This is a genomic window from Streptomyces sp. 130 (assembly GCF_007096885.1).
Taxonomy (GTDB): Bacteria; Actinomycetota; Actinomycetes; order Streptomycetales; family Streptomycetaceae; genus Streptomyces.
This window is the reverse complement of sequence record NZ_VJNO01000007.1, coordinates 1-113,259: the sequence shown is the minus strand read 5'-3', so window position 1 is coordinate 113,259 and position 113,259 is coordinate 1. Positions and strand designations below refer to the sequence as shown.

General features: G+C 73.3%; 102 protein-coding genes and 2 pseudogenes (1 of these 104 only partly in view). 50 read left to right on the top strand and 54 right to left on the bottom strand.

The genetic code is table 11. The features are described from left to right. Positions 1-430 carry the 5' portion of a dihydrofolate reductase family protein gene (locus FKN01_RS08830; protein ID WP_143618214.1) on the bottom strand. 137 nt of this gene lie to the left of the window's left edge, so only the first 430 of its 567 coding nucleotides appear in the window; the start codon lies at positions 428-430; its stop codon lies beyond the left edge, outside the window. A gap of 107 nt (positions 431-537) precedes the next feature. Here FKN01_RS08830 and FKN01_RS08825 point away from each other — a divergent pair, with 107 nt between their 5' ends. Further along, positions 538-1,578 (top strand): hypothetical protein, encoded by a 1,041-nt coding sequence (locus FKN01_RS08825; protein WP_143618212.1) that lies wholly within the window; start codon positions 538-540, stop codon positions 1,576-1,578. A 99-nt stretch (positions 1,579-1,677) separates the two neighbouring features. On the opposite strand, the gene FKN01_RS08820 is transcribed toward FKN01_RS08825, so the two are convergent. The 7 genes from FKN01_RS08820 to FKN01_RS08790 form a co-directional block, all read right to left on the bottom strand. Next, positions 1,678-2,421: an SDR family NAD(P)-dependent oxidoreductase gene (locus FKN01_RS08820; protein ID WP_143618210.1), complete on the bottom strand. Its 744-nt coding sequence runs from the start codon at positions 2,419-2,421 to the stop codon at positions 1,678-1,680. Between the two features lie 181 nt (positions 2,422-2,602). Further along, positions 2,603-6,268: a S8 family serine peptidase gene (locus tag FKN01_RS08815; protein ID WP_398931636.1), complete on the bottom strand. Its 3,666-nt coding sequence runs from the start codon at positions 6,266-6,268 to the stop codon at positions 2,603-2,605. Between the two features lie 197 nt (positions 6,269-6,465). Next, complete coding sequence (locus tag FKN01_RS08810; RefSeq protein ID WP_143618206.1) at positions 6,466-7,617, bottom strand: XdhC/CoxI family protein; 1,152 nt, start codon at positions 7,615-7,617, stop codon at positions 6,466-6,468. Positions 7,618-7,648: 31 nt separating this feature from the next. Then, positions 7,649-9,106: an NCS2 family permease gene (locus FKN01_RS08805; RefSeq protein ID WP_143618204.1), complete on the bottom strand. Its 1,458-nt coding sequence runs from the start codon at positions 9,104-9,106 to the stop codon at positions 7,649-7,651. A gap of 277 nt (positions 9,107-9,383) precedes the next feature. Further along, positions 9,384-11,768, bottom strand: a complete 2,385-nt coding sequence (locus FKN01_RS08800; protein WP_143618203.1) for a xanthine dehydrogenase family protein molybdopterin-binding subunit — start codon at positions 11,766-11,768, stop codon at positions 9,384-9,386. 3 nt (positions 11,769-11,771) lie between these two features. Then, the gene (locus FKN01_RS08795) at positions 11,772-12,368 is read right to left on the bottom strand and encodes a (2Fe-2S)-binding protein (RefSeq protein WP_143618201.1); all 597 of its coding nucleotides are present in this window, start codon (positions 12,366-12,368) and stop codon (positions 11,772-11,774) included. 2 nt (positions 12,369-12,370) lie between these two features. Beyond that, on the bottom strand, positions 12,371-13,261 hold the full coding sequence (locus tag FKN01_RS08790; protein ID WP_143618199.1) for a xanthine dehydrogenase family protein subunit M: 891 nt from the start codon (positions 13,259-13,261) through the stop codon (positions 12,371-12,373). A 257-nt stretch (positions 13,262-13,518) separates the two neighbouring features. Here FKN01_RS08790 and FKN01_RS08785 point away from each other — a divergent pair, with 257 nt between their 5' ends. Continuing rightward, positions 13,519-15,231 carry a PucR family transcriptional regulator ligand-binding domain-containing protein gene (locus FKN01_RS08785; RefSeq protein WP_143618197.1) on the top strand — a complete coding sequence of 571 codons (1,713 nt, stop codon included), beginning with the start codon at positions 13,519-13,521 and terminating at the stop codon, positions 15,229-15,231. Between the two features lie 164 nt (positions 15,232-15,395). Further along, entirely contained in the window at positions 15,396-16,181 is a 786-nt protein-coding gene (locus FKN01_RS08780) for a hypothetical protein (RefSeq protein WP_143618195.1), read from the top strand. Between the two features lie 57 nt (positions 16,182-16,238). On the opposite strand, the gene FKN01_RS08775 is transcribed toward FKN01_RS08780, so the two are convergent. Continuing rightward, a complete protein-coding gene (locus FKN01_RS08775; protein ID WP_143618193.1) occupies positions 16,239-17,003 on the bottom strand; it encodes a GntR family transcriptional regulator in 765 nt (254 codons plus the stop codon). A 145-nt stretch (positions 17,004-17,148) separates the two neighbouring features. Here FKN01_RS08775 and FKN01_RS08770 point away from each other — a divergent pair, with 145 nt between their 5' ends. Next, the gene (locus tag FKN01_RS08770; protein WP_143618191.1) at positions 17,149-17,997 is read left to right on the top strand and encodes a (2Fe-2S)-binding protein; all 849 of its coding nucleotides are present in this window, start codon (positions 17,149-17,151) and stop codon (positions 17,995-17,997) included. 206 nt (positions 17,998-18,203) lie between these two features. Then, positions 18,204-19,283, top strand: coding sequence for a DUF2637 domain-containing protein (locus tag FKN01_RS08765; RefSeq protein WP_143618189.1), 1,080 nt, complete (start codon positions 18,204-18,206; stop codon positions 19,281-19,283). Between the two features lie 70 nt (positions 19,284-19,353). Here the strand turns inward: FKN01_RS08765 and FKN01_RS08760 are convergent, their stop codons facing one another. Further along, on the bottom strand, positions 19,354-19,719 hold the full coding sequence (locus FKN01_RS08760) for an ATP-binding protein (RefSeq protein ID WP_143618434.1): 366 nt from the start codon (positions 19,717-19,719) through the stop codon (positions 19,354-19,356). Between the two features lie 156 nt (positions 19,720-19,875). Beyond that, the gene (locus FKN01_RS08755) at positions 19,876-21,747 is read right to left on the bottom strand and encodes a serine/threonine-protein kinase (protein WP_143618187.1); all 1,872 of its coding nucleotides are present in this window, start codon (positions 21,745-21,747) and stop codon (positions 19,876-19,878) included. Positions 21,748-21,966: 219 nt separating this feature from the next. On the opposite strand from FKN01_RS08755, the gene FKN01_RS08750 reads away from it, so the two are divergent. Continuing rightward, on the top strand, positions 21,967-22,557 hold the full coding sequence (locus FKN01_RS08750) for a TetR/AcrR family transcriptional regulator (RefSeq protein WP_143618185.1): 591 nt from the start codon (positions 21,967-21,969) through the stop codon (positions 22,555-22,557). 2 nt (positions 22,558-22,559) lie between these two features. On the opposite strand, the gene FKN01_RS08745 is transcribed toward FKN01_RS08750, so the two are convergent. Together FKN01_RS08745 and FKN01_RS08740 are read right to left on the bottom strand one after the other, a co-directional pair. Further along, a complete protein-coding gene (locus tag FKN01_RS08745) occupies positions 22,560-24,302 on the bottom strand; it encodes a pyruvate dehydrogenase (RefSeq protein ID WP_143618183.1) in 1,743 nt (580 codons plus the stop codon). A gap of 114 nt (positions 24,303-24,416) precedes the next feature. Continuing rightward, positions 24,417-25,937, bottom strand: coding sequence for a protein phosphatase 2C domain-containing protein (locus FKN01_RS08740; protein WP_143618181.1), 1,521 nt, complete (start codon positions 25,935-25,937; stop codon positions 24,417-24,419). Between the two features lie 266 nt (positions 25,938-26,203). On the opposite strand from FKN01_RS08740, the gene FKN01_RS08735 reads away from it, so the two are divergent. Both FKN01_RS08735 and FKN01_RS08730 read left to right on the top strand, forming a co-directional pair. Further along, on the top strand, positions 26,204-27,181 hold the full coding sequence (locus FKN01_RS08735) for a LuxR family transcriptional regulator (RefSeq protein ID WP_143618179.1): 978 nt from the start codon (positions 26,204-26,206) through the stop codon (positions 27,179-27,181). A gap of 54 nt (positions 27,182-27,235) precedes the next feature. Next, positions 27,236-27,718: a DUF456 domain-containing protein gene (locus FKN01_RS08730; protein WP_185992793.1), complete on the top strand. Its 483-nt coding sequence runs from the start codon at positions 27,236-27,238 to the stop codon at positions 27,716-27,718. Here the strand turns inward: FKN01_RS08730 and FKN01_RS08725 are convergent. Together FKN01_RS08725 and rsgA are read right to left on the bottom strand one after the other, a co-directional pair. After that, entirely contained in the window at positions 27,643-29,070 is a 1,428-nt protein-coding gene (locus FKN01_RS08725) for a DNA-3-methyladenine glycosylase 2 family protein (RefSeq protein WP_143618432.1), read from the bottom strand. The two genes, FKN01_RS08730 and FKN01_RS08725, sit on opposite strands and share 76 nt — an antisense overlap. A 70-nt stretch (positions 29,071-29,140) precedes the next feature. Further along, positions 29,141-30,307, bottom strand: coding sequence for a ribosome small subunit-dependent GTPase A (gene rsgA / locus FKN01_RS08720; RefSeq protein WP_143618177.1), 1,167 nt, complete (start codon positions 30,305-30,307; stop codon positions 29,141-29,143). 317 nt (positions 30,308-30,624) lie between these two features. Between rsgA and FKN01_RS08715 the strand changes: the two genes are divergently transcribed. Further along, positions 30,625-31,125, top strand: coding sequence for a DUF5949 family protein (locus FKN01_RS08715; protein ID WP_143618175.1), 501 nt, complete (start codon positions 30,625-30,627; stop codon positions 31,123-31,125). A 104-nt stretch (positions 31,126-31,229) separates the two neighbouring features. On the opposite strand, the gene FKN01_RS08710 is transcribed toward FKN01_RS08715, so the two are convergent. From FKN01_RS08710 to FKN01_RS08690, 6 genes are all read right to left on the bottom strand, one after another. Then, positions 31,230-31,640, bottom strand: a complete 411-nt coding sequence (locus FKN01_RS08710; protein ID WP_143618173.1) for a rodlin — start codon at positions 31,638-31,640, stop codon at positions 31,230-31,232. Positions 31,641-31,759: 119 nt separating this feature from the next. Continuing rightward, complete coding sequence (locus tag FKN01_RS32490; RefSeq protein WP_185992792.1) at positions 31,760-31,930, bottom strand: hypothetical protein; 171 nt, start codon at positions 31,928-31,930, stop codon at positions 31,760-31,762. Between the two features lie 114 nt (positions 31,931-32,044). Then, on the bottom strand, positions 32,045-32,455 hold the full coding sequence (locus FKN01_RS08705) for a rodlin (protein WP_143618171.1): 411 nt from the start codon (positions 32,453-32,455) through the stop codon (positions 32,045-32,047). A 103-nt stretch (positions 32,456-32,558) separates the two neighbouring features. Further along, positions 32,559-32,849 (bottom strand): hypothetical protein, encoded by a 291-nt coding sequence (locus FKN01_RS08700; protein ID WP_143618169.1) that lies wholly within the window; start codon positions 32,847-32,849, stop codon positions 32,559-32,561. A gap of 251 nt (positions 32,850-33,100) precedes the next feature. Beyond that, positions 33,101-33,334, bottom strand: coding sequence for a chaplin (locus FKN01_RS08695; RefSeq protein WP_143618167.1), 234 nt, complete (start codon positions 33,332-33,334; stop codon positions 33,101-33,103). Between the two features lie 268 nt (positions 33,335-33,602). Next, complete coding sequence (locus FKN01_RS08690) at positions 33,603-34,004, bottom strand: rodlin (protein ID WP_143618165.1); 402 nt, start codon at positions 34,002-34,004, stop codon at positions 33,603-33,605. A gap of 380 nt (positions 34,005-34,384) precedes the next feature. On the opposite strand from FKN01_RS08690, the gene FKN01_RS33525 reads away from it, so the two are divergent. Beyond that, positions 34,385-35,203, top strand: coding sequence for a chaplin (locus tag FKN01_RS33525; protein WP_143618428.1), 819 nt, complete (start codon positions 34,385-34,387; stop codon positions 35,201-35,203). A gap of 87 nt (positions 35,204-35,290) precedes the next feature. Here FKN01_RS33525 and FKN01_RS08680 read toward each other — a convergent pair whose 3' ends face one another. The 5 genes from FKN01_RS08680 to FKN01_RS08660 all read right to left on the bottom strand — a co-directional run bounded on the left by FKN01_RS08680 (position 35,291) and on the right by FKN01_RS08660 (position 41,821). Beyond that, positions 35,291-36,226 carry a dihydrodipicolinate synthase family protein gene (locus FKN01_RS08680; RefSeq protein WP_143618162.1) on the bottom strand — a complete coding sequence of 312 codons (936 nt, stop codon included), beginning with the start codon at positions 36,224-36,226 and terminating at the stop codon, positions 35,291-35,293. Then, complete coding sequence (locus tag FKN01_RS08675; RefSeq protein WP_143618159.1) at positions 36,223-37,212, bottom strand: ABC transporter ATP-binding protein; 990 nt, start codon at positions 37,210-37,212, stop codon at positions 36,223-36,225. The genes FKN01_RS08680 and FKN01_RS08675 overlap by 4 nt, the downstream gene beginning before the upstream one ends. Then, positions 37,209-39,176: a dipeptide/oligopeptide/nickel ABC transporter permease/ATP-binding protein gene (locus FKN01_RS08670; RefSeq protein WP_143618157.1), complete on the bottom strand. Its 1,968-nt coding sequence runs from the start codon at positions 39,174-39,176 to the stop codon at positions 37,209-37,211. The genes FKN01_RS08675 and FKN01_RS08670 overlap by 4 nt, the downstream gene beginning before the upstream one ends. Before the next feature lies 1 nt (position 39,177). Further along, a complete protein-coding gene (locus tag FKN01_RS08665; protein WP_143618155.1) occupies positions 39,178-40,128 on the bottom strand; it encodes an ABC transporter permease in 951 nt (316 codons plus the stop codon). Positions 40,129-40,225: 97 nt separating this feature from the next. After that, positions 40,226-41,821 carry an ABC transporter substrate-binding protein gene (locus FKN01_RS08660; protein ID WP_143618153.1) on the bottom strand — a complete coding sequence of 532 codons (1,596 nt, stop codon included), beginning with the start codon at positions 41,819-41,821 and terminating at the stop codon, positions 40,226-40,228. Positions 41,822-41,992: 171 nt separating this feature from the next. Between FKN01_RS08660 and FKN01_RS08655 the strand changes: the two genes are divergently transcribed. From FKN01_RS08655 to FKN01_RS08645, 3 genes are all read left to right on the top strand, one after another. After that, entirely contained in the window at positions 41,993-42,712 is a 720-nt protein-coding gene (locus FKN01_RS08655) for a FadR/GntR family transcriptional regulator (protein WP_143618151.1), read from the top strand. A gap of 263 nt (positions 42,713-42,975) precedes the next feature. Continuing rightward, positions 42,976-43,977 (top strand): acetylxylan esterase, encoded by a 1,002-nt coding sequence (locus FKN01_RS08650; RefSeq protein ID WP_143618149.1) that lies wholly within the window; start codon positions 42,976-42,978, stop codon positions 43,975-43,977. A gap of 17 nt (positions 43,978-43,994) precedes the next feature. Beyond that, positions 43,995-45,431, top strand: a complete 1,437-nt coding sequence (locus FKN01_RS08645) for an exo-alpha-sialidase (protein WP_143618147.1) — start codon at positions 43,995-43,997, stop codon at positions 45,429-45,431. A 12-nt stretch (positions 45,432-45,443) separates the two neighbouring features. Here FKN01_RS08645 and FKN01_RS08640 read toward each other — a convergent pair whose 3' ends face one another. Both FKN01_RS08640 and FKN01_RS08635 read right to left on the bottom strand, forming a co-directional pair. Then, positions 45,444-46,124 (bottom strand): ABC transporter ATP-binding protein, encoded by a 681-nt coding sequence (locus FKN01_RS08640; RefSeq protein WP_143618145.1) that lies wholly within the window; start codon positions 46,122-46,124, stop codon positions 45,444-45,446. After that, positions 46,121-47,236 (bottom strand): FtsX-like permease family protein, encoded by a 1,116-nt coding sequence (locus tag FKN01_RS08635; protein ID WP_143618143.1) that lies wholly within the window; start codon positions 47,234-47,236, stop codon positions 46,121-46,123. The genes FKN01_RS08640 and FKN01_RS08635 overlap by 4 nt, the downstream gene beginning before the upstream one ends. A gap of 119 nt (positions 47,237-47,355) precedes the next feature. Between FKN01_RS08635 and FKN01_RS08630 the strand changes: the two genes are divergently transcribed. Further along, complete coding sequence (locus tag FKN01_RS08630) at positions 47,356-47,937, top strand: TetR/AcrR family transcriptional regulator (protein ID WP_143618140.1); 582 nt, start codon at positions 47,356-47,358, stop codon at positions 47,935-47,937. Between the two features lie 7 nt (positions 47,938-47,944). On the opposite strand, the gene FKN01_RS08625 is transcribed toward FKN01_RS08630, so the two are convergent. Beyond that, positions 47,945-48,634, bottom strand: coding sequence for a FadR/GntR family transcriptional regulator (locus tag FKN01_RS08625; protein ID WP_143618137.1), 690 nt, complete (start codon positions 48,632-48,634; stop codon positions 47,945-47,947). A gap of 103 nt (positions 48,635-48,737) precedes the next feature. Here FKN01_RS08625 and FKN01_RS08620 point away from each other — a divergent pair, with 103 nt between their 5' ends. From FKN01_RS08620 to FKN01_RS08600, 5 genes are all read left to right on the top strand, one after another. Beyond that, positions 48,738-49,697 (top strand): dihydrodipicolinate synthase family protein, encoded by a 960-nt coding sequence (locus FKN01_RS08620; protein ID WP_143618135.1) that lies wholly within the window; start codon positions 48,738-48,740, stop codon positions 49,695-49,697. A gap of 212 nt (positions 49,698-49,909) precedes the next feature. Further along, entirely contained in the window at positions 49,910-50,872 is a 963-nt protein-coding gene (locus FKN01_RS08615) for an ROK family protein (protein ID WP_143618426.1), read from the top strand. Then, a complete protein-coding gene (locus FKN01_RS08610) occupies positions 50,869-51,549 on the top strand; it encodes an N-acetylmannosamine-6-phosphate 2-epimerase (RefSeq protein WP_143618133.1) in 681 nt (226 codons plus the stop codon). Before FKN01_RS08615 ends, FKN01_RS08610 begins: the two co-directional genes overlap by 4 nt. Positions 51,550-51,611: 62 nt before the next feature. Further along, the gene (locus tag FKN01_RS08605; RefSeq protein ID WP_143618130.1) at positions 51,612-53,069 is read left to right on the top strand and encodes a sialate:H+ symport family MFS transporter; all 1,458 of its coding nucleotides are present in this window, start codon (positions 51,612-51,614) and stop codon (positions 53,067-53,069) included. Between the two features lie 126 nt (positions 53,070-53,195). Further along, positions 53,196-53,717 carry a cupin domain-containing protein gene (locus FKN01_RS08600; RefSeq protein ID WP_143618128.1) on the top strand — a complete coding sequence of 174 codons (522 nt, stop codon included), beginning with the start codon at positions 53,196-53,198 and terminating at the stop codon, positions 53,715-53,717. A gap of 8 nt (positions 53,718-53,725) precedes the next feature. Here FKN01_RS08600 and FKN01_RS08595 read toward each other — a convergent pair whose 3' ends face one another. From FKN01_RS08595 to FKN01_RS08570, 6 genes are all read right to left on the bottom strand, one after another. Further along, positions 53,726-54,952 (bottom strand): acetyl-CoA C-acetyltransferase, encoded by a 1,227-nt coding sequence (locus FKN01_RS08595; protein WP_143618126.1) that lies wholly within the window; start codon positions 54,950-54,952, stop codon positions 53,726-53,728. A 212-nt stretch (positions 54,953-55,164) separates the two neighbouring features. Then, positions 55,165-57,369 (bottom strand): radical SAM protein, encoded by a 2,205-nt coding sequence (locus tag FKN01_RS08590; RefSeq protein ID WP_143618124.1) that lies wholly within the window; start codon positions 57,367-57,369, stop codon positions 55,165-55,167. After that, entirely contained in the window at positions 57,366-58,706 is a 1,341-nt protein-coding gene (locus FKN01_RS08585) for an MFS transporter (RefSeq protein WP_260696821.1), read from the bottom strand. The genes FKN01_RS08590 and FKN01_RS08585 overlap by 4 nt, the downstream gene beginning before the upstream one ends. Before the next feature lie 26 nt (positions 58,707-58,732). Further along, positions 58,733-59,326, bottom strand: a complete 594-nt coding sequence (locus FKN01_RS08580; protein ID WP_143618122.1) for a flavoprotein — start codon at positions 59,324-59,326, stop codon at positions 58,733-58,735. Then, entirely contained in the window at positions 59,326-60,690 is a 1,365-nt protein-coding gene (locus tag FKN01_RS08575) for a radical SAM/SPASM domain-containing protein (RefSeq protein WP_260696820.1), read from the bottom strand. Before FKN01_RS08575 ends, FKN01_RS08580 begins: the two co-directional genes overlap by 1 nt. 94 nt (positions 60,691-60,784) lie before the next feature. Next, the gene (locus FKN01_RS08570; protein WP_143618120.1) at positions 60,785-60,982 is read right to left on the bottom strand and encodes an aroma-sacti cluster domain-containing protein; all 198 of its coding nucleotides are present in this window, start codon (positions 60,980-60,982) and stop codon (positions 60,785-60,787) included. 220 nt (positions 60,983-61,202) lie between these two features. Between FKN01_RS08570 and FKN01_RS33030 the strand changes: the two are divergent. The 6 genes and pseudogenes from FKN01_RS33030 to FKN01_RS08545 form a co-directional block, all read left to right on the top strand. Further along, positions 61,203-61,346: pseudogene (locus FKN01_RS33030) on the top strand (helix-turn-helix transcriptional regulator); the annotation flags it as partial. 6 nt (positions 61,347-61,352) lie between these two features. Further along, positions 61,353-61,727, top strand: coding sequence for an aroma-sacti cluster domain-containing protein (locus tag FKN01_RS08565; RefSeq protein WP_260696826.1), 375 nt, complete (start codon positions 61,353-61,355; stop codon positions 61,725-61,727). Further along, positions 61,724-64,837, top strand: a complete 3,114-nt coding sequence (locus tag FKN01_RS08560) for an adenylate/guanylate cyclase domain-containing protein (RefSeq protein ID WP_143618116.1) — start codon at positions 61,724-61,726, stop codon at positions 64,835-64,837. Before FKN01_RS08565 ends, FKN01_RS08560 begins: the two co-directional genes overlap by 4 nt. Further along, entirely contained in the window at positions 64,834-65,709 is an 876-nt protein-coding gene (locus tag FKN01_RS08555) for a S8 family serine peptidase (RefSeq protein ID WP_143618114.1), read from the top strand. Before FKN01_RS08560 ends, FKN01_RS08555 begins: the two co-directional genes overlap by 4 nt. A gap of 13 nt (positions 65,710-65,722) precedes the next feature. Next, complete coding sequence (locus tag FKN01_RS08550) at positions 65,723-66,247, top strand: GAF domain-containing protein (RefSeq protein ID WP_143618420.1); 525 nt, start codon at positions 65,723-65,725, stop codon at positions 66,245-66,247. After that, the gene (locus FKN01_RS08545; RefSeq protein WP_143618112.1) at positions 66,240-67,223 is read left to right on the top strand and encodes a RimK family alpha-L-glutamate ligase; all 984 of its coding nucleotides are present in this window, start codon (positions 66,240-66,242) and stop codon (positions 67,221-67,223) included. Before FKN01_RS08550 ends, FKN01_RS08545 begins: the two co-directional genes overlap by 8 nt. A gap of 1 nt (position 67,224) precedes the next feature. Here the strand turns inward: FKN01_RS08545 and FKN01_RS08540 are convergent, their stop codons facing one another. After that, on the bottom strand, positions 67,225-68,121 hold the full coding sequence (locus FKN01_RS08540) for a LysR family transcriptional regulator (RefSeq protein WP_143618110.1): 897 nt from the start codon (positions 68,119-68,121) through the stop codon (positions 67,225-67,227). Positions 68,122-68,269: 148 nt separating this feature from the next. On the opposite strand from FKN01_RS08540, the gene FKN01_RS08535 reads away from it, so the two are divergent. Beyond that, positions 68,270-69,823 carry a 3-hydroxyacyl-CoA dehydrogenase gene (locus FKN01_RS08535; RefSeq protein ID WP_143618108.1) on the top strand — a complete coding sequence of 518 codons (1,554 nt, stop codon included), beginning with the start codon at positions 68,270-68,272 and terminating at the stop codon, positions 69,821-69,823. A 47-nt stretch (positions 69,824-69,870) separates the two neighbouring features. Next, complete coding sequence (locus tag FKN01_RS08530) at positions 69,871-70,266, top strand: VOC family protein (protein WP_260696818.1); 396 nt, start codon at positions 69,871-69,873, stop codon at positions 70,264-70,266. A 200-nt stretch (positions 70,267-70,466) separates the two neighbouring features. Here the strand turns inward: FKN01_RS08530 and FKN01_RS08525 are convergent, their stop codons facing one another. Then, positions 70,467-71,159 carry a helix-turn-helix domain-containing protein gene (locus FKN01_RS08525; RefSeq protein WP_143618104.1) on the bottom strand — a complete coding sequence of 231 codons (693 nt, stop codon included), beginning with the start codon at positions 71,157-71,159 and terminating at the stop codon, positions 70,467-70,469. 57 nt (positions 71,160-71,216) lie between these two features. Here FKN01_RS08525 and FKN01_RS08520 point away from each other — a divergent pair, with 57 nt between their 5' ends. Next, entirely contained in the window at positions 71,217-71,561 is a 345-nt protein-coding gene (locus tag FKN01_RS08520) for a CU044_2847 family protein (RefSeq protein ID WP_143618102.1), read from the top strand. A gap of 4 nt (positions 71,562-71,565) precedes the next feature. Here the strand turns inward: FKN01_RS08520 and FKN01_RS08515 are convergent, their stop codons facing one another. After that, positions 71,566-72,690: a YihY/virulence factor BrkB family protein gene (locus FKN01_RS08515; protein ID WP_143618418.1), complete on the bottom strand. Its 1,125-nt coding sequence runs from the start codon at positions 72,688-72,690 to the stop codon at positions 71,566-71,568. A 74-nt stretch (positions 72,691-72,764) separates the two neighbouring features. On the opposite strand from FKN01_RS08515, the gene FKN01_RS08510 reads away from it, so the two are divergent. From FKN01_RS08510 to FKN01_RS08445, 14 genes are all read left to right on the top strand, one after another. Further along, a complete protein-coding gene (locus FKN01_RS08510) occupies positions 72,765-74,402 on the top strand; it encodes an acyl-CoA dehydrogenase family protein (protein WP_143618100.1) in 1,638 nt (545 codons plus the stop codon). Between the two features lie 274 nt (positions 74,403-74,676). Continuing rightward, on the top strand, positions 74,677-75,957 hold the full coding sequence (locus FKN01_RS08505) for a helix-turn-helix domain-containing protein (RefSeq protein WP_143618416.1): 1,281 nt from the start codon (positions 74,677-74,679) through the stop codon (positions 75,955-75,957). 49 nt (positions 75,958-76,006) lie between these two features. Continuing rightward, positions 76,007-76,603, top strand: a complete 597-nt coding sequence (locus FKN01_RS08500; RefSeq protein WP_143618098.1) for a GNAT family N-acetyltransferase — start codon at positions 76,007-76,009, stop codon at positions 76,601-76,603. A gap of 199 nt (positions 76,604-76,802) precedes the next feature. Then, positions 76,803-76,886, top strand: coding sequence for a putative leader peptide (locus tag FKN01_RS33520; protein WP_309486338.1), 84 nt, complete (start codon positions 76,803-76,805; stop codon positions 76,884-76,886). Between the two features lie 114 nt (positions 76,887-77,000). Continuing rightward, positions 77,001-78,698, top strand: coding sequence for a nitrite/sulfite reductase (locus FKN01_RS08495; RefSeq protein WP_143618096.1), 1,698 nt, complete (start codon positions 77,001-77,003; stop codon positions 78,696-78,698). Further along, positions 78,695-78,874 carry a hypothetical protein gene (locus FKN01_RS08490; RefSeq protein WP_143618094.1) on the top strand — a complete coding sequence of 60 codons (180 nt, stop codon included), beginning with the start codon at positions 78,695-78,697 and terminating at the stop codon, positions 78,872-78,874. Before FKN01_RS08495 ends, FKN01_RS08490 begins: the two co-directional genes overlap by 4 nt. After that, a complete protein-coding gene (locus FKN01_RS08485; RefSeq protein WP_143618092.1) occupies positions 78,871-79,587 on the top strand; it encodes a phosphoadenylyl-sulfate reductase in 717 nt (238 codons plus the stop codon). Before FKN01_RS08490 ends, FKN01_RS08485 begins: the two co-directional genes overlap by 4 nt. 23 nt (positions 79,588-79,610) lie before the next feature. Further along, a complete protein-coding gene (gene cysC / locus FKN01_RS08480) occupies positions 79,611-80,156 on the top strand; it encodes an adenylyl-sulfate kinase (protein ID WP_018100635.1) in 546 nt (181 codons plus the stop codon). Next, positions 80,153-81,088 (top strand): sulfate adenylyltransferase subunit CysD, encoded by a 936-nt coding sequence (gene cysD, locus FKN01_RS08475; RefSeq protein WP_143618090.1) that lies wholly within the window; start codon positions 80,153-80,155, stop codon positions 81,086-81,088. Before cysC ends, cysD begins: the two co-directional genes overlap by 4 nt. After that, positions 81,089-82,420 (top strand): sulfate adenylyltransferase subunit 1, encoded by a 1,332-nt coding sequence (locus FKN01_RS08470; RefSeq protein WP_143618088.1) that lies wholly within the window; start codon positions 81,089-81,091, stop codon positions 82,418-82,420. A 225-nt stretch (positions 82,421-82,645) separates the two neighbouring features. Further along, entirely contained in the window at positions 82,646-83,752 is a 1,107-nt protein-coding gene (locus FKN01_RS08460) for an aliphatic sulfonate ABC transporter substrate-binding protein (RefSeq protein WP_143618084.1), read from the top strand. Between the two features lie 34 nt (positions 83,753-83,786). Beyond that, positions 83,787-84,575, top strand: a complete 789-nt coding sequence (locus FKN01_RS08455; protein ID WP_143618082.1) for an ABC transporter ATP-binding protein — start codon at positions 83,787-83,789, stop codon at positions 84,573-84,575. Next, positions 84,562-85,473 carry an ABC transporter permease gene (locus FKN01_RS08450; RefSeq protein ID WP_143618080.1) on the top strand — a complete coding sequence of 304 codons (912 nt, stop codon included), beginning with the start codon at positions 84,562-84,564 and terminating at the stop codon, positions 85,471-85,473. The genes FKN01_RS08455 and FKN01_RS08450 overlap by 14 nt, the downstream gene beginning before the upstream one ends. 6 nt (positions 85,474-85,479) lie before the next feature. Further along, positions 85,480-86,238 (top strand): sirohydrochlorin chelatase, encoded by a 759-nt coding sequence (locus FKN01_RS08445; protein ID WP_143618078.1) that lies wholly within the window; start codon positions 85,480-85,482, stop codon positions 86,236-86,238. Between the two features lie 27 nt (positions 86,239-86,265). On the opposite strand, the gene FKN01_RS08440 is transcribed toward FKN01_RS08445, so the two are convergent. Further along, a complete protein-coding gene (locus FKN01_RS08440) occupies positions 86,266-86,910 on the bottom strand; it encodes a DsbA family protein (protein ID WP_143618076.1) in 645 nt (214 codons plus the stop codon). 68 nt (positions 86,911-86,978) lie between these two features. Beyond that, positions 86,979-87,560, bottom strand: coding sequence for a TIGR03086 family metal-binding protein (locus FKN01_RS08435; RefSeq protein WP_143618074.1), 582 nt, complete (start codon positions 87,558-87,560; stop codon positions 86,979-86,981). Positions 87,561-87,698: 138 nt separating this feature from the next. Here FKN01_RS08435 and FKN01_RS08430 point away from each other — a divergent pair, with 138 nt between their 5' ends. Continuing rightward, a complete protein-coding gene (locus tag FKN01_RS08430) occupies positions 87,699-88,535 on the top strand; it encodes an ABC transporter ATP-binding protein (RefSeq protein ID WP_143618072.1) in 837 nt (278 codons plus the stop codon). Between the two features lie 10 nt (positions 88,536-88,545). On the opposite strand, the gene FKN01_RS08425 is transcribed toward FKN01_RS08430, so the two are convergent. The 5 genes from FKN01_RS08425 to FKN01_RS08405 form a co-directional block, all read right to left on the bottom strand. Next, entirely contained in the window at positions 88,546-88,938 is a 393-nt protein-coding gene (locus tag FKN01_RS08425; protein WP_143618070.1) for a DUF4440 domain-containing protein, read from the bottom strand. Between the two features lie 116 nt (positions 88,939-89,054). Continuing rightward, positions 89,055-90,257 carry a S8 family peptidase gene (locus tag FKN01_RS08420; protein WP_143618068.1) on the bottom strand — a complete coding sequence of 401 codons (1,203 nt, stop codon included), beginning with the start codon at positions 90,255-90,257 and terminating at the stop codon, positions 89,055-89,057. A 283-nt stretch (positions 90,258-90,540) separates the two neighbouring features. Continuing rightward, positions 90,541-91,833 (bottom strand): ABC transporter substrate-binding protein, encoded by a 1,293-nt coding sequence (locus FKN01_RS08415; protein ID WP_143618066.1) that lies wholly within the window; start codon positions 91,831-91,833, stop codon positions 90,541-90,543. Further along, complete coding sequence (locus FKN01_RS08410) at positions 91,833-92,672, bottom strand: carbohydrate ABC transporter permease (protein WP_143618064.1); 840 nt, start codon at positions 92,670-92,672, stop codon at positions 91,833-91,835. The genes FKN01_RS08415 and FKN01_RS08410 overlap by 1 nt, the downstream gene beginning before the upstream one ends. Next, positions 92,669-93,622 (bottom strand): carbohydrate ABC transporter permease, encoded by a 954-nt coding sequence (locus FKN01_RS08405; RefSeq protein ID WP_185992791.1) that lies wholly within the window; start codon positions 93,620-93,622, stop codon positions 92,669-92,671. The genes FKN01_RS08410 and FKN01_RS08405 overlap by 4 nt, the downstream gene beginning before the upstream one ends. 326 nt (positions 93,623-93,948) lie before the next feature. Here FKN01_RS08405 and FKN01_RS08395 point away from each other — a divergent pair, with 326 nt between their 5' ends. Continuing rightward, a complete protein-coding gene (locus FKN01_RS08395; protein ID WP_143618061.1) occupies positions 93,949-94,815 on the top strand; it encodes a phosphotransferase enzyme family protein in 867 nt (288 codons plus the stop codon). A 103-nt stretch (positions 94,816-94,918) separates the two neighbouring features. Here the strand turns inward: FKN01_RS08395 and FKN01_RS08390 are convergent, their stop codons facing one another. Both FKN01_RS08390 and FKN01_RS08385 read right to left on the bottom strand, forming a co-directional pair. Next, on the bottom strand, positions 94,919-95,647 hold the full coding sequence (locus FKN01_RS08390) for a 3'-5' exonuclease (protein WP_143618059.1): 729 nt from the start codon (positions 95,645-95,647) through the stop codon (positions 94,919-94,921). Positions 95,648-95,714: 67 nt separating this feature from the next. Continuing rightward, positions 95,715-96,947: an SAV2148 family HEPN domain-containing protein gene (locus FKN01_RS08385; protein WP_018100654.1), complete on the bottom strand. Its 1,233-nt coding sequence runs from the start codon at positions 96,945-96,947 to the stop codon at positions 95,715-95,717. 373 nt (positions 96,948-97,320) lie between these two features. On the opposite strand from FKN01_RS08385, the gene glgX reads away from it, so the two are divergent. Then, positions 97,321-99,489: a glycogen debranching protein GlgX gene (glgX, locus tag FKN01_RS08380; protein WP_143618057.1), complete on the top strand. Its 2,169-nt coding sequence runs from the start codon at positions 97,321-97,323 to the stop codon at positions 99,487-99,489. Between the two features lie 126 nt (positions 99,490-99,615). After that, positions 99,616-101,982 (top strand): malto-oligosyltrehalose synthase, encoded by a 2,367-nt coding sequence (gene treY, locus FKN01_RS08375; RefSeq protein ID WP_143618055.1) that lies wholly within the window; start codon positions 99,616-99,618, stop codon positions 101,980-101,982. 60 nt (positions 101,983-102,042) lie between these two features. Here treY and FKN01_RS08370 read toward each other — a convergent pair whose 3' ends face one another. Beyond that, the gene (locus FKN01_RS08370; RefSeq protein WP_143618052.1) at positions 102,043-103,035 is read right to left on the bottom strand and encodes a cytochrome P450; all 993 of its coding nucleotides are present in this window, start codon (positions 103,033-103,035) and stop codon (positions 102,043-102,045) included. Between the two features lie 201 nt (positions 103,036-103,236). Here FKN01_RS08370 and FKN01_RS08360 point away from each other — a divergent pair. After that, positions 103,237-103,539 (top strand): annotated as a pseudogene (locus FKN01_RS08360) (dihydrolipoyl dehydrogenase); the annotation flags it as partial. A 9-nt stretch (positions 103,540-103,548) separates the two neighbouring features. On the opposite strand, the gene FKN01_RS08355 reads toward FKN01_RS08360, so the two are convergent. After that, positions 103,549-104,115 carry a DUF1707 and FHA domain-containing protein gene (locus tag FKN01_RS08355; protein ID WP_143618050.1) on the bottom strand — a complete coding sequence of 189 codons (567 nt, stop codon included), beginning with the start codon at positions 104,113-104,115 and terminating at the stop codon, positions 103,549-103,551. Positions 104,116-104,280: 165 nt separating this feature from the next. Here FKN01_RS08355 and FKN01_RS08350 point away from each other — a divergent pair, with 165 nt between their 5' ends. Next, positions 104,281-105,237, top strand: coding sequence for a GNAT family N-acetyltransferase (locus FKN01_RS08350; RefSeq protein WP_143618048.1), 957 nt, complete (start codon positions 104,281-104,283; stop codon positions 105,235-105,237). 69 nt (positions 105,238-105,306) lie between these two features. Continuing rightward, the gene (gene treZ, locus FKN01_RS08345) at positions 105,307-107,067 is read left to right on the top strand and encodes a malto-oligosyltrehalose trehalohydrolase (protein ID WP_143618046.1); all 1,761 of its coding nucleotides are present in this window, start codon (positions 105,307-105,309) and stop codon (positions 107,065-107,067) included. A gap of 13 nt (positions 107,068-107,080) precedes the next feature. Here the strand turns inward: treZ and FKN01_RS08340 are convergent, their stop codons facing one another. From FKN01_RS08340 to FKN01_RS08320, 5 genes are all read right to left on the bottom strand, one after another. Beyond that, positions 107,081-108,208 carry an aminopeptidase P family protein gene (locus FKN01_RS08340; protein WP_143618044.1) on the bottom strand — a complete coding sequence of 376 codons (1,128 nt, stop codon included), beginning with the start codon at positions 108,206-108,208 and terminating at the stop codon, positions 107,081-107,083. 135 nt (positions 108,209-108,343) lie between these two features. Then, positions 108,344-109,243, bottom strand: coding sequence for a LysR family transcriptional regulator (locus tag FKN01_RS08335; protein ID WP_143618042.1), 900 nt, complete (start codon positions 109,241-109,243; stop codon positions 108,344-108,346). Between the two features lie 65 nt (positions 109,244-109,308). Continuing rightward, on the bottom strand, positions 109,309-110,502 hold the full coding sequence (locus tag FKN01_RS08330) for a glycine C-acetyltransferase (RefSeq protein WP_143618040.1): 1,194 nt from the start codon (positions 110,500-110,502) through the stop codon (positions 109,309-109,311). 27 nt (positions 110,503-110,529) lie between these two features. Next, positions 110,530-111,558: an L-threonine 3-dehydrogenase gene (gene tdh, locus FKN01_RS08325; protein ID WP_143618037.1), complete on the bottom strand. Its 1,029-nt coding sequence runs from the start codon at positions 111,556-111,558 to the stop codon at positions 110,530-110,532. A gap of 237 nt (positions 111,559-111,795) precedes the next feature. Beyond that, positions 111,796-112,242 (bottom strand): MarR family winged helix-turn-helix transcriptional regulator, encoded by a 447-nt coding sequence (locus tag FKN01_RS08320; RefSeq protein ID WP_143618035.1) that lies wholly within the window; start codon positions 112,240-112,242, stop codon positions 111,796-111,798. A gap of 232 nt (positions 112,243-112,474) precedes the next feature. Here FKN01_RS08320 and FKN01_RS08315 point away from each other — a divergent pair, with 232 nt between their 5' ends. Then, complete coding sequence (locus FKN01_RS08315; protein ID WP_143618033.1) at positions 112,475-113,095, top strand: L-threonylcarbamoyladenylate synthase; 621 nt, start codon at positions 112,475-112,477, stop codon at positions 113,093-113,095. The last annotated feature ends 164 nt before the right edge of the window (positions 113,096-113,259 follow it).

Sequence of the window (113,259 nt, the reverse complement as noted above, 5' to 3'; positions counted from 1 at the left end):
AGACGCGGTACTCGTCGATCAGGCCGAGGGCGGCGAAGGACGCGGCGAGGCCGGCGCCGCCGAGGGCGAGGTCGCCGTCGGCCCGCTCCTTGAGGGCCGCGACCTCCTCGGGGACGACCTCGCGGACGATCGTGGTGTTCCAGTCGGCATGGTCCAGCGTCCGCGAGTACACGTACTTCGGGGTGTCGCGCCAGATGGGGGCGAACTCGGCCGTGGGCCCGGCGTTGGCCGGGTCCTGGTCGGCGGTGGGCCAGAAGTCCGCCATCAGCTGATGGGTGACGCGGCCGTCCAGCATGGCGCCCATGCCGGCCAACCGGTCGTTGAAGTAGCGGTGCAGCTCGTCGTCGACCACATGCCAGTCGATGTTCCGGTGCGGGCCCTCGATGAAGCCGTCGAGGGACATCGACATCCAGTAGACGATCTTGTTCATGGCGGCCTCACCGGCGTTTCGCGGGACGGGGGAAGTCCCGCCGACGCTACCTCCGGCGGCCCGCCCGTGCTTGACGCCGAGCCGGACCGGCGCGTAGGCACTCGGGCATGGGACTCGGAGAGGCGCGTGCCGCCGCCGCGCACTGGGTGGCCGCGCACGCCCGCCCCGCGCCGGACTACCTGGGGGCCTGCTTCAGCGGGTCCGCGGTCGGGCGGCCGGACGACATGGAGTGGCCGGGCTCCTCGGACGTGGACGTGGTCGTGGTGACGGCGGGGTCCGAGGCGCCCGCGAAGCCCGGCAAGCTCCTGTACCGGGGCGCGCTGCTGGAGATCACCTACGAGCCGTGGCCGCTGCTGGCCGACCCGGAAGCGGTGCTGGGCGCGTACCACCTGGCGGGCGTCTTCCGCCGGGACACGGTCATCGATGACCCCACGGGGCGGCTGCGCGCGCTCCACGCGTACGTCGCGCCGCGCTTCGCCCGGCGGGAGCACGTGCTGCGGCGGTGCCGGGACGCCCGGCACCGCGTCGAGAGCCGGCTCGCCGCCCTGGACACCGCGCAGCCGTTCGCCGCCCGGGTGCTGGCGTGGCTCTTCCCCACCGGGGTCACCACGCACGTCCCGCTGGTGGCCGCCCTGCGCAACCCGACCATCCGGCTGCGCTACCCCGCCGCGCGCGACGTCCTCACCGCCTACGGGCAGCAGGCGCTGTATCCCGAACTGCTGGCCCTCCTGGGCTGCGCGGAGGTCTCCGCGCCGCTGGTGCGGCACCATCTGGACGAGCTGGCGCGGACGTTCGACGCCACGGTCCCCGTCGTGCGCACGCCGTTCTTCTTCGCCGGCGACCTCACGGAGCGGGCGCGGCCCGTCGCCCTGGACGGCAGCCGCGAGCTGGCCGACCGGGGCGACCACCGGGAGGCGGTGTTCTGGATCCTCGCGACCTTCGCCCGCTGCCACACCGTGCTGGCCGTGGACGCGCCCGCGCTGCACACCGCCCGGCTGCCGGCGTTCCGGGAGGCGGTCGCCGATCTCACCGGGATCGCGCACACCGGGGACCTGCTCGCCCGGCGCGACGCGGTGCTGCGCTTCGTGCCCCGGCTGTGGACGGTCGCGGAGGAGATCGTGGCGGCCAACCCGCGGGTCCTCGAGTAGCGGAGGTCTCCGCTGCCTGGCCCGCGCGTGCTTCCTCCCCGTGCGCAGGGCCCCGTCCCGCTGGCGGCGGAACGGGGGCGCCGGAGGCGGCGGAGCGGGTCAGCGGAGCTTGATCGCGCCGCCGTCGGCCATCAGGGTCTGCCCGGTCATGTAACGCGCGTCGTCGCTCGCGAGGAAGGCGATGACGGGCGCGACGTCCGTGCGCGGGTCGCCGAAGCGGCCGAGGGGGACCTTGGCCGCGGAGAGGGCGTACTGCTCGGGGTGGGCCTCGGCCCAGGCGGCGACGCCCGCGGTCCTCGCCATCGGGGAGACCACGTTGACCCGGATGCCGTCCGCCGCCCATTCGTTGGCGACGACCCGGCTCAGTCCGCGGATGGCCTCCTTGCCGGCGGCGTACGACGCCTGGTTGGGCTGGCCGTCGATCCCGGCGCCCGAGGCGAAGTTGACGACGGCGCCCTGGGCCTTTCTGAGCTCCGGGTACGCGGCGAGCATGAAGTTCCGGGTGGCGAAGAGCCCCGTGTCCAGGGCGAGCTTCCAGTCGTCGTCGGTCTGCTCGGTGAACGGGCGGACGCGGGAGGCGCTGGCGTTGTTCACCAGGACGTCCAGGCCGCCGAAGCGTTCGACGGCCGTGGCGACCGCCCGGTCGGCGACCGCGCGGTCCGAGACGTCGCCCCGCAGGAACGCCACCGCCTCCCCGAGACCGGCCACCAGGGTGTCCCCGGCCTCCTGCTGGAGGTCGACGACCACGACGCGGGCGCCGCGCTCGACGAAGAGCCGGGTGACGGCCTCGCCGATGCCCGAGGCTCCTCCGGTGACGAGGGCGACCTTGTTCTCCAGTGTCATTGCGCTGTTCCTTCGACTTGCTGTGTCCGGCCCCCCGCACCGAGCCTTTCCTTATGCATCATACACTTCTTATGTATGATGCATATAAATGAGCCGTGCGGACCCGCGCGAAGACGGCCGCCCACCCGCTCCCGGGTGGACGGCCGCCTCGGAGGAAGGACTCGGAGGAAGGATCAGCGGGTCACTTCAGGCCGAAGGCCCGGATGATCTCCTGGTCCACGGCGAGGCCGCCGCCGGCCTCGGCGTGGGCCTTGAGCGAGACCGCGGTGGCGCCCTTCTTCGGAGTCTTGAACCGGGCGGTCCAGGAACCCGTCCGGTCCTTCTTGAGCTGCACCGCGCTCCAGGTCTTCCCGTCGTCGTAACTCACCGACAGGGAGGCCTTCGTGGCCTTCACCGCGCCGTCCAGCCACTCCTGCGTGGTGGAGGAGAGGCCGATCTCGGTCCACTTGCCGGCCCGTACGTCACCCGCGAGGTCCGTGGCGACGTCGTAGTCGAGCTGGAGCATGGGGATGTCGACCTGGTAGGGGCCGTCCGGGTCGTTGGCGCCCGAGACGAACGACCACTCGGTGTGGGTGCGGACGGACGTCTTCCAGGTGTCCGCGTCGCGCGAGGCGTCGAGGACCAGGCGGTAGGGCAGCTCCTCGGCGGGCAGGTTCCCGACGTAGCCGGCCCGGCCCGGTGCCTCGTCGAGCAGCTTGTCGCCCTGGTAGACCGCGGCCTTGCCGGTGTCGTACTCCTTGTCCGGCATGGCGCCCGAGTGACCGGCGCCGCCGTCCGTCCACGGGGTGACGTTGTACTGGATGTCGCCCCACTGGGAGCGGAACGGCCCCCAGTAGCCCGTGCCGAGGCGCGGCCGGGTGACGGGTGCGAACCAATCGGCCTTGCTGGTGGAGCCGGCCCGGTAGTCCATCTCGCCGCCGCGCTGCTCCAGCGCGGTGTCGGTGCCCTCGGCGTTGTACTGCGCGTGGTTCTCGTACCAGAACGAGGCGCCCGGCAGCGGGGTGACCCACTCGGTGCGGGTGCCGGGGAACTTCTCGTACTCGGCGAAGCCGAGCCCGGGGCCGTACTCGGGGATGTCGTAGCGGAAACCGCCGCCGACGACGTCGCGGTGGCCGTAGAAGGTGTTCTCGATCTTCGCCAGGTCACGGGTGGCCGGGGCGAAGGCGAGCGAGCGGTCCGGGACGGTGCCGTCGTGGCGGTCGACCAGGTCGTAGACGTAGCTCGCGTACTTGTGCTGCTCGACGGTGAGCTTCTCGCCGCGCCGGGCGGCCTTGATCAGGTTCTCGCCGGCCAGCCGCTGGACGGTGGCGACCGGGAGGGCGAGCGTGGTGCCGTACTCGCCGTAGGACTCCATCAGCCGGCCGTCGCCCTGGTTGACGACGAACAGCGCCTTCGCGCCGGCGGCGACGGCGGCGGCGACCCGGTCGGCCGGGGCCACCGTGTCGCTGCTGCGGATCACGACGGCCTTGCCCCGGGCGTCGAGGTGCCGGTAGTCGGCGGCGGAGCCGTTGCCCGCGTAGACGCCGCGGAGCTTGGCGCGGCTGTCCTCGGCGACCGGGGAGCCGTTCTGCACGGTGGCCGGGACGTCCCGGCCGCCGGCGGTCAGGTCGAGCAGCTTCTCGCCCTGGCGCCAGCGGGTCAGGAAGGAGAAGTCGCCCTGGGTGACCTTCTGGGTGGGGCTCGCCCAGAGCTGGTCGTACGTCAGCGGGATCTGGTACGCGTCGCGCTGGACGGTGCCGTCGGGTGCGGTGCGCGCCATGTCGTAGCGCAGCTGGCGGGTCTCGGTCTCCTTCGGCGTGCGCACGCTGATCTTGTGGGCCTTGGAGGCGTCGAGCGTGGCCGTGACCGGCTTGTCGAGGATGATCTCGGGGGCCGCCAGGAAGGCGAGGGCCTTGGAGTCGGCGGTGTCGCCCTGGACGTCGGCGGCGGCCCAGGCGGTGTAGTTGCCCGGGGGCAGCCTCAGCGTGGTGTCACCGGACACGGCGACGGGCGTCAGGGACGGGTCGCCGAGGGCGCCGAGGACGACGGTGCCGTCCATGGGCTTGCCGGCGCGGTCGCGGAGCCGGAGCGTGAGGTCGTAGAGCTCCTGCTCCTTGTTGAGCGCGAAGCCGGTGTGCGCGACGACGGCGCCCGAGGCGTCCTTGGCGACGACCTGGCCGGAGAACGTGGTGCCCGCGTCCACCTTCGACGGGTCGAGCGTGAGGACGGCCTCGGCGGTGGAGCCGGCCGGGACGGTCAGCTGCTTCGCGGAGAGCGTGTAGGCGTCCGACGCGCTGTCGGTCGCCAGGTTCAGGGTGACGTCGGCGGTGCCCGTGTTGCGGTAGGTGATGGTGCGTTCGGTGACCGGGTCGGAGGCGCTGTGCGGCCAGTTGTACGCGGCGACCGGGACGGAGCCCGTGGCCTCGACGGTCGTGTCGATGGCGGCCTTCACATCGAGGCGGCCGGTGCCCTGCTCGTACGGGGTGTAGTCGGGCAGCACCTTGGACGAGGTCATCAGCGCGTCCTTGATGCGCTGGCCGGACCAGTCGGGGTGGCGCTGCTTGACGATGGCGGCGGCGCCCGCGACGTGCGGGGTGGCCATCGACGTACCGGACATCGACTGGTACATGCCCTCGATGCCGGGGACGGACTGCGAGGCGGCGGCGTTGATGTCGACGCCGGGCGCGGACAGGTCCGGCTTCAGGCCGTAGCTGCGCACCAGCGGGCCCATGGACGAGAAGTCGGCGCGGCCGTCCCGCTTGTCGACGGCGGCGACGGTGAGCGCCTTGTCGGCGGAGCCGGGCGAGCCGATGGTGCCCGCGCCGTACGCGTTGCCGGCGGCGATCACGAAGAGCGGGCCGCCGTCCGCGGAGAGGGAGTTGACGGCCTGGGACATGGGGTCGGTGCCGTCGTCGGCGACGGGTGAGCCGAGGCTCATGGAGACGATGTCGGCGCCCTGCGCCTTGGCCCACTCCATGGCCTCGATGATGCCGGAGTCGGCGCCCGAGCCCCCGTCGCTCAGGACCTTGCCGACGAGCAGCCCGGCCTCGGGGGCGACACCCTTGTTGGCGCCGCCGGACGCGGCGCCCGAGCCGGCGATGGTGGAGGCGACGTGCGTGCCGTGGCCGTTCTTGTCGTCGACCTCCTCGCCCGGGACGAAGCTCTTCGTCTCCAGGATGCGGTCCTTGACGTCCGGGTGGTCCTCGTCGATGCCGGTGTCCAGGACGGCGACCTTGATGCCCTTGCCGTCGTAGCCCTCGGCCCACGCCTGCGGCGCGTTGATCTGCGGCACCGAGTCCTTGAGGGCGGCCTCGGCGCGCCCGTCGAGCCAGAGCTTGGCGATGCCGTTGTCCAGCGAACGGGCCGTGGCGGTGCGGGCGATGTCGTCCCAGAAGGCGCGGGCGGTGTCCTTGCCGGCCTTGAGGGCGGCGCCGTGGATGGACTCCAGCTTCCGGACGGCCTTGCTGCCGCGCGGGGCGGCGGGCAGCGAACGGGCCTTGGCGGCGGGGTAGGTGGCGATCAGCGGGATGCCGCCGGTCGTCCTGTCGTCGTAGCCCATCTCCGCGAGCGCCGAGACGTTGAAGAGGCGGCGGTCCAGCTTGCCGGCCGCGAGCAGGCTCTGCGCCTCGTCGGGGAGGACGTAGATGTCGTCCCCGGCCTGCTGGACGTGGACGCCGCCGGTGGCGCCGTCGGGGCGGTCCACGGTGACGGTGTCCTGGTTGCCCGCGCCGTCGGTGTAGTGGACGACGTCACCGGTGACGAGGGTGATGTCATAGCGGTGGACGGGCCCGGCCGCGGGCGTGGTTCCGGCGGCGGGGGCCGGGGCGGCCGATGCGGTGGCCGTGATGGGGAGCAGCGCGCCGCTCATCAGTGCGGCGGCGGTGGCTATCACGAGGGTGCGGCGCCCGGCGCGTGCGGGTCTCGCCCGGCCCGTGGCGGTGGAGGGGGTGAATGTCATGGTGATGATCTACCGGTAAACCGCCCGCCGCGGGACGGTCCACGCCTGGCGCGAATGTGCCGTGGCGGCTAACCGCCCGTCGTGGACGGCCTTCCCGGGGCGCTGTTTCAGGCCACCGAGCCGATGCGCCCCGCCGGCGGCAGCCCGCCGGGGTGGTGGATCGGGGTGTGCGCGCCGGTCAGCGGGGCGCCGCTGCCGCCGCGCCGGACGGCGACGATCTCCGCGGCGATGGACAGGGCCGTCTCCTCGGGCGTACGGGCTCCGAGGTCGAGCCCGATCGGCGAGTGCAGGCGGGCCAGCTCCAGCTCGGTCACCCCGGCCTCGCGCAGCCGCTCGTTGCGCTGGAGGTGCGTGCGGCGGGAGCCCATCGCGCCGATGTACGCCACGGGCAGCCTGAGCGCCGCCTCCAGCAGGGGCACGTCGAACTTGGCGTCGTGCGTGAGGACGCACAGCACCGTGCGGGCGTCCACCGCGGTTCCGGCCAGATAGCGGTGCGGCCAGTCCACCACCAGTTCGTCGGCGTCCGGGAAGCGGGCCTTCGTCGCGAAGACGGGGCGCGCGTCGCACACCGTGACGTGGTAGCCGAGGAACTTGCCGGCCCGGACCAGGGCCGCGGCGAAGTCGATGGCCCCGAACACGATCATCCGGGGCGGCGGCACGCTGGACTCCACGAGCAGCGTGAGGGGCTGCCCGCAGCGCGAGCCGTCGGCGCCGATGGTGAGGGCGGCGGTGCGGCCCTGGTCCAGCAGGGCGCGGGCCTCGGCCGCCGCGGTGCGGTCCAGCTCGGGGTGCCCGCCGAGCCCGCCCCGGTGATCCCCCTCGGGGCGCACGAGGAGGGGGCGGCCGAGGAGTTCGGCGGGCCCTTCGGTGATCCGGGCGACGGCCGCCGCCTCGCCGCGGGCCGCGGCGGTGAGCGCGGCGGCGTACACCGGCCGGGCGGGGTCGTCCGCCCGGACCGGGGTCACCAGGATGTCGATGACGCCGCCGCAGGTCAGGCCGACCGCGAAGGCGTCCTCGTCGCTGTAGCCGAAGCGTTCGAGGCGGGTCAGGCCGTCGTCGAGCGCCTGTTGGCACAGCTCGTACACGGCGCCCTCCACGCACCCGCCGGAGACCGAGCCGATCGCCGTGCCGTCGCGGTCGACGGCCAGCGCGGCCCCCGGCTGGCGGGGGGCGCTGCCGCCGACGGCGACGACGGTGGCGACGGCGAAGTCGCGTCCCTGCCCGGCCCAGCGGTCGAGCTCCTCGGCGATGTCCAGCATCTCGGTCTCCTACGGTGAGTGGGGCGTCGGGTCAGCTGACGCCGAGCCAGCTCTCGATCGGGTGCAGGGCGAAGTAGACGACGAAGATCACCGTCAGGCCCCACATGAACGCGCCGACCTCACGGGCCCGGCCCTGGGCGGCCTTGATGGCGACGTACGAGATGACGCCCGCCGCCACACCGGTGGTGATGGTGTACGTGAACGGCATCAGGACCACCGTCAGGAACACCGGGATGGCCACGGAGCGGTCGCTCCAGTCCACATGCCGGGCGTTCTGCATCATCATCGCGCCGATGACGACGAGAGCGGCGGAGGCCACCTCGGCGGGCACGATCGCGGTGAGCGGGGTGAAGAAGAGACAGGCGGCGAAGAACAGGCCGGTGACGACGGAGGCCAGGCCGGTCCTGGCCCCCTCGCCGACGCCGGTCGCGGACTCCACGAAGACCGTCTGCCCGGAACCGCCGGCGACACCGCCGATGGCCCCGCCGGCGCCGTCGATGAACAGCGCCTTCGACAGGCCGGGCATGCGGCCCTTGTCGTCGGCGAGCCCGGCCTCCGTACCGACGCCGATGATGGTGGCCATCGCGTCGAAGAAGCCGGCGAGCACGAGGGTGAAGACGATGAAGCCGACGGTCATCGCGCCGACGTCGCCCCAGCCGCCGAAGTCGACGTCGCCGAAGAGCGAGAAGTCCGGCGAGGAGACCGCGGAGCCCTTGAGCTCCGGCGGGCCGCTGCTCCAGATCTTGGGGTCGACGTCCGCGACCTTGTTGATCACGACGGCGACCACGGTGCCGACGACGATGCCGATGAGGATCGCGCCGGGGATGTTGCGGGCCTGGAGCATGAAGATCAGCAGCAGGGTGACCGCGAAGACGAGGACGGGCCAGCCGGCGAGTTCACCGGCCGGGCCGAGGGTCACCGGGGTCGCGGTGCCCTTCCCGACGAATCCGGCCTTGTAGAGCCCGATCAGGGCGATGAACAGGCCGATGCCCATCGTGATGCCGTGCTTCAGCGGGAGCGGGATCGCGTTCATGATCAGCTCGCGCAGACCGGTGACCACCAGGAGGCAGATCACCGCGCCGTACATCACGCACATGCCCATGGCCTGCGGCCAGGTCATTTCGGGGGCGACCTGCGAGGACAGGACGCCGGAGACGCTGAGGCCCGCGGCGAGCGCGAGCGGGACCTTGCCGACGAAGCCCATGAGCAGGGTGGTCGCCGCCGCCGCGAGTGCGGTGGCGGTGATCAGGGCGGGCTGGCTGAGGAGATTGCCGTCGACGTCCTTGCCGCCGAGGATCAGCGGGTTGAGCAGAAGGATGTACGCCATGGCCATGAAGGTCGTGACACCGCCGCGCACTTCCCGGGCCACGGTCGAACCGCGGTCGGATATGTGGAAGTACCGGTCGAGCCACGATCTGCCGGCGGGGACGCGCGAGCCGGGGCCCGCGTCCTCCGCACCGGTCTTCGGCCGCACTGACTGCTGGGTCATGATGCCTGACTCCCAAGGTTCACAGGGGCACCCGCGATGAAGAATCGAAATGCGGGATTTGGGATGACTGCGCTGGCGGCACGACCCGGGGGACGGCCCGAGACGAACTGTTCATGCAGGAAGGGGTGGAACGGTGGGTGCCGTTCCGGTGCGGGGGGTGCGAGGGGTGCGGGGCCGCGAGCGGGGCGGGTCCCTGGGCCTCCGGGCGGCGCGGGCCGGGAAGTGTGACGTTCACCGGTGGCGCGCGCCGCCCGGAGAGTTGGTGGCGGAGCCCTCGTCAGACGCCGGTGAGGTGTTCCGGCCGGACCGGCGTCCGGTCGAGCTCCAGACCCGTCGCGTTCCGGATCGCCGCGAGGACGGCCGGGGTGGACGACAGGGTGGGGGCCTCGCCGATGCCGCGCAGCCCGTACGGGGCGTGGTCGTCGGCGAGTTCGAGCACGTCGACCGGGATGGTCGGCGTGTCGAGGATGGTGGGGAGGAGGTAGTCCGTGAAGGAGGGGTTGCGCACCTTCGCGGTCACCGGGTCGACGATGATCTCCTCCATGACGGCGATGCCCATCCCCTGGATGGTGCCGCCCTGGATCTGGCCGACGACCGACAGCGGGTTGAGCGCCTTGCCGACGTCCTGGGCGCAGGCGAGTTCGACGACCTTGACCAGGCCGAGTTCGGTGTCGACCTCGACCACCGCGCGGTGCGCGGCGAAGGAGTACTGGACGTGGCCGTTGCCCTGTCCGGTGCGCAGGTCGAAGGGCTCGGTGGGCCGGTGGCGCCACTCCAGCTCGATGTCGACGGCCTCGTCCTCCAGGACGTCCGCGATGTCGGCCAGCACCTCGCCGCCGTCGGTGACGACCTTGCCGCCCTCCAGGAGGAGTTCGGCGGTGGCCCAGGCGGGGTGGTAGGTGCCGAACTTGCGGCGGCCGAGCTCCAGGACCTGTTCGCGGACGGCCTCGCAGGAGTTCTTGACCGCGCCTCCGGTGACGTACGTCTGGCGGGAGGCGGAGGTCGATCCGGCGGAGCCGACCTTGGTGTCGGCCGGGTGGATGGTGACCTGGGAGACGCCGAGTTCGGTACGGGCGATCTGGGCGTGCACCGTGACGCCGCCCTGCCCGACCTCGGCCATGGCGGTGTGGACGGTCGCGACGGGTTCGCCGCCGATGACCTCCATCCGGACCCGGGCGGTGGAGTAGTCGTCGAAGCCCTCGGAGAAGCCGACGTTCTTGATGCCGACCGCGTAGCCGACGCCGCGTACGACGCCCTCGCCGTGGGTGGTGTTGGACAGGCCGCCGGGCAGGGCCCGTACGTCCGCGTGTTCGCCGGCGCTCTCCCACTGGCGCTCGGGCGGCAGCGGCATGGCCTTGACGCGGCGCAGCAGTTCGGCGACCGGTGCGGGTGAGTCGACCTGCTGTCCGGTGGGCAGGAGGGTGCCCTGCTCCATGGCGTTGAGCTGCCGGAACTCGACCGGGTCCATGTCCAGTGCGGCGGCCAGCTTGTCCATCTGGGCCTCGTAGGCGAAGCACGCCTGGACGGCGCCGAAGCCGCGCATGGCGCCGCACGGGGGGTTGTTGGTGTAGAGGGCGATCGCCTCGATGTCCACGTTGTCGATGACGTACGGGCCGGCCGACAGCGAGGAGGCGTTGCCGACGACGGCCGGGGAGGCGGAGGCGTAGGCGCCGCCGTCGAGCACGATGCGGCACCTCATGTGGGTGAGCTTGCCGTCGCGGGTGGCGCCGTGCTCGTAGTGGAGGCGGGCCGGGTGGCGGTGGACGTGCCCGAAGAACGACTCGAAGCGGTTGTAGACGATCTTCACGGGCTTGCCGGTGCGCAGGGCGAGGAGGCAGGCGTGGATCTGCATCGACAGGTCCTCGCGCCCGCCGAAGGCGCCGCCGACGCCGGAGAGCGTCATGCGGACCTTGTCCTCGGGCAGGCCGAGGACGGGCGCGATCTGGCGCAGGTCGGAGTGGAGCCACTGGGTCGCCACGTACAGGTCGACGCCGCCGTCCTCGGCGGGTACGGCGAGGCCGGACTCGGGGCCCAGGAACGCCTGGTCCTGCATGCCGAAGTAGTAGTCGCCCTTGACGATCACGTCGGCCCGGGCCTCGGCCTGGGCCACGTCGCCGCGGACGATCGGCTGGCGGTGGACGATGTTGGGGTGCGGCACATGGCCGATGTGGTGGTCGTCGCGGCCCTCGTGGATGAGGGGGGCCCCGGGTGCGGTCGCGGACGCCTCGTCGGTGACGACGGGCAGCTCGCGGTAGTCGATCCGGATCTTCGCGGCGGCGCGGCGGGCGGTCTCCGGGTGGTCGGCGGCGACCAGCGCGACGGGTTCGCCGTGGTGGCGGACCCGGCCGTGGGCGAGGACGGGGGTGTCCTGGATCTCCAGGCCGTAGTTCTTCATCTCGGCCGGCAGGTCGTCGTAGGTGAGGACCGCGTAGACGCCGGAGGTGGCCAGCGCCTCGGAGACGTCGATGGAGACGATCTCGGCGTGCGCGACGGTGGAGCGCAGGGTGTGGCCCCAGAGCATGTCCTCGTGCCACATGTCCGAGGAGTACGCGAACTCGCCGGTGACCTTCAGGATGCCGTCGGGGCGCAGCGTGGACTCGCCGATGCCGCCCTTGGTGCGGCTGCCCTGGTTGATGTTGGTGGGGGAACCGGTGACGCCCATGGCTCAGACCGCCCCTTCCGCGCGGGCGGCCGCGAGGCGGACCGCGTCGAGGATCTTCTCGTAGCCGGTGCAGCGGCAGAGGTTGCCGGAGAGCGCCTCGCGGATGTCCGCGTCGGACGGCTGCGGGGTGCGCTCCAGGAGTTCGTCGGCCGCGACCAGGAGGCCGGGGGTGCAGAAGCCGCACTGGACGGCTCCGGCGTCGATGAACGCCTGCTGGATCGGGGACAGCTCCCCGGTGTCGCGGGTCTCGTCGCCGGCGGCGGGCTCGGCCTTCCAGCGCTTGGCCCGGTCCAGTGAGGTGCCGCAGGCGCCGGAGGCGCAGCCGGTGCCGGGGTGGGCCTCGGCGCGGTGGGCGGCGAAGTCGGCGAGCCCCTCTACGGTGACGACGTCGCGGCCCTCGACCTGGCCGGCGGCGACCAGGCAGGAGCACACCGGGACGCCGTCGAGGCGGACCGTGCAGGAGCCGCACTCGCCCTGCTCGCAGGCGTTCTTGGAGCCGGGCAGCCCCATGCGCTCGCGCAGGACGTAGAGGAGGGATTCGCCCTCCCAGACGTCGTCGGCCTCGTGGCGGCGGCCGTTGACCGTGAAATTGACGCGCATGATCAGGCGGCTCCTTCGGTGCTGCGGCCGTTGCCGCGGTAGGACTCCCAGGCCCAGCCGAGGGTGCGGCGGGCCATGATTCCGACGGCGTGGCGGCGGTAGCTCGCGGTGCCGCGCACGTCGTCGATCGGGTTGCAGGCGCCGGCGGCGAGCGTGGCGAACTGCTGGGCGACGGAGGGCGTGATGATCGTGCGGCTGTCCCAGAAGCCGCCCTCCTCCAGCGCGGCGTTCAGGAATTCCTCGGCCTCCTTCGCCCGGACGGGTGTCGGGGCGGCCGATCCGATGCCGGTGCGGACCGTGCGGGTCTCGGGGTGCAGGGCGAGGCCGAAGGCGCAGACGGCGATGACCATCGCGTTGCGGGTGCCGACCTTGGAGTACTGCTGCGGCCCGTCGGCCTTCTTGATGTGCACGGCCCGGATCAGCTCGTCCGGTTCGAGGGCGTTGCGCTTGACGCCGGTGTAGAAGGCGTCGATGGGGATCATCCGGGTGCCGCGTACGGACTCGGCCTCCACCTCGGCGCCGGCCGCGAGCAGGGCGGGGTGGGCGTCACCGGCCGGGGAGGCGGTGCCGAGGTTGCCGCCGACGCCGCCCCGGTTGCGGATCTGCGGCGACGCGACGGTGTGCGAGGCGAGCGCGAGGCCGGGCAGCTCGGCCCGCAGGTGCTCCATGATCCGGCTGTACGGGACCGAGGCGCCGAGCCGTACGTTCTCCTGGCCCACCTCCCACTCGGTGAGCTCACCGATGCGGTTGAGGTCGAGGAGGTGTTCGGGGCGCCGGTGGTCGAAGTTGATCTCGACCATCACATCGGTGCCCCCGGCGATGGGCACAGCCGTCGGGTGCTCGGCCTTGGCGGCGAGCGCCTCCTCCCAGCTTGCGGGGCGAAGGAAGTCCATGGTGGCTCTCTTCTTCTCAATCGGGTTTTCACGCTGGGCTGGGTGACGGCCGGCCCTCGAACTTGTTCATGTCTTGTTCACGCGGTGTGTGGCCCAGTACACAAGCCCTGCTCCACCTGGTGCAGTCACCGAACCCATGAAGGAGTTGGCTGGTGTCCGCTCATGTCTTGTAGATTCGAACGAATGGCGGGGCTCAACAGCCTCACCGCAACACCCAGACTTCACCCGTACCAACGAAAGAGATCGGCGGCGACCAGATGCGGCTGCGCGCACTGCTGGAGAACGACGCGCTGGGCCTGCGGCTGCTCGGCGGCGACGAGGAGCTGGACCGGTCGGTCCGCGGCGTGATGACGACCGACCTGCGCGACCCGAGCCGCTACCTCGCCGGTGGCGAGCTGGTGCTGACCGGTCTGGCCTGGCGCCGGGACGCCGGGGACTCGGAGCCGTTCGTGCGCATCCTGTCGGGCGCCGGGGTGGCCGGCCTCGCGGCGGGTGAGGCGGAGCTCGGCGACGTCCCGGACGATCTCGTGGAGGCGTGCCGCCGGCACCGGCTGCCGCTGTTCGCGGTCCACGAGACGGTCGCGTTCGCAACGATCACCGAGTACGTGGTGCGCCAGGTGTCCGGCGAGCGGGCGGGCGACCTGGCGGCCGTGGTGGACCGGCACCGCAGGCTGATGACCTCGGGCCCGACGGGCGGCGGCCCCGAGGTGGTCCTCGATCTCCTCGGCTCCGACCTGGACCTCCACGCCTGGGTGCTCTCCCCCACCGGCCGGCAGATCGCGGGCGCGGGCGCGCCCCTGTCCGCCGCCGCCGGGGCCGAGCTGGCCGGGCTGCATCTGGCCGCCGTCCGCTCCGGCCGCCCCGCCCCGCACCGGGCCGCCCTCGGCGGTACGACGTATTCGCTCTTCCCGATCCGGAACAACGGCCGGGGCGGCGCGGTGCCGCCCGTCCGTGACGTGCGGGAGTCCGTGCTCTCCGACTGGCTGCTCGCCGTGGAGGCCGACGCGAGCGACTGGCCGGCCGCGCGGCTCGACCTCCTCCAGGGCGTCACCCAGCTGATCGCCGTCGAGCGCGACCGGCGCGACGCGGCCCGCACGGTGCGCCGCCGGCTCGCCCAGGAGGTCCTGGAGCTGGTCCAGGCGGGCGCCGCGCCCGCCGAGATCGCCGCCCGGCTGCGCGTCGCCACCCCGGTCCTGCTCCCCGGCCTCGGCACCGCGCCGCACTGGCAGGTGGTGGTGGCCCGGGTCGAGTGGGCCGAGAGCGGCGCGTCCGTGGTCCAGGGCGGTCCGGTCGCCCAGGCTCTGCTGGAGGAGATCCTGGTCGACCCGGCGGTGACCGGCCCCGACTCGGCGGACCGGATCGCCGTCGCCCACACGGGTGACGAGGCCATCGCCCTGGTGCCGCTGCCCGCCGGCCCGGACGCGCCCCGGGACGGCGCCGGGGACGCGGACGGCGACGCCCCGGACGGCGGGCCCGCCCTGCACGCCGACGCGCTGCTCGCCGCCGTGCGCGCCCCGCTCTCCGCGGGCCTCGGCGACGACGGCCGCCTGACACTGGGTGTCAGCGCCTCGGTGCACTCCGCGGAGGGGCTGCGCGGCGCCCTGGAGGAGGCCCGGCATGCCCGCCGGGTGGCGGCGGCCCGGCCCGGCCGGGTCTGCGCGGCCGGCCACCACGAGCTGGCCTCGCACGTGCTGCTGCTGCCGTTCGTCCCGGACGACGTGCGGCGGGCGTTCACCGCGCGGCTGCTGGACCCGCTGCGCGAGTACGACCGGCGTCACCGCGCGGAGCTCATCCCGACCCTGGAGGCCTTCCTGGACTGCGACGGTTCGTGGACCCGCTGTGCGGCCCGGCTGCACCTGCACGTCAACACGCTGCGCTACCGGGTCGGGCGAATCGAGCAGTTGACGGGGCGCGATCTGGCGCGTCTGGAGGACAAGCTCGACTTCTTCCTGGCCCTGCGGATGAGCTGAAATCCCGGGCCGGACAAGGGTCGTACCCCGCCCGGTCGATTGTGAAAACTTTCACCTGACATTGCCTCGACCTCTTGGCCCGGCGTGCCATTCCGTGCTGTGATGCGGGCCATACTCAACAGCTCGAAGGCGCGCTCGGGGAGGGCAATGTGGCGCATACCGCCATGTCTGGTTCCGGAACGACAGCAGATGACGATCCTCCCCTCCAGACCGCGGTATGGCGGCTGCGCTCACGCGGCTGCTGGACGGACGCCGCGGCGCTGCTGGCACACGACGCGGCCACCGATCCGGCCGCGGCCCTCCAGCGGACGGCCCTGCTGACCGAGCGGTGCCTGTACACCGGGCAGGGCTGGACGGACGCCGAGGACGCCCTGCGTACGGCCGAGGCCATGGCCCATGACGACGAGGAGCGCGGGGCGGCGGCCTGCGAGCGCGGCCACCTCGCGTACGCCTCGACCCTGCTCGGGGTGCGGGACCGCGCCGACGAGGCCCGGGTGGCGCTCGGCCGGGCCGCCGCCCTGCTCTCCCCCACCGCCCAGGGCCGGCCGCTGCTCGACTTCCGGCGCGGCCTGATCGCGCAGAACATCGCGGACTCCCCGCAGGCCGCCCGGGCCGCCTACCGCAGGGCCCACGCCGGCGCCACCGCGCAGGGCGACGCGCTGCTGCTCTCCTCGACCTGGCGCCATCTCGCCCTGATCGCCCTGCGCGAGGGCGAGCTGGCGGAGGCCCGGCACGGCTTCGCGGAGTCCCTGCGGATAAGGGAGGAGCTGGGCTATCTGGTCGGTACGGCCCCGGCGCTCATCGCGCTCGCCGACGCCGAGCCCGAGCCCGAGGCGGCGACCCGGCTGCGCGCCGAGGCGGCCCGGCTCTTCCGGCTGCTGGGCGGCGTCCCGACCTGGCTGGGCCCGCATCTGGACCAGCCACCGCCGCAGACGGTCGAGGCGAACTGAGACCGGCCGCCGGCACGCCCCGCGCGACTCGGCCGGGCGCCGGCACGCCCTCGGGACTCAGCCGTCGGCGCCCGCGAAGTGCTCGCGGACCAGCGACTGGACGACCATCACGTCCTGGGCGATCAGCGCGTCGAGCAGCGCGGTGTGCTCGGAGGCGTCGGCCAGCAGGTCGGCGCGCCGGGTGACCGGGTTGTCCATCAGGGGCCACTGGGCGCGCCGGTGCAGATCGTCGGCGACGGCCACCAGGCTGCGGTTCCCGGTGAGGGCGAGCACCGCGCCGTGGAAGGCCCGGTCCGCCTCGGCGTAGCCGGCCCGGTCGCCGACGGCCGCCGCGGCCACGGTGGCGTCGGCCAGCGGACGCAGCGCGCACCAGCGGGCGGGCGGGACGGTGCGGGCGAGCCGCAGCATGACGGGGACCTCGATCAGGGCGCGGACCTCGGCCAGCTCCGCGAGCTCGCGCGGTCCGCGCTCGGCGACCCGGAAGCCCCGGTTCGGCACGACCTCCACGGCCCCCTCGGTGGCCAGCCGCTGCATCGCCTCGCGCACCGGGGTGGCGGAGACCCCGAAGCGGGCGCCGAGGGCGGGCGCCGAGTAGACCTGGCCGGGGATCAGGTCGCCGTCGACCAGCGCGGCGCGCAGCGCCTCCAGGACCTGGCCGCGCACGGAGTGCCGGCGCACCTGGGCGCGGGGGGCGGGCGGCTCGTGCGGGTGCTCCCCGTGGGTGTGCTCGCCGCGGGCCTGCTCGGGCACCCGGACGGCCGGGGCGGGCGCGGCACCGCCGTACGGGGGACGCACCTCCTCGCGCGCTCCGCGCTGCTCCACGGGCACCTCCTCGGCCGGTCACGGGCGCGCTCGCGCGTCGGGCGCCCTGTGTGCACGATAGGCGCAAGGGCCCTCAGTTCAAACATCGATCCGGCAGGGTAAGGTAAGGCTTACCTGCTGACGATCGTGAATCGGTGGTCCCCGCATGACCCTGCCCGCCCTGCTCCCCGCGGTGACGGCCTCACCCGTGGCCGACGCGTACGCGCGCCTGACCGAGGTCTTCCCCGGGCTGCGCGCCGAGATCCTGGCCGACGGCGAGCGCGCCCCCGGCGGCCCCGGCTGGGTGGGTGCGCACGAGCTGGCGGCCGGCGGCGAGGCCCTGGACACGTTTCTCGCCTTCGACGCCGAACAGGTGCGGCGGGACTACGGCCAGGAGGGCCGGCCCGACGTCATCGCCAGCTTCGGGCTGCACCGGTACGCCTGGCCGGCCTGCCTGCTGGTGACGGTGCCGTGGTTCCTGCACCGCCGGGTGCCCCGGGTCCCGGTGGAGGACGTCTCGTTCCAGCGGGCGCTGGGCCATCTGACGCTGCGGGTGCGGGAGTTCGCCTGCCTGCCCGACGACCCGGCGGCCGGCCTGCCGGGGGCCCGGGTGGTGGCCGACGAGGCGGCGCTGCGGTCCGAGGTGCTGGCCGCGGTGGCCGAACACCTGGGCCCGGTCCTCGACGGCTTCCGGCCCCGGATGCGGCGGGGGAAGCGGGCGCTGTGGGGGATGGCGACCGACGAGATCGTCGAGGGCCTCTGGTACGTCGCCCATCTGCTGGGCGAGGAGCGGCGGGCCATGACGGAGCTGGAGGCGCTGCTGCCGGGCGCCACCGCGCCGTACGTCGGCACCGCGGGCTTCCGCGAACTGACCGGGCCGAACGGGGAGTCGCTGCCGACCCGGGACCGGGCGAGCTGCTGCCTCTTCTACACGCTGCGCCCCGAGGACACCTGCGTCACGTGCCCGCGTACGTGCGACGAGGAGCGCGTCCGCAAGCTGACGCCCGCGCCCTGATCCACTCCGTCGGTTCCACACCGCCCGGACGGGTGGCACCTATTCGAACACCATGCGCACGGCACTGAAGGGCGTTCGACCAGAACGTCCATATCGAAGGTCTCCTGCACCCCATTGGCGTTCTCTTGCCCCGAAACCGCCTGGGCGGGGGAGGATTTCCGCCACGATGGCGCCCGAAACGCCCTACGTGACGCAAGGGACCGCGCATGAGACTGACCGACATATCGCTTGACTGGCTGCTTCCGGGCGCCGTGCTGCTCGTGGGGGTCATGGCGGCGGTGGCGGTGGTCGCGCGCGGAAGGCGCGCCTCTGACACGGCCTCGGCCGACGACAGCTGGGAACGCAGCGAGGAGCGGCGCAGACGCAAGGAAGCGCTGTACGCCACCGCCTCGTACGTGCTGCTGTTCTGCTGTGCGGCGGTCGCCGCCGCACTCTCCTTCCACGGGCTCGTCGGCTTCGGCGAGCAGAACCTCGGCCTTTCCGACGGCTGGGAGTACCTGGTGCCCTTCGGCCTGGACGGGGCGGCGATGTTCTGCTCGGTCCTGGCCGTGCGGGAGGCCAGCCACGGGGACGCGGCGCTCGGCTCGCGCCTCCTGGTGTGGACCTTCGCCGGCGCCGCCGCCTGGTTCAACTGGGTGCACGCGCCGCGCGGCGTCGACCACGCGGGTGCCCCGCACTTCTTCGCGGGCATGTCGCTCTCGGCCGCCGTGCTGTTCGACCGCGCGCTGAAGCAGACCCGCCGGGCCGCGCTGCGCGAGCAGGGCCTCGTGCCCCGCCCGCTGCCGCAGATCCGGATCGTGCGCTGGCTGCGCGCGCCCCGGGAGACCTTCGGCGCCTGGTCGCTGATGCTCCTCGAAGGCGTACGCACGCTGGACGAGGCGGTGGACGAGGTACGCGAGGACCGCAGGGAAAAGGAGCAGAACCGTCTCCGCAGAAGGGACCAGGAGAAGCTGGACCGGGCGCACATCAAGGCCCTGAACCGGCAGAACCGGGCCTGGGGCCGGCTCGGGCGGGGTGGCCCCCCGGTCGAGGTGGCCGCACTGGCCCCGGCGACGGGCTCCGCGCAGTCCGTCGCGGAGCCCGCCATATCCGAGCCGGGTCAGCTGCCCCTGCGACCCCGGCCATCCCTGCAAGCCGTGAACCACTCGAACTCGGCGAGCGTCACTGAACTGGGCGCGAGCGAATCGGCCGCGGTCGATCTGACCGCCGAGGACGACACCCAGGCCCTGCCCCGGCTCGATTCGCTGGAGCAGAAACTCAAGGACCTGGAGCAGCAGTTCGGCTGACACGGGAGGCGGACGCACGCGAACGGCCCTGGTGGTCCGCCCGAACGGCCCTGGTGGTCCGCGAGGACCGTCAGGGCCGTTCGCCGTCCAGCTCGAACCACACCACCTTGCCCAGCGCGCGGGGGCTGATCCCCCAGGAGTCGGCGAGGCTCTCCACCAGGACGAGGCCCCGGCCGTGCGTACCGTCGTCGGCGGACGGTACGTGCGGCTCGGGGTCCATTCCGGGGACGAAGTCCCGCACCTCCACGCGCAGGCGGCGGGGCGCTACGCTCACGGCGACGACCGCGCCCTCGTCCGTGTGCACCAGGGCGTTGGTCACCAGCTCGCTGAGCAGCAGCTCGGCGACGCGCGCCGGCTCCTCCTTCCACCGGTAGCGCAGTAACTCCCTTACCGCGCCCCGCACTTCTCCCACGGCGGCCAGGTCGGCCCGGTCCACCCTGCGATGCATCCGGGCCTCTTCTTGACGCTCCATCGTTTCCCCCGCCCACACGGTCATTCGCCCCCTGTCTCGAAGGTGCTCACGCAATGCATGCCCCGCCTACCGGCTGTCACGCTTGCGGAGTCCCACGGACCGGGGGGAATCGTGCGGGGCTCAGGCCCGCTTGTAGGAGTAGCCGTCGCCCGCACCCGCGTGGTACTGGATTCCGGTGGCGTCGACGGTGAAGAACGACGCCTCCAGCGTCGCGAAGCACCGGAAGTCCCGTTCGCCGACCGGTTTGGCGGCACTGACGTTGATGCGGCTGCCGCCGTTCGCCTTGGACGTCACCGTGGCCTGGTAGGTGCACGGCAGATACGGAACGTCGGACATGCGCACGACGCCCGCCCGGGAGATGCTGACCGTCTCGGGCTGACCGAAGTTCACCGACTCCGCGAGCTTCCAGGTACCCACGAACCCGGACGGGACCGTGCTGCCGCTGTCCGAGCCGCCGCTGGAGCCGCCCGTCGTGCTGGTGGAGCCCCCGCCGCCGGACGTGCTCGTGGAGCCGCCCGATCCGCTGCCGCCCGAACCGCCGCCGCTGGTCGTGGTGGAGGAGCCGCCACCGGTGGAGGACGAGCCGCCCCCCGTGGCGGACGAGCCACCGCCGCCCGTGTCCCCGCCGTCCCGGCCGTCCTTGCCGGGCTCCCCGTCCTTGCCGTCCTCGCCGTCCTCGCCGGCGTCCGCCGTCTTCTCGTTCTTGCCGGGCGACTTGCTGGGCGACGCCTTCGGGCTCTTGCTGCCGGCCGGGGACGCGCTGCCCCCCGCCGAGGGCTCCGGTGCGGCGGCCGGGCCCGTCGAGGTGGCGGCCGGGGGCGCCGCGCGCGCGTCGCCGTCGTGGCTGAACGGCTGGAGCATGACCAGCGTGCCGCCCCCGCCGCCGAGGACGACCACCAGCGGTACGGTGACCAGCCAGGGGCGGCGGCGCTTCGGCTTCTCCTTCTCGTCCGTCTCCTGGCCCGCCTCCGCCGCCTCGGGCGCCGCCCGGAGGTCCACCGTGGCCCGGTCGCCCTCCTGCCGCAGCGGCTCCGCCTCCGCGTCGAGCAACTGCGCGGACTGGCGGGCCAGATGGCTCACGACGGCGGCGGGCAGCCAGGAGGCGGCGACCGGGCCGGCCTCGCGCCCGGGCTCGGCCAGCAGCTCGTCCACGGAGGGCCGGTCCTCGATCGGCTTGACCAGGAGCCGCGCGATCAGCGCCTTGAGATCCGCGTCCCGGACGCGCTTGAGCTCGGGCTCGGCCTCGGCGATCCGGTACATGATCGCGTGCTGGTTGCTCGCCCCGTGCCCGAAGGGGAGCGTCCCGGTCGCCGCGTACGTCAGGACGCAGCCGAGGGTGAAGACGTCGCTCTTCGGCACCGCGCTCTCGCCCCGGACCTGCTCCGGGGCCATGAAGCCGGGCGAGCCGATCATCATCCCGGTGCTGGTGAGCAGGGACTCGACGGTGGTCCCGACGGCGCGGGCGATCCCGAAGTCGATGACCTTGGGCCCCTCCATCGTGAGCATCACGTTGGACGGCTTGAGGTCGCGGTGGACGATGCCCGCCGCGTGGATGTCCTTCAGCGCGTGCAGCAGCCCCGTGGCGAGGGCCCGCACCGAGGCGGCGGGCAGGGCGCCGTGGCCCCGCACCACCTGTTCCAGGGAGAGCCCGGGGACGTAACCGGTGGCGACCCAGGGGTATTCGGCGTCCGGGGCCGCGTCCAGGACGGGCGCGGTCCAGCGCTCTCCGACGCGCCGTGCCGCCTCGACCTCGCGCCGGAAGCGGGCCCGGAACTGCGGGTCCGCGACGTGCTCGGCGTGCACCACCTTCACCGCGACCGTCCGGCCGCCGTCGGAGCGGGCGAGGTAGACCCGGCCCATGCCGCCGGCGCCGAGCCGGCCGAGCAGCAGGTAGGGCCCGACGCGCACCGGGTCCGTCGGTGTCAGCGGCTTGATGCCTCCGTCGAGGTAGTCCTCGTTGTCCGCGCGGTCGTCGTTGTTCACGCCGGTCATGTCCGAGCGCTCCCCGTATGTCCCGGACAGCGGCCTCCAAGACCGCCTCCGTCTTCCGAAATCCCCACGTACGTCGGCGACTTGGCGCGACGAACGTTCAGTGTGAAGCAAAGCGGGCGCCAATTGGAACATCTTCCGGAAACAATTCCGGAACCTTCTTCTACGCTGTTCCCGGCACCACCATGAGGAGCCAGGGATTCCGGAAGCGGGGGCGGCGCGATGAGTCGAAAGCAGCGGCGCGGGGAGGCCACGGCCGCCCAGGTGCTCGACACCGCCCTGAAGCTGTACGCGGCCGAGGGCGAGGCGGGTCTCACGCTGAGTGCCATCACCTCGGCCAGCGGTGTGAGCGCCGGCAGCGTCTACCACCACTTCGGCAGCCTTCAGGGGGTGGTCCTCACCCTCGCGCAGACCTGGCTGGGCCGCCTCCTCGACGAGGTGGCCGGGGCGCTCGAAGACGTCACGGACGCGCGCGGCGGGGTGCGCGCGCTGACGGAGACCTACCTCCGCTTCGTCCAGGAACATCCGGACGCGGCCCGGCTGATGCACTCGGCCACCGCCGACCGCGAGGCCATCACCGACGCGCGGCGGCTCCGGGGCGCCCAGGAGGCCCGGATCGCCCCGCTCGCCGCCTGGCTCCACGCCCACCGCGAGTCGGGCGAGCTGGCCGCACTGCCGCTGCCGGTCCTGGAATCACTGATCCTGGGACCGGTGACGGGCATCGCGCGGCGCTGGCTCGCGGTGGGCGACATCGACATCGAGGAGGCCGTCCGCACGGTCCCGGCTCACATCTGGCGCTCCGTCAGCCCGTGAATTCAGGGGCGGGGCACGTTGCGGAGGTTGGAGCGGGCCATCTGGAGCATCCGGCCCACCCCGCCGTCGAGGACGATCTTGCTGGCCGACAGGGCGAAGCCGGTCACCATGTCCGCGCTGATCTTCGGCGGGATGGAGAGCGCGTTGGGGTCGGTGACGACATCGACCAGCGCCGGGCCCTTGTGCTTGAAGGCGTCCTTGAGCGCGCTGTGCAGCTCCTTGGGCTTCTCGACGCGGACGCCGTACGCCCCCGCCGCGCGCGCCACGGCGGCGAAGTCCGGGTTCTTGTTGGTCGTCCCGAACGAGGGCAGGCCGCCGACCAGCATCTCCAACTCCACCATGCCCAGCGAGGAGTTGTTGAACAGGACCACCTTGACCGGCAGGTTGTACTGGACGAGGGTCAGGAAGTCGCCCATGAGCATGGTGAATCCGCCGTCGCCCGACATCGAGACCACCTGCCGGCCACGGTCGGTGAACTGGGCCCCGATGGCCTGCGGCAGCGCGTTGGCCATCGAGCCGTGGCTGAACGAACCGATGACCCGCCGCTTGCCGTTGGGCGTCAGATAGCGGGCCGCCCAGACGTTGCACATGCCGGTGTCGACGGTGAACACCGCGTCGTCGTCGGCCAGTTCGTCCAGCACCGAGGCCACGTACTCGGGATGGATCGGGACGTGCTTCTCGACCTTGCGGGTGTAGGCCTTGACCACGCCCTCCAGGGCGTCGGCGTGCTTCTTCAGCATCCGGTCGAGGAACTTGCGGTCGTTCTTCACCTTCACCCGGGGCGTGAGGCAACGCAGCGTCTCACGGACGTCGCCCCAGACGGCCAGGTCCAGCTTGGTGCGCCGGCCGAGGTGTTCCGGCCGCACATCGACCTGCACGATCTTCACGTCGTCGGGCAGGAAGGCGTTGTACGGGAAGTCGGTGCCGAGCAGGATCAGCAGGTCGCACTCGTGGGTGGCCTCGTAGGCGGCGCCGTAGCCGAGCAACCCGCTCATGCCGACGTCGTACGGATTGTCGTACTGGATCCACTCCTTGCCGCGCAGGGCGTGCCCGACCGGGGACTTGATCCGTTCGGCGAACTCCATGACCTCGGCGTGCGCGCCCGCCGTGCCGCTGCCGCAGAACAGCGTCACCCGCTTGGCCTCGTCCACCATCCGGCACAGCTTCTCGATCTCGCCGTCACCCGGCCGCACGGTGGGGCGCGAGGTGACCAGGGCGTGCTCGGCGGACCGCTCCGGGGCGGGCTGCCCGGCCACGTCGCCCGGCATGGTCACGACGCTGACGCCGCCCTGGCCGACCGCGTGCTGGATGGCGGTCTGGAGCAGCCGGGGCATCTGCTGCGGGTTGGAGATCATCTCGTTGTAGTGGCTGCACTCCTGGAAGAGCAGCTCGGGGTGGGTCGCCTGGAAGTAGTTGAGCCCGATCTCGCTCGACGGGATGTGCGAGGCCAGTGCGAGCACGGGGGCCATGGAGCGGTGGGCGTCGTACAGGCCGTTGATGAGGTGCAGGTTGCCGGGCCCGCACGACCCGGCGCAGGCCGCCAGGTCCCCGGTGATCTGCGCCTCCGCGCCGGCCGCGAACGCCGCCGTCTCCTCGTGCCTGACCTGGATCCAGTCGATGTCCGGGTGCCGCCGGACGGCGTCGACCACCGGGTTGAGGCTGTCCCCGACGACCCCGTAGAGGCGCTTGACGCCCGCCCGGGCGAGGATGTCGACGAACTGCTCCGACACGTTCTGCTTGGCCATGGGTGACGCACTCCCTCTGCCTGTGCTCCGTGCACGTCCGGCTGTCCGGGACTCGGGGCGCCAAACCCCGGCCCGGACGGGTATCCGGAATCCATCAACCCATGGTGTGCGCCGTTACGCCTCCCAGACGCCGACCGCCGTCCGGTCGTCCGCGTACCCCTTCACCCGGACCTGGGTGTCCGCGAGGAACGCCCCGAGACCCGGTGCCGCCACGGGCGACCAGCGCGTGGCGAGCTCGGCGGCCAGCTCCGGTTCGCCGCGCAGCGGGTCGGCGAGGCCCGCCCCGCACAGCAGCAGGGTGTCCCCCGGCCGGGCGACGGAAGCGCGGAAGCGGAACGGTTCGGCAGGAGGCGGGAGCGGGTCCTCGACAAATGGGGCGGGACCGGTGGCGATGCCCAGGTCCATGGTCAGCCGGTCGCCGTCCGGGCCGCTCTCGGGCGGGCTCTGCGGCACGGACGAGCCGAATCCGACCACCGGCTCGCCGCTCAGCGCGGCGGGCGGCGGCAGAGCCGGTTCCAGGTCGTGCCAGCTGCCGTCCCGGAGTCGGAAGAGGCCCCCGGCGCCGATGCCGAAGAAGACCCGGGTGCGGCATCCGGGGTCGGCGGGCAGCAGCAGGCAGCGCAGGCTCGCGGAGTACGCGGCCGGCTCGACGCCCAGTTCGGCGGCGCGGGCGCGCAGCTTGCCGAAGGCGCGGTCGGTGAGCCGGTGGAGCCCGGACTTCAGGTCGGCGCGGCGGCCCGCCCTTATGTCGTCGGAGAGCCGGGAGTGGCTGCGCCCGACCGCCTCGCCGATCCAGTGGCAGGCGTCCGCCGCCGCGGTGTGCGCCCCCTGCGCGCCCCGGGAGGCGCCCGCGACGGCCACCAGCACCAGCGCGTTCTCCCCGCTCCCGAAACGCGCCGTCAGCAGCGCGTCCCGGCGCGGTTCGCCACGGAACCGGGCCGAGTCGCCGCGTACGGACGCCGCACGCAGCGTGTACGTCCCGTATGTGGCGCCGTCCAGCACCGTGTCCGGGACGACGCGGTCCAGCTCGTACGGGTCGGTCGCGGGCAGCGCGGTGGGCTCGGCGTCGTAGGTGGGCGGCCGGGCCCCGACATGGGCGACCAGGGGCCGGGGCCCCTCGGCGGGCTCCGCCGGCGCCTCCTCGGCGGCCGGTCCGTCCGCCGCGGCCCGCTCGGCGACGGGCCGGCCGGGCAGCGGGGGCTCGGCGCGCCCGCCCGGAAGGCGCGGGTCCGCCACGGCGGGCGGCTCGGGTCCGGGGTCCGGCGGCGGGGGCTCGGGGGCCGGCCCGGGAAACGTGCGGGGCAGCGCGGGGCCGGTCAGCGGCTCCCAGGGGGCGCGGGCCGGTGCCCGCACGGCCGACGGCGCGCGGGCGCCCGGGTCCGGCCGCTTCTCTCCGGGCCGGCGGGCGACGGCGTCCGGCCCGGCCGGCTGCGGCTCCTCCCGGGGCTCGGGTATCTCCAACGGCGTGCCGTTCGCGGCGTCCTTCCCGGTCGCCACCGTGCCGGACGCGGAATCGAAGCGGTCGTCGAGGCTGTCGGCGGCCTGGGCCGCCCCGGCGTCCGGGGCGGAATCGTCGTACAGCCTGCGCCACCAGTCGTCCTCGCGGGCCGCGGGCCTCTCCCCCTGCTGACTCATGTCCTTATTGTCGACCGCGGGGGCCGCACGAAAACGGGCATCCGGAAAATGGGTCCGCCGGGCGTCCCCCCCCCCCACGGGAAGGACGCCCGGCGGACCGGTCCGGGAAGCGGTGCCGGACAGGGCCGGCGGTCCCGCTGTGCCGCCACATTGGCAGAGTGGCGCACCGTACGGCGATGATGTGCCGTGGCGAGATCACGCCGTGGCGACTTTTCGCCACGGCGTGCGCCGAGACGCGTACGCACTGGTCCGGGGAGGGGTCGGGGATGCTGGCAGCCATAGGTCTCGACGAACGGCAGGAGTCGGCCTACCGCGCACTGGTGGCGCTGGGAGCGGCCGAGGTGTCCGACCTCTCGCACCGGCTGGCGCTCCCCGAGCAGGACACGGAACGCGCGCTGCGCCGGCTGGAGCAGCACGGCCTGGCCGCCCAGTCCTCCGCCCGCACGGGCCGCTGGGTCGCGGCGCCGCCCGGGGTCGCCCTGGGGGCCCTGCTCACCCAGCACCGCCATCAGCTGGAACAGGCCGAGCTGGCGGCGGTCCTGCTCGCCGAGGAGTACCGCGCCGACGCCGTCGAACCGGCCGTCCACGACCTGGTCGAGGTGGTCACCGGGGCGAGCGCGGTGGCCCACCGCTTCCACCAGCTCCAGCTGGGCGCGACGAGCGAGGTGTGCGCGCTGGTCACCGGGAAGCCGATCGCGGTCAGCGGCCTGGACAACGAGTCGGAGGAGGAGGCGGCCACCCGGGGCGTCTCGTTCCGGGTGGTCGTGGAGCGCGAGGTGCTGAACCTGGAGTCCGGACTCGTCGAGCTGTCGGCGGCGCTCAGCCGCGACGAGCAGTGCCGGGTGGTCCCCCGGGTTCCGACGAAGCTGGTGATCGCCGACGGGGCGCTGGCCATGGTGCCGCTGACCGGCCGGGGCGCGGAGCCCGCCGCGCTGGTCGTCCACGCGTCGGGGCTGCTGGAGTCGCTGACCGGGCTCTTCGAGGCGGTGTGGCGGGAGGCGATGCCGTTGCGGCTCGGCGAGAGCGGCGCGGTCCTGGTGGAGCCGGGCGGGCCGGACCCGACCGATCTGGAGATCCTGTCGCTGCTGCTGGCGGGCCTGACCGACGCGAGCGTCGCCAAGCAGCTGGACCTGGGCCTGCGGACCGTGCAGCGCCGGGTCAAGGGCCTGATGGAGCTGACGGGCGTCTCCACCCGCCTCCAGCTCGGCTGGCACGCGTACGAACGGGGCTGGGTGGCCCGTTAGGGCCCGCCCGGGTCAGAACGGGCGGGACCGGGTGGACTCCGGCACGCTGGTCAGATGAGTGTGTGGCAGCTCGTCGCCGTCGGACTGGTGATGCTGCTCGGTCTGGTCGGTGTGCTGGTGCCGGGCGTGCCGGGGCAGGCGATCGTCTGGGCCGCCGTCCTGTGGTGGGCGCTCACCGACATGACCCCGGCCGCGTGGGCCGTGCTGATCGGCTCCACGGCGCTGCTCCTGCTCGTCCAGGCCCTCAAACCGCTTCTGCCGCCGCGCCGGCCCCGTGAGTCGGGGGCACCACGCAGGACCCTGCTGCTGGGCGGGGTCGGTGCGATCGCCGGCTTCTTCGTGCTGCCCGTCGTCGGGGCGGTCGTCGGATACGTCGGGGTGATCTTCGGGGCGGAGCGGCTGCGCCTCGGCAGCCGGGGCGCGGGCTGGGCGTCGGTCCGCTCGGTGATGCGGGCGACCGGTTACTCCGTACTCGTGGAGCTCTTCGCGTGCCTGCTGGTGACGGGCGCCTGGCTGTCCGCGCTGATCTGGGGCTGAGCCGCGCGCCGCGCCCGCCGCACCCCGTACGAGCGCCAGGGGCGCCAGCCGGTCGCGCCGGGGGTGCCGTACGGGTCCACGTCCGGGTCGCCCAGGCCGCGCATCCGGATCAGCGCGGCGGTGGCGGGTCCGAGGCCGGGCAGCCGGGCAAGCCCCCGCTCGGCCTCGTCGCGGTCGGCGCCCGCGTCCAGGCGTACGGTGCCGTCGGCGAGCGCGGTCGCCAGGGCCCGCAGGGCCGGGTCGCCGGCCGCGTCGGCGAGCACGGCCGGCTCGGGGAAGACGTGGGTCAGCGCACCGCACGGCGCGTCCAGCGCCTTGCCGTACTCCTCGACCAGCTCCCCCGCCGCCGCGTCGCCCACCAGGGCCCGCACGGCGAACTCCGCGGCGTCGGCCGCGCCCGGCGCGCGCACGCCCGGCCGGGCCGCGACATCCGGGGCGAGCGAGGGATCGGCGGACAGGCGCTCGTCCACCGCGTACGGGTCGGCGTCGAGGTCGAAGAGCCGGCGCAGCCGCTGGACGGCCGTGGTGAGGTCGCGGAGATCGGTGAGGTGGATGCGGGCGTCCAGCCAGTTCCCGGCGGACCGCTCGTCCACCGAGGTGACGGCGGTGCCGTGGGGGAGGCGCAGCGTGCGCCGGTAGGTGCGCCGGCCGGGCTCCCCCACGACCTCCTCGACGCGGGCGACCGGTGCGGCGGCGATCAGGTCGAAGACGTCCCCGGCGGCGTACGGCCCCCGGTGGGCGAGCCGGAGCGGGATGCCGGTGGCGCCGGCCCGGCGGGCCGCGATGCCCGGCCCGGTACCGGCTTCGGCGCGCAGGGCGCTCGGGGTGCGGGCGTAGATCCGCCGGACGGTGTCGTTGAACTGGCGCAGGCTGCCGAACCCGGCCGCGAAGGCGATCTCGGTGACGGGCAGGGTGGTGGTCTGGAGCAGGACCCGGGCGGTATGGGCGCGCTGGGCGCGCGCCAGGGCGACGGGTCCGGCGCCGAGTTCGGCGTTGAGCTGGCGCTGCACCTGGCGTGAGCTGTAACCGAGCCGGTGGGCGAGCCCGGGGACGCCTTCCCGGTCCACCACACCGTCGCCGATCATCCGCATGGCGCGCCCGACCACATCGGCCCGGACGTTCCACTCGGCGGAGCCGGGTACGGCGTCCGGGCGGCAGCGGCGGCACGCCCGGAAGCCGTGGGTCTGGGCCGCCGCCGCCGTCGGGTAGAAGCGGACGTTCTTCCGCTTGGGGGTGACGGCGGGGCAGCTCGGCCGGCAGTAGATGTCGGTCGTCTCGACGGCGAAGAAGAACTCGCCGTCGAAACGCGCGTCACGGCTGCTGACCGCCTCGTACCTGGTCTCCTCGTCCATCACACCGTCCAGTGTGCGCCCCGCCGGACACCGTCACTCGCGGTTTTCGGACGCGGACCAGGGGGGTGTACTACCGGATGCGGCCGCGCTTGGCGTCCATCGCGGCCCGGCCCTCGGCCCCCTTCCGCTTCCAGTCGCGCCGGATCTCGGCCCGGACACGGGCGTCGGTCTTGGCGACGATGCGCTGGTTCTCGCGCTGGAGCTTGCGGTAGCTGTCGAAGCGGCGCTCGGGCAGCGTGCCGTCCTCGATCGCCTCCCGCACGGCGCAGCCGGGCTCCGCCTCGTGGGCGCAGTCGTGGAACCGGCAGCCCTCGGCCAGCTCCTCGATCTCGGAGAAGACCTGGCCGACGCCGACCCCGGCGTCCCAGAGGCCGACCCCGCGCAGCCCGGGGGTGTCGATGAGCACTCCGCCGGACGGCAGCACGAGCAGGTTGCGGGTGGTGGTGGTGTGCCGGCCCTTGCCGTCCACGTCGCGGGCGGCCCGGACCTCCATCACGTCCCGGCCGAGCAGCGTGTTGGCGAGGGTGGACTTGCCGGCGCCGGACGCCCCGAGCAGCACGCTCGTACCGCCGGAGACGATCGCGGAGAACACGTCGATGCCCTCGCCGCTGGTGGAGCTGACCGGGAGCACCTGCACGCCGGGGGCGACGCGCTCGATGTCCTGGACGAGGTGGGAGAGGGTGACCGCGTCCGGGACCAGGTCGGCCTTGGTGAGGACGACGAGCGGTTCGGCGGTCCGCTCGGCCGCCCCGGTGGCGTCGCCGAGCAGCGCGTCGCCGGCGGAGCTGGACATGGCGAGGGCCAGGAACCGCTCGACGCGGCCCAGGTCCAGCTCGACGGCCAGCGAGACGCAGATGACGACGTGGTCCACGTTGGTGGCGAGCACCTGGCCCTCGGAGCGCTTGGACGAGGTGGAGCGTACGAAGGCGGTGCGCCGCGGCAGCAGCGTACGGACGAACCGCGGGTCGCCGTCGGCGTCGACGGCGGCCCAGTCGCCGGTGCAGACGATCCGCATCGGGTCGCGCGGCACGACGAAGGCGGTGTCCGCCCAGACGGTGCCCTCGGGCGTGACGATGTCGCAGCGCCCGCGGTCCACCCGCACCACGCGGCCGGGCACCAGTCCCCGGGCGGCGTACGGGGCGAACTCGGCGGCCCAGTCGTCGTCCCAGCCGTACGCGGCGAGCGGGTGCGAAGAGGTGGGGAGGGAGGAGGGAGCGGAGAAGGACGGGAGAGACAAGGGAGACCCTTCACAGGGTGGCCCGGCCGTGCGCGTGGAGGCGCGAAGAGGTCAGCCGGTGGCCACGGAGGTGACAAAGAGGAACTTCGACTCGTGGGCAGCGCCCACCGCAACGACCGTCGTCAATGTCCTCACCTCCGCATTCGTCCCGAACCGGTACCGGCGGCCGGTCGGCCGTCCGTCTCGTCGCACACCCTAGCCCCCGTCGCTCCGGCGGCTCAACGGATTATTCCGCGCGGACCCGGTCGCGGCACTCGTCCCCCGATCGGGTGATACGCATGGAGTTCGACCGGTCGCGGACGGTTAGGGTGCCGCACATGACCTCCCCCCAGACAGCCAACGGCACGTTCACCCAGGCCCAGTTGGGCTCCCTCATCCTGATCGGCTGGAGCGGCGAGTACCGGCAGACCGGGCGCGACGCCGCCTTCCTGCTCGCCTACTCGCTGGGCGACGGATCGGACGGCCCGGCGGCCGGCGAGCACGCCATGCGGCTCGCGTTGCAGCGCAGCGGGCTCACCGTCGGCACAGACGCGGTGCGGGCCGACGAGACGCCGGGGCTCCCCGTGAAGCTCCTCGTCCAGGCCGGCCAGGCGGTGCTGACGCTGCCCCACTTCACCGCGCAGTACCCGGTGCCGCCCGAGTGGCTGGCGGCGGCGTCCGAACAGGGCGAGGTGCACGTCATGTTCGCGACCCGCCCCTGGCCGCAGGGCGCGCCCGGGCTCCCGGTGGGCGAGGCGGAGCTGCGGGCCTTCGCGGGCGACCCGGAGGTCATCGCGACCTCGGCGCACTGCGTGCTCCCGGTACGCAGCCTCGGCTGACCCGGTCCATGGCGGAGGCCCACCACCCGGCGGGGGTGGTGGGCCTCCGTGCTGCCCTACGCGCACACACCGCACAGGACGGACGGCGCGGGCGCGGCGAGCGATCAGTTGTTGCCGACGCCGTTCCCGGAGATGATCGGGAGGTCGTCCACCAGGTGCGACAGAGGCTCGTCGCCCTTGGCCTGGGTGGAGTTGTCGGCGCACTGCTGGTTCTGCGGGTTGGACAGGACGTTGATGTCCTGGGCCGTGATCGGCACGAGCAGGCCGACCAGCGAGCCCGCGTTCACCTTGACCGGGGCGCCCACGCACAGGTCGTTCAGCGAGCCCTGGATGAGCTGCGCCTGCGGGCTGCCGTCGCCCCGGGTCACGCTGTTCCCGTAGGAGCTGGTGGCGCCGTTGCCGTTGACGGAGGTGGTGCCCTGGTCGTTGCCGATCGCCATGGCCGAGGGGGCCGCGGCGGCCGTCAGGCCGACCAGGGACACGGCCACTGCCGCGCCGGCCATCATCTTCTTCATCACGCTTCACCTTTCGGAGCGTTCCGCTCTGGAACGTACTGATCAACCCCGTGCGGACGCTTGGGTTCCGCTGATCCACCCAAATGGGTTCGATCCCGCATGAGTTCGACGGCCCGGCCTCAGCCCCGGCCGCCCGCCTCGGCCGAGGTGCGCGCCGGGGGCACGAGTCCGGCCGTACGGGCGGGGCCGGGGTCCGGTGCCGGTTCGGCGCGGGCGGCCCGCCACTCGGCGAGGAGCCGGTCGTAGATCGGGGTGGCGCTGTCGGGGTGCCGGCTGTGGTGCTGGTCCATGCGGAGGCCCTACCCGGTGCGGCGGGAAACGGCCGCCCGCACTACGGCGAACGGCCCAGCGAGCCGCCCTTTCGGGCGGCTGCCGGGCCGCGTGTGACGCGCCGTCAGTTCCGGTCAGTTGTTGCCGGCACCGTTGCCCGAGAGGATCGGGAGGTCGTCCAGGATGTGCGACAGAGCCTCGTCGCCCTTGGCCTGGGTGGAGTTCTCGGTGCACTGCTGGTTCTGCGGCGAGGACAGGACGTTGATGTCCTGGAGCGTGATCGGCACGACGCCGATCAGCGAGCCGAGGTTGGCCTTGGCCGGCAGGGCGATGCAGGGCTTGTTGAGCGAGCCCTGGATGAGCGCGAACTGCGGGCTCCAGTCACCGTGGGTGGCGGAGTTGCCGTACGCCTGCATGGCACCGTTGCCGTTGACGGTGGTGGTGCCCTGGTCGTTGCCGATGGCCATGGCCGACGGGGCGACCGCGGCGGAGACGCCGACGATCGATGCGGCGACGGCCGCCGAGGCCATCATCTTCTTGATCATGAAACTGCCCTTCTGGTTTTCTCTGGTTGCCCGCCGGAGCCGAGCGCACTGATCAACTCGGCGCGGCGGGAATGGTTGTGGCACATCACCCGAAAGGTGCGGGTCACTTCGCGAGCGGGAGGCCTCCGAGGAGGGGGGCCGCGCCCTTGGCCGCGTCGGTGGCCTGGCCGGCCACCTTGGCGACGGTGCCGTCCTCGTGCAGGCGCTCGGCGGCGCCGCTGACGGTGTCGACCACCGGATTGACCGCCTGGGGGGCCGCCGCGACCACCTGGTTGACGCCTCCGTCGAGGCTGAAGCTGGGGGCCGTGGTGGTGGTGACGGCGAAGGCGGGGGCAGCCGTGCCGAGTGCGACCACGGAACCGGCGACGAGTGCGGCGGACTTCGCGTACTTCACTTTCGGGTTCCCTTCTCGGCGGCGGCCGTTCCGGTCGCATGTCCGCGCCGCACGGGCCTTCTCTGGCCGTGTCCTCCGCCGCCCTTTCCCTGGCTAACGAACCGGATACGGCGGGGAAACTGGACGGCGCGGAATTTCTCGGAGCCGCGGCGGCTTCTCCACCGCCGAAGGGCGGGCACGGGAAAAGCCCCGGACCGCCGTGAGTGCGGGGGCCGGGGCTTTTCGAGCCGAGCGAATTCGGCGGGCCTGAATCAGTCGTTGATGCAGACGTTGCCGAAGGCCGGGTTCAGCAGGCCGACGACGTTGATGGTGTTGCCGCAGACGTTGACCGGGACGTGCACCGGCACCTGGATGGTGTTGCCGGAGATGACACCCGGGGAGTTCACGGCGGCGCCCCCGGCGCCCGCGTCGGCGAAGGCCGGGGCGGCGGCACCCATGGCCATGAGCGTACCGGCGGCGACGGCGGCAATCTTGGTGTACTTCACTGGAAACCCTTTCTTGTGCGGAGTCCGGAGCGGCCACGGCTTTCGGGCCGCACGAGCGCGGACCTGATCGCTCGTAACTCCGCCGCTTTCATTCGTAACGATTTCGGGCGGTACGCGACACTGCTCGGCGAGGAGATTGTGGGAATACCGCCCGAATGATGCAGTTCCGGTCAGCCGACCGTGCGCCCGCCCGCGAGGGGCGGGCGGCAGCGGGCCCGGGCCGCTCGGAGGAGGAACACCGACGGCCCGGGCCCGGGGAGGGGCCGGATCAGCGGTTGCCGACGCCGTTGCCCGAGAGGACCGGGATGCCGTCCAGGATGTGCGACAGCGGCTCGTCGCCCTTGGCCTGGGTGGAGTTCTCGGTGCACTGCTGGTTCTGCGGGTTGGACAGGACGTTGACGTCCTGGACCGTAATCGGGACGAGGCCGATCAGCGAGCCGAGGTTCGCCTTGACCGGCAGGCCGACGCAGGGCTTGTTCAGCGAGCCCTGGACCAGGTCGAACTGCGGGCTGCCGTCGCCGCGCGTCTCAGCGTTGCCGAACACCTGCGAGGCACCGTTGCCGTTGACCGAGGTCGTACCACCGTCGTTGCCGATGGCCATCGCCTGCGCGGCGCCGAGCCCGAGGATGGAGGCGGCGACGGCACCCGTAGCCAGGACCTTCTTGATCACGATGAACCCTTCTTGTACTGGACGCCCCGTGGCCGGAGCTCCCTGATCAACTCACCGTCCGGCGTTTGGTTATCGGCATTCACCCGAATGCCCGGAAGACACGGACGCCCGTACGAAAGTGATCGAGACATACTGACGGAAATCGAGAGGCGAAACGTTCACTCGTGACCCGGCCGCGCGAGCACAAGAATTTCACCGGATTCACGTTTCTCACGCACGCGGGCGTCGTTATGGGTGACGTCGAGCTCGCCCGCCGGGAGGCCCCGTTCACCGGACGGGACCGACGGCTGTGGCACCGCCTGATGAACGAACTGCGGGCCGTGCGCCCGCGAGAAATGTCCCAAGGAAGGGCACCAATGCGAAAAGCCTTGAGTAAGAGCATGCTCGTCATGGCGGCGGCGTCAGGCATCCTGACCGCCTCGGGCGGTTATGCCTTCGCCGACGCCTCGGCCGACGGTGCCGCTGTCGGCTCGCCGGGCGTCGGCTCGGGCAACGCCGTGCAGGTCCCGGTGCACGTCCCCGTCAACCTCTGCGGCAACACGATCAACGTGATCGGCGCGCTGAACCCCGCCTTCGGCAACGAGTGCGAGAACGAGGGCGGCGACGCGGAGGCCGGTGACGCCCAGGGCGCGAGCGCCGAGGGCGTGGCCGCCGGCTCCCCCGGCGTGCTCTCGGGCAACCTGATCCAGGTGCCGGTCGACGTCCCGGTGAACGTCTGCGGCAACACGGTCAACGTGGTCGGCCTGCTCAACCCGGCCGCCGGCAACGAGTGCGAGAACGGCGACGACGAGGGCAACCCGCCCACCGAGGAACCGCCGACGGAGAACCCGCCGCACAAGCCGCCGCACCACCACACGCCCCCGCACCACAAGCCGCCGACCGGGCACCACGACCACGACTGCGACTGCGGCCACGAGCACAACCCGCCGAAGCCGCCGAAGCCGCCGGTGCACCAGCACGACGACGACTGCCCGCCCAGCCACCACCACAACCCGCCGAAGCCGCCCACGGAGAACCCGCCCACGCACAACCCGCCGACCCACACCGGTTGGCACCACACGCCTCCGAAGCACCACAAGCCGCCGCAGATGGCGCACACCGGTGCCAACGAGAACCTGGGCATCGCCGGTGGCGCCAGCGCCGCGCTGGTGCTCGGCGGCGGCCTGCTGATGCGCCGCGCCCGCGCCGCGCAGAAGTGAGCTGACGCTCCCCCGAGCACGAAGAGGTCCGGTCGGACAGCCCTGAGCTGTCCGGCCGGACCTCTTGTTTTCCGTGCTGCCTGTCCGTCAGACCGCGCCGAGTCCGGCGCGCTCCAGGCAGGCGGCGACCGCCGCCGTCTCCTCGGCGTCCAGCGGACGCATCGGCGGGCTCATGACGTTGGTGGCGATGATCCCGCGCAGCATCAGCGCGGTCTTGAACGCCCCGAGCCCCGCCGCCGTGGCGGAGGCCGTGCCCGGGCGGGCGGCGCGCACGATGTCGAACAGCGCGACCAGACGGTCCTGTTCGGCGCGGGCGGCGGTCCAGTCACCGCGCACCGCGGCCTCGTGCAGACGTACGTACCCGTGCGGGTCGACGTTGCCGAGCCCCGGCACCGAGCCGTCGGCGCCGCCGAGCATCATCGCGTCGACCACCAGCTCGTGGCCGGTGAGCACGGAGAACCCCGGCAGCCCGCGGGCGCCGATGACCAGCCGGCGGAACGAGCCGTCGTCGCCGCTGGAGTCCTTCACCCCGGCCAGCACCCCGTCGGCGGCCAGCGGCAGCAGCAGTTCCGGGTCGAGCTTGCTGTGTACGCAGACCGGCACGTCGTACGCCAGGACCGGCAGGTCGAGGGCGGCGGCGACGTCCCGGAAGTGGCGGTCGATCTCCGTGGCGTGGGTGCGGGTGTAGAACGGCGCGGTCACGACGACGGCGTCGGCGCCCAGCTCGGCGGCGCGCCGGGCGCGTTCGACCGCCCGGTTGGTGGTGGTCTCGATGGCGCCGACGAGGACCGGCACCTGGCCGCCCGCCGCCGCGGTGACGGCCTCGATGACGCGGTCCTGCTGCCCCGGGGTGAGGTAGGCGGTCTCGCCGGAGCTGCCGAGGGCGAAGAGGCCGGCGACCCCGCCGTCGAGGAGGTGCGCCACGACCCGCTCCAGCGAGGGGAGGTCGAGCTCGCCGTCCGCGGTGAGCGGAGTGACGACGGGCGGGATGACTCCCGTGTAGCGGGCGGTGCGGGCGGTCATGCGGTGCTCCTCGCGGACGGTACGGGGGTCGGGTCGGTCTGGGGGTGGACGCAGTGGTGGCGGTGTCCGCCGGGGCCCTCGGTGCGCTCGGGGAAGGCCGTGGCGCAGGCGTCGTCCGCCTTCCAGCAGCGGGTGCGGAACGGACAGCCGGTCGGCGGGTTGGTGGCCGAGGGGACCGGGCCGGTGAGCACGATGCGCTCGGTGTTCTCCAGCAGGCTGGGTGTGGCCGAGAGCAGTGCCTCGGTGTACGGGTGCGAGGGCGCGCCGGCGACGTCGGCCGCGCGGCCCTCCTCCACGATGCGGCCGAGGTAGAGGACGGCGATGCGGTCGGCGAGGTAGCGGACGGTCTGGATGTCGTGCGAGATGAACACCATGCCGAGGCCGAGGCGCTCGCGCAGGTCGACCAGGAGGTTGAGGACCTGGGCGCGGACCGAGACGTCGAGTGCGGAGGTGGGCTCGTCGGCGACGATCAGCTCGGGTTCCAGGGCCAGCGCGCGGGCGATGGCGACGCGCTGGCGCTGGCCGCCGGAGAGCTGTCCGGGCAGCGCGGCGCGGGTGTGGCCGGGGAGGCCGACCAGGTCGAGGAGTTCGGCGACCCGGGCGGTGCGTGCCTCGCGGGTGCCCCGGCGGTGCACGTCGAGCGGGTCGCGCAGGATCTGCTCGACGGTGAGGCGCGGGTTGAGCGCGGTGGACGGGTCCTGGAAGACGACGCCGACGGCGGAGCCGAAGTCCTGGCGGCGCTGGGTGCCGGTCATCTCCCACAGGTCGCGGCCGTGGAAGGTGACCGTGCCCTCGGTGGGCTTCTGGAGGCCGGTCAGGACCCGGGCGAGGGTGGACTTGCCGCAGCCGGACTCGCCGACGAGGCCGACGATCTCGCCGCGCCTCACCTCCAGGTCCGCGCCGGTGAGGGCGTGGACGGCGTCGCGGCGGAAGACGCCTCCGCTGCGTGCCTTGTGGCGTACGTGGACGCCGTCGAGCCTGATCACAGGGCGCTCCCTTCCAGCTGTGCGGTCTTCGCCGGGTGGTGGCAGGCGAAGCCGTGGTCCCGCGCGGTGGCACGGGCGGTGAGTGCCGGGGTGGTGGTGCGGCACAGTTCGGTGGCGGCGCCGCAGCGTGAGGCGAAGCGGCAGCCGGCGCCGAAGCCCTGGGGGGCGGGGACGACGCCGCGGATCTGGTGCAGCCGGTCGGCGCCGGCCTCCAGCGAGACGACGGAGCCGAGCAGGCCGCGGCTGTAGTGGTGGGTGGGGGCGGTGAGCACGGAGCGGGTGGAGCCGATCTCGGCGAGCCGTCCGGCGTACATCACCGCGACGCGGTGCGAGAGGTCGCCGACGAGTGCGAGGTCGTGCGAGACGAGGACCATGGCGAAGCCGAGCTCCTCGCGGAGCCGTACGAGGAGTTCGACGACCTGGGCCTGGACGGTGACGTCGAGTGCGGTGGTCGGTTCGTCCGCGATGAGCAGGCGGGGGCTGCGGGAGAGGGCCATGGCGATCAGGACGCGCTGGCGCTGGCCGCCGGAGAGTTCGTGCGGGTAGCTGCGCAGGGTGCGTTCGGGTGAGAGGCCGACGAGTTCGAGGAGTTCGGCCGGTGTCTTCGTACCGCCGCGCGAGGTGAGCTGCCTGAGCTGGGTGCCGACGAGTACGGAGGGGTTGAGGGAGGAGAGCGCGTCCTGGTAGACCATCGCGATCTCGGGGCCCATCAGGGCGCGGCGTTCCTTCGGCGGGAGTGCCAGGAGATTGCGGCCCCGGTACAGGATCTCGCCGCTGACCTCGGCGTTGCGGGCGAGGAGGCCCATGACGGCCAGGCTGGTGATGGACTTGCCGCAGCCGGATTCGCCGACGAGGCCGAGGGTCTCGCCCTCGTGGACGGTGAAGGAGAGGGCGTCCACGACCGGCGTGGTGCCGTAGCGGTCGGGGAAGCGGATGGCGAGGTCGCGTACGACGAGGAGCTCGGCGGCGTCCTCGGGGAGCGGGGTGACGGCGGGTTCCTGGGCGTGGACGCGCCCGGCGAGCTTGGCCAGGGCGGCGTCGATGTCCGCGGTGGAGCGGGCTTCGACGGGGTCGGGGGCGGTGGTGGCGCCGGCGGGTGCGGCGGGGCGGGCGGCCCCGGGCGCGGCGGAGGCGTCGGTCAGGCCCTCGGAGAGGATGTTGAGGGCGAGGACGGTGACGAGCAGGGCGAGGCCGGGGAAGAAGGTGGCCCACCAGCCGCCGGCCAGGAGGATCTGCCGGCCGTAGGCGAGGACGCTGCCCCAGCTGGGGTCGGGGTCCTGCACTCCGGCGCCGATGAAGGAGAGGCTGGCCTCGAAGATGATCGCCTCGGCGACCATGACGGTGGCGAACACCATGACCGGGGCCATGCAGTTGACGGCGACGTGCCGGAGCACGATGTAGCCGCGCCGGGCGCCGATGACCTTCTCGGCGGCGACGTAGTCCTCACCGTACTGGGACAGCACGTTGGCGCGGACGACGCGGGCGAGCGAGGGGGTGTAGACGAAGGCGATGGTGAAGATGATGACGGGGACGCTGGTGCCGAAGACGGCGACGAGGACGGCGGCCAGCGCGATCGGCGGGAACGACATCACCACGTCGAGGGTGCGCATCACGGACTCGTCGCCGAGTCTGCGCGAGGTGGCGGCGAGCGCGCCGAGCACGGAGCCGGCGACCAGGGCGACGGCGGTGGCGCCGAGGCCGATGACCAGGGAGTAGCGGGAGCCGTGGACGACGCGGGCGAAGACGTCCCGGCCGGCCCGGTCGGTGCCGAACCAGTGGTCGCCGCTCGGTGCCTGGACGGGGGTTCCGGTGGTGAGCGGGTTCTGGGTGAGCAGCGGGGCGAGGACCGCGCCGAGTACGACGAGGATCAGCACGCCGAGCGCGATGCGGGAGGTGACCGGGAGCGCGCGGAAGGCGATGCCGGGGCGGGAGAGCTTGGTGGTCAGCCGGCTGGTGGCAAACATGTCAGACCGTCCTGATGCGCGGGTTGACCAGCAGGTAGAGCAGGTCGACGATGACGTTGACCACCAGGAACGCGATGGCGATGGTCAGTACGGTGCCCTGGACCAGGGCGACGTCGCCGCCCGTGACACCTTCGAGGATGAGCTTGCCCATGCCGGGCAGGTCGAAGATCGCTTCGATGACGACGGCGCCGCTGAGCAGGTAGCCGACCTTGACGCCGAGCACGGTGAGCGGGGTGACGAGCGCGTTGCGCAGCACCGAGCGGATCACCAGGAGGACGGGCAGGCCGTTGCCGCGGGCGGTGCGGACGTAGTCGCGGTCGAGTTCGGCGACCATCGAGGTCCGTACGAGGCGGGCGAGCGAGGCGGCGACGGGGACGGCGAGCGAGATGGCCGGGAGGGCCATGGAGCGCAGCCAGCCGCTGAAGGAGTCGGCGGGGTTGGTGTAGCCGCCGGTCGGGAAGACGGGGGTGTTCAGGGCGAACTGCTGGATGAGCAGGACGCCGAGCCAGAACGAGGGGATGGCGACCCCGGCCATGGACAGCACCCGGAAGAGCTGGTCGGGCCAGCGGTCGCGGTACATCGCGCCGAGCACACCGGCGACGACGGCGAGGACGATCGCGAGGATCAGGCCGAGGACCGTCAGCTGGAGGGTGAGCGGGAAGGCGGCGGTGATGCGGTCGGCGACGGGCTGGCTGGGCGGGACGGTCATGCCGAGGTCGAGGTGGAGCAGCTGCCCGAGGAAGTGGAAGTAGCGCACGGGCAGCGGGTCGTTGAGGCCGTTGGCCTCGGCGAAGGCCGCACGGGCCTCGGGTGTGGCGCTCTCCCCGAGCGCGTTGAAGGCCGGGTCGACCGGCGAGAACTGCAGCACCACGAAGACGAGCAGCGCGATGCCGAGGATCATCACCGGCATCATCGCGACGCGGCGCAGCGCGAGCCGGAGAAAAGCAACCATCGTCGGGTTCCTTGCGGTTGGGCGGTCCGGTCCGGGACGCCGGGTGGGGTGGCCGTACGTCCCGGACCGGGGTTTCGGGCGGGGGCTGACGAAGCCCTCAGCCGCGGCTGACGTCCAGGAAGGACAGGCCCGTGGTGGGCAGCGGCTTGAAGCCGGGGAGCGCCTTCTCGTTCCAGGCGGTGGGCAGCTTGCGGTGCAGGATCGGATAGAGCGCTGCCTCGTCGGCGACGAGGTCGGTGACCTGGCCCCACAGCTCCCTGCGCTTCGCCTCGTCGGCGGCCTGCGCGGCCTTGTCGAGGGTCTGGCGCACCTTCTTGTACGCGGCGGACTTGCCCCAGCCGTAGCGGCTCTCGGGCCAGAAGCCGTAGTAGAACCAGCGGAGCAGCAGGTCGGCGTCGTTTCCGAAGACGGACGGGTCGCCGGGGGCGACGAGGACGTCGAAGTCGCCCTTGTCGATCTTCGCGTACTGGGCCGGGGACTGGGCGATGCTGAGCGTGACCTTGACGCCGGCGGCCTCCCAGCTCTCCTTGAGCAGGGGGGCGATGTCCTTGACCCAGCCGGTGTCGGTGGTCAGGACGGTGAAGGAGAGGCCCTTGGCGCCCGCCTCGGCCAGGAGCTTCTTCGCCTTGTCCACGTCGTGCGTGTAGACGGTGGCGGCCTTGTGGTAGTCGGGGTGGGTGGCGGGGACGTAGCCGGTGGCGGCGGTGGCGTTGCCGACCATGGCGGTGGAGATGATCTTCTCGGTGTCCAGGGCGTAGTGCAGGGCCTGGCGCACCCGCTTGTCGGCGAACCGCTCGTCGGCCGTGTTGAACATGAGGAAGAGCAGGCCGAAGGACTGCACCGACTCGGTTTTCGCGGACCCGGACAGGCGCTTGACGTCGATGTAGGGCACGTCCTCGATGGCCTGGACGCGGCCCGACTCCATGGCGCTGACGCGGGCCGACTGGTCGGACATCAGGCGCCAGACCATCTTCTTGGCCTTGGCGGGGTGTGCGCCGTTGTACTTGTCGTACGCCTCGAAGACGATCTTGTCCTCGCGGGTGGCGGAGACGAACTTGTACGGGCCGGAGCCGACGGGTTTGGCGTCGAAGGCCTTGGGGTCGGGCTCGACGATCTTCTTCGGCACGATCCGGGCCACGGCGATGCGGGACGGGAAGAGCGCGAAGGGGTACTTGAGTGTGAACTCGACCGTGGCCTGGTCGACGGCCTTCACGGTGTCGATGAAGGGCACGAACTGGGCCATCAGGGAGGCGTTCTCCGGGTCCAGGATGCGTTCGAAGCTGAACACCACGTCGTCGGCGGTGACGGGCGAGCCGTCGTGGAAGGTCGCGCCCTCGCGGAGCGTGGCGCGGTAGGTGGTGGCGTTGATCTTCTTCGGCATCTCGGTGGCGAGTGCGGGCCGGGCCACGAGCGTTGCCGGGTCGAGGTCCACCAGGCCCTCGAAGATGTGCATGTTGGCGGCGTACGGGGTCGCGCCCGAGGTGATCATGGGGTCGAAGCCGGTCGACAGCGGGTAGGACAGGCCGGCCTCGATGAGGTCGCTGCCGCCGCCCTTGCCGGTCGAGCCGTTGGCGGTCGAGGACGGGCCGCCGCACGCGGACAGGCCGGCCGTGATGGCGGCCGCGGCGCCGATGACGCCGGTGTGACGCAGGAAGGTGCGGCGCTCGACACCGGCTGATCTCAGCTCGGGCACGGGTCCTCCAGGGACTTGAGGTGGGGCGTCTGGGACGGGTGACGGGGGGCTGGCGCGGGTTCGCGCGAGGGCCGCGGAACCCTTCGCATCAGACGTCAGATGTCTGATGCCTTGATAGCGTGGGAACGTAGCTTGACAATCGAGAGGGGTCAAGAGGTGGGGAGTTCACATATGTCCGGAACGAAAGCCGGCCGGCAGCTGCTCCGGCAGGAAGTCGTGGACGGCATCAAGCGGTACATCCTCGACGAACGGCTCCGCCCCGGGGACCCGCTGCCCACCGAGCCCGCGCTGTGCGAGGCGCTCGGCGCCAGCCGCTCCAGCGTCCGCGAGGCCGTCAAGATCCTCGACGCGCTGGACATCGTGGACGTCCGGCACGGCCACGGCACCTACGTCGGCCGGCTGAGCCTGTCCGCGCTCGTGGAGAGCCTGACCTTCCGGGGCCTCCTCTCCCCCGACGACGACTTCCAGGTCATGGCCGACCTGGTCGACGTGCGCGAGCTGTTCGAGCGCGGGATGGCCGACCGGATCGTCTCGCGGCTCAGCGCGGACCAGCTGGACGCGCTGGACGCCCTGGTGGCCACCATGCGCGAGACGGGCGCCCAGGAGGGGCACGGCTTCGTGGACGCCGACCGCACCTTCCACGCCCTCCTCGTGGCCCCGCTGGGCAACGAGCTGATCGGCCAGCTCTCGATGGCCTTCTGGGACGTGTACACGATCGTCGCGCCGCACCTGGACGGGTTCACGCAGGCCGACGAGACCGAGACGATCACCGCCCACCAGAACATCGTGGACGCCGCGCGGGCCGGTGACATCACCGGGTTCATGAAGGCGCTCGGCGAGCACTACGCGCCCGTGCGCCGGCGGATCGCCGAGGCCCGCGCCCGGAGCTGAGCCGCCGCGCTGAGCCGTCGCGCCGTACTGCCGCGCCGGGCCGCCGCTTCGAGCCGCCGCGCCGGGCCGGCCGGCCGCCCCGGACGGTCCCGGGCGGGTCCGGGCGGGTCCGGGCGGGTCCGGGCGGTCCCGGAACACCCCTTGACGGCCGCCTCGGGCGGTGCCTAGGGTCCGTGTGCCGACAGGACATCAGACGTCATGCATCTGATGTCGAGGCTCCACGCCCCGGCACCTTCCGCGCCACGCCCCAGGAGGGCACCTCCATGCCGTTGACGGACCTCTCGCTCGACGCCTGCCGCGACTACCGGCCGCCGCTGCCCGTCCCCGCGGACTTCGACGCCTTCTGGTCCCGGACCCTGGCGGAGGCCCGCGCCCATGCCTCCGGCAAGCCCCTGTTCGCCGAGGTACGCACCGGGCTCACCCAGATCCGCACGTACGACGTGACGATCCCGGGCTTCGCCGGGCAGCCGGTGCGCGGCTGGCTGCGGATGCCCGCCGGGGCGGCCGAACCCCTGGGCTGCGTGGTGGATTTCCTGGGCTACGGGCGCGGCCGGGGCCTGGCCCACGAGAACCTGCTGTGGGCCTCGGCCGGTCACGCCCACCTGCTGATGGACACCCGGGGGCAGGGCTGGGCGGCGGCCGGCGGAGCCACCGCCGATCCGGACGGGGGCGCTCCGGGCGTGGTGCCCGGCTTCCTGACCCGGGGCGTCGAGAGCCCCGGAACGTACTACTACCGGCGGCTGTTCACCGACGCGGTGCGGTGCGTCGACGCGGTGCGGGAGCACCCGGAGATCGACCCGGACCGGATCGTGGTGACCGGGGTCAGCCAGGGCGGCGGCATCGCGCTGGCCGTCGCCGGGCTGGTGCCGGGGCTCGCCGGGGTCATGCCGGACGTGCCGTTCCTGTGCAACGTCCGCCGGGGCGCCGAGATCGCGGGGCGCCCCCCGTACACCGAGATCGCCGAATACCTCAAGCTGCACCGCGACCGCACCGAGCAGGTCTTCGCCACGCTCGCGTACTTCGATGCCGCACTGCACGCCACCCGGGCCACGGCCCCCGCGCTGTTCTCCATCGCGATGATGGACGACATCTGCCCGCCCTCCACCTGCTTCACCGCCTACAACGGCTACGCCGGGCCCAAGGACGTACGGGTCTATCCGTTCAACGGCCACGAGGGCGGCGCGGAGTACCAGCAGCGGGAGCAACTGGCCTGGGTGGCCTCCCTGTTCACCGGCCTGTCATCGGGGCAGGCCGGTCGCTCCTGACGAGAGAGAGATCGTCCATGCAGCGAACCGTCCCTGTCGCCCTGCTCGGCGCCGCCCTGCTGGTCGTCACCACGACCAGCACCGCGCAGGCCGCGTCACCCGCCCCCGGCACGCTCACGTCCCAGGACCTGACCGTCGACGGCGTCGGCTCCCCCCACTACCGCATCCCGGCCCTCACCACGTCGAACAGGGGCACCCTGCTCGCCGCGTACGACGCCCGGCCGACGCTGGGCGACCTGCCGTCCAACATCGGGATCGTGCTCCGGCGCAGCACCGACGGCGGGACGACCTGGCAGGCTCAGCAGGTGGTCCGCAAGGACGCCGCGCCCAAGGGCTACGGGGACCCGAGCCTGCTGGTCGACCGGGTCACCGGGCGGATCTTCCTGTTCTACGCGGCCGGTGAGAACCAGGGCTTCTTCGGCTCGGCCACCGGCAACGACGAGACCGATCCGGACGTACTCCAGGCCGACTACAGCTACTCCGACGACGACGGGCTCACCTGGACCCACCGCCGGATCACCCAGCAGATCAAGAACCCCGCCTGGGGCGGGATGTTCGCCTCGTCCGGCGAGGGCATCCAGCTGCGCAACGGCCCGCACCGGGGCCGGCTGATCCAGCAGTACGCCATCCGGAACAACGGCGCCAACTACGCGGTCAGCGCGTACAGCGACGACCACGGCGACACGTGGCACATGGGCACCCCGGTCGGTCCGGGCGGCGACGAGAACAAGACCGTCGAGCTGAACGACGGCACGGTCATGCTCAACAACCGCTCCGCGCCCTACCGTACGGTCGCGTACTCCTCGGACGGCGGGGTCACGTACACGCCGTTCGTCCAGGACACCGAGCTGCCCGACCCGGCGAACAACGGCTCGGTCATGCGGTACGCCCCCGACGCGCCGGCCTCCGACCCGCAGTCCTCCTGGCTGCTGTTCAGCAACACCGAGGCCACCTCGCGCAAGAACCTCACGGTCAAGATGTCCTGCGACAACGGGAAGACCTGGCCGATCAAGAAGGTCGTGGACCCGGGCGCCGCCGCCTACTCCACGCTGACCCGGCTCCCGGACGGGCGGCTCGGGCTGCTCTACGAACGCGGGAACTACGAACACATCACCTACTCCTCGTTCGACCTGAAGTGGCTCGGCGGCACCTGCGCGGACATCACCCTCACCCCGCCGGCCACCCTGAAGGCGGGCACGACCGCCGAGATCACCGTCCGGGTCGTCAACCGGATGGACGTCCGCCGCGACGCGGGCACGGTCGAGCTGACCGTGCCCGCGGGCTGGACGACGAAGCCGGTGGCGTTCCCGGCGACCGGGCCGGGCGAGGGCGCCAATGTGAAGGTCCCCGTGACCATCCCGGCCGGCGCCTCCGGTGACGTGAGGCTGACGGCGACGTACCGGGCGAGCGGGAAGACCGCGTCGGGGAGCGCGACGGTGACGGTCACGCCGTAACCGCCGCGCCCGTCACGCGGTCAGCGTGGCCATGTCCACGACCCGGCCGGCCGCCTCGGCGACCGCCGGGTCGTGGGTGGCGACGACGGTGACGCAGTGGTCCTCGCGGGTGCGCTCGGCCAGCAGCGCGGCCAGCTCGCCCGCCTGGGACCGGTCGACGGCCGCGGTGGGCTCGTCCACCAGGAGCAGCCGGGGCGCCAGGAAGAGCGCGCGGGCCAGGGCGACGCGCTGGCGTTCGCCGCCGGACAGCTGCTCGGGGCGGTGGCGCAGCCGATGCCCCAGGCCGACCGCGCGCAGCGCCTCCTCGGCCCGGGCCCGGTGCGTGCGGGGACTGCGGCCGCCGATGTACGCGGCGGCCAGGAGCTGTTCGACCGCGGGGAGGGCGGAGAGCAGGTTGCCGCTCTGGAACATGTAGCCGATGTGGTCGCGGCGGACCCGGGCGCGCCCGGCGTCGGTGAGGGCCGCCAGGTCGTCGCCGCCGAGCAGGACCCGGCCGGCCGAGGGCCGCAGCAGGGCGCCCGCCACGGCCAGCAGCGAGGACTTGCCGGAGCCGGAGGGGCCGACGAGGGCGGTCAGCACGCCCGGTTCGAAGGTGAGGGCCAGGCCCTCGAAGACGGTGGTACGGGTGTCGCCCCGCCCGAAGGAGACGGTGACGCCGTCCAGTTCGAGCGTGCGGGGCGTCGGGGCGTTCATCGGTTGGCTCCCAGCATGGTCAACGGGTCGGCGGCGGTGACCCGCCGCAGGGTGAGCGCGGTGCCGGCGAGCCCCACGGCCGCGACGGTGCACATGGTGGTGACGAGGGTGGTGGCCGGCAGGCTGAAGGGCACCTGCTCCCCGACGAGCAGGCCGACCGCCGCCGCGAGGACGGCGCCGAGGGCGGTGCCGGCCACGACGACCAGGGCCGCCTGGACGACGGTGTGGGCGAGCAGCCGCCGGCGGGAGGCGCCGAGGGCGCGGAGCAGGGCGAGTTCGGGTCCGCGCTGCACGGTCCAGACGGCGAAGAAGGCGCCGACGACGAGCGGGGCGATCAGGTAGAGGAAGACCTGGATCGAGGTCATCGTGACGCGCTCCCCGGTGTAGCCGGGGGCCGCCTCGTACGCCTCCTGCCTGGTGAGCGTGGTGGTGGAGTGGCGCTCGTCCAGGTCCGCCGCCGGGGTGGCGGGCGGGGTGCGCAGCGCCAGGGCGCTGATCTCGTCGGGGACGGCTGCGGCGGCGGGGGCGCCGGGCGTGCTGAACCGGATGCGCTGCCAGGTCTTCAGCGGCACGTAGGCGGCGGGCACATGGCCGTAGCTCAGGCGTCCGGTGGTCCCGACGACGCGGAGCCGGACGCCGAGGCGGTCGATGACGAGGGTGTCGCCGACGGCCACCCCCTCGTCGGTGAGCGCGTCGGAGATCACGACGGTGCCGGCGTCGGCCGTGGTGAGCCGGCTGCCGCCGGTGACGGCGGGGCTGAGGAAGCCGTCCGGCTCGACCCCGAAGGCGGCGAGGTCGACCTCGGCGCCCCGGTCGGTCGTGCCGCGGGTGATGGAGACGCCGAGCGGCGTGGCGTCGGTGCCCGCGTCCGTACGCCAGGCGGCGGCGGTCCTGGCGTCGAGGAGGCTCCGGGCGAACTGGTCGGAGCGGGCGTCGGACGAGAAGACCAGGTGGGAGGCGGGCAGCGCGCGCAGGGCCGAGACGGTGTCGTCGCCGAGTCCGGTGGTGAAACCGGAGACGATGCCGACGAGGGCGGCGACGAGCACCACGACGGAGCCCATGAGCGCGAAGCGCCCTCGGGCGGCGCGCAGCTCCAGCAGTGCGAGGAACACGGCGGTTCCCTTCGGGGTATCGGTTTAGGGACGGTGCGTCGCCAACATAGATGATGGGGACACACCGTCCCTAAGTGGGGGCCGGTCCAACGGGGGCGCGGGGCTTCTAGACTGGGCGGATGCCCCGGATCAGCGCCGCCACGGTCGCCGAGCACCACGCCCAGCAGCGGCTGGCCCTGGTGCGGGCGGCGCGCGAGCTGCTGGAGGGCGGCGACGCGGAGGCGGTCACCTTCGCGGCGGTGGCCCGGGCCACGGGCCTGGCGCGCAACAGCGTCTACAAGTACTTCCCGGGCCGGCCGGAGCTCTTCGCGGCCGTGGTCGAGGACGCGCTGCCCCGCTGGACGGACGCCATCGAGGCCGGGATGGCGGCGGCGCGCACGCCCCGGGAGCGGATCGCCGCGTATGTGTCGGCGCAGCTCGAGCTGGTGCGGACCGGTGAGCACCGGATCGCGCGGGCGCTGGCGGGGGTGCGGGACGCGAAGCTGGTACGGGAGAGCGCGGGCCGGGTGCACGGGGCGCTGCTCACGCCGCTGACCGAGGCGCTCACCGAGCTGGGCGAGGAGGACCCGCGCCGCACGGCGGTCCTGCTCCAGGGCATCGTGAACGCCGCCACGACGGCGATCGAGGCGGGCGACGACTGCGCGGCGGTCTCCGAGCGCGCGGTGCGCATGGCGGTCAGGGCGGTCACGGGCGAGCCCTGAGCCCCCGTCACCCCGCGGTCAGCCGGTCCCGGATGCCGTCGAAGTGGGTGCGCATGGCCCGGACCGCGCGCTCCCCGTCGGCCGCCGCCACCGCCTCCACGATCTCGCGGTGCTGGCGGCAGGTGACCCACGGGTCCTGGTGGCCGTCGTCGAAGTCCTCGCGCACCCGGTCCATCGCGGCCCAGAAGGCGTCCAGCACCTCGCTGAGCAGGTGGTTGTCGAGCCCGGCGTAGAGCGCGAGGTGGAAGGCCCGGTCCGTGGCGCGGGCGACCCGGCCGCCGTCCGCCGCCTCGGCCTCCATCTTCGCGACGAGCGCGCGCAGCACGCCGAGGTCTTCCTCCGGAACGCCGGCCGCGACGGACCCGACGAGCCCGGCCTCCAGCGCCTCGCGCACCTTCATCAGCTCGGCCAGGCCCGGTTCGCCCTGGCGGTGGCGGACGGCCGCCCGGAAGGCCAGGCCCTCGGCGAACGGCGACAGGGAGAGCGAGCCCACGAAGGTCCCGTAACCCCGGCGGATCTCCACGACCTTGACCGCCTGGAGCGACTTCAGGGCCTCGCGCACGGAGACCCGGCCGGCCTCGAAGAGGTCCATCAGCTCGGTCTCGGTGGGCAGGACGTCGCCGGGGGCGAGGCCGCGCTCCAGGATGAGCTCCTTGACCCTGCGCTCGATGTCCTGAGCCATGGTGGGCCGCGCCACAACGTCCTCCCGAGGTGCTGGTGCCCCTTGACCGTTCGCAGGAGCGTCTGATTAAGGTACCGCAGACATAAGACATCTTACGTCTCACGTCTGGAGCCTTCCTATGTCCCTGCCCGCACCGCTGCGCGGCGTCGTCCCGCCGGTCTGCACCCCGCTCGATTCGCACGGGGAGATCGACACCGCCTCGCTCGCCCGGCTCGTGGAACACCTCATCGGCGGCGGCGTGCACGGGCTGTTCGCCCTCGGGTCGACCAGCGAGGTCGCCTACCTCACCGACGAGCAGCGCGCCACGGTCCTGGAGACCGTCGTCAACGCCACCGACGGCCGGGTCCCGGTCCTCGCCGGGGTCATCGACACCACCACGTCCCGGGTCGCCGAGCACGCCAGGGCCGCCGCCGGCCTCGGCGCGGACGCCCTGGTCGCGACCGCGCCCTTCTACACCCGCACCCACCCGCGCGAGATCGCCGCGCACTTCCGCCGGCTGCGCGCCGAGGTGGACCTGCCGCTGTTCGCGTACGACATCCCGGTCGCCGTGCACAGCAAGCTCTCCGCCGCCCTGGTCCGCGAACTGGCCGAGGACGGCACGCTGGCCGGCCTCAAGGACAGCAGCGGCGACGAGGGCGGGCTGCGCCGGCTCGTCGTGGAGCTCGGCGGCCGCGAGGGCCGGGCGCACGGACCGGTGCCGGGCTTCAGCATCCTCACCGGTTCCGAACTGACCGTGGACGCGGCCCTGCTGGCCGGCGCCGACGGGGTCGTCCCGGGCATCGGCAATGTCGACCCGGCCGGTTACGTACGGCTCTACGAAGCCGCGCGCGCCGGTGACTGGTCGCTGGCGGCCAAGGAGCAGGAGCGGTTGGTCGAGCTGTTCGCGATGGTCGACGCGGGCCCGGAGGCGGACATGGGCCGCAGCTCGTCGGCGCTCGGCTCGTTCAAGGCGGCGCTGCAGCTGCTCGGGGTCATCGAGTGCGGCGACACGGTGTTCCCGCAGATCCAGCTGTCGGCGGAGTCCGTCGCGTACGTCTCCGGGCGGCTGCGCGACGCGGGCCTGCCGCCGGTCCGATGACGGCTCCGGTGACGGCCGCGGGGGCGGGTTCGATGACGGCCGCGGGGGCGGCTGCGGGGGCGGGTCCCACGACGGCCCCCGTGACGGCTCCGATGACGGCCGCGGGGGCGGCTGCGGGGGCGGGTCCCATGACGGGCCCCGTGACGGCTCCGGTGACGGCCGCAGGGGCGGCTGCGGGGGCGGGTCCCACGACGGGCCCCGCGACGGCCGCGATGGCGGCCCCCGTGGCGCTTCCGGAGCGGCGGCCGGTCGTCGGTCTGGATCTGGGCGGTACGAAGATCGCCGCCGCGCTGTTCGGCGCGGACGGCACGGTGACGGCCCGGTGCTCCCGGCCCACTCCGGCCCGCAGCGGCGCGGCGGCGGTGCTCGACGCGCTCGCGGCGGCCGTCGCCGAGGTCGACCCCGGCCGCACCGCGTCCGTGCTCGGCGTCGCGGCGGCCGGGGTGATCGATCCCCGTACCGGCACGGTCACCAGCGCCACCGACGCGATCCGGGGCTGGGCCGGGACCCCGCTGGGCACCGGCCTGGCGGACCGCACCGGATACGCGGTGGCCTGCGACAACGACGTCCGCGCCACGGCGGGCCCGGAGCTGGACGCGCTGCGCGCCGAGCACGGCGGCCACGCCTCGCTGCTGTTCGCGGCGATCGGGACGGGCGTCGGCGGCGCGCTCGCGGCGGACGGCCGGATGGTGCACGGCGCGGCCGGCATCGCCGGGCACCTGGGCCACCTGCCGAGCCCGGAGGCGGCCGGGCTGCCCTGCACCTGCGGGGCCGCCGGCCATCTGGAGGTCATCGCCTCCGGGCCCGGGATCGCCGCCCACTACGAGCGGCTGACCGGCGCGCCCGTGGACCGCCTGGAGACGGTCGCCGCGCGCGCCGCCGAGGGCGACGCGGAGGCCGTCACCGCGATCACCACGGGCGCCTCGGCCGCCGGGCGGGTGCTCGGCGGGCTCGCCAACGCCCTCGGGCCCGACCGCGTCGTCGTCGGCGGCGGGGTCCCGCGCATCGGGCCGCTGTACACCGAGGCGCTGCGCGACGCTTTCGCGGCCGAGCTGATGGCGCCGCTGCGCGGGCTCGTCCCGCACGCCCCGCTCTTCGGCCACGACGCGGCCGTGCTCGGCGCGGCGGCCCTCACCCTCACCAGTCCCCTCCACCACCCGGGAGCTCTTCGATGAACGCACAGGAACTGGCCGCCGCCCTCCGGGGCAAGCTGATCGTGTCCTGCCAGGCGCCTCCGGGCGACCCGATGCGGGACACCGCCACGCTGGTGCGGCTGGCCCGGTCGGCGGCGGCCGGCGGCGGCGCGGCGATCCGGGCCAACGAGCCGGAGGTCGTCGCCGCGATCACCGCCGCCGTGGACCTGCCGGTCGTCGGGCTGTGGAAGGACGGCGACCTCGGCGTCTACATCACGCCGACCGTCCGGCACGCCCTCGCGGTCGCGGAGGCCGGGGCGGCCGTCGTCGCGGCGGACGCCACCGACCGGCCGCGCCCCGACGGCTCGACGTTCGCGGAGCTGGTCGAGGCGGTCCACGCGGCGGGCGCGCTGGTCATGGCCGACGTCTCCACCCTCGCCGAGGGCGTCACCGCCGCCCGGCTCGGCGCGGACTTCGTCTCCACCACCCTGTCCGGCTATGTGCCCGGGCAGCCGAAGCGGACCGGGCCCGACCTGGACCTGGTCGCCGCTCTCGCCGCCGCGATCGACGCACCGGTCGTCGCCGAAGGCCGTATCAACACCCCCGAGGACGCGGCCGAGGCCCTGGCGCGCGGCGCGCACAGTGTCGTCGTCGGTACCGCCATCACCGCGCCGACAGCCCTCACCGCCCGCTTCGTGACGGGCCTCACCCGGCGCTGAACTGCCCCTTTTCGCGGGACGGCTGTTCAAAGGTGAACACCGTCGCGCATTCTGGAGTCACCGTGCACACCACCACACCCCCCGCGCTCCCCTGGTACCGCCAGGTGAGCGGCACCCAGTGGAAGTCCTTCTTCGCCGCCTGGATCGGCTATGTCCTCGACGGCTTCGACTTCGTGCTGATCACCCTCGTGCTGACCGAGATCAGCGACGACTTCGGCCTGAGCACGGTGCAGGCGGCCAGCCTGATCTCCGGTGCCTTCATCACCCGCTGGCTCGGCGGCGCCGTGCTCGGCGCCCTCGGCGACCGCTACGGGCGGAAGCTGTCGATGGTGGCGAGCATCCTGCTGTATTCGCTGGGCACCTTCGCCTGCGGGTTCGCGTGGAACTACCACAGCCTGTTCGCCGCCCGGCTGGCCATCGGCATGGGCATGGCCGGCGAGTACAGCGCCAGCTCCACGTACGTGATGGAGAGCTGGCCGCCCGCCCTGCGCAACCGGGCCAGCGGCTTCCTGATCTCCGGCTTCTCGGTGGGCTCGGTGCTGGCCGCCCAGGTGTACGACTGGGTGGTGCCCTCGCTCGGCTGGCGCTGGATGTTCTACCTGGGGCTGATCCCGATCGCCGTCGCGCTGTGGATGCGGCGGGCGCTGCCGGAGGCGGAGGAGTGGACGGAGTCCGTCGCGGACGAGGGCGCGAAGCCCAACCCGTTCCGGCCGCTGTTCCTGACCCCGCGCCGGGCGGCCGTCAACACGGTCCTGGTGGCCGTCGCCACGCTCTCCCTCTTCCTGGTCTTCACACCGGGCGGCGCGGGCATGGTGCCGGTGCTCTCGGTGGTCGCCGGGATATCCCTGGCGGCGCTCGCGGTGCAGCTGGGCGGGAAGCGCGGCTGGGTGCTCTATCTGTCGATGATCGTGACGCTGTTCTTCGCGTTCCTGTACTCCTGGCCGATCCAGGCCCTGCTGCCGACCTATCTGAAGACGGAGCTGGGCTACTCGACGGACCAGGTCACCGACGTCCTGTACTTCGCGGGCTTCGGAACCATGGCCGGCTGCTGGCTGGCCGGCTTCCTCGGCGACTGGATCGGCACGAAGAAGGCGTACGCGCTGACGCTGCTGGCCTCGCTCGCCTTCGTCTACCCGGTGTTCGCGGTGGAGGACAACCTGCTGCTGCTCGGCGCCCTGCTCTTCCTGCTCCAGGCGACCAGCTTCGGCATCTCCGGCCTCCTCCCCCGCTACATCGGCGGCCACTTCCCGACCCGCAGCCGGGGCGCCGCGCTCGGCTTCACCTACAACGTGGGCGCGCTGGGCGGGGCGGTCGCGCCGGTGCTCGGCGCACATCTGGCGTCGGGGATGAGCCTCGGGCAGGCCCTGGCGGTGCTGACCTTCGCGGGCACGGTGATCGTGGTGCTGCTGGTCGGCCTCGACGTGCCGGCCCGGCTGAACCGGCTGGCGGACCCGGACGCGGCGGAGGACCACCTGGCGGCGGCTCCGGTGGCGGACGAGCGGGCGGCCGCGAAGCAGTAGGACGATGGTCGGCCGGGACGGGCCCCCGGTCCTGGTCCCCGGCCGGCCGAAGATCGTCCGCGCGCCCGATGGAGTCCGGCCGGGGCGGGCGCGAGGGTGGGTGCACACCGATCGAAGGAGCGCACCATGTCGTACCCGGAGCACCTGGAGTACCCGGAGCCCCGCTACCTCGGCGCCACGGGCGAGGTGAACGCCGTCTTCCGGCCCGCGGACACCCCGCCGGACATCACCTCGCCGGACGGCGGCGCCACCCACTACCTCGCCACCAACGGCTCGACGGGCGGTGAGTACGGGCTGTACAAGGTGGATCTGGCCGCCCGGTCCGCCGGGGCGAAGACCCACTTCCACAAGGCGATGTCGGAGTCGTTCTACGTCCTCTCCGGCGAGATCGAGCTCTGCAACGGCGAGCGGTGGGTGACCGGCCGGACCGGCGACTTCCTGTACGTGCCGGTCGGCGGGCTGCACGCCTTCAGGAACGTCACCGACGAGCCGATGTCGATGCTCATGCTGTTCTCGCCGGGCGCCCCGCGCGAGGAGTACTTCGAGCGGGTCGCGGAGATGTCGCAGCGGGGCGGTGAGGAGCTGAAGCGGTTCCGCGTCCGCCACGACAGCTACTTCGCGGAGGACTTCGGCCCGGAGGCCCGGTAGCCGCCCCGTCAGGGCGCGACGCGCTCGAAGACCGCGGCGAGGCCCTGGCCGCCGCCGATGCACATGGTCTCCAGGCCGTAGCGGGCCTCGCGGCGGTGCAGTTCGCGGGTGAGCGTGGCGAGGATGCGGGCGCCGGTCGCGCCGACCGGGTGGCCGAGCGAGACGCCGGAGCCGTTCACGTTGATCCGCTCCTCGTGGTCCTTCTCGCCGAGGCCCATCTCCCGGGTGCAGGCCAGGACCTGAGCGGCGAACGCCTCGTTCACCTCGATCAGGTCGAGGTCGGCGAGGGTGAGCCCGGCGCGGCCGAGCGCGGCCTCGGTCGCGGGGACGGGCCCGAGGCCCATGGTCGCGGCGGGCACCCCGGCGCGGGCGAAGGAGACCAGCCGGACCAGCGGGGTGAGGCCGAGGCGTTCGGCGGTGGCGGCGCTCGTCACCAGACAGGCGGCCGCCGCGTCGTTCTGGCCGCTGGCGTTGCCCGCGGTGACCGTGGCCTCCGGGTCGGACTTCAGCATGACCGGGCGGAGGGCGGCGAGCTGTTCGGCGGTGGTGTCGGGGCGGGGGTGCTCGTCGGCGGAGACCACCGTTTCGCCCTTCCTGGTCCTGACGGTGACCGGGACCGTCTCCTTCTCGTACCGGCCCTCGGCGGCGGCCAGCCCCGCCCGCCGCTGCGAGCGCAGGGCCAGCGCGTCCTGGTCCGCGCGGCTGATCCCGTACGCCCGGCGCAGGTTCTCGGCGGTCTCGATCATGCCGCCGGGCACCGGGTGGCGGACGCCGCCCGCGGTGACCCGGCCCCGGGCGAGGGCGTCGTGGAGCTGGAGGCCGGGGCCCTTGATGCCCCAGCGCCCGTCGTGCGTGTAGTACGGGGCGCCGCTCATCACGTCGACGCCGCCCGCGATGACGACCTCGCTGAACCCGGCCCGGATCTGCATCGCCGCGTCCAGGACCGCCTGCAGCCCGGAGCCGCAGCGGCGGTCGGTCTGGAGGCCGGTCACCGACTGCGGGAGCCCGGCGTCCAGGGCGGCGACCCGGCCGATCGCGGGCGCCTCCGCAGTCGGGTAGGAGTGGCCGAGGATCACCTCGTCCACCCGGTCGGGGTCGATGCCGGTCCGGGCGACGACCTCGGCGATCACGCGGGCCGCGAGGGCGGCCGGCTTCTCCGCGGCGAACACCCCGCCGAAGCGGCCGATGGGGGTGCGCAGGGGTTCGCAGATCACGACATCGAGGGCGTCGGGCACGGCGGGGCCTTTCCGGGAGACGGGGTGCGCGGGTCTGGGCCCTGTCGTCGCGTTCCCGTCGTCCGCCCGGCGGGCGGGCCGGCAGACGGGAACGCGACGACAGGGCCAGGCACGACCCTCGCACCCGGCGGCGTGACCGGTCCAATACCCAGTTCCCCCGGAACCGAGACGCCGGGCGTCTCAATCGGCCGCCCCGGACGGCTTCGACGGCCTCAGGCGCGGGCCTGTGTCGCGAGCATCAGGCGCAGGGCCCGGGTCACCGCGTTGTCGGCGCCGAAGTCCACGCCGGCGGGCACCTCGACGAGGTCGCCGTGGGCGAGGACCAGGACCCCGCAGGAACCGGGCCGGGCCGTACCGGTGCCGTCGAGCCATTCCGCGTAACCGCCGGACGTGGTGTCCAGGTGCGCCCGGCTGCGCCGGCTGACCTGCGCCAGCAGGTCGCCCACGCCGGTAAGCCCCTCGACGGAGGCGAAGGGGATGGTCACGACCGGTTCCTCGACCAGGCGGACGCGGGGCTGGTCGTCGCGGCCCGGGCCGTCGGGGGTCTCGGGCAGCAGCCCCCGGCCGAAGCGGGCGTGGTACAGCAGGGTGTGCGCGGCGTCGATGCCGCCGACGAAGGGCCGGTCGAAGCTGGTCCTGCGGAAGCCGGCGCTGTGTTCGCGCGGGACGCGGGGGTCCTCGGCCTCCGGCCAGTGCACCTCGCCGGACGCGCGGTCGCGCCAGGGCACATAGCGCCGGATGTCGTCGGAGGCGGAGGTCGGCAGGAGTTCGATGCCGAACCGGGCGGGGTCCTTGGCGACGATGGAGCCGGGGGTCAGCGCGAACAGGCCGATGCCCGCGGTCGTCCACAGCTTCTCGTGGTGCTGGAGGAACTCGTACGTCTCCAGCGCCTCGTCGCGGGTCTCGGTGGGGAAGCCGGTGAAGCCCATCATCTGCGCGGCGATGCCGTGGCGCGCCAGCTCGGCCAGGACGTCCGGCACGGCGTCGATCCGCACCCCCTTGTCGATGAGGTCGAGGACCCGCTGGCTGCCCGACTCGTAGCCGAAGGAGACCGCGACGCAGCCGGAGGCCGCGAGGAGTTCACCGACGGCGCGCTTGGGAAACGTCCGCTCCAGCCGCAGTTCGGCGGACCACCGCAGGTCCAGGGAGGATTCGGCGAGGGCGGCGGCGAGGGTGCGCAGATAGCGGGGGGACATGGCGTCCACCGCGAAGTAGAGCGTCCTGCCGTAGCGGCTCACCTCCCGCAGGTCCTGGAGGACGGCCTCCACGGGGCGTTCCCGCGAGGGCGAGGTCGGCCGGTCGGTGTTGAGGCCGTAGTCGCAGAAGGTGCACTTGTTCCAGTAGCACCCCCGGGTCGGGCTGTAGAGGATCACCGGCTCGGGCGACCAGTACCGGTCCCAGTCCCACACGTCGTACGCCGGGGTTTCGGGCGTCGCCACGCTGCTGTACGCGATGACGGGGTCCGGGCGGCTCCGGGTCATCACGCCGCCGATGCCCTCGAAGGCGTCACCGCCCCGGACCGCGCCGTTCCCGACGGCGTCCAGGATGCCGATGAGGGCGCCCTCGCCCTCGCCCGGAACGATCAGGTCCGCGTCCTGGAAGACCCGCCACGCCGCCGCCGGGTCGGTGGCGTACTTGACCACGTCGCCGACCTCGGTGCCGCCGAAGACGATCACCGTGTCGGGCAGCACGGTCCGGATCAGGCGGGCCATCCGCAGGGCGACGGGCAGCTGGCTGGTGTAGTTGACCGAGAGCCCGACCACTGCCCAGGGGCGTTCGCGCAGCTTCGGGACGAACTCGTCGGCGAAGTACCCCTCGAAGGGGCGGGCCACGGCGGCCGGGACCGCGGGGTCGGACAGGTCCGCGGTGCTGCACAGGTTGACGGCGGACTTCACCCGCATCGAGAAGCCGTCCGCCGCGCCGGGCGGCATCTCCAGGGCGATCAGCTCCCACCACCGGCTCGTCACCGCGACCGCCTGCGCGTAGGTCGGCGGGTGGTAGAAGTCCTCGGGGTCCTGGAACACCCGGATCGCGTCGCGCGCCGAGGTGGCGGTCAGCCCCTCGGCGGCCAGCGCCTGCCGGTAGCGGATCTCGTCGTACCGGCGGGGGGCGCCGGACCTCGCCTCGATCTCGGCGCGCAGGGCGCGGGCGGCCGTGAGCGCGGCGCCGAAGCGCGCGGGGTCGGCGAGATAGGTGAAGGCGTCGAGGTTGGCGTCCACGCAGGCGTACTCGGTGTGGCCGGCCGCCCTGGCGGCGCCCACGAGGTACGGGATCGAGTGGTAGGCGGTCGTCGGGTCGGTCACCGGCGGGTTGACCAGCAGGTACGCGGTGTCGCCGGTGCCCCGCCCGGGCCGCGGGCCGCCGTGGCCGGGGGCGTTCTTCAACCGCTCCATGCCCAACGGGACGAAGACGCTCATCGCTGTGACTCCTGACTGTTGTCCCGCGCCGGATGCGTGGAGCGGGCGGCCGGGGCCCCGGCCGGTACGGCGACCGGTGGGGCGTACTCGGTGTCGGCGCGGTGCTCGCGGAACACCCGCTGGGTGAGCGCGGCCAGCACGGTGAGGGCGATGGCCCCGCCCGCCACCGGGAAGAAGGGGGCCGCGCCGAGGTGGCGCACCCCGAAGCCGGCCACCGCGACGGAGACCGGGAAGGTGCCCATGACGGCCAGCATGACCAGGCTCATGACCCGGCCGATGAGCGCGGACGGTGCCCAGACCTGGAGCATCGTGACCACGACGATGTTCTGCCAGCCGCTGGCCAGGGCGTACACGCAGACACACACCGCGGCGCCGGCCAGCCCCCCGGCGTACGGGACGGCGGCCAGGGCGATGCCCATGACGACCGCGAGCGTGGCGAACAGGTAGGCGGGCGACCGCACCGGACGGCTGCGGGCGGCGACCAGGGAGCCGGCCAGCCCGCCCAGGCTCAGGCAGGTCAGCAGGATTCCGTAGCCGGTGGCGCCCATGCCCTGGTGGGCCAGTTCCGGCAGCGCCACCTCGATCGTGCCGTTGAAGGCCAGGTTGCAGACGAGGGCCACCACGAGGACGACGTGCAGCAGCCTTCCGTGGCGCAGCAGTTCCGGGAAGGTCACCTTGCGGGCCGGGGCCTCGTCGGCGGCGTCGGGGCCGTCGTGTTCGGGCGCGTCCGCGCCGGTGCGTATCCGGGCGAGGACCAGCGCCGAGACGAGGAAGGACGCGGCGTCGACCGTGAGCGCCGGGCCGGCGTCGAAGGCGGCCACCAGGGCGCCGCCCGCGGTGGGGCCGAGGAGTCCGCCGACCTGGTTGACCATGGTCGACAGGGCGTTGCCCCGGCCGAGGTCCTCCTTGCGCAGCAGGGCGGGCAGGAGGGTGTAGGAGGCGGGGATGAACATCCCGGAGCAGGCGCCCAGGACGACGGCGATGGGGGCGAGCTGGCCCAGCGTCGGCGTCCCGGCCGAGGCGAGCACCGCGAGGAGGCCGACGGCCGCGGCGCGCACCAGGTCGGTCATGAGCATGACTCGTCGGCCGCCGATCCGGTCGGCCACCACCCCGCCCAGCGGGATGGTGACGACGCGGGGGATGCCGTAGCAGGCCAGGACCGTGCCGAGCAGGACCGGGCCGCCGTCGCCGGAGAGGATCAGCCAGGGCAGCGCGACGGCGTAGCAGTAGTCGCCGACCGTGGAGGAGAGCTGTCCGGCGAGCAGCAGCCGGAAGCCGCGCACGGACATGGGTCCGCCCGTCAGTGCCGTACGGAGCCGCTGTCCGGCCGCTGCCACGTCTTCTCCTTCTGCTGGGTGGGTGCTCAGCCGCCGAGCGGGCCGACCGGCATGTCCAGGAACTCGCCGATCACCGCCGTCACGGTGGCGGGCGGCGGCAGCCCGAGGTTCTTGCGTACGTCTCCCGCGGCGATCTGCCAGCCGGCCGCGGGCACCGGGTCCACGACGGCGTGGCCGTCCGCGCGCAGCCGGTCCACGTTGCGGCGGACGGCCGGGCGCTGCCACATCAGGCTGTTCATGCTCGGGAAGAACACCACCGGGCGTTCATGGGCGAGCAGTGCGGAGCTGAGGAGTCCGGAGGCGAGGCCGTTGGCCGCCTGGCCGAGCATGTTGGCGGTGGCGGGCAGGACGACGAACCGGTCCGCCCAGACGGCCGGGGCGACATGACCGGTCGTCAGCTCGTCCTCGCCGTCGCAGTACACGTCCCGGCACAGCAGCCGCATGGTCGCGGCCGGGATCAGCGCGGCGGCGGAGCGGGTCATGGCCATACGGATCTCGACGCCGGGTCCGAGGCCGGTGCGCAGGGCCATGAGGTACTGCGGCACGGCGAGTACGTTGCCCGAGCCGCAGACGCCGATGAGCAGCCGGCGCGGGGCGTCCGGGCCGGTCTCCGCCGTCATCACCGGGCTCCGGCGGGCTCACCGGCCACCCGCAGACCGCATTCGGCGGCGATGAGGTCGAACCGGTCCTGGACGTTGTACTTGTAGGAGGGGCAGGGCGGGTGCCCCTCCTGCCACGCCTTGGGGCAGGAGCCGCCGCAGGTGGGCATGAAGACGCAGCCCTTGCACCAGGTGGTGCCCTCGGCGATCTCGTCGTTCCAGCCGTCGAAGGGGCCCAGCGGCCGGACCGGTTCGGTGCCCGCCCGGTCGATGTGCGTCAGCGCGAGGGTGCGCTCGGCCTCGGGAACGAGGGGGTACTCGCTGCACGAGAAGATGTTGCCGGTGCTGCTGATGATCTCGGACGAGCGGGTCGTGGCGGGGCACAGGACCTTGTGCACGTCGGTCGGCAGCAGCTGTGTGTGCAGCCCGTGACCGGTGAGCAGCCTGAGCCAGCCCGTCTCGCGTTCGGCGAAGTTCTGTTTGGACACCTCGATCGCCGATACGTCGTTTCCCCACGAGTGCACGGGACGGATCGAGAAGGAGACGCGCGGATGACTGAATCCCAGCTCCGCCATCAGCTCGACATAGCGGGGCACGGCGTCCTGGTTGTGCACATCGACATTCGTCCGGAAGGAGAAATGGGCCGGGCCGAGATCGGGCTCGTCGAGCACGGCACGCACCGCGCGCACGATGTTCCAGAAAGATCCGCGCCCGCTTTTCAGTGGCCGGTGTTCATTGTGTATGTCCGGCGGCCCGTCGATCGTGATCTCGAAATGGGTGACACCGCAGGAGCGGATGAGCGTGTTGATTTTCGCGGCGGTGAGCAGGGAGCCGTTGGTGACGATCACCGAGGAGTAGGCGACGCCGTGCTCGGCGGCGGCGGCGACGAACCGCGGGGCGAGGTCGCGGATGACCGCGTAGCCCATCATCGGTTCGGCCCCGAACCAGTCGATGCGGGCGCTGCGGGTCCGCGGTGCGGTCACGGCGCGCAGCACGCGGTCGCGCACCCGGTCGCGGTGGTCGCGGGAGAGGCCGCCCCGGGTGTGCTCCTGGCCGCAGTAGGCGCAGCCCATGTTGCAGTAGGAGGTCGGCAGCAGGGCGATGTGCACCGCCGAACGGTCCGCCGAGGCGCGCCGGTTGCGGTCGAGCACGGCGGACAGCTCGTCCTCGCCGGCCGGGACCAGCAGCTGGGCCGCGCGCAGGGCGCCGGTCCAGGCCGGGGCCAGCGCGGCGGCGTCGCCGGCCTCCAGTGCCCGCGCGGTGGGGAGGTCGACCGCGACGGTGCTCGCGGTGCGGGTGCTGTACGCGAGCCGCACCGGGACGCCGGTGGCGTCGGCGTACGCGCGGTCGCTCAGCACCAGGTATCTGCTGACTCGGTCCATCATCACGCTCCCACTGGGTGTCCGGACGCACGGCGGTCGGGCGCCTCGTCTCCGCCGGGTCCGGCGGCCGGTGCCGCCGGACCCGTCAGAGCCGGGATCAGCAGAGAACGTTGACCTGGTTGTCGTTCACCTGGCCCTCGACCGCGGCCGACACGGCGTTGAGCCGGGCCTGGATCGAGCCGAGGACCGCGACCTCGTCCGGGCTGAGGGCGTTGAAGACCTCGCGCTCGGAGTCCGACAGCAGGTCGACCGGGGTGCCGGCGCTGCGCAGCGCGTCGAGGGGTGCTTGCGACATGGGTCACTCCTTCGTGGAGACGGTCACGGGCTGGTGCAACGGCAAGGCTGCTCCGGCGCCCCCCGGGTTCACATCCCTCGATCGACTATGAATCGGTGCGTGAGAGATCCCGCTCAAGGCGTTCTTGTCCGGAACATGACCCGCAGCTACTCTGACCCCGGGAGTGAGGAAATCCCCCTGCCGGCCCATGCTTTGCTCACCGAAATGAGGGGTAAAGGGTTTGACCAGGCGTGAGATTCTGATCGCTTCGCTCGTGGCCGCCGGCTACTCGAACCGGGATATCGCCGAAGCTCTCTGCATCAGCCCGCACACGGTAGCGGCTCACTTATGCAACATGCTCCGAAGAACGGGCGCGTCCAACCGTACGGAAATGATTGCGCGGCTGTACGCCCAGGGCGTTCTGGTCCAGGGGATCTGGCCGCCGCTGCCCGCCGACGAGCGGAAGCGGCAGGAGGCCCCCGAGGCCGTCGACGCCCTCGCGGCGGCGGTCGCGGAGTGCTCGATCAAACCGGCCGGCGTCACCCTCGACTGGCCGCACTACGGGAACGAGGTACCGGTAGCCATGACCTTCGACGCCCTGCACGCACTGCGTGAGGCCGGACACCCGGTGGACCTGCTGGCGGTGGAGCAGCGCTCGGTCCTCTCGGCGCTCAGCGAGCAAGAGGTCCAGGTCCTCAACTCCGTCAAGGAGCGGCTGGAAGCGGTCTCCGGTGAGGTGGAGGGACAGGACATCAAGCTCCTGTGAACGGTGCCGCGCGGTGCGGCGGCTGCCGGGCCGCGGTGCCGGACGGGGCCCGGTTCTGCCCGGAGTGCGGCACACCGGTGGTCGCGGGGGTGGCGTCGTCGGACAGCCGCAGAATCGTCACGGCGGTCTTCATCGACCTCGTCGGCTCGACCGTGCTGGCCGAGACCCTGGACCCGGAGGCGCTGCGGCGCACCATGGACCGCTACTACCGGGCCTGCACCACGGCCGTCACCGAACACGGCGGGGTGGTCGAGAAGTTCATCGGTGACGCGGTGATGGCCGTCTTCGGGGCGTTCGTCACCCGTGAGGACGACGCGCTGCACGCGGTCCGGGCGGCCTGCGCCGTCCGCGAGTCCGTGGCGGCCATCGCGACCGGTCCCGGGGTGCGGCTGGACATCCACTGCGGGATCGCCTCGGGAGAGGCCGTGGTGGCGGGGGTGCTCGGCGGGGCGGCGAGGGTCGTCGGCGACGTCGTGCACACCGCCGCCCGCCTCCAGTCGCACGCCGGGCCGCACGAGATCCTGATCGGCGCGGAGACGGCCGGGCTCGTCGGCGGCCGGGTCCGCCTGGAGGCCGTCGCCCCGCTGCGGGTGAAGGGGAAGCGCGAACCGGTCGCCGCCTGGCGGGCCCTCTCGGTCGCCGAGTCCACGGGCCAGGAGGATCTGGTGCCCCTCGTCGGCCGGGACGCCGATCTGGCCGCGCTGCTGCGCGAGTTCCAGGCGGTCCGCCGCGAGCGCCGCAGCCGTCCCGTCACGGTCACCGGCCCCTCGGGCATCGGGAAGTCCCGCCTGGTACGGGAGTTCCTGGCGAGGCACGGCGCGGAGGGGACCGTCGTGCTGCGGGCCGGCTGCCAGGCGTACGGTGCCGGGCTCGCCCACCGTCCGCTGGCCGACGCGGTCTGGTCGCTGCCCGGCGGCTGGGAACAGGCCCGCAGCGCGCTGGAGACGCTGCGCCCGAGCGCCGACCGCGCCGTCACCGCCCTCGCCACGGCCCTGGGCGTCCGCTCCGGGGACGGGCTCCCGGTGAGCGTCGAGGAGATCGGCTGGGCGTTCCGGCGCCTGCTGGAGGCCCTCGGCCGGAGCGCCCCCGTGATCCTGGTCCTGGAGGACTTCCAGTGGGCCCAGCCGACGCTGGCCGACATGGTCGCCGATCTGTGCGAGGGGATACGGGACGCACGGGTGCTGGTCGTGCGGGTGGCCAGGAACGAGGCGGCGGCGCCGTCCGGCGGCGACCTCGTGCTGCACCTCGACCCGCTGCCCCGCGCCGCCACCGAGCGGCTGGTGGGGCTGCTCGCGGACCGGGCGGAGGTCGCGGCGCAGGAGGCGGTCGCCACCGACGACGAGCTGGCCCGGGTCGTCCGGGAGTGCGACGGCAATCCGCTCTTCGCCGAACTGCTGCTGGAGAACCTGTCCGGTCCCCGGGCGGTGGACCAGGGCGTCCCCACATCGGTCCGGGTCCTGCTGACCGCCTGGCTGGACCGGCTGCCGGCCACCGACCGGGCCGTGCTGGAACGGGCGGCGGGGGTGGGCGGGTCGTTCACGGCCGGGGACGTGCGCGCGCTCGCCGACGACGAACCGGCCCTGTCCGGCGGGGCCCTGGACGAGGCGCTGACCCGGCTGCTGCGCTCCCGGGTGATCCACCTGGACGGACCGCCCGGCAGCTACCGGTTCACCCGCGCGCTGGCCCGGGACACCCTGTACGAGATGACGTCGAAGGCCCGGCGGGCGGCCTGGCACACCGTGCTCGCCGACCGGCTCGACGGGCGGACGCCGCGCCCGGCCGCGGAGGGCGACCTCGCCCACCACCTGGAGTCCGCGTGCCGGCTGCTGTCCGAGGCGGACCCGGGGGACCCCGGGCTGCCCGCGCTGACCGGCCGCGCGGCCCGGGCCCTGGTGGCCACCGGATACCGGGCGCTGCAGTGGCGCGACCTGCCCGCCGCCCTCTCCCTGATGGAGCGCGGGCGCGGCCTCACCCCGGACGGCGACCCCCAGCACCGGGTGCTGGCCGCCCGCATCACCGACGCGTATGCCGCGCTGGGCCGCTGGGACGGCGCCCGGCGGGCCGTGGCCGAGGCGGAACGCAGAAGCGCCGACGACGTGCCGACCCGGGACACCTGCGCCATCCTGCGGCAGCTGATCGCCCTGCGGTCGGGCGGACCGGGGCCCGCCGGCGCCCCGTACGGACCGGGTGCCGAAGACGCCCAGCCGGGTGCGGCGGACGACCTGAGCTGGTGCAGGCTGCATCAGCTGTCCTCGCTGCGGAGCTTCGCCGAGGGCCGGCTCGGTGCGGCGGAGGGCGCCATGCGCGACGCGCTGTCCCGGGCGCGCCGGCTCGGCGACACCTATGAGGCGAACCGCATCCTGGCGTCGATCTGCGAGCTGACGCAGTGGTCACCGACCCCGCTCGGGCAGGCCATCGCGCTCTGCGAGGACCTGGTCCGGCGGTTCGACGCGGACCGGAGTCTCCTCGTGCCCGTCCTGCTGACCCGGGCACGGCACCTGGCCCTGTCGGACCGGGTGGACGCGGCCCGCGAGGACGTCGCGCGGGTCCGCGTCCACTGCGACGACCTGGCGCTGGCCCTCGGCGCACTGGCGGCCGACCAGACGGCGGGGTTCGTGGAGTCCCTGGCCGGCGCCCACCCGGCGGCGGCCGGCCACTACACGGCGGCGGCGGACGGGCTGGCCGCTCTGGGGCAGGCCCGGACCGCGGCCACCCTGCGGCTGTACGCGGCCCGCGAGCGGTTCCGCGCCGGGTCCGACGCCCTCCTCGACGCGCCCGAACTCACCGAGCCGCCCGCCCACCCGGTGGCGGAGGCGCGTACCCGGGCCGTCCGGCTGGCCCTGCGGGCCCGGGTGCGGGCGCGGGCCGGGGCGTACGGGGAGGCGGTCGGGGACGCCGAACGCGCCGTCGCCGCCCTGGACGGCACCGACGACCCGTGCCTCATCGGTGACGTCTGGTCCGAGGCGGCCCTGGTGCTGGACGCGGCGGGCGAGAAGGCGCGGGCGCGGCACGCGGCCGGGCGCGCGCTGGCCGCGCTGACGGCGAAGGAGGCCGTGCTCCCCGCCCGGACGGTGCGGGCGTGGCTGGCCGAGCTGGAGGAGGACCGATGAGCGATCCGCCCTGGAGACGGCCGCCGAGGCCCTACACCCCGGGTGTCCCGGCCTGGGGTGCGACCAGGGAGCAGACGGCGGCGGGGTTCTCGTCCGTCCCCATGGAGTCGGTCTCGCCCGAGTGGGCGTGGGGCGGCGCCGACGGTACCGGGGTCCGGGTGTGCGTCGTGGACAGCGGGGTCGAGGGCGGCCATCCGCTGGTCGGCCCGGTCGACCTCGCCGTGACGGCCGTGCCGGACGAGAGCGGCGAGGTGGAGATGGTGCCGTGCGCGGCCACCGACCGCGCCGGACACGGCACCGCCTGCGCCGGGGTGATCCGGTCCGTCGCACCGGGGGTCTCGCTCTCGTCCGTCCAGGTGCTGACCGACGGCAAGACCGGCAGCGGTCCGGCCCTGATCGCCGGTCTCGCGTGGGCCATCGAGCAGGACTTCGACGTCATCAACCTGAGTCTGGCGACGACCCGGCCCGCCCTGACCGCGCGGCTCCACGAGCTCGCGGACCGGGCCTACTTCCGCCGGTGCGTGCTCGTCGTCTCCGCGCACAACCGGCCGGTGCCCAGCTATCCCTGGTCGTTCTCCTCGGTGATCTCCGTGGCGAGCCACGACGAGGACGACCCGATGACGTACTACTACAACCCCTCGCCGCCCGTGGAGTTCCACGCGCGCGGGGTACGCGTGCCCGTGGCCTGGCCCGGTGGCGGCACCATCCGCTCGACCGGCAACAGCTTCGCCGCGCCGCACATCTCGGGCCTGTGCGCGCTGATCCTCGGCAAGCACCCCTGGCTCACGCCGTTCCAGCTGAAGACGGTGCTGTTCCTCTGCGCCGGGAACACCGCCGGTCGACTTGGAGGTGCGCATGACGAAACCCGTTGACGCCGCGACGCCCGTGGAGCGCCGCCTGCTGCAGTCCGTCGTGGAAGTCGCGCGCCACGCCTTCGGCGCGGCGGCCTCCTCGATCTTCCTCATCGATCCCGGGACCGGCGACCTGGTCTTCGAGGCCGTGGCCGGGGAGGGCGACGGCCGGCTCGTCGGCACCCGCTTCCCGGCGGGGACCGGCATCGCCGGCTGGGTCGCCGCCTCGGGGCAGTCGATGCTCGTCGACGACCTGCGCGAGTCGCGGCACTTCTCGGGGGAGGCCGCCGCCTCCACCGGGTACGTGCCCGACAGCATCATGGCCGCCCCGCTGTTCGGCGACGACGAGTGCGTCGGGGTCCTGGAGGTGCTGGACCGGGGGGCGGGCGGCGTACGGGAGATGGCCGACGTCGAACTGCTCGGGCTGCTGGCCGACCAGGCCGCGATCGGCCTGGAACTCCTCACCCGGCTGCGCGCCGCCGAGCCCAGCAACCGTTCCGACAAGGCGCTGCGGCTCCTGGCGATGGCGGAATCACTGCTGGCCCCGACCCATGGCTGAGCGGTGCGTCCTGCTCCTCAGCAGACGCGGCGACCGGGAGGCCGCCGAGGCGGCCGGCCTGCTGCGGCGGATCGGTGTGCCGGTGCACCGGCTCGACGCGGACGGCCTGGCGGACGTCCGGGCGGTCCTGGGGCCGGACGGCATCCTGGGCCTGGACGGACACCGGTTCGCCCCGTCGGTGACCTGGCTGCGCCACTTCTCGCCGCGGGCCGCGCCGCTGTCCGGGCCGGCCGGCGGGCGGATGGTGTACCGGGACGCGTGGGACGCGCTGGCCCGGCAGCTGGCCCTGGCCTCCCCGGCCGCCATCGGCGCGGCCGACCCGGGGCTGCCGGCGCAGCTGGACCGGGCGCGGGCGCTCGGCGTGCGCGTCCCGCGCGGACTGGTCACCACCGACCCCGCGGACGCGGCCGGGCTGCTGCCCGCCGGGCGGTACGTGCTCAAGGTCCTCGACCGGCACTACGTGGAGCCGGCGCCCGGCCGGCTCGCCTGGTACCTGCCGCGGGTCCTGGACCGCGACCGGCTCGCCGGTGTGCCGGGGCTCCCCCGCTCCACACCGGTGGTGGTCCAGGAGTACGTCGAGCACGACGCCGAGTACCGGGTCTACGTCGCCGGGGACGAAGCGCACGCCTTCGAGGTGGCCAAGGAGCGTCCCGAGGACATCTGGACCCGCCCCGACGAGGTGCGCGTACGGCGGGTCCGGCCTCCGGAGGCCGTGGTCTCGGCGGCGCGCGCCCTGGCCCGGGAGACCGGCGCCGTCTACGGGGCGTTCGACTTCCTCTGGGCCCGGGGGGAGCCGGTGTTCCTGGAGATGAACGCCCACGGCGACTGGCACTGGTACGAGCGCAAGGCCGGTGAGGACGTGGTGACCCGGGCCGTCGTACGGACCGTGCGGGACCTCCACCGGGCCGCCGTGGGCGACGCCCGTCCGGCGGCCGTCAGCCTGCTCGCCTTCCTGGGGGCGGGCCGGGGCCGGTGAGTCAGCGGGCCGGTGTCGGCAGCGCCCGTTCCGCGACGGCGAGCACCGCGCGCAGGGCGGCCGACGGATTGTCCGTCCGCCAGGCGAGCGCCGGCTGCCGGCGGATCGGCGGCCCGGCGAGCGGGCGGTAGACCAGGCCGCTGAGCTGGATGTGCTGGACGGAGGTGACGGTCAGCGTCACCCCGACGCCCGCCGCGACCAGCGCCAGGATGGTGTAGGAGTCCGGCGCCTCCTGCACCACGCGCGGGGTGAACCCGGCCGCCTCGCACGCCTCGGTCATCGCGTCCCGCACGGTGGAGCCGGTGTTGGCGGGGAAGGCGACGAACGGCTCCCCGGCCAGCGCGTCCAGCGGGATCTTGGCGCGTCCGGCGAGCGGGTGGTCCAGGGGCAGCGCGCACACCAGCTCCTCCTCGTCGATCACCCGGCAGCTCACGCCCGGCCGCGTCACCGGGAGCCGGACGAACCCCAGGTCGAGCGAGCCGTCCGCGACCCGGGCGAGCGCCACGTCGGCGTAGGTCTGGCCGGTCATCACGAGCTCGATGCCCGGGTGGGCGGCCCGCACCGCGCGGGTGAGCAGCGGCAGCGTCTCGTGGCTGGACGCGCCCGCGAAGCCGATGCGCACCCTCCCGTAGGCGCCCTTTCCGGCCGCCCTCGCGGCCCGTACCGCCGTGTCCAGGTCGTCCAGCACGGTCCGCACCGGCTGGAGGAAGGCCTCGCCCGCGCTGGTGAGCCGCACCGAGCGGGTGTTGCGTTCGAAGAGCTGGACGCCGAGCTCCTTCTCCAGGCGGCGGATCTGCTGGCTCAGCGGCGGCTGCGCCATCCGGAGCCGTTTGGCGGCGCGGCCGAAGTGCAGTTCCTCCGCCACGGCGAGGAAGGCGGCGAGGTGGCGCAGTTCCATGCCGTCCCCACCCCTAGGTTCGCGCTCATCATTGATTCGTCGGGCGTCTCGGTCCGAGCCTAATTCGGTATTGGACGGCGATCAAAGCCGCTGAAAGCGTCGGCAGCGCGGGCACCCGGCCCGCCCCAGTGAGAGGACCGTGACCCGCATGCGTATCAGGATCGTCGGCGCCGGAGCCATGGGCCGTGGCATCGCCCAGTGGGCGGCCTCGGCCGGACACACCGTCGAGCTGTGCGACGTACGCGCCGAGGCGGTGGCGGACGCCGTCGCCTTCGTACGCTCCATGCTGGACCGGGCCGTGGCCAAGGGGCGGATGGCGGCGGCGGACGCGGAGTCGGCCGTGGCGCGGCTGGTCCCGCTGGACGACCCGTGGGCGGCGGGCCCCGATGTGGAGCTGGTGATCGAGGCCGTACGCGAGGACCTGGCGACGAAGACCGAGGTGTTCGGCCGGCTGGAGCGGGCGCTGCCCGCCTCCGCCGTGTTCGCCACCAACACCTCCTCGCTGTCGGTGACCCGGATCGCCGCCGCGCTGGAGGACCCGGCGCGCCTGGCCGGGCTGCACTTCTTCAACCCGGTGCCGCTGATGCGGATCGTGGAGGTGGTGCCCGGCGCGGCGACCCGGCCGGAGATCCCGCCGCTGCTCACCTCGCTGGTGGAGGGCTGCGGCCACCGCGCGGTGACGGTCGCGGACACCCCCGGCTTCCTGGTCAACCACGCCGGGCGCGGCCTGGTGACGGAGGCGCTGGCGCTCGTGGAGGAGAGCGTCGGGGAGCCCGCGGACATCGACCGGATCGCGCGCGATGTGCTGGGGCTGCGGATGGGCCCGTTCGAGCTGATGGACCTGACCGGGCTCGATGTGACGGCCGCCGTCATCGACTCGATCTGGGAGGGCTTCCGTCACGAGGACCGGCTCCGCCCCTCCTTCCTCACCCCGAACCGGGTGGCGGCCGGGCTGCACGGCCGCAAGACCGGACGCGGCTGGTACGCGTACGGCCCCGGGGCCACCGGGCCCGCGCCGGAGCCGCCGGTCACCGGGGACGCCGGCCGCCCGGTGCACGTCTTCGCCCCGGACCCCGGGCGGGAGGCCGAAGCGGTCGCGCTCCGCGAGGCGCTGGCCGGGGCGGGCGCCGCCGTGGAGAGCGGGGCGCGGCCGTCGGACGCGGCGGTCGTCCTGGTCCCGGTCTGGGGCACCCCGGTCGCCCCGGCGATCGCCGCGCACGGGCTGCCCGCCGGGCGCACCTTCGGCGTCGACCCGCTGCCGGCGGCGGGGCGGCGGCGCGTGCTCGCGGTGACCCCGGCGGCGGACGCGGCGGCGGGGCGGGACGCCCGCGCGGTGCTGGCCCGGGCGGCGGACGGCGGGGAGCCGTTCGCGGTGTCGGTGGTCCGGGACACGGCGGGCTCGGTGGCGCAGCGGCTGCTGGCCTCCGTCGTGTCGGTCGCGGCGTCCATCGCGGAGCGCGCGCTCGCCGCCCCGGCCGACATCGACGTGGCCGTCACGGCGGGGCTCGGCTACCCGGTGGGCCCGCTGGCCTGGGGCGACCGGGTCGGCGCGGGCCGGATGCTGGAGCTGCACCGGGCGCTGTACGCGTCGACGGGCGACCCGCGCCACCGCCCGACGCGCTGGGTCACCGAGCGGGCGGCGCTGGGGCTGGCGCTGACGGACCCGGGGACGTCGCCCGGGGATGTGCTCGGGGCGCCGTGACCGATTCGTACAAGACGGCCGGCCGCGGGCCCGCCTACGGTCGGGGCATGACTCCACGACTCGACGCGATCTCCCTCACCACCGCCGACCTGCCCGCCTCCCTCGCCTTCTACCGCCGGCTGGGGCTCGACATCCCGGCGGGCGCGGAGTCGGCACCCCATGTGGAGGTGACCCTGCCGGGCGGCGGGCGCCTGCTGTGGGACACCGAGGACGTCGTCCGCTCCTACGATCCCGACTGGGCGCCGCCGTCCGGCGGGGACCGGCTCGGGCTCGCGTTCCTCTGCGACGGCCCGGCGGAGGTCGACGCGGTCTACGAGGACCTGACCGGCGCCGGCTACCGGGGCCACCTGAAGCCGTGGGACGCGGTGTGGGGGCAGCGGTACGCCGTGGTCCTCGACCCGGACGGTTGCGCGGTCTCGCTGTTCGCGCCGGCCGGCGCTTAGGGGCTGTCCGGCGGAGCTTCGTGGATCAGCCGGCGGCGTCTGGCGCATCCGCGAGTTCTCGGCTCCGCTCGGGCAGGGGAGATCCCGCTTCTCGGCGTGCGCCCGGGTCGCCCCCGTACTGGACGTACTCGGGGGCGCGGGCGCGCGGCGAGCGTGCGTGCCCGGCGTCGCGGGCCCGCGAAGACCGCCGGACAGAACGCCTAGCGGCCGAAGTACGCGGTGAGGGTGGTGCCGGCCAGGTCGCGCATGTCCCGCGCCAGATGGGCCTGGTCGGCGCAGCCCGCCGCGAGTGCCGCGTCCGCGTACGGCAGCCCGGAGCGTACGAGCGCCAGGGCGCGCTGGAGGCGCAGCACCCGGGCGAGGGTCTTGGGCCCGTAGCCGAAGGCGGTCAGCGAGCGGCGGTGCAGCTGGCGGGGGCCGAGTCCGGCGATGCGGGCGGCCTCCGCGACGCTGCCGCCCGCCTCCAGCCGCGCGGCGACCGCCCGCATCGCCGGGTCCGGGGGCGCGGTGCGGGCCGCCCGGTGCAGGGCGATGTCCTCCAGGGCGGCGGCCGGGTCGGCCGCTTCGGCGACCCTCTCGGTGAGGCGGCGGACCTGGGCGCCGGGCCACAGCGCCGCGAGCGGCACGCGCAGGTCGCGCAGTGCGTCGGCGGGGACGCCGAGCAGGGCGGGGGCGGTGCCGGGGGCGAAGCGGATTCCGGCCCAGCTGCCGCCGGTTCCGGTGGGCGGCGCGGTGTGGGTGTCGGGCCCGGCGACGAGCAGCCGGTCCCCGTTCCACAGCAGGTCCATGCAGCCGTCGGGCAGCACCGGATGGTCCGTGCCCGGCTCGACGCTCACGGTCCACACCCGCGCGCCGTCCAGTCGCGACGCGCGCTCTGTATAGCTGTCGCCCATGCCACTAGTGTCGTCGAGACGGACACGGCGGCGTACGTGCGGGCGACGGGGGCGGTCATGGCGGCACTGATGGAGTTCACCACGGAGAACGGGGCGACGGTGACCGTGGAGGTCGACCGTCACGCCCCGGGGGCGCGGCTGGTGTCGCGGGACGGGCAGCACGCCCTGGCGCGCGCGGGGCGCACCTTCGACAGCGCCCTGGAGGGCATCCGGTCGGCGGCGGAGTCGGCGCTCGCCGTGTTCCGGGACGGGCGGCTGAAGCCGGACGGGGTGGAGCTGGAGTTCGGCGTGAAGATCACCTCGGAGGCGGGCGCGGTGATCGCGAAGAGCGCGCTGGAGGGCCACCTCACGGTGAAGCTGTCCTGGTCGCCGGGGTCTCAGGGCACCACGGCGGACGGCTGAGCGCTCACTCGTCGTACGGGTTGGACCGGTCCGGGTCCTTCTCCCGGCCGGGCTTCTGCAGCCGGGACTTCACGTCGTCCGGGGGCAGGAACCGCGACCAGCGCTCGGGGAACTCGGAGGGCATGTACGGGCTGTCGCCCTCGTCCCCGTCGTCCTCGTCGTCCTCGTCGGCCGGCGGGCCGCCGTGCCAGCTCTCCGCCTGGGTGCGGGCCACGAACTCGGCGGCCTGGGCGGCGCGCGCCCGGTCGTTGGCGGCGCGGGCGGCGGCCGTCGCCACCGAGGGCCAGACCCGGTCGATGGCCGCGTTGACGGCGGCGCCCACCAGCACCGCGAAGGCGGAGACGCCGATCCACAGCAGCACCGCGATGGGGGCGGCCAGCGAGCCGTAGATCGTGGGGCCCTCGACCGTGCTGGTCAGGTAGATCCGGAGCAGGAAGCTGCCGAGCACCCACATCGCCAGGGCGACCAGGGCGCCCGGCATGTCCTCGATCCACGGCGAACGGACCGGCACGGACACGTGGTAGAGGGTGGTGAGGAAGGCGACCGAGAGCACGATCACCAGCGGCCAGTACAGGACGCTTATGACTTCGGTGCCCCACGGTATGAGCTCCACGACCCGGTCCGGGCCGACCACGAGCAGCGGCAGCACGACCGCGCCGAGCAGGAGCGCCACCACGTACAGCAGGAAGGCGAGCATCCGGGTCCTGACGATGCCGCGCTGGCCGTCGAGCCCGTACATGACGGTGATCGTGTCGATGAAGACGTTGACCGCGCGGGAGCCCGACCACAGGGCGATCGCGAAGCCGATGGAGATGACGTCGGGCCGGGCGCCGGTCGTGACGTCGGCCAGGAGCGGCTTGGCGAAGTCGTTGACGCCGCGCTCGGAGAGCATGGTGTGGGCGGCGCTGAGGATGTTGCGCTCGATGGACGCGACCGTGGTGGTGCTGGTCCACTCGTCCACGTAACCGAGCAGGCCGATCAGGCCGAGGAGCAGCGGGGGCAGGGACAGCAGGGTGAAGAACGCGGCCTCGGCCGCGAGTCCCAGGATGCGGTACTCCATGCACGAGTTGACCGTGTCCTTGAGCAGCTGCCAGGCGAGCTGCCGCTTGGAGACATTGCGGTAGAGCACTCGGGCCCGGTGGAGCCGGCCCGGTGGCCGCTCGGGTGTTTCGTCTGCTGCCTGCACGTCCTTACCGTATCGGCATGGCGACCACCACCCACACCGTGTCCAACCAGCCCCCTCCCCTGCTCGGCTACGACGTCTTCGGTGCGGACCGGGTACTCGGCGAGGCCGTGGAACGTCATCTTCCGCCGGAGGTCCTGGACGAGGCCCGCGACGGGCTCACCGCGCTCGGCCGGTCGGCCGGCTCCGCGCAGGCCGCGTCCTGGGGCACCGAGGCGAACGCGTACCCGCCGAGGCTGCGCACCCACGACCGCTACGGCCACCGCATCGACGAGGTCGACTTCCACCCGTCCTGGCACCGGCTGCTCGGGCACGCCGTGGGGGCGGGGCTGACCGACGCATGGGACCGGCCGGGCGGGCACGTCCGCCGGGCGGCGGGCTTCCTGGTGTGGACGCAGGCCGAGGCGGGCCACGGCTGCCCGCTCTCCACGACGCACGCGGCGGTGCCGGCCCTGCGCGCCGAGCCGGAGGTGGCCGCCGGGTGGGAGCCGCTGCTGACCTCGCGGGTGTACGAGGAGGGGCTGCGGCCCCCGGGGCTGAAGGCGGGGGCGCTGCTCGGGACCGGCCTGACGGAGAAGCAGGGCGGCTCGGACCCGGGGGCGGCCGGCACGCGCGCCGAGCCGCTGGCCGAGGACGGCGCCTACGCGCTGACCGGGCACAAGTGGTTCTGCTCGGCGCCGATGTCCGACGGTTTCCTGGTCCTCGCGCAGGCCCCCGACGGTCTCACCTGCTTCCTGCTGCCCCGGGTGCTGCCGGACGGCACCCGCAACCCGTTCGCGATCCAGCGGCTCAAGGACAAGCTGGGCAACCGGTCCAACGCCACGGCGGAGGTCGAGTTCGCCGGGACGTGGGCGCGCCGGGTCGGCGAGGAGGGGCAGGGCGCCCGCACGGTCGCGGGGATGGTGGCGGCGGCCCGGCTGGACCGCGTGACCGGTTCGGCGGCACTGATGCGGCAGGCGGTGGCGCAGGCGGTCCACCACACGACGCACCGGTCCGCGTCCGGCGGCCCGCTCGTGGACAAGCCGCTGATGCGCAACGTGCTGGCCGATCTGGCGGTGGAGTCGGAGGCGGCGACCGTGCTGGCGATGCGGCTCGCGGCGGCGTACGACGACGGCGGCGAGACCGAGGCGGCGTTCCTGCGGATCGCGGTGCCGGCGGCGAAGTACTGGGTGGCCAAGCGGTGCGCGCCGCTGGTGGGCGAGGCGCTGGAGTGCCTGGGCGGCAACGGCTATGTGGAGGAGTCGGGGATGCCCCGGCTGCTGCGGGAGGCGCCGCTCAACTCCCTCGGGGAGGGGGCGGGGAACGTACAGGCGCTGGAGGTGGTGCGGGTGCTGCGGGACGAACCGCTCGCGCTGAACGCGTACCTCCGGGAGGTCGGGCGGGCCCGGGGCGCCGATCACCGGCTGGACGCGGCCATCAGGGACATGCTGACGGAGCTGGCCGACCTGGCGGGGATCGAGGCGCGGGCGCGCCGGGTGGTGGAGCGCGTCGCGCTGGTGCTCCAGGGCTCGCTGCTGGTCCGCTGGGCGCCGCCCGAGGTGGCGGACGCCTTCTGCGCTTCGCGCCTGGGCGGGGACGGGGGCGCGGTGTTCGGGACCCTTCCGGACACCCTGGATCTGGCATCGGTCGTGGCCCGGGCCCGGCCGGTGGAGGCCTGACCGGCCGGATGCAGCGACGGGGGGTGGTGCTGCGCCGACACGGCACCACCCCCCATGCTGTACACACCACACGTGGGGGCCGGGGCCCCGCGGTGCGGTGTTCCGCCACTCTTGTACGGTCCGGGGACCCCCGCCAGAGTTGCAGAGGGTTGCAACCATTGTGTGGAGTTGCGGTACCGCGGCCCGGGCGGCGGCAGGATGGGGGCGCGGCCCGTTCACCGGGCCGGCACTGGGGTGAGGGGGAACCGGCGTGGAGACGACTTCGGCCGAGGCGATGCGGCCGGCCGCTCGGGAGAGCGCGCAGGACAGGCGCCTGGTGCACCGGTCCCGTGAGGCGCGGATGGCGGGCGGCCGCCTGCCCGCCGTGCCCCGGGCCGAGATCGGCGCCTCCTGGGACCGGGTGCTGCGCAGCGGCCTCGATCCGGAGCGGCCGACGCACAGCAGGCTGCTGGATGCGGACGAGATCGAGCACCGGCGCCGCAGCTCGGCGCTGGGCGAGGTGATGCCGCTGCTCAGCGACGGTCTGACGAGCATCGCGGACGCCTCGCAGCAGATCATGGTCGTCACCGATGTGGAGGGCCGGGTGCTGTGGCGCGAGGGCAACACGGCCGTGCTGCGCCGGGCCGACGACATCTGTCTCGCGGAGGGCGCGGCGTGGTCCGAGGAGATCACCGGCACCAACGCGATCGGTACGGCGCTCGCGGCCCGCGCCCCGGTGCAGGTGCACTCGGCGGAGCACTTCGTGCGCAGTCTGCACGGCTGGACGTGCGCGGCGGCCCCGGTGCGCGACCCACGGGACGGCCGGCTGATGGGGATCGTGGACATCAGCGGGCCCGCGTCCACGTTCCACCCGACGACGCTGGCCCTGGTGCGGTCGGTCGCCCGGCTGGCGGAGAGCGAGATCCGGGTGCGCCATCTGGAGGCGGTGGACCGGCTGCGGGCGGTGGCCGCCCCGGTCCTGAGCCGGCTCGGCGGCCGGGCGCTGGCGGTGGACGGCCACGGCTGGACGGCGGCGGTGACGGGGATGCCGCCGGTGGACCGGCTGCCGCTGCCGAAGTCGCTGGGGCCGGGCCGGGTGTGGCTGCCTTCGCTGGGGATGTGCCGGGTGGAGCCGCTGCCGGGCGGCTGGCTGGTCCAGGTCGCGGACGGGGCGATGGACAGCCCGCCGCGCCGGGTGGTCCTCGATCTGAGCCGGCCGCGCGCGCTCGCGGTGAACGTGGTGGGCCCGGTGGGGACCTGGACCCAGCGACTCTCGCCGCGCCACGCCGAGCTGCTGTACGCGCTGGCGCTGCACCGTGAGGGGCGTACGGCCTCCGAGCTGGCGCAGGACCTGTTCGGCGACGCCACCAGGACGGTGACGGTCCGGGCGGAGATATCGAGGCTGCGGCGCCATCTGGCCGAGGTGCTGGCGCACCGCCCGTACCGGTTCGGCGAGGGCGTGGAGGTGGAGGTGGTCCACCCCGAGCACCCGGCCGATCTGCTGCCGCGCTCGCAGGCCCCGGTGGTGGCGGCGGCCCGGGAGGCGCGTGCGGGCAAGGAGCCGGGAGCGCGGTGACCGGGGGCCGGGTGGGGCGAGAGGCGCGGGGCATGGTTGTCTGGCTGCCATGAGCGACCCCGTACGTCCCGCGCCACCGGCCTCCGAAGAGGTGACCATCTGGTCCCTGGAGCAGACCTCCCCCGACGATCTGCGGCCGTCCGCCGTGCCGGACGCGGAGGTCCGGATCGTGCGGTCCGAGGTGCCGCTGCCCGAGTTCAGCCGCTTCCTCTACACGGCGGTGGGCGGGGACGTCCGGTGGACGGACCGCCTCGGCATGACGTACGAGCAGTGGCGAACGTTCCTGGAGCGGCCGGGCGCGGAGACCTGGGTGGCGTACGCGAACGGCACGCCGGCGGGCTACATCGAGCTGGACCCGCAGGACGACGGCGTGGTCGAGATCATGTACTTCGGGCTGATCCCGGCCTTCCGGGGGCGCCGGATCGGCGGTCACCTGCTGTCGTACGGCACCGCACGCGCCTGGGACCTCGCCGAGCGGTGGCCGACGCGGCCGGCGACGAAGCGGGTCTGGCTGCACACCTGCTCCAAGGACGGTCCGCACGCGATGGACAACTACCTGAAGCGGGGCTTCCGGCTGTTCGACACGCGGACGGAGCTGGAGGAGCCGGTGCCGGCGCCCGGCCCGTGGCCGGGCTCCGGCCGCTGAGCCGCCTCCCGCGCACACCCGCTCCCGACTCCGCGTTCCGCGTTCTGCGGCAAATCCCCTTGCTTGTCCGGTTTTACGCTTCGCCCCGGCGCCCGCCACACACGTGACGGGCGCCACATTGTCTCATCAGACGGGACTGCGCCGTCCACATCATGGATAGTGGTGGACTGCCGCGAGATCCCCGTGACACGCTTCCGTCATGTCCGGAACTGGAATTGCCTTGGTGAGTCGACGCCACGTCGACCTCGGCCGCATGTCCAGCGCCATCTGTCCGGCGAGCTGAGAGTCCCAGCACCGCCGAGATCTTCTTTCTTCAGTCCAGCCCTGCGCACCGCCGCGCTTCACGCGAGTGTGCAGTTCAGAGCCGCCCTCCCGCAGTCCCGAAGGACGTACTGTCATGGCCGCAACCCCGGAAAAGCCTGCGCCCGCCGCGCCCCGCCGCAAGGTGGGCCGCCACCGCGGCGAAGGCCAGTGGGCCCTGGGGCACTACACCCCGCTCAACGGCAATGAGCAGTTCAAGAAGGACGACGACAGTCTCAACGTGCGGACACGCATTGAGACGATCTACTCCAAGCGCGGATTCGACTCGATCGACCCCAACGACCTGCGGGGGCGCATGCGTTGGTGGGGGCTCTACACCCAGCGCAAGGCCGGCATCGACGGCGGCAAGACCGCGGTGCTGGAGCCGGAGGAGCTGGAGGACAAGTACTTCATGATGCGGGTCCGCATCGACGGCGGGAAGCTGACCACCCAGCAGCTGCGCGTCATCGGTGAGATCTCGCAGGAGTACGCGCGGGGCAGCGCGGACATCACCGACCGGCAGAACGTCCAGATGCACTGGATCCGCATCGAGGACGTCCCGGCGATCTGGCAGAAGCTGGAGGCCGTGGGGCTCTCCACCACCGAGGCGTGCGGCGACTGCCCCCGTACGATGATCGGCTCCCCGGTGGCGGGCATCGCCGCCGACGAGATCATCGACGGCACACCGGCCCTGGAGGAGATCCACGCCCGGTACATCGGCAGCCCCGAATTCTCCAACCTGCCCCGCAAGTTCAAGACCGCGATCTCCGGCTCGCCGGTCCAGGACGTCGTCCACGAGATCAACGACATCGCCTTCGTGGGCGTCGAGCACCCCGAGCACGGACCGGGCTTCGACCTCTGGGTCGGCGGCGGGCTGTCCACCAACCCCCGGCTCGCCGAACGCCTCGGCGCCTGGGTGCCGCTGGACGAGGTCGCGGACGTCTGGGCCGGCGTGGTGGGCATCTTCCGGGACTACGGCTACCGTCGGCTGCGCAACCGGGCCCGGCTGAAGTTCCTGGTCGCCGACTGGGGTGTCGCCAAGTTCCGCCAGATCCTGGAGGACGAGTACCTGAAGCGCCCGCTGCTCGACGGCCCCGCCCCGGCGGAACCGAGCAGCCGGTGGCGCGACCACATCGGCGTCCACCCGCAGCAGGACGGCCGTTTCTACGTCGGCTTCGCCCCCCGGGTCGGCCGGGTCGACGGCTCGACCCTCGCCAAGATCGCCGAGCTGGCCGAGGAGCACGGCTCCGGCCGGGTCCGGACCACCGTCGAGCAGAAGATGATCATCCTCGACGTCGAGCGGGACCGGGTCGACTCGCTGTCCGCCGGTCTGGAATCGCTCGGCTTCCAGGTGAAGCCGTCCACCTTCCGGCGCGGCACGATGGCCTGCACCGGCATCGAGTACTGCAAGCTCGCGATCGTGGAGACGAAGGCGCGCGGCGCCTCCCTCATCGAGGAACTGGAGCGCAGGCTCCCCGACTTCGACGAGCCCCTGACCATCAACATCAACGGCTGCCCCAACGCCTGCGCCCGCATCCAGACCGCGGACATCGGCCTCAAGGGCCAGCTCGTCCTGGACGGGAACGGCGACCAGGTGGAGGGCTACCAGGTCCACTTGGGCGGCGCGCTCGGCCTGGACGCCGGCTTCGGCCGCAAGGTGCGCGGGCTGAAGGTCACCTCGCAGGAGCTGCCGGACTACGTCGAGCGGGTCATCGGCCGTTACCTTCAGGAGCGCGAGGCCGACGAGCGCTTCGCCACCTGGGCGGCCCGCGCCAGTGCGGAGTCGCTGTCATGAGCGAGCGTGCCGCGCCGTTCCACTGCCCGTACTGCGGCGACGAGGACCTGCGCCCGCACGAGGCCGGGCACGGGGCGTGGGAATGCGCCGCCTGCAATCGCGCGTTCCAGCTGAAGTTCCTGGGCCTGCTGAGCCGGGGACTGGCGCCCAACGATGTTGGAGGGGACGGGATATGACGGTCACTCAGAAGATTGACTCGCTCACCGACGAGGAGCTGCGGGAGCTCGCCGAGCGGGCCGGACGCGAGCTGGAGGACGCCGACGCGCTCGACATCCTCAGGTGGGCCGCGGACACCTTCGGCCCCCGGTTCTGCGTCACCTCCTCGATGGAGGACGCGGTCGTCGCCCACCTCGCCTCCCGGGTGATGCCGGGCGTCGACGTGGTGTTCCTCGACACCGGCTACCACTTCGAGGAGACCATCGGGACGCGGGACGCGGTGGACGCCGTGATGGACGTGAACGTGATCACGCTGACACCGCGTCAGACGGTGGCCGAGCAGGACGCCGAGTACGGGCCGAAGCTGCACGACCGCGACCCCGACCTCTGCTGCGGGCTGCGCAAGGTCAAGCCCCTGGAAGAGGGACTGACCGCGTACGCCGCCTGGGCGACGGGGCTGCGCCGCGACGAGTCCCCGACCCGGGCGAACACCCCGGTGGTCGGCTGGGACGAGAAGCGCCGGAAGGTGAAGGTCTCGCCGATCGCCCGCTGGACCCAGGACGACGTGGACGCCTACGTCGCCGAGCACGGGGTGCTCACCAACCCGCTGCTGATGGACGGTTACGCCTCCGTGGGCTGCGCGCCCTGCACCCGCCGGGTGCTGGAGGGCGAGGACGCCCGGGCCGGCCGCTGGGCCGGGCGCGGCAAGACCGAGTGCGGGCTGCACGGCTGATGACGACTGATCAGGAGACTTCGATGAGCGTGACGGAGACGGGGGCCACCGTCTGGCTGACCGGTCTGCCGAGCGCCGGCAAGACCACCATCGCCTATGAGCTCGCCGGGCGGCTGCGCGCCGAGGGCCACCGCGTGGAGGTGCTCGACGGCGACGAGATCCGCGAGTTCCTCTCGGCGGGCCTCGGCTTCTCGCGCGAGGACCGGCACACCAACGTGCAGCGGATCGGCTTCGTCGCCGAGCTGCTGGCGGCCAACGGCGTCAAGGTGCTGGTCCCGGTCATCGCCCCTTACGCGGACAGCAGGGACGCCGTCCGCAAACGGCACCAGGCCGAGGGCACCGCCTATCTGGAGGTGCACGTCGCCACTCCGGTCGAGGTGTGCTCCGAGCGCGATGTGAAGGGGCTTTACGCCAAGCAGGCGGCGGGCGAGATCAGCGGGCTCACCGGGGTGGACGACCCCTACGAGGCTCCCGAGTCACCCGATCTGCGGATCGAGTCGCACCGCCAGACCGTGCAGGAGTCCGCGGCGGAGCTGTACGCGCTGCTGAGCGAGAGGGGTGCGGCGTGACGACCGTCGCGACTGTGCAAGAGGGCACCGACCATCCGTACGCGCTGAGCCACCTGGACTCGCTGGAGTCCGAGGCGGTGCACATCTTCCGCGAGGTGGCGGGCGAGTTCGAGCGGCCGGTCATCCTGTTCTCGGGCGGCAAGGACTCGATCCTGATGCTGCACCTGGCGCTGAAGGCGTTCGCGCCCGCGCCGGTGCCGTTCGCCCTGCTGCACGTGGACACCGGGCACAACTTCCCCGAGGTGCTGGCGTACCGCGACCGCGTGGTCGCCGAGCACGGGCTGCGGCTGCACGTCGCCTCCGTGCAGGAGTACATCGACGCCGGCAAGCTCCGCGAGCGCCCCGACGGCACCCGCAACCCGCTCCAGACCGTGCCGCTGACCGAGGCGATCCAGCAGCACCGCTTCGACGCGGTGTTCGGCGGCGGGCGGCGCGACGAGGAGAAGGCGCGCGCCAAGGAGCGGGTCTTCTCGCTGCGCGACGAGTTCTCCCAGTGGGACCCGCGCCGCCAGCGCCCCGAGCTGTGGCAGCTCTACAACGGCCGGCACGCGCCCGGTGAGCACGTCCGGGTCTTCCCGATCTCCAACTGGACCGAGCTGGACGTCTGGCAGTACATCCAGCGCGAGGGCATCGAGCTCCCGTCCATCTACTTCGCCCACGAGCGCGAGGTCTTCAACCGCTCCGGCATGTGGCTGACCGCGGGCGACTGGGGCGGGCCCAAGGAGCACGAGAGGACCGAGACCCGTCAGGTGCGCTACCGCACGGTCGGCGACATGTCCTGCACCGGCGCCGTCGACTCCGACGCGACCACGCTGGACGCCGTGATCACCGAGATCGCCGCCTCCCGGCTCACCGAACGGGGCGCCACCCGCGCCGACGACAAGATGTCCGAGGCCGCGATGGAAGACCGCAAGCGCGAGGGGTACTTCTAAATGACCACCACAGCTGAGCAGTTGAGCGCCACCACCCTGCTGCGCTTCGCCACCGCCGGGTCGGTGGACGACGGCAAGTCCACCCTCGTGGGGCGCCTGCTGCACGACTCCAAGTCGGTCCTCACCGACCAGCTGGAGGCCGTCGAGCACGCCTCGCGCAACCGGGGCCAGGAGGCTCCCGACCTGGCGCTGCTGACCGACGGGCTGCGCGCCGAGCGCGAGCAGGGCATCACCATCGATGTCGCCTACCGCTACTTCGCGACGCCCCGGCGCCGGTTCATCCTCGCCGACACGCCGGGCCATGTGCAGTACACCCGCAACATGGTCACCGGCGCCTCCACGGCCGAGCTGGCCGTGGTCCTGGTCGACGCCCGCAACGGGGTGGTCGAGCAGACCCGCCGGCACGCCGCCGTCGCCGCCCTGCTGCGCGTCCCGCACGTCGTCCTGGCCGTCAACAAGATGGACCTGGTGGGCTACGCGGAGCCGGTGTTCGCCGCCATAGCCGAGGAGTTCACCGCGTACGCGGCCTCCCTCGGGGTCCCCGAGATCACCGCGATCCCGATCTCCGCGCTGGCCGGCGACAACGTCGTGGAGCCCTCCGCGCACATGGACTGGTACGGCGGTCCGACGGTCCTGGAGCATCTGGAGACCGTCCCGGTCAGCCACGACCTGACCGGCTGCCACGCCCGCTTCCCGGTCCAGTACGTGATCCGGCCGCAGACCGCGGAGTACCCCGACTACCGGGGCTACGCGGGCCAGATCGCCGCCGGGGCGTTCCGGGTCGGCGAGTCCGTGGCCGTGCTGCCCTCGGGCCGCACCTCCACGATCGAGGGCATCGACCTGCTCGGGGAGCCCGTGGACATCGCCTGGGCGCCCCAGTCGGTGACCCTGCGCCTGGCGGACGACATCGACGTCTCGCGCGGTGACCTCATCGCGCCGGTGGACGACGCGCCGGCCGTCACCCAGGACGTCGAGGCGACCGTCTGCCACGTCGCGGACGAAGCGCTCACCGTGGGGCGGCGGGTGCTGCTCAAGCACACCACGCGCACGGTCAAGGCCATCGTCAAGGACATCCCCTCGCGGCTGACCCTGGACGACCTCTCACAGCACCCGGCCCCGGGCCAGCTGGTCGCCAACGACATCGGCCGGGTCGTGATCCGGACCGCCGAGCCGCTGGCGCTCGACGCGTACGCCGACTCGCGCCGCACCGGTTCCTTCCTGCTGATCGACCCGGCGGACGGCACCACCCTCTCGGCGGGCATGGCGGGCACCGCGTTCGCCACCGCCGAGGAGCCGCCGGCCGCGGACGACGACGCGGAATGGGACTTCTGATGGGCATCGACGCCTTCTCCACCTTCGCGAAGGAGGGCGGGCGCGTCGGGAGCGGCGCGGTCGGGAGCGGACAGGGCGGAGTCGGGCGATGTGCGCGATGACGTACGCGCACCGCCTGCGCGCCCGGACGCACCGCCCGCACCGACGAAGACCTGCCGACTTCCCGGCCGCGCCCCCGCACGTACGAGGGGCGTGAGCTCCGGGCCTCCGAGAGGAACACCTCCCGTGCCTGCCCCACGTACCACGTCGCGCCGCGCCGTCGCCGCCGTCGCCGCCCTGCCCCTGCTGGCCGCGGCCCTGACCGCCTGCGGCTACGGCTCCCAGGCCGCGGACGACGACAAGGCGAACGCCGCACACGGCAAGAAGCTCTCCGCCGGCACCGTGCGCATCGGGTACTTCCCGAACCTCACGCACGCCACCGCGCTCGTGGGCGACCAGGAAGGGCTGTTCCAGAAGGAGCTGGGCGGCACCCAGCTCAAGACCGCCACCTTCAACGCCGGCCCGTCCGAGATCGAGGCGCTGAACGCCGGCTCCATCGACATCGGCTTCATCGGCCCCTCGCCGTCCATCAACGGCTACACCAAGTCCGGCGGCAAGAACCTGCGGATCATCGGCGGCTCCGCGTCCGGCGGCGTCAAGCTCGTCGTGAACCCGGAGAAGATCAAGACCCTGGACGACGTCAAGGGCAAGAAGATCGCGACCCCGCAGCTCGGCAACACCCAGGACGTGGCGTTCCTCAACTGGGTCTCGGAGAAGGGCTGGAAGGTCGACGCCCAGAGCGGCAAGGGTGACGTCTCCGTGGTCCGTACGGACAACAAGGTGACGCCCGACGCCTACCGCTCCGGTTCCATCGACGGCGCCTGGGTCCCCGAGCCGACCGCCTCCAAGCTGGTCGCCGAGGGCGCGAAGGAACTGCTGGACGAATCCACGCTGTGGCCGGACCACGAGTTCGTGATCACCAACATCATCGTGTCGCAGAAGTTCCTGAAGGAGCACCCGGACGTGGTCGAGGCCGTGCTGCGCGGCTCCGTCACCACCAACGCCTGGATCAACGCCAACCCGGACAAGGCGAAGGACTCCGCCAACGCGGCGCTGAAGAAGCTCACCGGCAAGGAACTGCCGGCCGAGGTCATCGACCCCGCCTGGAAGTCGCTGCGGATCACCGACGACCCGCTGGCCGCGACGCTCGACGCGCAGGCCCGGCACGCGGTCAAGGCCGGTCTGCTGGAGCAGCCCGACCTCAAGGGCATCTACGACCTGAAGCCGCTCAACAAGATCCTGAAGGCCGCGGGCAAGCCCGAGGCCGACGACGCCGGCCTCGGCGTCAAGTGACCAGCCGCCCGAAGACTCCCAGGAGGTGACGACCATGGCGAACACCCTCACCAAGGCCGAGGACCGTGTCTCGGTCGGGCACGCCGCCCGCATCGCGCATGTCTCGAAGTCCTTCGCCGGGCCCGCCGGAACGCAGCTGGTCCTGGACGACATCAGTCTCGATGTCGCCCCGGGCGAGTTCGTCACCCTCCTGGGAGCCTCCGGGTGCGGCAAGTCGACGCTGCTCAATCTGGTGGCCGGGCTGGACCGGCCGACCGGGGGCAGCATCGAGACCCCCGGCGGCCGGCCCGCGCTGATGTTCCAGGAGCACGCCCTCTTCCCGTGGCTGACCGCGGGCAAGAACATCGAACTGGCCCTGCGCCTGCGCGGGGTGCCGAAGTCGCAGCGCCGGGCCGAGGCGGAGCGGCTGCTGGAACTGGTCCGGCTCGGCGGGGCGTACGGAAAGCGGGTGCACGAGCTGTCCGGTGGCATGCGGCAGCGCGTGGCGATGGCCCGCGCGCTCGCCCAGGACAGCCAGCTGCTGCTGATGGACGAGCCGTTCGCGGCGCTCGACGCCATCACCCGCGATGTGCTGCACGACGAGCTGACCCGGATCTGGCGCGAGACGAACGTCTCGGTCCTCTTCGTCACACACAACGTGCGCGAGGCCGTGCGCCTCGCCGAGCGCGTGGTGCTGCTCTCGTCCCGCCCCGGCCGGATCGCCCGTGAGTGGACGGTCGACATCGAGCAGCCGCGCCGTATCGAGGACACCGCCGTCGCGGAACTGTCCGTCGAGATCACCGAACAACTGCGTGGGGAGATCCGCCGTCATGGCCAGCACTGACATCAAGTCGGACGAGGCGGCATCCGGCGGGAGCGGGAAGCCGGACGACCTGGCCGGCCTCGAAGCCGGTCTGGACGCCCTGGACGCGGTGCAGGTGCAGCGCGTTCCGGTGCGCGAGGTCCTGCTGCGCAAGGTCCTGCCCCCGGCCGTCGCGGTGGCCCTGGTCCTGGTCGTCTGGCAGCTGCTCGTCTGGGGCGAGGTGACCGAGGACTACAAGCTGCCCTCGCCGTCCGCCGTCTGGGACAGCGCCCGCGACATGTGGCTGCGGGGCACGCTGCTCGACGTGGTGTGGACCAGCGTCTCGCGCGGTCTGCTCGGCTTCCTGCTGTCGGTGGCCATCGGCACCCCGCTGGGTCTGCTGGTCGCCCGGGTGAAGCTCGTCCGGGCCGCGATCGGGCCGATCCTGTCCGGGCTCCAGTCCCTGCCCTCGGTGGCCTGGGTGGCGCCAGCGGTGATCTGGCTCGGGCTGAACGACTCGATGATGTTCGCGGTGATCCTGCTCGGCGCGGTGCCGTCGATCGCCAACGGGCTGGTCTCGGGCGTCGACCAGGTGCCTCCGCTGTTCCTGCGGGCCGGCCGCACCCTGGGCGCGACCGGGCTGCGCGGCACCTGGCTGATCGTGATGCCGGCCGCCCTGCCGGGCTATCTGGCGGGCCTCAAGCAGGGCTGGGCGTTCTCCTGGCGTTCGCTGATGGCCGCCGAGATCATCGCCTCGTCGCCGGACCTCGGCCTCGGGCTCGGGCAGTTGCTGGAGAACGGCCGCAACAACGCGGACATGCCGGGCATCTTCCTCGCCATCATCCTGATCCTGTTCGTCGGCATCGCCATCGACCTGCTCATCTTCAGCCCGCTGGAGCGGTGGGTGCTGCGCAGCCGCGGTCTCCTCGTCAAGAACTGAGCGCCCGTGTCCTCTCCGGTCCTCCTCGTCATCGCCCACGGCAGCCGCGACCCGCGGCACGCCGCGACCGTGCACGCCCTGACGGCGCGGGTACGGGCGCTGCGCCCCGGGCTGCGCGTGGAGACGGGGTTCCTGGACTTCAACGCGCCCTCGGTGCCGCGGGTCCTGGAACGGCTGGCCGCGGAGCAGGCGCCGGAGGTGGTGGCGCTGCCGCTGCTGCTCACCCGGGCGTTCCACGCCAAGTCGGACATCCCGGCGGTACTGCGCGAGGCCCGCGCGGCGCTGCCCCGGCTGCGGGTCCGGCAGGCCGAGGTGCTCGGCCCGTCGCCGCTGCTGAACGCCGCGCTGGAACGGCGGCTGTACGAGGCCGGGGTGCGCCCCGGCGACCGAAGCTCGACCGGGCTCGTCCTGGCCTCGGCGGGCTCCTCAGACCCGGAGGCGATCGCAGTGATCGCTGAAATCGCGCGGGAGCTGCGGCACACCGGTTGGTGTTCCGTGCGGCCTGCGTTCGCCTCCGCATCCCTTCCCCGGACCGAGGACGCGGTACGGGCCCTGCGGGCCGAGGGCGCGGGCCGGGTGGCGGTCGCCCCGTACGTGATCGCGCCCGGCCGCCTCCCGGACCGCATCGCGGCGGGGGCGGCCGAGGCCGGCGCGGACGTGCTGGCCGGGGTGCTGGGCCCGGCCCCGGAGCTGGCCCGGCTGCTGCTCGACCGGTACGACGAGGCGAAGGCGACCGCGGCGCGGCCGGTCGCGGTCGGCGCCTGAGCCGGGCGGCACACCGGCCGGGCCCGCTCAGCCGGCGTCGATGCCGCCGGTCCGGGTGCGCTTGAGCTCGAAGAAGTCGGGGTGGCCGGCGAGCACCCGGAAGCTGTCGAAGAGCCGCGCCGCCTCCTCGCCGCGCGGGATCGCCCGCAGCACCGGCCCGAACCAGACGGTCCCGTCGACGTGGATCGTGGGCGTGCCGACGTAGCCGCCCGCCTCCGGGTCCTGCCCGGCCTCGTGGCTGCGCCGCACGGCCTCGTCGTACGTCTCCTCGTGCGCGGCCTCCGCGAGGTGCGCGGGCAGGCCCAGCTCGGCGAGGGACTGGGCGACGACCTCGTCGAAGTCCTCGATCTTCCGCTGGTGGATGCGGCTGCCGAGGGCGGTGTAGAGGTCGCGCAGGATCTCCTCGCCGTGTTCCTGGGCAGCGGCGGCGGCGACCCGGACGGGGCCGAGCGACCGGTCGACCAGGTCGCGGTACCAGTCGGGGAGTTCGTTGCCGGCGTTGTGCAGGTGGAGGCTCATGACGTGGAAGCGCAGCTCGATGTCGCGGTGCTGCTCCACCTCCAGCATCCAGCGGGAGGTGATCCAGGCGAACGGGCAGGCCGGGTCGAAGTAGAAGTCGACCAGGGCCTGTCCGGCGGGCCTGCCCTGTTCCGGGGCGGGGTGAGTGGTCATGGGGCGAGCCTAGCCAGCCGGTGGCGCACTCCCCCGGGCCATTCGGCACCCGTTCGCCTGGGCCATTTTCAGCTCGCGCTCCACTGCGGGTCGCGCCCGCTCAGCGCCAGGGCCCGGGTGAATCCGGTGGCGCCGGGGGCGTCCACCTCGTCGGTGAACCCCTCGTACTGGCGGTAGAGCGCGGCGGTCTTCTCGACGGTGCCCAGGATGTACGCGGCGGCCTCCTCGGAGATCCGGAAGTCCTGCCCGGTGGCCCGGGCCACGTCCCAGCCGTGCAGCGCGATCTCCTCGATGAGCATCGCGGCGGTGTCGGCGGCCGGGGAGGCGGAGTCGCCCTCGCCGATGGTGCCCTCCCAGACGGCGGGGTCGGACCAGGCGGCGACGGCCCGGTCGAGCTGGGCGGCGTAGCGGTCGGCCCAGTCGGCGTCGGCGGTGAAGTCGCGGGCGGTCAGCTCCTCGGGGAGCTCGGTGCGCCGGGCGCGGTGCTCCATGCCGTGCGAGGTGTAGAGGACCCAGTGGTTGACGAGGGTGCGCAGGTCCCAGTCCGCGCAGGGGGTGGTGGTCGCCGCCAGCTGTCGGGGGCTGACGCCCCGGGCCACGCGGGCGGCTTCGGCGGCGCATTCGGTCATGTGGGCGTGCTCGGTCTTCATGCGCCCCAACCTAGGCGGGCGCGCGCGGCCGGTCTTGAAGAAAGGCGACAGGCGCCGGGCGCGGAGGGTGTACGGGCCACGGATAGGCTTTCCGGTGCGCGGATGAGCGCTCGCGCCCGTACGAAGGAGCAGTCGCACGTGACCACCACCGCACCCCTGTCCCCCTCCGTCGCCACGGCCCCGGTCCCGGTGATCCGGGCCGACGAGGTCTCGCTCGTACGCGACGGGAACGTCCTGCTCGACGCGGTCTCGCTCACCGTGCGCGGCGGGGAGCACTGGGCGCTGCTCGGGGCGAACGGGGCGGGCAAGAGCACCCTGCTCGGGCTGCTCGGGGCGGTGAACCATCCGACGCGGGGTTCGGTCGAGGTGCTGGGCCGGACGCTGGGGCGGGTGGATCTGCGGGAGCTGCGGACGCTGCTCGGCCACGTCAATCCGCGCCATCCGCTGCGTTCCCCGCTGACGGTGAGCGAGGTGGTGCTGACCGGCCTGACGAACTCGGTCGAGCCGGTGCCGCGCTGGTCGCCCGGTCCGGGGCAGCGGGAGCGGGCGGAGCGGCTGCTGACGATGCTCGGGATGGGCGGCAAGACGGAATCGCGCTGGCCGGCCCTGTCGCAGGGTGAGCGCGGGCGCACGCTGATCGCCCGGGCCCTGATGCCGCAGCCCCGGCTGCTGCTGCTCGACGAGCCGGCGACCGGGCTCGACCTGGCCGCCCGGGAACAGCTGCTGGACAGCCTGGACGCGTTGCGCGAGGAGCATCCGGAGCTGGCGACCGTGCTGGTCACCCATCATCTGGAGGAGCTGCCCGCCTCCACCACGCACGCGATGCTGCTGCGCGGCGGGCGGTGCCTGGCCTCGGGCGGGGCGGACGAGGTGCTGACCACGGACCTGGTCAGCGAGTGCTTCGGGCACCCCGTGCGGATCACGCGGACGGACGGCCGGTGGGCGGCCCGGGCGCGGCGGCCGGCCCGGGGCTGACGCCGGTCGTTCAGCAGCCGGGCGCGGCCTCGGAGGGCTCGGCCTCGAAGGGTGTGGCCTGGTGGTAGTAGAGGAGCCAGCCGGACCGGGTGAGCCGCCAGAGCGAACTGCGGTGGGCGCGCCTGCCCTTGGCCTCGGTGTCGAAGGTGACGTGGACGAGCCCGTCGGCGAGGTGCACGCCCCGCATGCGTGAGGCGGTGAGCCGGCCGGGGCCGGGGGCACGGCCCGAGACGAGCAGGTCGATGATCGTGTCCCGGTCCCAGTGACGGCCGGTGGTGTCGACCTCGCGGTAGTCGGGGTGCAGCACCTGGTCGAGGAGGCCGGCGGAGGCCCGGACGAGGGGGTCCATGAGCCGGAGCTCGCCCTCGATGGCGGCGGCCACGCCCGGCGCCGGTCCGGTCATACCCGCCTCCCGCCCGTATCGGTCGTCATCGGGCAAGCGTAGAACGGGTGGCACGCACCGGGCGGCCGCCGCGCCCCGTGGGGGAGGGCGCGGTGGCCGCCCGGGCGGTCGCGCTGTTACTCGACGATCTTCAGGAGCTTGTTCGCGGTTCCCCCGGTGGCGTTGCCGATGGCGTCCGGTGTCGCGCCTTCGGTCAGGGCCGTGGCGACCTCGTCCGGGGTGGCGTCCGGGTGCCCGGCCAGATAGACGGCGGCGGCGCCGACGACGTGCGGGGTGGCCATCGACGTACCGGAAATGGTGTTGGAGCCGGTGTCGCTGTCGTTCCAGGAGGAGGTGATGTCGGAGCCCGGGGCGTAGAGGTCCACGACCGAGCCGTAGTTGGAGAACGAGGACTGCTCGTCGTCCGCGGTGGACGAGGCGACGGTGATGGCCTCGGGGACGCGGGACGGGGAGCCCTGGCCGGCGTCGCTCGACTCGTTGCCGGCGGCGACCGCGAAGGTGACGCCGGAGGCGATGGCCTTCTGGACGGCCGCGTCGAGCGCTTCGTCGGCGCCGCCGCCCAGGCTCATGTTGGCGACGGACGGGCCCTGGTGGTGCTCGGTGACCCAGTCGATGCCGGCGACGACCTGCTCGGTGGTGCCGGAGCCGGAGTCGTCCAGCACGCGGACGGCGACGATCTCGGCCTTCTTGGCGACGCCGTAGGTGGACCCGGCTATGGTGCCGGCGACGTGGGTGCCGTGGCCGTTGCCGTCGTCGGCGCTGTCGTCGTTGTCGACGGCGTCGAAGCCGGACCTGGCGCGGCCCCCGAACTCCTCGTGGGTGGTGCGGACCCCGGTGTCGATGACGTAGGCGGTGACGCCTTCGCCCGCGCTGTCCGGGTAGGTGTACGCGTTGTCGCCGGCGGTCTGCGTCTGGTCGATGCGGTCCAGGCCCCAGGACGGCGGGTTGTCCTGGGTGGCGTCTATGTGGAACTTCTTGTTCTGGACGACCTTGGAGACGGCAGGGTCGGCGGCGAGCCGCTTGGCCTCGGTCTGCGAAAGGCCGGCGGCGGAGAAGCCGTTGATGGCGGAGTTGTAGTCGCGCTTCAGCTTTCCGCCGTACTCCTTCGCGAGTTCCGCCTTGTCCACCTTGTGGTCCAGCATCACGATGTAGCTGCCGGAGACCGCGGTCGCCGCGTCGGCTCCGTAGACCTTGCCCATGGCCGGGGCGGGTGCCGCTCCGGCGAACGGGGTGCCCAGCAGGGTGACGCCGGCGGCGGCCGCGACCGCGGTGATGGAGGCGGTCAGCTTGAACCGGCGTGCGCGCTTGTGAATTGCCATGAAGAGGGGGTCTCCTCGTCATTCTTTGTGGGGGGATTGGCCCCCGGCCGGAAGATCTCCGGGGGTTGGCTCGAAACCCTGGCCGATTGACGCGCGCAGATCAATACCCCCCTACGACTCCGACGCACTCGCGAATCTTTCGTCACAGGACCCCCGCAGGAGCGCCTCGATGCGCCGATCACCTTTACGCGCAGGAGGCGTGGCTCCTCCTCCTGGGGGGCACGCCCCGCCCCCGGGGCGGGGAGGGGGCCCGACCGGCTCCCCGGGGGAGGGCCCGCGCCGTTCAGCGCTGGTAGCGGGCCAGGACCCGGTTGCCGTCGGTGACCAGACGCTTCTTCAGCTCGGCGGCGTCGATCGCCCCGCTGTAGTACTCCTGGAAGGCGGGCGTCGCCACCTTGTCCTTCCACTCGGGGTAGCCGCGCACCGACTGGGCCGGGGCGGACCGCAGCGACCCGGCGAGCGCGGCACCCGTCGCCCAGCCCCGGTCCGGGGTGTGCAGCGAGGGGTCGGCCAGCGCCTCGGTCCCGGTGGGCAGCATCCAGTCCCCCTTGGCCAGGCGCACCATGTTGGCGGGCTTGAGCAGGAAGTCGATGAACCGGACGGCCTCCTTCTTGTGCGGGCTGTCCTCGGCGACGGACAGGGTCTGCGGGCTGACCCCCTGCGCCGGCCCGTCCCGGCCCGCCGGGGCGGGCAGCACCGTCCACTCGAAGCCCTTGGGCGCCTGCTCGACGACCTGCTGGCGGTACGAGAACCCGAGCGGCACCATCGCGTACTTGCCGCCGAAGAAACCGGGCAGGGTGTCGCCGCCGCCCATGCCGAGCGCGGTGCGGGCGGCGCTGTGGTCGGTGTTGACCTGGTCGTGGATGGTGCCCGGCACGACCTGGTCGCCCTCCCCCATCGCGACGGTCACCTTGCCGTCGGCGCCCCGGTGGAAGAGCTCGCCGCCCGCCGAGAGGCCGAGGTTGAGGGTGACGGAGACCGGCTCCTTGAGCGGCCAGGCGACCCCGTAACGGCCCTTGCCGGTCAGCTCCTCGGTCACCTGGCGGAACTCCCCCCAGGTCCACGGCCTCTCGGGGGTCGGGATGCGGACCCCCGACTCCTTGAGGATCTTGGTGTTGGCGATCAGGACGCGGGGTTCCTGGAGGAACGGGACGCCGTACACCCCGCCGTCGAAGGTGGCCGTCTCCCAGCTGTTGCGCGGGATGCCCTCGGTCAGCGCTTCCGGGAGGAGCGGGCGGAGGTCGGCGAGGTAGCCGCCGTACGCGAAGTCGGCGAGGTCGTCGGACGCGTCGTGGATGATGTCGGGCGCCTCGCCGCCCTCGAAGGAGGTGAGGAGCTGGTCGTGGACGCTGTCCCAGCTGCCCTGGACGTACTCGACCCGGATGTCGGGGTGGGCCGCGTTCCACTCCTTCACCAACTGCTTGTTGATGTCGACGGACTCCTTCTGCCAGGCCAGCGACTGGAACCGGAGGGTGATCCTCCCGTCCGTGCCGCCGTCGCCGCCCCCGCCGCAGCCGGTGAGCAGCAGGGCGAGCGCGGTGGCCGCCGCGGCGGCCGTGCGTACCAGGGCGCGCATCAGTTCTTCACCGCCCCGGCCAGCATGCCGCCGGTGATCCGCCGCTGGATCACGGCGAACAGCACGAGCGAGGGGAGGGTGGCGAGGAACGCGGCGGCGGCGAGCGGCCCGAGGTCGGCGGCCCCCTCGGCGCCGAGGAAGTGCGTCAGTACGACCGGCAAGGTCTGCTTCTCCGGGGTCTTGAGGAGGACGAGCGCGAAGAAGAACTCGTTCCACGCGGTGATGAACGCGAAGAGGGCCGTGGCGACGATTCCCGGGGCCAGCAGCGGGGCGGTGACCGAGACCAGTGTCCGCAGCCGCCCGGCCCCGTCGACCGCCGCCGCCTCCTCCAGCTCGCGCGGCACGGCCCGTACGTAACCGACGAGCATCCACAGCGCGAAGGGCAGCGCCCAGACCACGTAGACCAGGATCAGGCCCCAGAGGGTGTTGATCAGGTGCAGGTTCTTCAGGACCAGGAAGAGCGGAATGATCAGCAGGACGAAGGGGAACGCCTGGCTGACCACCACCCAGCCGGTGGCGGCCGTGGCGAGGCGGGTGCGGTGGCGGGCCATCACATAGGCCATCGGGGTCGCGATCAGGACGGCGATCAGCCCGGCCGAGAGCGCGGCGGCCAGCGAGTTGGCGGTGGCCCGCAGCAACGGCTGCTCGTCGAACGCCTGCCGGAAGTTGTCCAGCGTCGGGTGGTGCGGAATCCAGGTCGGGTGCAGGGAGCCCAGCTCGGGGGCGGGCTTGAAGGCTGTGGAGATCAGCCACAGGAAGGGGAACGCCAGGAAGACCAGGTAGCACAGCAGCGCCACGTACTGCCCGGCGCGCACGGACCTTCTGGTGCGCATGCTCATCGGTCGTCGCCTCCCCTGAGCCGCCCGGCGAGATACACGGCGAGGAGCACGGAGACCACCGCGACCATCACACAGCCCATCGCGGCGGCGTAGCCGAACTGCCCGTAGCGGAACGCCTCCTCGTAGGCGAAGAGCATCGGCAGCCGGGTCCGGCCGCCGGGACCCCCGCTGGTCAGGACGTAGACCAGGGCGAAGGAGTTGAAGTTCCAGATGAAGTTGAGCGCGGTGATGGACAGGGCGACCGGCCTGATGGCGGGCCAGGTCACCGTGCGGAACCGGCGCCAGGCGCCCGCCCCGTCCAGCGCGGCGGCCTCGTGGAGTTCCTGCGGGGTGTTCTGTAGCCCGGCGAGCAGGGCGACCGTGGTCTGCGGCATCCCGGACCAGACGCCGACGACGATCACGGCGGGCAGCGCGGTCGCGAGCCCGGTCAGCCAGTCCCGGCCGTCCCCGAGGCCCAGGTCGCGGATGGTCTCGTTGAGGATGCCGGCGTCCGGGTTGTAGACGAGGCGCCACATGATGCCGACGACGACCTCGGGCATCGCCCACGGGATGATCGCCAGCGCCCGGGCCAGCCAGCGCATCCGCAGGTTCTCGTTGAGCAGCAGGGCCAGGCCGAGGGCCAGCACGAACTGCGGCACGGTGACGCCGACCGCCCACACCAGGCCGATCCGGAACGACTCCCAGAACAGTCCGTCGTGCAGCAGGTCCTGGAAGTTCAGCGTGCCGGTCCACTGCGTGGCGCGGGTGCGGCCGGACTGGGCGTCGGTGAAGGCCAGCGCGACCCCGTAGAGCAGCGGGCCGACGCTCAGGACCAGGATCGGGATCAGGGCGGGGAGCACCAGGAACCAGGTGCCGGCGCCCCGGTCGAGCCGGCCCTCGGTGCGCTCGCCGGAGCGCTTGCCGGGCGGCCCGTGGCGTCCGGAACCCACGGTTGCGCTTGCCGATGTCATGCGTAGGGCCTTTCGTTTGGGTCAGGCCGGATCAGGGAGCGGGCTCTGGTGCCGTGCATCGCAAGGCGGAGGATCGAGACAGATGGGATCTCCCCTGTTCGAGCGCAGCCGAGAACTCGGGGAAGGAGCGTTGGTGATCGACGACAACGCCGCGAGGTGCGGTGCCAGAGCCCGCGAGCCCGGCATGATCCGAACGAAATGCCCTGGGCCCCCTTTGCGACGTTCGACCGGCTGCTTGCCGTTCTGGCCGGTCAGGTGGCCTCCGTCATCGTGCTGACGGGCTGCCGGTTCGTCAAGCCAGCCTGCACGGATGCGAAAATCGGACCATGAACGAGATGGAAGCGCGCGAGGTGCTGGCCGCCGCCGGGTTCCCCGGGGGCGCGGAGCTGCTGGCCCTCGGCGAGAACGCGGTGTTCGCGGCCGACGGCCTCGTGGTCAAGGTCGGCCGGGACGCCGCGCGCCACCCCGAGCTGCTGGAACGGGCCGGGCGCGAGGTCGCCGTCGCCCGGTGGCTCGCGGCGTCCGGTGTCCCCGCCGTGCGGGCCGCCGAGGAGGGGGCGCGGCAGGTCGAGGGTCATCCGGTGACCGTGTGGCACCGGCTGCCCGAGGCGGTGCGGCCCGCCGAGCCGCGCGACCTGGCCCCGCTGCTCACCGCCGTCCACGCGCTGCCCGCGCCGGAGGACTTCGCGCTGCCGCGCCGGGAGCTGCTGGGCGGCGTCGAGCGGTGGCTGCGGCTGGCGGGCGACGCGATCGATCCGGCCGACGCGGCGTATCTGCGCGAGCGGCGCGACGGGTTCGCGGCGGCGGCTGCGGCGCTGGTCCCGCATCTGCCGCCGGGGCCGATCCACGGGGACGCGCTGGCGCGCAACGTGCACGTCGGGGCGGACGGGCCGGTCCTGGTGGACCTGGAGACCTTCTCCTGTGATCTGCGGGAACACGACCTGGTGGTCCTCGCGCTGTCCCGCGACCGGTACGGGCTGGCGGCGGACGCGTACGAGGCGTTCACCGAGGCGTACGGGTGGGATGTGCGGGAGTGGGACGGGTGCGGGGTGCTGCGGGGGGCCCGGGAGACGGCGAGCTGTGCGTGGGTGGCGCAGCACGCGCCGGTGAACGGGGCCGCTCTCGCGGAGTTCCGGCGCCGTGTGGCGTCGCTGCGGGACGGTGACCCTTCGGTGCGGTGGTATCCGTTCTGAGCCGGCCCGGGTGTCCGGCACGCGAGGCTGCCCGCGCCGTGCCGACGGTGCGGTCGAGCCCGTCCGGCGGTCGAGGGCACGCGGCCGGATGGAACACCCGCCGTCAGGCGGTCGTGCGCACCGGCTCCCTGAGCGGCCACTGGCCGTCCACCACCGCGTCCGGGGAGCCCTTGCGGCGGAGGAAGTCCTGGAAGTCCGCCGCCCACTTCGCGTGCCAGGTGATCTGGCGGGCGTGCAGCGCGTCCGCCGGGAGTTCGGCGACGACGCGGTGGCGGGCGGCTATCGCGTACGCCACCCGGACCGCGGCCAGCGCGTCCGCCGCCGCGTCGTGGGCGCCGCCGTGGACCACGCCGTACTCGACGCAGACCGCCTCCAGATTGCGCTTGCCCTTGCGGTAGCGGTCGACCGCGCGGTCGATGGTGTACGGATCGATGACGGGGCCGATGGGCGCGCCGTCCAGCCGGTCGGCGAGCGGGGTCAGTCCGTGGCGGTGCAGTTCGGCGGTGAGCAGCGTCAGGTCGAAGGCGGCGTTGTACGCGACGACCGGGACGCCCCGGCGCCAGTAGCCGGCCAGCGTGTCGGCGATCTCGTCGGCCACCTCGCGGGCGGGCCGGCCCTCCGCCGCCGCCCGCTCGCTGCTGATGCCGTGGATCGCGGACGCCTGGGCCGGGATGCGGATGCCCGGGTCGGCCAGCCAGGTGTGCCGGGCCGCCGGCTCACCGTCCCGGTCGTCCACCGCGATGACCGCGGCCGTCACGATCCGGGCCTCCAGCGGGTCCGTCCCCGTCGTCTCCAGATCGAAGCCGACCAGCGCGTGCCGGTGCCAGCTCATCCCGTACCTCCTTCATGGTGCTCCCCCGGATGACGACCACCCTCGCACGGGCCACTGACAACGCCGCTCAGGAGACCGGCCGGGAGTCCGTCCACACCGACTCGAACTCCTCGCGGTACGTCTCGAACAGCCCGTGTTCGTACCCCTGCCCCGCCCGGACCACCGCACGCCCGCCGCCGCGCAGCACCAGCACCGGCGCCTCCATGCCGCGCGCCCGGCGCAGATAGGTCTGGACGACCCCGACCGCGTCGGCCCCGTCGCCGTCCACCAGATAGGCCGTGAAGCGCGGGGTCTCGTCGAAGACGTGGATCTGGAAGGCGTCCGGGTCGCGGAGCTTGGCGCGCACCCGGCGGGTGTGCAGGATGTTCATCTCGACGGACCGGCTCAGCTCGCCCTTCTTCAGGCCGAGCTCCCGCTCACGGCGTTTGACCGCGCTGCTGGCCGGGTTGATGAAGAGCAGCCGGATGCGGCATCCCGACTCGGCGAGCCGGATGAGGCGGCGTCCGGAGAAGTTCTGCACCAGCAGGTTGAGCCCGATGCCGATCGCGTCGAGCCGCCGGGCGTCGCCGAACAGGTCCTCGGCGGGCAGCTGGCGCTGGAGGCGCACCCGGTCGGAGTGGACGGAGACCACGTCCGCGTACCGGTCGCCGACCAGCTCCTCGACGGCGTCGACCGGAAGCCGGTCGGCGGAGGGCACCCCCGCGCCGCTGCCCAGCATCTCCAGGAGCCGGGCGGAGGCCCGCTCGGCCTGGGCGAGCACCGCCTCGTTGAGCGCGCGGTTGCGGGAGACGACGTTGCGGGCGACCTCCAGCTCGTCGAGTGCCAGTTCGACATCGCGGCGGTCGTCGAAGTACGGCTCGAAGCAGGGCCAGTGCTGGACCATCAGCTCGCGGAGCTGGGGCAGCGTGAGGAAGCTGAGGACGTTGTCGTCGGCCGGGTCGAGCAGATAGCCCTTGCGGCGGGAGACCTCGCGCACGGCGACCGCGCGCTGCACCCACTCCTGGCCGGCGGGCCCGGCGGCGGCCACCACCCAGTCCTCGCCGTGCACGGGCTCGTAGATCGGCCGGAGCACCGCCGCGACGACGGCGCGCAGCCGCTGTTCGACCAGATTCAGCCAGATATAGGCGCGCCCGGCCCGCTGGGCGCGCGTGCGCACCTCGCTCCAGGCGTCGGCGTCCCAGTCCAGCTCCGCGCCGATCTCCAGGGGCTGTGCCAGCGATACCGCCCCGGGCGGGACCTCGGCCACGTCCCCCTCGTGACCCGCGTCACCCGGGGGCAGCTCGAACCCTCCCGAGCTCACCCACGCACCGCCTTCCACTCCCCCACCAACGATCAAGGAAGGGTACTCCGGGAGCGGGAGCCGGTGCAGCCGGATGCGCAGGCTCCTTTACCAACTCCCCATGGAATCAAACACGTTCCGGTCGGCGGGTTCGACGGGAGTGAGCGGATTCATAGTGATTAAACACCCCAGCGAGGACCGGGAACCGGACAGCCGCGGACCGGGGGCGATCCGAGGCCGGTTCCGGGCGACACGGAGAGGCACGAGGTTGACCGACGGGCCGACGTCCTAGGTAAGGGGCACTCTTTCGGGGAAGATCTGGGACGACGGGCCCCGCGACCAGGCGGCCCGCGTTCCCCAGGGCGACCGCGGCAGGACGGGAAGAGTCGAATCCATGCAGGTGTGGCCGGGACAGGCGTACCCGCTCGGTGCCACGTACGACGGCGCCGGGACCAATTTCGCGGTCTTCTCGGAGGCCGCCCACCGAATCGAGTTGTGCCTGCTGCACGACGACGGTTCCGAGACGGCGGTGGAGCTGAGAGAGACCGACGCGTTCGTCCGGCACGCGTATCTGCCCGGGGTGATGCCCGGTCAGCGCTACGGCTTCCGCGTGCACGGCCCGTACGAGCCGGAGCGGGGCATCCGGTGCAACTCCGCCAAGCTGCTCCTGGACCCGTACGCCCGTGCGGTGTCCGGGCGGATCAAGTGGGGCGAGGCGGTCTACGGCTACCCGTTCGGGAAGCCCGACGCGCGCAACGACCTCGACTCCGCCCCGCACACCATGTCCTCGGTCGTGGTGAACCCGTACTTCGACTGGGGCGACGACCGGCGCCCCCGTACGGACTACCACCGCACGGTGATCTACGAGGCCCATGTGAAGGGCCTGACGATGCTCCATCCGGGGCTGCCCAAGGAGCTGCGCGGCACGTACGCCGGGCTGGCGCACCCGGAGATCATCGCCCATCTCACCGAGCTGGGCGTCACCGCGATCGAGCTGATGCCGGTGCACCAGTTCGTGCAGGACCACCGCCTCGCGGACGCGGGGCTCGCCAACTACTGGGGCTACAACACGATCGGCTTCTTCGCCCCGCACAACGCGTACGCCTCCTGGGGCGACCGGGGCGAGCAGGTCCTGGAGTTCAAGCAGGCGGTGCGGGCCCTGCACCAGGCGGGCATCGAGGTCATCCTCGACGTGGTCTACAACCACACCGCCGAGGGCAACCACCTGGGGCCCACGCTCTCCTTCCGGGGGCTCGACAATGCCTCGTACTACCGGCTGACCGACGACCAGCGGTACTACATGGACACCACGGGCACCGGGAACTCGCTGCTCATGCGGTCGCCGCACGTGCTCCAGATGATCATGGACTCGCTGCGGTACTGGGTGACCGAGATGCATGTGGACGGCTTCCGCTTCGACCTGGCGGCCACACTGGCCCGGCAGTTCCACGAGGTGGACCGGCTGTCGTCGTTCTTCGACCTGGTGCAGCAGGACCCGGTGGTCAGCCAGGTGAAGCTGATCGCCGAGCCGTGGGACGTCGGCGAGGGCGGTTACCAGGTGGGCAACTTCCCGCCGCTGTGGACCGAGTGGAACGGCAAGTACCGCGACACGGTCCGCGACCTGTGGCGGGGCGAGCCCCGCACGCTGGCCGAGTTCGCCGGGCGGCTGACCGGGTCCTCCGACCTGTACCAGGACGACGGGCGGCGCCCGCTCGCCTCGATCAACTTCACCACCTGCCACGACGGCTTCACGCTGCACGACCTGGTCTCGTACAACGACAAGCACAACGAGGCCAACGGCGAGGGCAACCGGGACGGCGAGAGCCACAACCGTTCGTGGAACTGCGGCGCCGAGGGCGAGACGGACCGGGCCGAGGTGCTGGAGCTGCGCGAGCGTCAGATGCGCAACTTCATCGCCACGCTGATGCTGTCGCAGGGCGTGCCGATGCTCAGTCACGGCGACGAGTTCGGGCGTACCCAGCGGGGCAACAACAACGCCTACTGCCAGGACAACGAGCTGTCGTGGGTGCACTGGCCCGAACCGGCCGCCGCGGTGGGCGAGGACGGCGAGGACGAGGACGCCGGGCCGGACGGCGAAGCCCGGGGCATGAGCCTGCTCGAATTCACCCGGGCGATGGTGTGGCTCCGCCGCGACCACCCGGTCTTCCGCCGCCGCAGGTTCTTCCACGGCCGCCCGGTGGAGGGCACGCACGACGAGCTGTCCGACATCGCCTGGTTCACGCCCGAGGGCCGGGAGATGACCCAGCGGGACTGGCAGGCCGCCCACGCCAAGGCCCTGACGGTGTTCCTGAACGGGCACGCCATCTCGGAGCCGGGGCCGCGCGGGGAGCGGATCTCCGACGACTCGTTCCTGCTGATGTTCAACGCGAGCGCCGAGACCCTGGAATTCGCGGTGCCCGTCAACCACGGCCGGCAGTGGCACGCCGTGGTGGACACCGCGCGCCCGGCGGGGGTGCTGCCCGGGGCCGGGCCGAAGGTGGCGGCGGGCGATCGGGTGACGCTGGTGGGCCGGAGCATGGTGGTGCTGCAACGGCCGGCCTGACCGGTCTCGCGGGACCGCCCGCGCCACCCCGCCGGGCCCAGGGCCTGTCCGGCCCCGATCCGCCGGACAGGCCCTTGTGCCGGGCGGGGTGACACAGCCGGCCCCGATGTGGGTACGAAGCCTTCCATGACGCCTACCGCCACGTACCGGCTCCAGCTCCAGCCGGAGTTCCCGTTCCGCGCCGCCGAGGACGCCGTGCCGTACCTCGCCTCGCTCGGCGTCTCCCATCTGCACCTCTCCCCGGTCCTGGAAGCGGTGCCGGGCTCCCGGCACGGCTACGACGTCACCGACCACGGCCGGGTCCGGGCCGAGCTGGGCGGTGAGGAGGGGCTGCGCCGCCTCGCGCGCACCGCCCGGGAGCACGGCCTCGGCCTGGTCCTGGACATCGTGCCCAACCACATGGCGGCCGACCCCGTCCACAACCACGCCCTGCGCGAGGTGCTGCGCGAGGGCCCTCAGTCCCCGTACGCCCGGTGGTTCGACATCGACTGGGCGGCCGGCGACGGGCGGATGCTGCTGCCGGTGCTGGGCGGCCGGATCGGCGACGAGATGGCGCGGATGCGGGTCGACGGCGAGGTGCTGCGCTACGGCGAGCAGGAGTTCCCGCTGCGCGAGGGCACCGCCCGCCTGCCGCTCCCCGAGCTGCTGGACGCCCAGCACTACCGGCTCGGCTGGTGGCGGCTGGCCCGCACCGAGCTGAACTACCGGCGGTTCTTCACCATCTCGGACCTGATCGGGGTGCGCGTCGAGGACCCGGAGGTCTTCGCCGCCACCCACGGCAAGATCCTCGAACTGGTCCGGGACGGGGTGGCCGACGGTCTGCGGATCGACCACCCGGACGGTCTCGCCGACCCGGCCGGCTATCTGGAACGGCTCTCCGAGGCGAGCGGCCGGGTGTGGACGGTGGTGGAGAAGATCCTCACCGGCTCCGAGCGGCTGCCGGCCGGCTGGGCCGTCGCCGGGACCACCGGCTACGACGCGCTGTACCGGATCGACGGCCTCTTCACCGACCCCCGGGGCGCCGCCGAGCTGCTGGGCCACTACCGCGAGGCCGCGTCCCCGGCCGGTGACCGGGGCGGCCACTGGACGGCGACCGTGCGCCGGGCCGCGTACCGCGTCGTCACCCATGAACTGGCGGCGGAGACCGAGCTGCTGACCCGCCTCGCCTCCCGGATCTGCGCCGGCGACCCCGCGCTGCGCGACCACGCCCCCTGGGCGCTGCGCACCGCCATCCGCGAGCTGCTGGTCCGCGTCCCGGTCTACCGCCCGTACGTGACGGCGGGCGGCCTCTGCTCCGAGGCCGCGGAGGCGACGCTCGACGCGACGACGGTGAGCGACGCCAAGGCGGTGTTCGCGGTACGTGAGGAGGCGTCGGCGGTCGACGTGGTGCGGGATCTGGCGCTCGGGCGGCTGGGGGGCGGCGGGGACCGGGCGGCGTTCTGCGCCCGGTTCGCGCAGACCGCGTCCGCGCTGCGGGCGAAGGCGGTCGAGGACACCGCGTACTACCGCTATCTGCCGCTGATCTCGGCCAACGAGGTGGGCGGCGACCCGGGGCACCCGGCCGTCGAGCCGGAGGACTTCCACGCCTTCTGCGCCCGGCTCGCCCGCGACTGGCCCGCCACCGGGACGGCCCTGACGACGCATGACACCAAGCGCAGCGCCGATGTGCGGGCGGGCATCGCGGTGCTGTCCCAGTGCCCCGGGCGGTGGGCGGGACTGGTGGCGGGGCTCGGGCGGTCCGCCCAGGCGGCGCCCGATCCGCAGCTGGCCTGGCAGGCGTGGCAGACGGCGGTCGGCTGCGCGGGCATCCCGGCCGACGAGCGGGCGGCGCGGCTGGAGCCGGCGCTGCTGAAGGCGGTGCGCGAGTCGGGCCTGTTCACCAGCTGGACGGAGCCCGATCCGGTGTACGAGCGGATGGCGTCGGACTTCGTGGCCGCCGGGCCGGCCGCGGACGCCGGCCCGGTGCGGTCCCTAGTGGAGGAGTTCGCCGCGCCGCTCGCCGCGCATGTGCGGGCGCAGTCGCTGGGCGCGGCGCTGGTGCACCTGACGATGCCGGGGGTGCCGGATCTCTACCAGGGCACCGAACGCACGTATCTGGCCCTGGTCGACCCGGACAACCGGCGGCCGTTCCGGGAGCCGTCGCCGGACGAGCCCGTCGACGAGAAGGCCGAGCTGACCGGAGTGGCGCTGCGGCTGCGCCGGGAGCGGCCCGCGGTGTTCGGCGAGTCGGGCACGTACGCCCCGCTGCGCGCCTCGGGCCCGGCGGCCTCGCACTGCCTGGCCTTCTGCCGCTCCGGCGAGGTCGTCACGGCGGTGACCCGGCTGTCGCTGCGGCTCGCGGAGTCGGGCGGCTGGCGGGGCACCCGGCTGGCCCTGCCGGACGAGGGCGTGTGGCGGGACCTCCTCGCGCCGGGCCGCACCTTCGCGGGCGGCACGGCGGAGGTGGCGGAGCTCTTCGCGGACCGCCCGGTGGCGTTGCTGGTACGCGGGTGAGGCTGGGGGCCTGTCGTCCAGCTGCCGTCGAGCGGCAGACGGCAGCTGGACGACAGGCCCTCAGCCGGGCCGGACGAGGAGGGAGCGCGGGCCCCTCGTGAGCAGGCCGGTGGCGGCCGGGCGGAAGCCCTCCGCCCAGCGGAGCCGGGGCATCGCGTCGAGCAGGGCGCGCAGCCCCTGTTCGGCCTCCAGCCGGCTGAGCGCCACGGCCGGGCAGCCCGGCGGGCCGGTCAGCGTGCGGTCCTGGTCCGGACGGAACGGGTCGAAGGTGTCCGGGGCCGCGAACCGCCCGGGGTCGCGCGCGGCGGCCCCGACGAGGCAGGCGACGGGCGCCCGCGCCGGGAGGGTGCCGCCGCTGAGGGTGACCTCGGCGACCGTGCGGCGCAGGACGACCTGGACCGGCGGGTCGCGGCGCAGCGACTCGGTCCAGGCCCGCCCGGTGAGCGCGGGTTCGATGCGCAGGGCGGCCAGCAGGTCGGGGTCGTCCAGCAGGTTGGCGAGGAGCGAGGCGAGCACGGTCCGGCGCAGGGCGGTGTCCCGGGCGCAGGGCCCGTTCCCGGCCGGCGCGGCGGGCAGCCAGCGGCAGAACTCCTCGACCAGGTCGGCCCGGGGGCTGCGGGCGATCCGCCGGGCGAGCACATGGGCGGTGCGCTGCACGCGCTCGGCGAGGGCGCCGGGGACGGTGCCGGTCACCACGGTGTAGCGGTCGGCGGGCAGGCAGCGCGGGCTGCCGTGGCACAGACCGAGCGGCGCGGGCCCGCCCCGGGGCGCCCCGTCCTGCGGAAAGCCGGTGAACCGGGGGTCGGTGAGGGCTGCGGTCACATCGTCGTACCGGCTGATCAGCCAGGCCCCGAGGGGCGCGTCGTAACTGAGCGGGTGCTGCTCGCGCAGCATCCGGTAGAAGCGGTACGGGTCCCGGGCCGCGCCGCGCGCGAGGAGACTGGGCCCGGTGCGGGACCGGCCGGTCCCGCGCGACCCGGACCGGGTGGCGTGGGCGCGTGGCTCGGGCGAGGTGGTCGGGGCGGGTATGTCTCGGGGCGCGTCTGCCTGCATGGCGGTTCCCCCGGGAGAGTCGGTACGCCGGTGGACGGCGCGGTCCCTCTCAGGGCATCACCTGAACGGTCGCGTCGCAGTCGGCGCGCGGCCGTCCGGGTGACAAAGGGGGCACCTCGCCGGTGCTCCGGATGCCGGCCAGCAGGTCGGTGAACGCCGCCGCCGCGCCGGTCAGCGGGACGCGGGAGAAGACCGCCGGCGGCGCGCGAGGCGGGCCACGACGTGGTGGTCAACACCATGCCGCTGACCGCGGTCGCCAAGGGCATGGTGCACGGGCAGGGCGGCCTGGTGAAGGTGGTCGCGGAACGGGCCGGGCGGGTGCTCGGCGTGCACCTGGTCGGGCCGCACGTCTCGGAGATGATCGCCGAGTCCCAGCGGATCGTCGGCTGGGAGGCGGAACCCTTCGACGTCGCCCGGCACATCCACCCGCACCCGACGCTCTCCGAGGCGGTCGGCGAGTCCTTCCTCACCCTGGCGGGCCGGGGGCTGCACCAGCGGGCGTGAGCGGGTGCGTCAGGCGGGCGGCCGGAGCGTGGGCGCGGAGAGACGGAACATCATGCGGCCGAAGCTCACCTGGTCGCCCTCGCGGACCGGGACCGTGCCGGTGACGCGCTGGCCGTTGACGCAGGTGCCGTTGGTCGAGCCGAGGTCCCGCAGCAGCCAGCGGTCGCCGTGCGCGGTCAGCTCCGCGTGCATCCGGGAGACGGTCTCGTGGCTGAGCCGCAGTCCGTTGCCCGGGTCGCGGCCGATGAGCAGGGGGTGCGGGCTGGGGGCGGGCAGCAGCAGCTTGGGCAGCCGCTCCGCGCGCCACGCCCGGCGGACCCGCTCGGGAAAGCCGGACACCCCGCCGACGACACGCAGCAGCCCCCGCGACCAACGGCCTTCGCGTTCCAGGTCCTTGGTGAGGGCTTCCAGCTCCTCGGGACGGCTGGTCGTCAGCGCCACCTCCATGCGCCGCATGAAGGTGTCCTGGGAGAGCTTGCCCTGGGCGGCGCCCTCCCGGAGCACACCGAGAACACGGTCGCGCTGCGCGTCGGACAGGCGCGCGGTGGGCGTGTGGTACTCGAACGGGGACGTCACGGCTCGATTGTCGGTCCGACGGCCCCGGGGTGTCCAGAAGAACCCCGCTTTCCGGCCCCTCTGACCTGCACCGGATAACCGCGGGCGGCCCGCGCGGAACGTTGCTAGGGTCGGCCGCTGTCGTCCGGGGACCGCCGTGACGCACCCCTTCGTCCTTGGAGCTCAGTGCCCGACGCACCGCTTGACCTGACCATCCGTCCGCTGACCGGCCCCGGGGAGCTGGAGCTCTTCCGCCGGCTCCCCTACGTCCTCGACCACGAGCTCGCGGACGATCTCGCCACGGGCCGCCGCCGTCCGGAATGGATGTGGGTCGCGCTGCGCGGCGACCGGGTGGTGGCGCGGGTCGCCTGGTGGAGCAGGGACGGCGCGGCACCGCTGCTGCTCGACTTCTTCGACCTGGACGACACGCTGCCCCTCGCCGAGCGCGAGGAGGCCGGGCTGCGGCTGGTCGAGGCGGCGACCGCCGCCGTCGTCCCGGCCGGTGCGCCGCGCCCCGAGTACGGGCGGTTCGTGCCGGGCGACTGGCGCGAGGACCCGGCCGTCCGCGAGGCCGTCGAAGCCCGGATCAGGGTCATGGAGCGCACCGGGGCCCGGATGCTCGTGGAGCGGCTGCGCCTGGAGTGGCGCGCGGGGACCGCGGTGCCGGCCGCGAGCGGGCGGCTGCGATTCCGGCCGCTGGCGGGGCGCGAGGACCTGCTCGCGCTGATGACGCCGGTGATGGAGGGCACCCTCGACGCGCACGGGCAGCGGGACCTGGCCTCCGGCCTGACGCCGCGCCAGGCCGCCGAGAAGCATTACGACGAGGAGCTGGCCGGGTACGCGACGCCCCGGGAATGGTGGCGTGCCGCCGAGCTTCCGGACGGCGAGCCCGTCGGCTTCGTGATCCCGGCCCGTAACGACTACAACCCGGTCATCGCGTACATCGGCGTGCTGCCCGCCCACCGCGGCCATGGCTACATCGACGACATCCTCGCCGAGGGAACGCGGATACTGGCCGCGCAGGACGGGGTGGAGCGCGTCCGGGCGGCGACGGACGTCGGCAACGTGCCGATGGCGAAGGCGTTCGCCCGGCTGGGCTACGTCAATTTCGAGCGCGCCTTCGACATGGTGTGGGACGGCTGACGGCCGCCTCGCCGCCGTAGCACGATGGGCCGGGGCGACGACCGGGCCCCGGGAGCGAGGGAGTGCTGCATGTTGTTCGAGGTATGGGCGCCCGACGCGGGGTCGGCCGCGCTGCGGCTGGCGGGCGGACTGCGGCCCATGGAGCCCGATCCGGACCGGCCCGGATGGTGGACCGCCGAGGCGGAGGCGGTGGACGGCGACCGGTACGGTTTCGCCCTGGACGGCGGTCCGGTGCGCCCCGACCCCCGCTCGCGCCGCCAGCCGGACGGCCCCCACGGCGAGTCGGCGGTGGTCGACCACGACGCGTACCCCTGGCGCTCGCAGTGGGCGGGGCGCGAGCTGCCGGGCGCGGTCCTCTACGAGCTGCACATCGGCACGTTCACGGACGAGGGCACGTTCGACGCGGCGGCGGCCCGGCTCGGGCATCTCGCGGAGCTGGGCATCACCCATGTGTCGCTGATGCCGGTCTGCCCGTTCCCCGGGGTGCACGGCTGGGGGTACGAGGGCGTGTCGCTGTGGGCCGTCCACGAGCCGTACGGCGGGCCGGAAGGGCTCAAGCGCTTCGTCGACACGGCGCACGGTCTCGGGCTGGCCGTCGTGCTGGACGTCGTCCACAACCATCTGGGCCCGTCCGGGAACTACCTCCCCGTGTTCGGCCCGTACTTCACCGAAACGCACCACACCCCGTGGGGCGCGGCGGTCAACCTGGACGCGCCGGGCTCCGACGAGGTGCGGGCGTACCTGCTGGGCAGCGCGCTCGCCTGGCTGCGCGACTACCGGCTCGACGGGCTGCGGCTCGACGCGGTGCACGCCCTGGCCGACACCCGGGCGCTGACGTATCTGGAGGAGCTGTCCGCGGCGGCCGACGCGCTCTCCGCCGAGCTGGGGCGCCCGCTGCCGCTGATCGCCGAGTCCGATCTGTGCGACCCGCGCACCACGACCCCGCGCGCGGAGGGCGGGCTCGGGCTGCACGCGCAGTGGAACGACGACTTCCACCACTGCCTGCACACCGCGCTCACCGGCGAGTCCCAGGGGTACTACGCGGACTTCGCGACCGCCCCGCTGGCCGGGCTCGCCAAGACGATGACGAGCGCCTTCTTCCACAACGGCACGTATTCCAGCTTCCGGGGCCGTACGCACGGCCGCCCCGTCGACGTCACCCGCAGCGCCGCCCACCGCTTCGTGGGATACGCCCAGACCCACGACCAGATCGGCAACCGGGCCCTCGGCGACCGGCTCGCCGCCTCCCTCTCCCCCGGGCTGCTGGCCTGCGCGGCGGCCCTCGTGCTGACCGGCCCCTTCACGCCGATGCTGTTCATGGGCGAGGAGTGGGGCGCCCGCACCCCGTGGCAGTTCTTCACCGACCACACGGACCCGGAGCTGGCGGAGGCCGTACGCACGGGCAGGCGGCGGGAGTTCGGGGCGCACGGCTGGGCCGAGGAGGAGATCCCGGACCCGCAGGACCCGGCCACCCGGGCCCGCTCCTGCCTGGACTGGGACGAGCCGGGCCGCGAGCCGCACGCCCGGCTGCTCGCCTGGTACCGCGAGCTGATCGCCCTGCGCCGCACCCTGCCGGACCTGCGCGACCCGGACCTGGCGAGCGTCAAGGCGGCGTACGACGACGGGGCGCGGTGGCTCGCGGTGCGCCGGGGCGACCTGCGGATCGCGGTCAACCTGAACGCGGAGCCGGCCGCGATCCCGCTGGGCAACGGGCGGCACCGGGGCGGCCCGGGCCGGGTGCTCGCCGCGTGGCTGCCGGTGGACCCGCCCGGTCCTGACGGGACGCTGCACCTGCCGCCGGAGTCCTGCGTGGTCCTCTCCGACGACTGACCGGCCGCCTCTCCTACTCGACGATCGCGAGTTCGCGGGCGGTGGCGTTGAGGCGGCGCCCGCCGTCCTCGGTGACGGTCACGATGTCCTCGATGCGGACGCCGAACCGGCCCGGCAGATAGATGCCGGGCTCCACCGAGAAGCACATGCCGGGCACGAGCGGCTGCTCCTCGCCCTCGATCATGTACGGCGGTTCGTGGGTGGTGACGCCGATGCCGTGGCCGGTGCGGTGGATGAAGCGTTCCCCGTAACCGAATTCGGTGATGACCGCGCGGGCGGCCCGGTCGATCTCCTGGCAGGCGACTCCGGGGCGCACCGCGGCGCAGCCCGCCTCCTGCGCCTCGCGCACGATGTCGTGGACCCGCTGCTCCTCGGCGGTGGGTTCGCCGACGTGGACGGTACGGGAGGTGTCGGAGCCGTAGCCGTGCATGAGGCCGCCGAAGTCGAGGACGACCATGTCGCCGTGCTCGATGGTGCGGCTCCCCGCCTCGTGGTGCGGGTTGGCGCCGTTGGGGCCGGAGCCGACGACGGTGAAGTCGACCTGGGAGTGCCCGTGCTCGGTGAGGAGCCGGGCCAGGTCCGCGGCGACGTCGGTCTCCTTGCGCCCCGAGAAGCGGACCTTCAGGATCTCCTCGTACGCGGCGTCGGCGGCGGCCCCGGCGGCGGCCAGCCGTGCCAGCTCGTGGGCGTCCTTCACCGCGCGCAGCATCGGCAGCGCCTGGGTGAGCGAGGCGTACGAAGTGCCGGGCAGGCGCTGCTGGAGGCCGAGGAGGTGCATCGCCCAGGCGTTGTCGCTGATCCCGAACCGGCCCCGCTCGTCCAGCAGCGGCGCGGTGACCTCGTACGGGTCCTTGCCGTCCGTCCAGTCGCGCAGGGTCAGGGCGGGGGCGCCGACGGCCTTCTCCGCGTCCGGTGCCTCCAGCGTCGGCACGACGAGCACGGGGTCCCGGTCCGCCGCGATCACGAGGAGGGTGAGGCGTTCGGTGTCGGCGGGCGGCGCGTAGCCCGTGAGGTGGACCATGTCGGGCCCCGGTGCGACCAGCACCCCGGCGAGCCCGGCCGCGGCGGCGCTCTCGCCCGCCCGCGCCATCCTGGCCCGGTAGTCGTCGGCGGTGAAGGGCGCGGGCTGGTTCGTGGGCATGCGGGTCCTCCTGACGGCGCGGAAAGGCCCTCCCATCCTGCCCGCCCGCCGGTGCGAGCGCGAGCGGGTCGGGGGACGGGGCCCGGGCCTTCCCGGACGACGAGGCCGGCACGGTCGCGGCCGGCCTGGACCCCTTCAGCCCGCCGCGCCCGCCAGCGCGTCCAGGACCGGTGCGATCAGCGGGTGGGCCTCCGCGCCCCGGCGCACCGCCGCGAAGACCCGGCGGGTCGGGGCGCTCCCGCGCACCGGGCGGACCACCACACCGGTCAGCGGCATGCCCTGGAGCGCGGTGCGCGGCACCAGGGCCACCCCGGCGGCGGCGCCGGCGAGGGCGACGACCGCGTGGAAGTCGTCCGAGGAGTGTTCGAGGTTCGGGGCGAATCCGGCGTACTCGCAGGCCAGGACCACCACGTCGTGGCAGGGGTTGCCGGGGTAGGGCCCGATCCAGGCGTCCTTGGCCAGTTCGGCGACGGCCACCTGCTCCTGGCCGGCCAGCCGGTGGCCCACCGGGAGCACCGCGTCGAACGGTTCCGAATAGAGGGGGACGCGGGTGAGCCGGCGGTCGTCCTCGCCCGGGGCGCCCCGGTATTCGACGGCGACGGCCACATCGACCTGGCGGTCCAGGACCATCGGGACGCTCGCGTCGCCCTCGGCGTCCTGGACGCGGACCTTGATGCCGGGGGCGGTCCGGCCGAGCGCGGCGATGGCGGGGGCGAGCACCAGCCCGATGCCGGTGGCGAACGCGGCGACCGTGACCGTACCGGCCTCGCCCGAGCCGTACGCGGCGAGCTCGGCCTCCGCCCGTTCCAGCTGGGCCAGGACCGCGTTGGTGTGGGTGAGCAGGATCTCGCCGGCCGGGGTGAGCCTGGCCCCGCGCGAGCCGCGCTCGACCAGCCGGTGGCCGGTCTCCTGCTCCAGGGCGGCGAGCTGCTGGGAGACGGCGGACGGGGTCAGGTACAGGGCGGCGGCCGCGGCGGTCACCGTGCCGTGGTCCGCCACGGCGCGCAGGACGCGCAGCCGCCGGGCATCGATCATGCGACCTATTGTCCCAGGGCGCGGGGGCGCCCTGACCGCCCCCGCGACCGTCCTGGGACCGCCCCTCAGCCCTCCAGCTCGGCGCGCGCCGCGACGAACGCGTCCACCGCGCGGTTGACGTCGTCCGTGGAGTGCGCCGCGGAGAGCTGGACGCGGATGCGGGCCGCGCCCTGGGGGACGACCGGGTAGGAGAACCCGATCACGTACACACCGCGCTCCAGGAGCAGCTCCGCCATCCGGCCTGCCTTCGCCGCGTCCCCGATCATGACGGGGGCGATGGCGTGGTCGCCGGGCAGGATGTCGAAGCCCTCCTCGGTCATCCGGGTACGGAAGAGCGCGGTGTTGGCGTTGAGCCGCTCGCGCAGCTCGCCGGCGGACTCCAGCAGGTCGACGACCTTGAGGGAGGCGGCGGCGATGACCGGGGCGAGCGAGTTGGAGAAGAGGTAGGGGCGCGAGCGCTGGCGCAGCAGGGCGACGATCTCGGCGCGGGCCGCGACGTAACCGCCGGACGCGCCGCCGAGGGCCTTGCCGAGGGTGCCGGTGATGATGTCGACGCGGTCCATGACGCCGTGCAGCTCCGGCGTACCGCGTCCGCCGGCGCCGACGAAGCCGACGGCGTGCGAGTCGTCGACCATGACCATGGCGTCGTAGCGCTCGGCCAGGTCGCAGATCTCGCGCAGCGGGGCGACGTAACCGTCCATCGAGAAGACGCCGTCGGTGACGATCAGCCGGCGCCGGGCCCCGGACGCCTCCTTGAGCTGTGTCTCCAGTTCGGCCATGTCCCGGTTGGCGTAGCGGAAGCGCTTGGCCTTGGAGAGGCGGATGCCGTCGATGATCGAGGCGTGGTTGAGGGCGTCGGAGATGACCGCGTCCTCGGCGCCGAGGAGCGTCTCGAAGACGCCGCCGTTGGCGTCGAAGCAGGAGGAGTAGAGGATCGTGTCCTCCTGGCCCAGGAAGGAGGAGAGCCGCTGCTCCAGCTCCTTGTGGACCTCCTGGGTGCCGCAGATGAAGCGGACCGAGGCCATGCCGTAGCCCCAGCGGTCCAGCGCCTCGTGCGCGGCGGCGATCACGTCGGGGTGGTCGGCGAGGCCCAGGTAGTTGTTGGCGCAGAAGTTGAGCACCTCGCCGGGGCGGCCCCCGGCGGTGACGGCCACGGTCGCGGACTGCGGGGTGCCGATGACGCGCTCGGGCTTGTGCAGCCCGGCCGCCTCGATCTCTTCGAGGGTGGTGCGCAGGTCGTCGCGTACGGAGTCGAACATGCCGGATTCCTTAAAGAGGTGAGGAGGTCAGACGGTCCAGTCGAGGATGACCTTGCCGCCGCGCCCGCTCGCCGCGTCGTCGAAGGCCGCCTCGAAGTCGCGGTAGCCGTAGCGGCCGGTGATCACGGGGGCGAGGTCGAGGCCGCCCTCCAGCAGGACGGACATGGCGTACCAGGTCTCGTACATCTCGCGGCCGTAGATGCCCTTGACCGTGATCATCGAGGTGACGATCCGGGCCCAGTCCACGGCGAACTCCTCGGCGGGGAGTCCGAGCATGGCGATCCGGCCGCCGTGCGTCATGTTCGCGATCATGTCGCGCATCGCCTCGGGGCGGCCGGACATCTCCAGGCCGATGTCGAAGCCCTCGCGCAGGCCCAGCTCCTTCTGGCCGTCGGCGATGGTGGCGTCGGCGACGTTGAGCGCCAGGCTGACGCCGACCTTGCGGGCCAGCTCCAGGCGGGCCTCGCTGACGTCGGTGATGACGACGTTGCGGGCGCCGGCGTGCTTGGCGACGGCGGCGGCCATGATGCCGATCGGGCCCGCGCCGGTGATCAGGACGTCCTCGCCGACCAGCGGGAAGGACAGCGCGGTGTGCACGGCGTTGCCGAACGGGTCGAAGATCGCGGCGATGTCGAGGTCGACGGGGACCCGGTGCACCCACACGTTGGACGCGGGCAGCGCGACGTACTCGGCGAAGGCGCCGTCGCGGCCGACGCCGAGGCCCAGCGTCGAGCGGCAGAGGTGTCGGCGGCCGGCCAGGCAGTTGCGGCACTTGCCGCAGACGAGGTGGCCCTCGCCGCTGACCAGGTCGCCGACGGCGATGTCGACGACGTCCGCGCCGATCGCGGCGACCTCGCCGACGAACTCGTGGCCGAGGACGAGCGGGGTGCTGATGGCCTGCTGCGCCCAGCCGTCGTAGTTGCGGATGTGCAGGTCGGTCCCGCAGATACCGGTGCGCAGGACCTTGATCAGTACGTCGCCGGGGCCGGTCTCGGGCTCGGGGACGTCCATCAGCCAGAGTCCGGGCTCGGCCTTCTGCTTCACGAGTGCCTTCACGGCTGCGGCTCCCTGTACGGCGTTGAGTTCCCCGGGCCGGGGGCATGCCTGAGGAAGCCTGCGGCCCGGGGAAGGATGAGGGGGACGGCGTGGCAGCGCGCTCGCACCGGCTGCCGCGCACCATCCTCCGCCGTCACGGAGAAATCTGCCGTACCCCGCGCCCCAGGTCCATCGAGGTTTTCTTAAGCGGGCCCGCAGCTCCGCTTCACGCCGCGGACGCCGGGTCCGCCGTACGGCTCAGTCGCGCGGCCAGGGCCTGCCGTCGAGGCGTTCGATGTCGCGGTTGAGCCGGGCCAGGTCGTCGGCGAAACGGGCGGCCTCCTGCGGGGTCCACTCGGCGAGGACCCGCAGCAGGCCCTCGCGGTTCTCGGCGCGGTCCTTGTCGAGGCGGCGCTCGCCCTCGTCCGTGATGACGAACTTGCGCGCGATGCCGCCGTCCGGGTCGGCGATGCGGTCGACCACACCGGCCCGGAGCATCGCGGCGGTCTGCCGGTTCAGCGTCGAGGTGTCGAGGCCGAAGGCGTCGTGCAGCTGGCCGATCGACATGGGCCCCTGGGCCCGGATGCGGCTGAGGAGGATGTACGCGCTCCGGTCGAGCCGCCCGTCGCCGCGCGAGGTGAGCAGGCTCATGTGCCGGCCGAGCAGCATCGTCTCGAACTCGATCCGGTCCACAGGCATGTCCACGCACGGCTCCCTACGACTGCGGTGCGCCTCCCCCGCCGGGACGGCGACCTCTCTGTACACATATACCACGGAATATGTGCACGATGCATGTATCGTGCATCGTGCACACACCCGCGCGGGCCCCGGCGGGTTCGGACGGCGGCCACCACTCGAACCGGTTGTCCTGCCCGCCCCCGGCCCGGACACTCCGCCGTGACGGGAACCGTCCGCCCGCCCGCCGTAGACTCGCCGGATGGCGAAGTATTTCGACGTACACCCCGAAAATCCCCAGCAGCGCACCATCACCAACGTGGCCGAAAGCATCCGCTCCGGGTCGCTCGTCGCGTATCCGACGGACTCCTGCTACGCACTCGGGTGTCAGCTCGGCAGCCGGGACGGTCTCGCCCGCATCCGGGCGATCCGCGACCTCGACGACCGCCACCACTTCACGCTGATGTGCCAGAACTTCGCCCAGCTCGGGCAGTTCGTGCACATCGACAACGACGTGTTCCGCACGGTCAAGGCGTCGACGCCCGGACAGTACACGTTCATCCTGCCCGCCACGAAGGAGGTGCCGCGCCAGCTGCTGCACCCCAAGAAGAAGACCGTCGGCGTCCGCATCCCGGACCACCCGGTCGTGCAGGCACTCCTGGGTGAGCTGGGCGAACCGCTGCTCTCCAGCACCCTGTTGCTGCCCGACGAGGCCGAACCCCTCACCCAGGGCTGGGAGATCAAGGAGCGCCTGGACCACCAGGTGGACATCGTCCTCGACTCCGGCGACTGCGGTACGGAGCCGACGACGGTCATCGACTTCTCCGGCGGCGAGCTGGAGATCGTACGGCGGGGAGCCGGCGACACCTCGCGTTTCGAGTAGCCCGGCCGGGCCACGCGGCGGGGGGGGGGCCCCCGGGGGGGGGGGCCCCCCCGCGGGGGGGGGGCGGGGGGGGGGGGGGGGGCGGGGGGGGGCCCCGGGGGGGGGGGGGGGGGGGGGGGGGGGGGGGGGGGGGGTGGGCTCGCCGCCCCCCCCGCGGGGGCGGC

Coding starts and splice junctions, on each gene's coding strand:
- FKN01_RS08805 (WP_143618204.1), bottom strand. CDS start 9,106: ATGACCCAGCAGTCAGTGCGGCCGAAGACCGGTGCGGAGGACGCGGGC.
- FKN01_RS08450 (WP_143618080.1), top strand. CDS start 84,562: ATGGCCAGCACTGACATCAAGTCGGACGAGGCGGCATCCGGCGGGAGC.
- FKN01_RS08590 (WP_143618124.1), bottom strand. CDS start 57,369: ATGAGCGTCTTCGTCCCGTTGGGCATGGAGCGGTTGAAGAACGCCCCC.
- FKN01_RS32490 (WP_185992792.1), bottom strand. CDS start 31,930: ATGGACCAGCACCACAGCCGGCACCCCGACAGCGCCACCCCGATCTAC.
- FKN01_RS08630 (WP_143618140.1), top strand. CDS start 47,356: ATGCCCCGGATCAGCGCCGCCACGGTCGCCGAGCACCACGCCCAGCAG.
- FKN01_RS08540 (WP_143618110.1), bottom strand. CDS start 68,121: ATGGAACTGCGCCACCTCGCCGCCTTCCTCGCCGTGGCGGAGGAACTG.
- FKN01_RS08470 (WP_143618088.1), top strand. CDS start 81,089: ATGACCACCACAGCTGAGCAGTTGAGCGCCACCACCCTGCTGCGCTTC.
- FKN01_RS08810 (WP_143618206.1), bottom strand. CDS start 7,617: ATGCTGGACATCGCCGAGGAGCTCGACCGCTGGGCCGGGCAGGGACGC.
- FKN01_RS08730 (WP_185992793.1), top strand. CDS start 27,236: ATGAGTGTGTGGCAGCTCGTCGCCGTCGGACTGGTGATGCTGCTCGGT.
- FKN01_RS08395 (WP_143618061.1), top strand. CDS start 93,949: ATGAACGAGATGGAAGCGCGCGAGGTGCTGGCCGCCGCCGGGTTCCCC.
- treZ (WP_143618046.1), top strand. CDS start 105,307: ATGTTGTTCGAGGTATGGGCGCCCGACGCGGGGTCGGCCGCGCTGCGG.
- treY (WP_143618055.1), top strand. CDS start 99,616: ATGACGCCTACCGCCACGTACCGGCTCCAGCTCCAGCCGGAGTTCCCG.
- FKN01_RS08440 (WP_143618076.1), bottom strand. CDS start 86,910: ATGACCACTCACCCCGCCCCGGAACAGGGCAGGCCCGCCGGACAGGCC.
- FKN01_RS08520 (WP_143618102.1), top strand. CDS start 71,217: ATGGCGGCACTGATGGAGTTCACCACGGAGAACGGGGCGACGGTGACC.
- FKN01_RS08735 (WP_143618179.1), top strand. CDS start 26,204: ATGCTGGCAGCCATAGGTCTCGACGAACGGCAGGAGTCGGCCTACCGC.
- FKN01_RS08410 (WP_143618064.1), bottom strand. CDS start 92,672: ATGAGCATGCGCACCAGAAGGTCCGTGCGCGCCGGGCAGTACGTGGCG.
- FKN01_RS08510 (WP_143618100.1), top strand. CDS start 72,765: ATGGCGACCACCACCCACACCGTGTCCAACCAGCCCCCTCCCCTGCTC.
- FKN01_RS08330 (WP_143618040.1), bottom strand. CDS start 110,502: ATGTTCGACTCCGTACGCGACGACCTGCGCACCACCCTCGAAGAGATC.
- FKN01_RS08545 (WP_143618112.1), top strand. CDS start 66,240: ATGGCTGAGCGGTGCGTCCTGCTCCTCAGCAGACGCGGCGACCGGGAG.
- FKN01_RS08565 (WP_260696826.1), top strand. CDS start 61,353: ATGATTGCGCGGCTGTACGCCCAGGGCGTTCTGGTCCAGGGGATCTGG.
- FKN01_RS08640 (WP_143618145.1), bottom strand. CDS start 46,124: ATGAACGCCCCGACGCCCCGCACGCTCGAACTGGACGGCGTCACCGTC.
- FKN01_RS08705 (WP_143618171.1), bottom strand. CDS start 32,455: ATGATCAAGAAGATGATGGCCTCGGCGGCCGTCGCCGCATCGATCGTC.
- FKN01_RS08505 (WP_143618416.1), top strand. CDS start 74,677: ATGCGGCCGGCCGCTCGGGAGAGCGCGCAGGACAGGCGCCTGGTGCAC.
- FKN01_RS08665 (WP_143618155.1), bottom strand. CDS start 40,128: ATGGTTGCTTTTCTCCGGCTCGCGCTGCGCCGCGTCGCGATGATGCCG.
- FKN01_RS08710 (WP_143618173.1), bottom strand. CDS start 31,640: ATGAAGAAGATGATGGCCGGCGCGGCAGTGGCCGTGTCCCTGGTCGGC.
- FKN01_RS08785 (WP_143618197.1), top strand. CDS start 13,519: ATGCGGCTGCGCGCACTGCTGGAGAACGACGCGCTGGGCCTGCGGCTG.
- FKN01_RS08530 (WP_260696818.1), top strand. CDS start 69,871: ATGACTCCACGACTCGACGCGATCTCCCTCACCACCGCCGACCTGCCC.
- glgX (WP_143618057.1), top strand. CDS start 97,321: ATGCAGGTGTGGCCGGGACAGGCGTACCCGCTCGGTGCCACGTACGAC.
- FKN01_RS08820 (WP_143618210.1), bottom strand. CDS start 2,421: ATGACACTGGAGAACAAGGTCGCCCTCGTCACCGGAGGAGCCTCGGGC.
- FKN01_RS08650 (WP_143618149.1), top strand. CDS start 42,976: ATGCCGTTGACGGACCTCTCGCTCGACGCCTGCCGCGACTACCGGCCG.
- FKN01_RS08610 (WP_143618133.1), top strand. CDS start 50,869: ATGAACGCACAGGAACTGGCCGCCGCCCTCCGGGGCAAGCTGATCGTG.
- FKN01_RS08770 (WP_143618191.1), top strand. CDS start 17,149: ATGACCCTGCCCGCCCTGCTCCCCGCGGTGACGGCCTCACCCGTGGCC.
- FKN01_RS08580 (WP_143618122.1), bottom strand. CDS start 59,326: ATGACGGCGGAGACCGGCCCGGACGCCCCGCGCCGGCTGCTCATCGGC.
- FKN01_RS08485 (WP_143618092.1), top strand. CDS start 78,871: ATGACGGTCACTCAGAAGATTGACTCGCTCACCGACGAGGAGCTGCGG.
- FKN01_RS08755 (WP_143618187.1), bottom strand. CDS start 21,747: ATGACCGGCGTGAACAACGACGACCGCGCGGACAACGAGGACTACCTC.
- FKN01_RS33520 (WP_309486338.1), top strand. CDS start 76,803: ATGTCCGGAACTGGAATTGCCTTGGTGAGTCGACGCCACGTCGACCTC.
- FKN01_RS08780 (WP_143618195.1), top strand. CDS start 15,396: ATGTCTGGTTCCGGAACGACAGCAGATGACGATCCTCCCCTCCAGACC.
- FKN01_RS08750 (WP_143618185.1), top strand. CDS start 21,967: ATGAGTCGAAAGCAGCGGCGCGGGGAGGCCACGGCCGCCCAGGTGCTC.
- FKN01_RS08500 (WP_143618098.1), top strand. CDS start 76,007: ATGAGCGACCCCGTACGTCCCGCGCCACCGGCCTCCGAAGAGGTGACC.
- FKN01_RS08405 (WP_185992791.1), bottom strand. CDS start 93,622: ATGACATCGGCAAGCGCAACCGTGGGTTCCGGACGCCACGGGCCGCCC.
- FKN01_RS08800 (WP_143618203.1), bottom strand. CDS start 11,768: ATGGGCGTCACCGGTTCCCCCACCAACATCAACCAGGGCAGCCGCACC.
- FKN01_RS08655 (WP_143618151.1), top strand. CDS start 41,993: ATGTCCGGAACGAAAGCCGGCCGGCAGCTGCTCCGGCAGGAAGTCGTG.
- FKN01_RS08340 (WP_143618044.1), bottom strand. CDS start 108,208: ATGCCCACGAACCAGCCCGCGCCCTTCACCGCCGACGACTACCGGGCC.
- FKN01_RS08335 (WP_143618042.1), bottom strand. CDS start 109,243: ATGATCGATGCCCGGCGGCTGCGCGTCCTGCGCGCCGTGGCGGACCAC.
- FKN01_RS08715 (WP_143618175.1), top strand. CDS start 30,625: ATGACCTCCCCCCAGACAGCCAACGGCACGTTCACCCAGGCCCAGTTG.
- FKN01_RS08420 (WP_143618068.1), bottom strand. CDS start 90,257: ATGGCAATTCACAAGCGCGCACGCCGGTTCAAGCTGACCGCCTCCATC.
- FKN01_RS08495 (WP_143618096.1), top strand. CDS start 77,001: ATGGCCGCAACCCCGGAAAAGCCTGCGCCCGCCGCGCCCCGCCGCAAG.
- FKN01_RS08370 (WP_143618052.1), bottom strand. CDS start 103,035: ATGCAGGCAGACGCGCCCCGAGACATACCCGCCCCGACCACCTCGCCC.
- FKN01_RS08415 (WP_143618066.1), bottom strand. CDS start 91,833: ATGCGCGCCCTGGTACGCACGGCCGCCGCGGCGGCCACCGCGCTCGCC.
- FKN01_RS08790 (WP_143618199.1), bottom strand. CDS start 13,261: ATGGACTTCCTTCGCCCCGCAAGCTGGGAGGAGGCGCTCGCCGCCAAG.
- FKN01_RS08765 (WP_143618189.1), top strand. CDS start 18,204: ATGAGACTGACCGACATATCGCTTGACTGGCTGCTTCCGGGCGCCGTG.
- FKN01_RS08570 (WP_143618120.1), bottom strand. CDS start 60,982: ATGTCGCAAGCACCCCTCGACGCGCTGCGCAGCGCCGGCACCCCGGTC.
- FKN01_RS08815 (WP_398931636.1), bottom strand. CDS start 6,268: ATGAGCGGCGCGCTGCTCCCCATCACGGCCACCGCATCGGCCGCCCCG.
- FKN01_RS08600 (WP_143618128.1), top strand. CDS start 53,196: ATGTCGTACCCGGAGCACCTGGAGTACCCGGAGCCCCGCTACCTCGGC.
- FKN01_RS08745 (WP_143618183.1), bottom strand. CDS start 24,302: ATGGCCAAGCAGAACGTGTCGGAGCAGTTCGTCGACATCCTCGCCCGG.
- cysC (WP_018100635.1), top strand. CDS start 79,611: ATGAGCGTGACGGAGACGGGGGCCACCGTCTGGCTGACCGGTCTGCCG.
- FKN01_RS08555 (WP_143618114.1), top strand. CDS start 64,834: ATGAGCGATCCGCCCTGGAGACGGCCGCCGAGGCCCTACACCCCGGGT.
- FKN01_RS08615 (WP_143618426.1), top strand. CDS start 49,910: ATGGCGGCCCCCGTGGCGCTTCCGGAGCGGCGGCCGGTCGTCGGTCTG.
- FKN01_RS08680 (WP_143618162.1), bottom strand. CDS start 36,226: ATGACCGCCCGCACCGCCCGCTACACGGGAGTCATCCCGCCCGTCGTC.
- FKN01_RS08535 (WP_143618108.1), top strand. CDS start 68,270: ATGCGTATCAGGATCGTCGGCGCCGGAGCCATGGGCCGTGGCATCGCC.
- FKN01_RS08620 (WP_143618135.1), top strand. CDS start 48,738: ATGTCCCTGCCCGCACCGCTGCGCGGCGTCGTCCCGCCGGTCTGCACC.
- FKN01_RS08725 (WP_143618432.1), bottom strand. CDS start 29,070: ATGGACGAGGAGACCAGGTACGAGGCGGTCAGCAGCCGTGACGCGCGT.
- FKN01_RS08670 (WP_143618157.1), bottom strand. CDS start 39,176: ATGTTTGCCACCAGCCGGCTGACCACCAAGCTCTCCCGCCCCGGCATC.
- FKN01_RS33525 (WP_143618428.1), top strand. CDS start 34,385: ATGCTCGTCATGGCGGCGGCGTCAGGCATCCTGACCGCCTCGGGCGGT.
- FKN01_RS08315 (WP_143618033.1), top strand. CDS start 112,475: ATGGCGAAGTATTTCGACGTACACCCCGAAAATCCCCAGCAGCGCACC.
- FKN01_RS08455 (WP_143618082.1), top strand. CDS start 83,787: ATGGCGAACACCCTCACCAAGGCCGAGGACCGTGTCTCGGTCGGGCAC.
- FKN01_RS08525 (WP_143618104.1), bottom strand. CDS start 71,159: ATGGGCGACAGCTATACAGAGCGCGCGTCGCGACTGGACGGCGCGCGG.
- FKN01_RS08645 (WP_143618147.1), top strand. CDS start 43,995: ATGCAGCGAACCGTCCCTGTCGCCCTGCTCGGCGCCGCCCTGCTGGTC.
- FKN01_RS08425 (WP_143618070.1), bottom strand. CDS start 88,938: ATGACCGGACCGGCGCCGGGCGTGGCCGCCGCCATCGAGGGCGAGCTC.
- FKN01_RS08435 (WP_143618074.1), bottom strand. CDS start 87,560: ATGAAGACCGAGCACGCCCACATGACCGAATGCGCCGCCGAAGCCGCC.
- FKN01_RS08575 (WP_260696820.1), bottom strand. CDS start 60,690: ATGATGGACCGAGTCAGCAGATACCTGGTGCTGAGCGACCGCGCGTAC.
- FKN01_RS08825 (WP_143618212.1), top strand. CDS start 538: ATGGGACTCGGAGAGGCGCGTGCCGCCGCCGCGCACTGGGTGGCCGCG.
- FKN01_RS08490 (WP_143618094.1), top strand. CDS start 78,695: ATGAGCGAGCGTGCCGCGCCGTTCCACTGCCCGTACTGCGGCGACGAG.
- FKN01_RS08390 (WP_143618059.1), bottom strand. CDS start 95,647: ATGAGCTGGCACCGGCACGCGCTGGTCGGCTTCGATCTGGAGACGACG.
- FKN01_RS08740 (WP_143618181.1), bottom strand. CDS start 25,937: ATGAGTCAGCAGGGGGAGAGGCCCGCGGCCCGCGAGGACGACTGGTGG.
- FKN01_RS08795 (WP_143618201.1), bottom strand. CDS start 12,368: ATGCGCGTCAATTTCACGGTCAACGGCCGCCGCCACGAGGCCGACGAC.